Below are 98977 nucleotides of genomic sequence, written 5' to 3'. Positions count from 1 at the left end.
TCTCCCTGTGGAGAGGCTTGGGGACCGATCGAGTTTGCTGAGATGAACCTCCTTCTCCCAACAGAGCAGGGGCTATCAGCTCCCTCTCCCTGTGGAGAGGCTTGGGGACCGATCGAGTTTGCTGAGATGAACCTCCTTCTCCCAACAGAGCAGGGGCTATCAGCTCCCTCTCCCTGTGGGAGAGGGTTGGGGTGAGGGGACATCAACCTTCGTGCAGACCACACTCGCGCTTCAGGCCGAAGAAGCGGGTTTCTTCCTCGCTCATGCCTTCCTCCCATTTACGGGTGGTATGGGTATCGCCCACCGACAGGTAGCCTTGATCCCACAGCGGGTGGTAGCTCAACCCATGCTCGGTCAGATATTGGTAAATCTGGCGGTTATCCCAGTCGATGATCGGCAGGATCTTGAACACCCCACGCTGCACCGCCAACACCGGCAGATTGGCCCGGCTGCCCGATTGCTCACGGCGCAGGCCGGCAAACCAGGTTTGCGCTCCCAGCGTTTCCAGCGCGCGGTTCATCGGCTCAACCTTGTTGATTTGGTTGTACTGCTCAATGCCCTCAACGCCCTGCTCCCACAGCTTGCCGTAGCGCGCCTCTTGCCAGGCTGGTGAATGCTCGGCGCGGAATACCTGCAGGTTCAGGTTCAGCTTGTCGGCCAGTTGGTCGATAAACTGGTAGGTTTCCGGGAACAGGTAGCCAGTATCGGTCAGGATCACCGGGATATCCGGCTTGATGCGCGTAACCAGATGCAGGCACACCGCCGCCTGGATACCAAAGCTGGAGGAAAGCACAAACTCCCCCGGCAGATGTTCCAACGCCCAGACAACCCTCTCCTGTGCCGAAAGCTGTTCCAACTGGCCGTTGACGACCGCCAGTGCCAGCGCCTGCCCGGACTTCGGTAGCGCGTTCAGCGCCGCCAGATCCAATTCAGCCATGATGCGATCTCCTGAAAGTGTTGATGTGGCCCCTCACCCTAACCCTCTCCCACAGGGAGAGGGGACAGTAAGGTGCACAAACTTAGCTGCTGCACAAAAAGTGAGGAAAGCCAGCAAGGTTATTCCCAGAAATCCTGCGCGGGATCCACCACCGGCCGGATAATCCCGGTGCGAACGGTGAAATCACCAAAACCTTCGCCAGCTGTGCGCTCTGTTGCCCAACGCCCTACCAGTTGGTCGATGGTCTGCAAGATCTCTTCTTCGTTAATATTTTCCCGATACATGCGGGGAATACGCGTCCCTTCACGGTTACCGCCCAGATGCAGGTTGTAACGGCCAATCGCTTTACCCACCAGGCCAATCTCCGCCAGCAGCGCTCGGCCACAGCCGTTCGGGCAGCCGGTGATACGCAGTACCACGTGCTCATCGCCCACACCATGCCGATGCATGATGCCTTCTACCTTGGTCACAAACTCCGGCAGGAAGCGCTCGGCCTCCGCCATCGCCAGTGGGCAGGTTGGGTAAGACACGCAGGCCATGGAATTCTTGCGCTGCTCGCTGATGCCGTCGTCGATCAGACCATGCTGGCGCGCCAGGGCTTCTATCTTGGCCTTCTCGCTTTCCGGCACACCGGCCACGATCAGGTTCTGGTTGGCAGTCAGACGGAAATCACCCCGATGGATCTTGGCGATCTCGGCCACGCCGGTTTTCAGCGGACGACCGGGATAATCCAGCAGGCGACCGTTTTCAATAAACAACGTCAGGTGCCAGTGATTATCAACCCCTTTTACCCAGCCGATGCGATCGCCACGGCCGGTAAACTCGTACGGACGCACCGGCGCAAAGGTAATGCCTGCCCGCTTTTCGACCTCGGCGCGGAAAGTGTCAACCCCCACCCGCTCCAGCGTATATTTGGTTTTGGCGTTCTTACGGTCGGTGCGGTTGCCCCAGTCACGCTGGGTGGTCACCACCGCTTCGGCAACGGCCAGCGTGTGTTCCAGCGGAATATAGCCAAACTCACTCGCCGTACGCGCATAGGTTTTCTTGTTACCATGCTCGATAGACAGGCCGCCGCCCACCAGCAGGTTAAAACCTACCAGCTTGCCGTGCTCGGCTATCGCCACAAAGTTCATGTCGTTGGCATGCAGATCCACATCGTTCTGTGGCGGGATCACCACCGTGGTTTTAAACTTGCGCGGCAGGTAAGTCGCACCCAGGATCGGCTCTTCGTCCGTGGTCGCGACTTTTTCTTTATCCAGCCACACTTCAGCATAGGCACGGGTACGCGGCAACAGGTGCTCGGAGATTTTCTTCGCCCATTCGTATGCCTCCTGGTGCAGTTCCGACTCCACCGGGTTTGAGGTGCAGAGTACGTTACGGTTCACGTCGTTGGCGGTCGCCAGCGCATCCAGCCCCAGGCGGTTCAGCAGCTGGTGCACCGGTTTCACGTTGCCTTTGACGATGCCATGGAACTGGAACGTCTGCCGGTTGGTGATACGGATGCTGCCGTACAGCGTGCTTTCTGCGGCAAATTTGTCGATCCCCAGCCACTGTTGCGGAGAAATAATCCCGCCCGGCAGGCGGCAGCGCAGCATCATGGCGTGGCGCGGCTCGAGTTTTTGTTCGGCACGTTCGGCGCGAATATCGCGATCGTCCTGCTGGTACATGCCGTGGAAACGGATCAGCAAGAAGTTATCGCCGGTAAAGCCGCCGGTCAGACCGTCTTGTAAATCTTCGGCAATGGTTCCGCGCAGGAAGTTACTCTCTTTCTTCAGACGCTCGGCATCGGCCAGTTTGCCTTCAACCACCAGAGGCCCAGGGTGTTTATCACTCATCAGTAAACGTCTCGCTGATAACGGCGCTCAAGGCGCAGCTCGCTTAAGAATTCGTCTGCCAGCTCGGTATCCATACCACCGTGCTCGGCCACCAGTGCTAACAATGTGTTTTCAACGTCTTTCGCCATGCGGTTGGCGTCGCCACAGACATAAATGTGCGCGCCCTGCTGGATCCAGTTCCAGACTTCCGCGCCCTGCTCGCGCAGCTTGTCCTGCACGTAAACCTTATGTTGTTGATCCCGTGACCAGGCCAGATCGATGCGGGTCAGCAAGCCCTCTTTCACATAGCGCTGCCATTCAACCTGGTACAGGAAGTCCTCGGTAAAGTGCGGGTTGCCAAAGAACAGCCAGTTTTTCCCACTAGCACCTTCGGCTTCACGCTGCTGCATAAAAGCGCGGAACGGGGCGATGCCGGTGCCAGGGCCGATCATGATCACCGGCGTTTCCGGGTTGGCTGGCAAACGGAAGTTGTCGTTATGTTCGATAAACACCCGCAGGTCGCCCTCCTCTTCCAGACGATCGGCCAGGAAGCTGGAAGCCCCACCGGCACGGCTGCGGCCATCAATCTCGTAGCGCACCACACCAACGGTGATGTGCACTTCATTTTCATTCTCTGCCTGAGAGGAGGCGATGGAGTACAGGCGCGGCGTCAGCGGGCGCAGCAGGCCGAGTAACTGCTCTGCGTTCAGATCGGCCGGAGCCTGGCGTACCATGTCCACAATTGGGGTGTTATGGGCGTAGTGTTGCAGTTTAGGCTTGTCAGCCAGCAGGCCAATCAGCTTTTCGTCCCGCGATAGCCCGGCATATTTTTCCACAATCAGCGTGGTGTTCTGCGTCAGTTCAAAGTGGCTGCGCAAAGCTTCACGCAGCGGCAGGGTTTGCCCCTCAACCTCGACCAGTTCGTCGCCTTGCAGCCACAGCAGCTGTACCAGCTCATCCACCAGTGCAGGATCGTTGTCAAACCAAACGCCCAAGGCATCGCCCGGCTGATAACGCAGGCCGGAATCGCCTAAATCGATTTCGATATGACGCACGTCTTTATCGGAAGCGCGGCCAGTGATCTTTTGCCTGGCCGCCAGTTGCGCGGTCAGCGGCTGTTCTTTACTGTAGGGGCTGCTGTCCAGTTGATCGACCGCACCGCTGGCCAATGCTGCCGGAGCGCTGTTTTCCGCTGGTGCTCGAGCCTTCAGGACTTCCACCACCTGCTTACGCCAGGCGATAGCCAGTTCCTGATAATCCACATCCGCATCGATGCGCTCCACCAGGCGCTCGGCACCCAGTTCGGCCAGCTTGCCATCAAAGTCTTTGCCGGACTGGCAGAAATGCTCATAAGAACTATCCCCCAGGCCAAACACCGCAAAGGCGGTTTCGTTGAGTTTGGGGGCTTTTTTCGAATGCAGGAATTTGTGCAGCGCCACCGCTTCTTCCGCTGGTTCCCCTTCCCCTTGGGTAGAGGCAACCACCACCAGCAGACGCTCCTGGGCGATTTGCTTGAACTTGTAGTCACCGGCATTCACCAGGGTGACGCTCAGCTTAGCCGCCAGCAGATCGTCGCGTAGCTGCTCGGCCAGACGGCGTGCGTTACCGGTCTGGGAAGCAGAAATCAACGTGATGCTGGCCGCAGGGGCCGCGGCAACCGGTGCTGAAGCCACGATTTCCGGCTGCTGATTAACCCTGCCCCAGAAGTAACCAGAAAGCCACGCCAGCTGCGTTGGGGAGTACCCGCCAATGACGGCCTGCAAACTCGAAAGCTGTTCGGGGGTCAGCGGGAGCAAAGATGTTGGAGGAACCTGAGTCGTCATCGCGGTACGGATATCCTATGCTTAGCCAGTGTCAGTCGCTGTAATTGCTGTTGTGTAATGTCCTGAAAAGACCAGGAGAGTTTGTAAGGTTACCGAGCGTCATTGCAACGATTAAATAAGGGATAGCAATAATTAATAACCAAAACGACTAAGCAGTTTTGCTGGTAAGGGATAGTGGCTAAACCGTTAGATGTTTATTTTTAATTAATTGATATTTAATGATTTATTTTTTTAAAGTTTGAATGAATCGCATTTGATGCGGATAACGTCCTCCGATCGGCTCAATCCCGCCCAAATAAAAATGCCAGCAGCGCTACATGCTGCCCCCCCTGGATCTCCCCTGAAGCAGCCCAAAAGATAGTAACCAGGGCCGCTTTCCGTTAGTATTCGGCGGTTTTTGAGTCAATGAGGCCGTAATAATGGCAACCACGCTATTTAAAGATTTTCAGTTTGAAGCCGCACACCATCTGCCAAACGTACCGGAGGGCCATAAATGCGGCCGCCTGCACGGGCATTCGTTTATGGTGCGTATTGAAGTGACCGGGGAAGTAGACGCCCATACCGGTTGGGTGATGGATTTTGCCGAGCTGAAGGCCGCCTTCAAGCCGATTTGGCAGCGCCTGGATCACTATAATCTGAACGATATTCCTGGTTTGGAGAACCCGACCAGCGAAGTGCTTGCCGCCTGGATCTGGCAGCAGTTGAAACCGCAGCTGCCAGAGCTGTCGGCGGTGATGGTCAAAGAGACCTGTACCGCTGGCTGCGTATATAAAGGTTAACAGGGCAAAGCTCAGGGTGAGGCGATTGGCTCCGGTGCGATCTCCCTCACCCTAACCCTCTCCCCAAGGAGAGGGAACCGATCGAGTTAAGCTGATAATGTAGTGATGCATCATAAGCACCAGCGGTTGAAGGGAACCCATCGAGTTAAGCGAAAGTACAGTGATGCATCATAAGCACCAGCGGTTGAAGGGAACCCATCGAGTTAAGCTGATAGTGTAGTGATGTATCATCAGCACCAGCGGTTGAAGGGAACCGATAGAGTTAAGCGAAAGTACAGTGATGCATCATAAGCACCAGCGGTTGAAGGGAACCCATCGAGTTAAGCTGATAGTGTAGTGATGTATCATCAGCACCAGCGGTTAAAGGAATGATCCGGGTTGCTGAGATTATCTCTCTTCTCACAACAGAGCAGGGGCTATCAGCTCCCTCTCCCTGTGGGAGAGGGTTGGGGTGAGGGGCCGGTCTTAAGCGATATTCAAATACTTATGCGTCTGCATCGAAAGCCGCCAGTTGCGGGCAATGCAGGTCTCAATACACAACCGCGTCGCCTCTTCTTTCTGGCTGATCGGCTGCAAAGCGATAATACGGTGTTTTTCATCGTGCAACGTTGCCAGCAGTTCATCCAACGCCTCAATATCACGTTCACGCCCCACCGGATGCTTGATCTCATCGGCCCGCATCAGCGCCTGCTCTACCACCTTCAAGCCACCGCGCATATTCACTTTGGGTGAAACGGTGACCCAGGTATTGGGAGAACAGAGGACTTCATGGGTGCCGCTGGTTTCGATCTGGCAGCCGTAGCCTGCGTTCTCGAACAGCCTGGTCAACGGGATCAGATCGTAGATGCACGGCTCACCGCCGGTGATCACGATATGGCGTGCGGTATAGCCCTGCTGTTCGACCACCTCCAGCAACTGTTCTGCACTGGCGCTCCCCCAGGCATCACTCTCGGCAGTTTTCACCAGGATGCGTTGCATATCCACTTCCCGATCGGCGTCCTTTTCCCAGGTGTGTTTGGTATCGCACCAGCTGCATCCCACCGGGCAACCCTGTAGGCGAATAAAAATGGCCGGAACGCCGGTGAAATAGCCTTCGCCCTGCAAAGTCTGGAACATCTCGTTAATCGGGTACTGCATCGTTTTCTCAATCTGTTTAGGGAAAGGCGCATTATCGCAGATCCCGCCCGGGCGACCAAACCAGGAAAAGTGTATTAAATTTTGTCCGTTCGTCGGCGGCCAGCAGCTTTCTCCGGCTAACCCGCTAATGGGTGACGTTTATTGCAGACTTAACGCCGACCGCCGATGTTATCCACCGCTCAAAACAAACATAAAATTAACATTTAAGACAAAAATATTTGACATAAATGTGACTCTGCCGCAGATGTATAGACAAGTCGGGCGCAGTTCTGACGATCCATTCTTCCCCCCCTATCTGCGTTTAAGGAAACTATGGCTCACTCTACCGAGTTGAATATTCAACAGGCTATCGACGACAGCAAATTTTCACTGTTTCACTGGACCCTGATCATCCTGGGTTTCCTGATCCTGGCGATTGACGGTTACGATACGGCGGCGATGGGCTATATCGCCCCTTCGGTGGCCAAAGACTGGGGGATCGTGAAACAGGATCTGGGGCCGGTATTAAGCGCGGCGCTGCTTGGCCTTTCGTTGGGCGCCCTGGTTGCCGGGCCGATTTCTGACCGCGTTGGCCGCAAACGGGTGCTGGTGTTCTCCTGCCTGTTCTTTGGCCTTTCCAGCCTGGCTACCGCCTACGCAGGTTCACTCAATAGCCTGACGCTATGGCGCTTCCTTACCGGGCTTGGGCTGGGTGCCGCCATGCCAAACGCCATCACGCTGATCTCCGAATACGCCCCGCAGCGCTGCCGATCGCTGGCCATCAACACCATGTACTGCGGCTTTCCGCTGGGAGCGGCTGGCGGTGGCGCCATCTCTTCCTGGCTGATCCCCGCTTACGGCTGGCACAGCGTGTTGCTGCTGGGGGCCATTGCTCCACTATTGCTCACCGTATTGTTGATCCTGCTGCTGCCGGAATCGGTGAAATACATGGTTAACCGTGGCCAGGATGCCGCTAAAATCAAACGGATTGCCCAACGCTTTATCAACCGCAACATCAGCCACATCACCCGTTTCTATCTGTATGAAGACAAGCTGGCCCTGTCGAAGACCAGCGTCGGCCTGCTGTTCAGCCGCCCCTACCTGGTGGGGACACTGATGCTGTGGCTCACCTACTTTATGGGGTTGGTGATCTACTACGTATTGCTGAGCTGGATGCCGCTATTGATGCAAGGGCTGGGATATCAGCTTGAGCAGTCGGCGATCCTGACGTCGCTGTTCACCTTTGGCGGTACGCTGGGGATCCTGATGGCCGGTTGGTTGATGGACCGTTGGAATGCCCACAAGGTGGTTTCAACCGGCTTTGCCATCAGCGCCCTGCTGATTGTGGCAATGGCCACCGAGGATAGTCAGATCGTGCTGCTCGGCGCCTTTATCTTCCTGATGGGCATTACCATGAACGGCGCGCAATCCGGCCTGCAAACCCTGGCCGCCATCTACTATCCAACGCACAGCCGCGCTACCGGTATTGCCTGGATGCAGGGCATTGGCCGCTTTGGCGGCGTAGCCGGCACCATGATGGCTGCTCAACTATTGGCGATGGAGTGGCAGGTGCAGAGTATTTTGCTGTTCCTGGCTATCCCGGCGCTGCTAGCCAGCCTGGCTACGGTATTCAAGATGACGCGGGCAAGCACATTGCAACCGGCCATCTAACCTATTGATTATATTAGCGGGCGCTGTATACAGCGCCCTACGTATGGTTGTCCCCCTATCCCCGGTAATACGTTTTTTTTATCGCCCCGCTTAGTTGTAATTCATATGTAAAATTATTGTGATTTGTCGCTCAAAAATGACACTATTTTAATTCATTTTTGTAGCGCAGCTCACTGTTTTGCCACGTACAGCTAATGGACTTAATCTGAAAATAAAATGCAACACACTGATTTAAAACACAAATAACCTTTACTTATGCCATTTTCCTCAAAGTGTCGCTGCTATTGCATATGCTTGTACATACAAGTATATGTTAATAAACCCCGCTCATTGTTATGGCCTGTGTGTTGCCGTCATAAGATGAGATTTGTACCGATACTGTTTGAGGAACTAGCTGTGACTGCAAATAACAAAGTTCGCCATGTTGATATTCGCGCGCCCCGCGGCACACAATTAAACGCCAAAAGCTGGCTGACCGAAGCGCCGCTGCGCATGCTGATGAACAACCTCGATCCTGAAGTGGCTGAAAATCCACACGAACTGGTCGTTTATGGCGGTATCGGCCGCGCAGCCCGTGATTGGGACTGTTACGACAAGATTGTTGCCACCCTCAAAACGCTGGAAGACGACGAAACCTTGCTGGTGCAGTCCGGCAAGCCGGTCGGCGTGTTCAAAACGCACAGTAACGCCCCGCGCGTACTGATTGCCAACTCCAACCTGGTTCCTCACTGGGCAACCTGGGAACACTTTAACGAACTGGATGCCAAGGGCCTGGCGATGTATGGCCAGATGACCGCCGGCAGCTGGATTTACATCGGTAGCCAGGGCATCGTGCAGGGCACTTACGAGACCTTCGTTGAAGCTGGCCGCCAGCATTACGACGGCAGTCTGAAAGGCCGCTGGGTGCTGACCGCCGGTCTGGGTGGTATGGGTGGCGCACAACCACTGGCCGCCACTTTGGCTGGAGCCAGTTCACTTAATATCGAATGTCAGCAGAGCCGCATCGATTTCCGCCTGAAAACCCGCTATGTCGATGAGCAGGCCACCGATCTGGATGACGCACTGGCACGCCTGAAAAAATACTGCGCCGAAGGCAAAGCCATCTCGATTGCCCTGTGTGGCAACGCGGCAGAAATCCTGCCGGAGCTGGTCAAGCGCGGCGTGCGCCCAGACATGGTCACCGACCAGACCAGCGCCCACGATCCACTCAACGGTTACCTGCCAAAAGGCTGGAGCTGGGAAGAGTATCGCCGCCGTGCACAAACCGAACCTGCCGTGGTGGTGAAGGCTGCCAAACAGTCGATGGCCGAACACGTAGAAGCCATGCTGGCGTTCCAGAAAATGGGCGTGCCTACCTTCGACTACGGCAACAACATCCGCCAGATGGCCAAAGAGATGGGCGTTGATAACGCCTTTGACTTCCCGGGCTTTGTGCCTGCCTATATTCGCCCGCTGTTCTGCCGTGGCGTCGGTCCGTTCCGTTGGGCCGCGCTGTCTGGCGATCCGCAGGATATCTACAAGACCGACGCGATGGTCAAAGAGCTGATCCCAGACGATGAGCACCTGCACCATTGGTTGGATATGGCGCGTGAGCGCATCAGCTTCCAGGGGCTACCAGCCCGTATCTGCTGGGTCGGCCTGGGCCAACGTGCCAAGCTGGGCCTGGCGTTTAACGAGATGGTACGCCGCGGCGAACTTTCTGCTCCAATCGTCATTGGCCGTGACCACCTGGATTCCGGCTCAGTTGCCAGCCCGAACCGTGAAACCGAATCAATGAAAGACGGCTCTGATGCCGTATCCGACTGGCCGCTGCTGAACGCCCTGCTCAACACCGCCAGCGGTGCCACCTGGGTGTCTCTGCACCACGGCGGCGGCGTCGGCATGGGCTTCTCCCAACACTCCGGCATGGTGATCGTCTGTGACGGCACCGATGAAGCCGCCGAGCGTATCGCCCGCGTACTGCACAACGATCCCGCCACCGGCGTCATGCGCCATGCCGATGCGGGTTACGAGATCGCTATCGACTGCGCCCGCGAGCAAGGTTTGAACCTGCCAATGGTTGCCGCCACTCAGGGAGAAAAAGCATGAACGCTCTGACTATCCGCCCAGGTAAGCTGACGCTTGCCGAACTGCGCCAGGTTTATCAGCACCCGGTCACCCTGACGCTGGACGACAACGCCTACGGCGCGATCCAGCAAAGCGTGGCCTGCGTGGAACGCATTGTGGAAGAGAACCGCACCACTTACGGTATCAATACCGGATTTGGCCTGCTGGCTTCCACCCGTATCGCCCGCGAAGATTTGGAGAACCTGCAACGCTCCATCGTGCTGTCACATGCGGCCGGTGTGGGTGCGCCTACCGATGACAACCTGGTGCGCCTGATTATGGTGCTGAAGATCAACAGCCTGTCGCGTGGTTTCTCCGGCATCCGTCTGGAGGTGATCCAGGCGCTGATGGCGCTGGTGAATGCCGAAGTGTATCCGCATATCCCGCTGAAAGGCTCCGTAGGCGCTTCAGGCGATCTGGCCCCGCTGGCACACATGAGTCTGGTGCTGTTGGGTGAAGGTAAAGCCCGCTATCAGGGCGAGTGGTTACCGGCCACCGAGGCGCTGGCCAAAGCGGGTCTGAAACCGTTAACGCTGGCAGCCAAAGAAGGCTTGGCACTGCTGAACGGCACCCAGGTTTCCGCCGCCTTTGCGCTACGTGGCCTGTTTGATGCCGAAGATCTGTTTGCTGCCGCCACCGTAACCGGCAGCCTGACCGTGGAAGCCGCTCTGGGATCTCGCAGCCCGTTCGATCCTCGCATCCACGAGGTGCGTGGCCAGCGTGGGCAGATCGACGCTGCCGCCGCTTATCGCCACCTGCTTGGCGCACGTAGCGCCGTGTCGGATTCACACGCCAACTGCGAAAAAGTACAGGATCCTTACTCCCTGCGCTGTCAACCGCAGGTGATGGGAGCCTGCCTGACGCAGATCCGCCAGGCCGCAGAAGTGCTGGAGATCGAGGCCAACGCCGTTTCCGATAACCCGCTGGTGTTTGCCGAACAGGGCGACGTGCTGTCCGGTGGTAACTTCCACGCCGAACCGGTAGCCATGGCTGCCGATAACCTGGCGCTGGCGTTTGCCGAAATCGGTTCACTCTCCGAGCGCCGTATTTCACTGATGATGGATAAACACATGTCGCAGCTGCCACCGTTCCTGGTGGATAACGGCGGGGTGAACTCCGGCTTTATGATTGCCCAGGTCACCGCCGCCGCGCTGACCAGCGAGAACAAGGCACTGGCACACCCAGCCAGCGTTGACAGCATCCCAACCTCGGCCAACCAGGAAGACCATGTCTCGATGGCACCGGCAGCGGGCCGCCGCCTGTGGGAAATGGCAGATAACGTCCGCGGCATTCTGGCAGTCGAATGGCTAGCGGCCTGCCAGGGGCTGGATCTGCGTAAAGGTCTGCAAACCACCGCAGGGCTGGAGCAGGCTCGGCATCTGCTGCGTGAGCATGTTGCCTACTACGATAAGGATCGGTTCTTCGCCCCCGATATCGAAGCGGCCAGCCAACTGCTGGCAGCAGGCCATCTGACCGCGCTGATCCCAGCCACCTTGTTACCTAGCCAGGCGTAACGCCTTTAGGCCGTGCCCCGTCACTCTGGAGCACGGCCTATTACCCTGCACAATTCGTCCTCTATCCCGCCGGGGTTCGTTCCCCCTGTGCGGATAGCGCTGCCTGTCCGACAACAATATGATTAAAACGGAGAAGCAACATGCGTAATGAGAAACCCCAACTCCGGCGTGGCCTGAACGCGCGACATATCCGCTTTATGGCTCTGGGTTCAGCCATCGGTACCGGTCTGTTTTATGGTTCCGCTGGCGCTATTCAATTGGCTGGCCCGGCCGTACTGCTTGCCTATCTGGTGGGCGGTGCGGCGGTATTTATGGTGATGCGTGCCTTGGGGGAAATGGCGGTGCATCAGCCCGTCTCCGGCTCCTTCAGCCACTACGCCAGCCATTACCTCGGCCCGTTGGCGGGCTTCCTCACCGGTTGGACTTATACCTTTGAAATGGTGATCGTAGCCCTGGCCGACGTGACGGCCTTCGGCATCTATATGGGGCTATGGTTCCCGGATGTCGCGCAATGGGTCTGGGTGCTGAGCATCATTCTGTTTATCGGCGCGCTTAACCTGTGCAGCGTCAAAGTGTTTGGCGAGATGGAGTTCTGGCTGTCGCTGGTCAAGGTTGCCGCCATCGTGGCGATGATCGTTGGTGGGGCCGCCGTGATGCTGTTCGGTTTTGGCGTCACGCAGCAAGCCACCGGTTTCAGCAATCTGTGGCAACACGGTGGCTTTATGCCTAACGGTATCGGTGGCGTCATTGCCTCCCTGGCGGTAGTGATGTTCGCCTTCGGCGGAATTGAAATTATCGGTATCACCGCCAGCGAAGCCAAAGATCCCGCCAAGGTGCTGCCTAAAGCGATCAACGCCGTGCCGATTCGTATCCTGCTGTTCTACGTGCTGACCCTGCTGGTATTGATGTCTATCTATCCCTGGAACAGCATCGGCCAGAACGGTAGCCCGTTTGTCGAAATTTTCAGCCATATGGGCATCAGCTCGGCAGCTAACGTCTTAAACGTGGTAGTGATCACCGCCGCTATCTCGGCCATCAACAGCGACATCTTCGGCGCTGGCCGCATGATGTACGGCATGGCGCAGGATGGGCAGGCGCCGAAGTCATTCACCAAACTGACCGGTAACGGTGTGCCCTGGATGACCGTATTGGTGATGTCCATTGCCCTGTTGTTGGCCGTAGTGCTCAACTATCTGATCCCCAAACAGATCTTTATCATCATTGCTTCCATCGCCACCTTTGCCACGGTGTGGGTGTGGCTGATGATCCTGCTGTCGCAGATCGCCATGCGCCGCACGCTCACTAAACAGGAAGTAGCCACCTTGAGCTTCCCTGTGCCTTGGTGGCCAGTCGCCCCCGCCTTGGCTACGGCGTTTATGGTATTTGTGATCGGCCTGCTTGGTTACTTCGAGGAAAGCCGTATCGCGCTGTATGTCGGGCTAGTCTGGGTAGCCTTCCTGACGCTGGCATATACGTTGTGGGTACGTAAAAAAGGTGGGGAAACTCCTGCGGTAGTCTCAACAGAAAGCCACTAAAAACCAGCCCACCAGCCTCTATTGACGAGGCTGGTGGGCGAACTCATAAAAACCGGTGGGCAGAAATTGCTGCGGGTCAAAACCGTGATGAATGGCGCGTGTGGCGGACGCCTGTTTGGATTGCATTGACATAGCGATGACCTACCGGGGGGAAGAAGCATTGCCGCCAGCTTTCTGCGGGCAGCGTCGAGGTTCACAAACGCTGACCGATGATTTCAATCCCAATAACGTGTCCGGCTGACACAGCAGCGCATGGACCGAAAGATAGTTGGCTGAAACGCGGGCTTGTAATAATGCACCGCGAAGAGGGGAACAGATATTCCCCTAATAAATTTAAGAGTCCAATAGCTAACAGCCATAAGGCAAAAAAAAGAATATACAAATAGGATTTTTATTACACAAATAAAATCATGGCGTTATAAACATTAAAAAATAAATAGCATGATAATTAGTTTTATACTATAAATTGCATATTGCAGCTATATCACTCTCGTGCTTTTTCTGGTAGGCATGGATTTTATGCTGCTGACATGCCCCATCGAGGCTATAACCCACCATCGCCATATATAGGCTAAAGTAGCGCTCTGCCATCACAATAAACGAGCTATTTAACTCAATCAGCACGTTATTTTTGGTGGTGAGCAAGCCTGATTTCTCCGCCGCCAGCAGGATACGATTGATATGCGTACGGGACACCGAGCTAAACTTGGCGATCTCCGCCGAGGACAATAACAGCATGTGGGAATTGTGGCGGATACTTTCCATAAACAGCATCAGCAACACCATATGGCCCGCATCTTTAGTAATAAATAACGCGGCCTGTGGCACCAGATCGATCAGATAGATCTCCTGTATCATCAGTTGGCCGTAACCCTTGAAAAACGCAGGTAAAAACCAGTCCTGCTCCAGCAAGTCGGCAACCGGAATTTCGGGAGCTAACACCTGGTAAGGCAACGCCATTGAGGAAACCAGCTCATGGGCCTGGCGCAAGGCATTTTCGGTGGGGGTAAATAGCAGCGTCCGTCGATCTTGCTCGGCCTTTTTGACCTCCAACCAACGACCAACGCGCAGGAAGAACAAAAAGGAGTCCAACGAGTTCTCGCTGATAATATTTTTTCCTTTAAAAAAGGACTTAATGTCCTTCAGTGCGGCCTCGTTTTGCGTGTAAAAAATAGCCAGCATAGCCGAGCAGATGATAAATCGGCTGTTACGAAAAATGATTTTGTAGAACATAGGATGATTCTTATAGATATTGGATATGATCATACCATGTTTACTAATCGCCTGATGGAACTGTGGCGAGTTTCTTATCTTGATGGCTTGTTGCTCCAACTCAAGTTCGATCTGATTTTTATTGGATATCATCTTATTCTCTATTTACTCGCAAGGTGCGTCCTGTTATTTCCGTACAGCATACAGCTGGTCTAGCGCATTGCCTTGATCATCGATAATGGCAGCGCTGACCATCGCTGATGATATTGCCCCTGAGTGAGCAATATCATCAATCCGATACTTTTTACTGCCGTAAGGCGGCGTCATCATATCGCTCTCTTGTTGCACCGGATAATCCTGCTGGCCGACGCGCAGCGAAAGACGGGAAAAAGAGAGATGGACAGCCGACGGGTTATCGCACAGCAAGACGTAATGATTATCTTCCTTTTTCAGTGTGAACACCGGCTTAGGCGTATCCCTCTCGACCGCGACCACCGCCTTGGGCCGATAGAAAATCTTCATCTGGGTGTTCATCGCCATGGTAACGCTAGGCTGCAACGGGGGGATCACCGGACGCGCCGGCGGGATTTCGTACAGATTAATCCAGAAGGCCGACTCCCTATCCGTTGGCAATGGCTGTTGGTTATAAACCAGCCTCAGCCCTTTCATGGTCTTGGGCTGCATGCTAAATACGGCAGGCAAGCTGACAAAAGGCGCCGTTGATTGCTCGGGTGCCGCATTGACATCCCCATCGTCAACCCAGGTTTGTACCACGATTGGGTAGTCGTTGGTATTGAGGAGCATCAAGCTTTTTTCATTATCGCCCTCACGAAAAATCACTCGCGTCGCGGAGGCAATGATGCCGGCCTGAGCCAGCATTGCAGGTAACAAGCCACCGAGCAGCAGTAGCATACAGACGATTTTCTTCATAATTTTCTCTACTGTACCTTGACCCAAACATAAGCCTTGGCATCAACCTTCCCCGCCGTAACGGTCTGCCCCGGCAAGCGTGATAATGTGGCTGTCAGTTGCGTAGTGTAATGGGTATACCCCGTCACAGTGCTGCCCCCACTGTTTGCGCCATCGAGCACAGGGTACCAACCCGCGTTGTTACCCTGCGGGCACTGGCCAGCACTACAGCGGGCCCAGCCGACAAAGTTCATTGGCCTACCGTTGCTACTGTTGGAAAGCGCAATCCCTACGCCAGTGGCAACGCTGCTGTCCGTGCCATAACCGTCGGAGAGCAGATAGCTGACGCCACCACTGGCGTTGACCAGGCCAAACCGTTGCGCCAGAACATAGCTGGCATAAGGGACTTGCAGGCCCAGGGCGGTACGATTGGTGCTAATCCCGGAAACCGCCGCATTATCACATTCGATATTGATGGTGAACTGGGCTTGAGAAGTTCGTCCTGCGGTTAACTGACTGACGGCAAGCGTTGGCAAGATCACCAACGGCGTGACGTTGCGTGCGACGCAAGTGGCAGTGTAAGAAAGGGAAGAAATCGGCGACGTCCCCATGCCCATGGCGTTCCAACGCCCGGTTCCCCAGGTCGAATAGTTGGTGGCCGAATCGCTACCGATAGGATCAGATGCAATGCCCGGCCCTTGGAAGGTCACATAGCCATTAGGCTGATCGCAGGTATAGTTCGAATTACCGGTGGTGGAAGCCATGCCCCTCAACGGATTTGATGCACTGTAACCACAATAGTTACTGGCACCACGGCCGGGGAGCGAACTGATGCGGATCAGATCTGCCCGGATGGGGCTGAGATCCTTGACCCGGATCTGGATCTTGTCACCCACTATGGCATAACGGGTAATCGGTGTTGCCTGCCAGTAACGGGTAAATACCTTGCCCGAATTCAGATGGGTTAGCCGAATACCGACATAGGGAAAATAGGTGGCATAATAATTGGGGTTGCCGTCCATCGCCCCTAAATCATAATAGCCCCCAACCCGGTCGTCACCGTTGGTGGCAAACACTTCAAAAATTTGTCCGATATCACTGGTATCGCACTCATACAAGACTTTGTTCGGATCCGGGTAACGGACGCCGTAGGTGAAATCAAACACGCTACTGCCAAGCGGCGTGCCTACAGGCTGCAGGTAAGTGCTGGTCAGGTTGATACGCCCCAGGCCGATCCCGACGCCGCAGGCGTCACAACCGGAGTCAATCCTTGGTGTAACACGAGTGCAGTTGGCCGCCGCTGGCAGGCCGATCCCTGCAAGTAGACTTCCCAACAGCGCCAACCGCAGCAATGAAAATAACTTCATGGAATAACCTCCGGTGAATAATCGGTGAATCAGCGGCATATCGCCTTCAGCAACAGGATCGGCTCATCGCCTGGCGGGGGGAGTTTATAGAGCAGTCTGCACTGTTCATTGGCCCCTTCTCCCCAGCGTAACGTCAATTTCCCCTGCGGTTTATCGCTGCGCAGATAAATCTGATTAGCCTGGCCGACCATGCCGACATCGTTATTGTTGTCATCAAACACTGAGGTCCCCATTGGGATTATACTGCCGTCTGGCCGCTGAACTTTGATCAGCACCGCCTGTCCGCGGATCGTTTTGAAGTGCAGCCGCACCGTGGCTCCGGCGAAAGGTGCCACACGCCGTTGCCCATCCTCCAATTCTGCTTTGCTGCTCATCCCCTGCGGATTAAGGGCCACGGTATTGAAATGATAGGGCACCAGCGAAGGAACCAGCGCATAGCCGAAACGATCGACACGGGCCCCCTGCCCATCCATCACTTGCGCACCGCGCGCGCCAGGAGCATCAATCAGGGCAAAGGTATCCCCGACATAAGGCCCGAGCGTGACCCCACCGCGATGGGCAACCACTGCACCCTGTAGCGCAGCCGATCCCTGCCAATATTGGCTGGATGCTGAAACCGAACCGGTGGCACTGGCATAAGGCAGACGGGTTTGCAGGTTTCCCCCCCAGATGCTGTTGTGACTATTATCATCGGTGCTGAAATTAAGCCCATAGCCGACCTGCTGCGTCTCCCCCACGGTGCCCGAGAGCGCCGCCTGATAGCTCCCTCCCTGCCCTTGGCTATGATTGGAGAACAACGACACCGTTGGCGCAGAAGAAGTGCGGCCAAGAGGAAAAGAAACGGAGAGCGAGCTAACGGTTTGCGAGGTATTGGTATTCGCGAAACCATTGGTATTCACATAGGGCTGGCTGCCGTCGTAATAGGCGTTATCGCTGCCGCTCAGGCTGCGGGTACGCGTCACCGAAAGGTTCAACGCGACGCCGTTGCCAAATACCTTACCCCAACCCAACTGTAGTTGATTATCCCGGCCACGCCCATCGCGGTAATCCTGGGTAGAACCCGACAGCGTCAGGTTGCCTAATGAGCCGATCCCCTGATTCACAGCCACTTCAAAACGCGACTGCTGGCGATAGGAATCGGATTGCCAACTTTGCCCACTGCTGTCTGCCTGACGTACGCCAAGCACATCGCTCAAATCGCGAAACCCTTCGCTGGAGTAACGATACCCGGCGATGGAAAGTGTGGTATCCGTTGGGGTAAAGTTTTTGCTGTAGGAAAGGTGCAGCATCCACCCCGAGGTAGTGCCTTCCGGCAGGTTGGCATGGGAAAAAGTGCTATCCAGACCAAAAGCTCCCAGTGAGTTACTGTAGACCCCACCCAGCATCAAGGCCTGATAGCCATCGGCCAGCTGGTTACCAGTGTTAAACGTCAGCGAGTTGGTCAAACCATACTGCCAGGTCAACTCACTGAACAGATCGTTGTCGCCGATAAAGCGCGATCGCCCAAGGGTCGCCGAATAGCGAGAGGCTCCAGGACGCATGGATTGGGGAACGGCAGAGAATGGCACGGTAAAGGTGTTGACGCTGCCATCGGCCTCGGTCACCACCACCGTCAGGTCACCGGAGAAATTGGTAGCAAACAGATCGTCAATCGCAAAGGGACCAGGAGCCACCGTGGTTTCATACAGTTGGCTTTTGCCCTGAAATACGGTCACTCTGGCGTTACTGTTGGCAATACCGCGCACCACGGGAGCATAGCCTCGCAGCGAGTCCGGCAGCATACGATCGTCCGACGTCATCCTGACGCCGCGAAACCCCAGCCCGGCGAAGAAATGGCCGTCGGTAAAACCTTCCCCCAGCAAAACCTCACTGCGTAACGGCAACACTGCCCGCTGGACATAGCGGCGACTGGTATCCCACTGGCTGCCAAATTCATTATCAAAACGGAAGCTGGATTGCTGGCGGTAGCGCCATAACCCCAGGTTAAAGCCCCCGTTCAAGTTAGCGAAGGTGGAGTTGAGGTCCTTGGTCTGACCCTGGCGATAGTTGACGTGATATTGGTTAACGTTGTAGTTGAAAAACGCCATCGATTCACCGCTGCTCAGGCTGCTAGGGCTAACGCTGCCACGGGGTTTGTGGTTCAGCAAACTCTGTGGAATGCTGAGATCCAATCTTAGTTGAGACATATCGGCATGAACCTGAAAATCTTTAAGATCGCGGCCAGGTTGCAGGCAGCCTTCCGCAGGCGCCGCCGGTACTTCCTTCAGGCCAAGGCGTTCCAGCTGTTGGCGCTCAAAACACGGCAATACGTGCCGATCGTCACCCAGGACAAAGCGGATTTGGTTGCGTTCAACAAACACACCGTTGGTAAACAGTTCGACCTCATAGTTGCCCGGCGTCACCAGATCCTGTTGGTTGAACTGTTCGAGTTGCGTGGTACTGAAAACGCTGCCACGCAGTAAATCGGCGTCGAAGGCGTAATCATCCGTCGCGCCTTGTGCCAGAGAGATCCCGCCCAGAGAGAGCAAAAAGAGGCCATAGCGGCAGTACGTTGATAGCGGAGACGAAAATGCGGGATAGTTTTTTAGTGACATCAGGACCTCCCTGTCCTTTTTTAGTGCGGCGTCTCTAGCGTTACGGGAACCTCTACTCCGTAGTCATTCATGATGCCGAGCATCACTTTCAGCTTCCCTTTGGGGAACGCCGAACCCAGCGGCCAACTCACCTGCGAAAAAGGCGCGACCATATCGGCCGGTTCAATATGCAGGTTTTTATTGCCGCTTTTGGCATAGCTGATGCTGACGTAATAAGGCGTTGGATTACTGACCTGTAATGCATTGCCATTGCGCTGGATACGCAACTGTTTGCCCGCCTGATTACCCTCTCCCGGCAGCCCTTCGGGCCGATAGAACACCTTCAGCCGGTTGCTGACCAACAGCACCAGCTTATTTTTATCCGTTTCGCTTTGTTTGACGGCTGGCACCTGAAGGAAGTTAAGGTGAAACAGGGATTCGCGGTCGGTCGGTAAGCCTTTCCCGCTGTACATCAAGCGTACCATTTGCCCACTATGGGCATTCATCCGGAAAATCTGTGGTGATGCAATAAAAGGGGCATCGGCCGTTTCCGGCGTCGATTTGTCATTATCGATATCAAGCCAGATCTGGATCAGCGCCGGGGCAGCATCATCGTTGGTAAACTGCAGCGTCTTCTCGCGTGCCTGAGCCGGGTAGATCACTCGGTTGCCCAGCATGGTGACGCTGGCAGCAGCGCTATCGATCATCAGCAACGTCAGGCTGAACAGTAATGCCGCCCAACAAGAAGAGGTACGTGTGGTATACGCCATAAGAGAGACCAGTCAACAAGACTAATAACCCAGCACCACTGAGCGTTTCGGGCAGTGCTGACATTACTGTGGGTAACAGGTTATTTCCCGCCATCAGGCTTGCGCCCGCTGGCGGAAACAACTTGGAGCGACCCGGTATTATTTATACGTAATCGCATATTGTGCCGTGGCGATCACCGAACCTGCAGTCACCCCGGCCTCTTCGGCATAATAACGGGCAACCAGTTCTTGCGACGTTGATACCGCGCCGGTTGCCAGCGTCATTGCGCTGGTGGTGGCCGATGAACCTGAAACAAAGTTCAATGGCGTGGTGGCATCGCTATCCAACAACTGAATAGAAACGTTGGTTGCATCACCGGTGTTACCCAGGTTGCCATTGGTGGTCGCGTTATTCCCCACAAATACCGTTTTGATGGAGGTGTCGCTGGCCGCGGTAGTACAACCGGTCACGTTAACGGTAAAGGTCGTTTCCCCAGCGGTGGCACCTTTGGTAAGCAGCGAGCTGGCCGCAACCGTATTCAGTAACACCACCGGATTGGTTTCATTGCCGTTAATATTAACCGAGCAGGTTTGAGTACTAACTTCACCCTTGAATTGCACTGTGTTGGTAGAGTCAGCCAACGAGGTGCTAGAAAATGCAATTAAAGCGAGAGTCATCATTTTGATTTTCATAAAAATTCCTTTTGATTTACTTTTTTCCAATAAAGCAGTCCTGGCAGTAATTATTTACTGGCTTAAACTCACTAAGATAAACATGTCACACCATCTTTCTCAGACGCCCTGTGGACATGTGGAGCTAGTCTAACAAGCCAAGAATTTTCTTAACAACTATTTTTTTGTGGCACCACGAGATAATAAGTTAAATTTACAATTTGTAACATTTATTAATTTTGTATCATTAATAAATTTAACCGTTTAATATCAATAGCTTAAAAACGAAATTGAATCATTTGGTTATCAATTGAAATACCTTGAAACATATAAGCCTTTTTAGGGGTATTACCTGTAGTTAGGATTGATCCTAAGGATTTTAATAATTTAATGTTATGAATTACGTTCTTATTGATTATTCAGTGACCAATCCGATATCACGGCTTGCACCGCTGGAGCAGGATAATATCACCACCAGACAAGATAGTTAGCAGTGAAATAATATTTCATGAGCCAAGTTAAATCTCAAATGAATTATTTACGTTATGTTGAAGATTGGTGAATTCATTTAACGTAGGCATAAAAAAACGGAGACTACCTTTACGGTACTCTCCGTTTACTTACTGATTCAATCACGAATCAAACCGTTATATTACTGACCTTTAACTTCTTTCAGGCCATTGAACGGTGCGCGGTTGCCCAACGCTTCTTCGATGCGGATCAGTTGGTTATATTTAGCAACGCGGTCAGAACGGCTCATAGAACCGGTTTTGATCTGGCCAGCCGCAGTGCCTACCGCCAAGTCAGCGATGGTAGCATCTTCGGTTTCACCTGAACGGTGAGAGATCACCGCGGTGTAGCCTGCGTCTTTCGCCATCTTGATTGCAGCCAGAGTTTCGGTCAGAGAACCGATCTGGTTGAATTTGATCAGGATGGAGTTAGCGATGCCTTTCTCGATGCCTTCTTTCAGGATCTTGGTGTTGGTCACGAACAGGTCGTCGCCCACCAGCTGGATTTTGTCGCCCAGCACTTTGGTCTGGTAGGCGAAGCCATTCCAGTCAGATTCGTCCAGACCGTCTTCGATAGACACGATTGGGTATTGCTTGGTCAGGTCTTCCAGGAAGTGAGTGAACTCTTCGGAAGTGAAGGCTTTGTTACCTTCGCCAGCCAGAACATATTTGCCGTCTTTGTAGAATTCAGACGCTGCACAGTCCATAGCCAGAGTAATATCTTTACCCAGCTCGTAACCTGCCGCTTTTACCGCTTCAGCGATAACAGCCAGCGCTTCGGCGTTAGAACCCAGGTTTGGCGCGTAGCCACCTTCGTCACCAACAGAAGTACCCATGCCTTTAGACTTCAGCACTTTAGCCAGGGTGTGGAACACTTCAGAACCCATACGCACGGCTTCTTTCAGAGTTTTAGCGCCCACAGGCTGGATCATGAACTCTTGAATGTCGACGTTGTTGTCTGCGTGCTCACCACCGTTGATGATGTTCATCATAGGCAACGGCATAGAGAATTTGCCTGGAGTACCGTTCAGTTCAGCGATGTGCTCATACAGCGGCATACCTTTAGAGGCAGCAGCGGCCTTGGCAGCAGCCAGAGAAACGGCCAGGATGGCGTTAGCACCAAACTGGGATTTGTTCTCGGTACCGTCCAGCTCGATCATGATCTTGTCGATGTTAGCCTGGTCTTTGGCATCTTTACCCAGCACCGCCTGCGCGATTGGGCCGTTTACTGCGGCAACGGCTTTCAGTACGCCTTTACCCAGGAAACGAGACTTGTCACCGTCACGCAGTTCCAGTGCTTCACGGGAACCGGTAGAAGCACCTGACGGCGCTGCAGCCAGACCGACGAAACCGCCTTCCAGATGAACTTCGGCTTCAACAGTTGGGTTGCCGCGTGAGTCGATGATTTCACGGCCGATGACTTTCACAATTTTGGACATATGGGTTTTCCTCAAGTCACAAGTTAAACTAAAACTCCAGACAAACAACGCGCGGTTTTGGCCGCGCGTTGCTTACTAAAACTCTTATTTTACCTGACGTTTCTGGTGCTCACCGGCCGCCTTGACGAAACCAGCGAACAACGGATGCCCATCACGCGGTGTCGAAGTAAATTCCGGGTGGAACTGACAAGCCACAAACCACGGATGATCAGGCAATTCAATAATCTCAACCAGCTTGTTATCCGCAGAACGACCCGCCACACGCATACCTGCGGCTTCGATCGGCTTCAACAGCATGTTGTTGACTTCGTAACGGTGACGATGACGTTCCACGATTGTGGATTCGCCGTACATCTTGCGCACCAGGCTGTTGTCGGTCAGGTGGCATTGCTGGCCACCGACGCGCATCGTGCCGCCCAGATCGCTTTCTTCGGTACGGACTTCGACGTTCCCGTCTTCGTCCCGCCACTCGGTGATCAATGCAACAACCGGGTACTTACAGTCTGGTACAAATTCGGTGGAGTTGGCATTTTCCATGCCTACCACGTTGCGCGCAAACTCCATCAACGCCACCTGCATACCCAGGCAAATGCCCAGATAAGGGATCTTGTTTTCACGCGCGTAGCGTGCGGTCATCACCTTGCCTTCCACGCCACGGTAGCCGAAGCCGCCAGGGATCAGGATTGCATCCAGATCTTTCAGCACTTCAACGCCACGGGTTTCAACATCCTGCGAATCAATCAGCTTGATGTTGACGGTCAGACGGTTTTTCAGCCCACCGTGCTTGAGCGCTTCGATTACCGACTTGTAAGCATCTGGCAGTTCGACATATTTGCCGACCATCCCGATAGTCACTTCGCCACCTGGATTGGCTTCTTCGTAGATCACCTGCTCCCATTCGCCCAGATTGGCTTCCGGTGGTGTCAGGCTGAATCGTTTACAAATATAATCATCCAAGCCCTGAGATTTCAAGAGGCCAGGGATTTTATAAATGGAATCAACGTCTTTCAGGGAGATAACCGCTTTTTCCGGTACGTTACAGAAAAGAGCGATTTTAGCGCGTTCATTAGCAGGAACTGCGCGATCGGAACGGCAGATCAGCACATCTGGCTGAATACCGATGGAAAGCAGTTCTTTTACCGAATGCTGGGTAGGTTTGGTTTTCACTTCACCCGCAGCTGCCAGATATGGCACCAGCGTCAGATGCATGTACAGAGTGTGCTCACGGCCCACTTCGACGGCCATCTGGCGAATGGCTTCCAGGAACGGCAGGGATTCGATATCGCCGACGGTGCCGCCGATCTCGACCAGCACCACATCGTGGCCTTCGCCGCCTTCGATAATGCGTTCTTTAATGGCGTTGGTGATGTGTGGGATCACCTGTACGGTGGCACCCAAGTAGTCACCACGGCGCTCTTTGCGCAGCACATCGGAGTAGATACGCCCGGTGGTGAAGTTGTTACGACGCGTCATTTTGGTGCGGATGAAACGCTCGTAGTGACCCAGATCCAGATCGGTTTCTGCCCCGTCTTCGGTGACGAAAACTTCCCCATGCTGAATCGGGCTCATGGTGCCCGGATCCACGTTGATGTACGGGTCCAGTTTCATGATGGTAACGTTGAGGCCACGGGCTTCGAGAATAGCCGCCAAGGAGGCTGCGGCAATGCCTTTACCCAGAGAGGATACGACCCCGCCGGTTACAAAAATATAGTTAGTTGTCATGCTGAACCTGAGAGTTTAGGTTTAAAGACGATGGAAGAACCAAGACGGGAAAGTAGTATACCCGAACCTCTCTTGACCTACAAACGATCGTTTTACCTGCCATCATCCCAGTCACCCCCGTGAGTTCATCCCGGTTTAATCGTTCGGCCCCCGTTATTGAGCCTTTTAGAAACAATGAGTTAGCGTAATAAACTGCGTTCAAACCGACTTCTGATGCAATAAAACACCTTAGATTTCAGTTTGTTGAGCTTTTCTGCCGGTTAAACCAGACTCAGCAATCCACAACCCCGAGCTTAACCGTTTCAGCTTGAGTGAACATTGTCGCCGATCAAACAAGCAACACAGTTAGGACAACGCGATGAGCAATTAGTTTTCCAGGCGTTTTACCTGTTGCCAAGCTTCTTCCATCTGCTCCAGCGTGGCTTCCTGCATGGTCAGGCCACGGCTTTGCACGATCTCTTCAACCTGGCGGAAGCGGCGCTCAAACTTGCGGTTGGCCACCTGCAACGCCTTTTCCGCTTTATGCCCCAGATGGCGGGAAAGATTGACCGTGGCAAACAGCAGATCGCCAATCTCCTCTTCCAGCTTCTGCTCGTCCACCACCGCCTGCTGCGCTTCGTGCATCACTTCGTCCAGCTCTTCATACACTTTGCCCACGACCGGCCCCAAAGTGTTCCAGTCGAAGCCGACAGCGGCACAGCGCTTCTGGATTTTATGCGCCTTCATCAGCGCCGGTAAGGCGTTGGGAATATCATCCAGCGCCGAGTGCAGCGCTTTCTCTGCCCGCTCACCGGCCTTCAACTGCTCCCAGCGGGCGGAAACCGCCGCGCTGTCTGTTGCCTCAGCCTCACCAAAGATATGCGGGTGACGGCGCTCCAGCTTGTCGCTGATGGCGTTGCACACCTGGTCGAAGTCAAACAGCCCCTGCTCCTGCCCCATCTGGGCATAAAACACTACCTGGAACAGCAGATCGCCCAGTTCATCACGCAGATCGGCATAGTCCTGGCGCTCAATGGCGTCCAGCACTTCGTAGGTTTCTTCCAAGGTGTAAGGCGCGATGGTAGCGAAGGTCTGCTTACGATCCCACGGGCAACCCACCTGCGGATCGCGCAGGGTTTTCATAATGGTCAGCAGGCGTTGCAGCGGCATTGGTTGGGTCATGTTGACGTCTCTATCTAAAAAACTCGCACAAAATATGATGCCTGCACGATAAGTAATACCCAATGGATTTCGAGTTGTATCTAGACGTTCGCAGCCAACAACGATACAACTTGAAAGACGAAGGGTATTAAGCGCCGTGCAGGCGTTTGGCGTCTATCACATCCGGCAGTTGGTTGAGCTTGGCCAGCACGCGGCCCAGCACCACCTGGTTATAGATTTCGATGTCCATATCGATGGTGGCCAGCTGCTTTTTGGTGTCGCTGCGGCTGGCGACGCCCAATACGTTGACCTTCTCGTTGGCCAGGATGGTGGTGATATCACGCAGCAGTCCGCTGCGATCGTTGGCCACGACGCGCACCACCAGCGAATAACCGCTGGAGTAGCTTTCCCCCCAGACCGCATCCACGATACGTTCCGGCGCGTGAGACTGTAGCTCCGCCAATTGATCGCAATCCGCACGGTGGATCGAAATCCCACGCCCCTGGGTGATAAAGCCGACGATGTCGTCACCCGGGATCGGCTGGCAGCAGCGGGCAATGTGGTGCATCAGATTGCCGACGCCTTCGACCACCACGCGGCCATTATCTTTGCTGCGGGCCGACGTTGCCGGGGCTTTCTGCTGGGTCAGTTGGCGTAACGCTTCGCGATCCTGCTCCTCGGCGCTAGGCTTGTTGAGCTTGCCCTGCAGGAAGTTCACCATCTGGTTCAGACGGATATCGCCGCCGCCAATGCCCGCCAACACTTCATCCAGCGAGTTGACGTTATAACGTGGGATCAGCAGCTTTTCGGCTTCCCGCAGGCTGATACCGAGGTGTTCCAGCTCATTGTCCAGCATCTGCCGCCCGGCCAGGATGTTTTTATCGCGATCCTGCTTACGGAACCAGTTGTGGATCTTGGAGCGCCCACGGCTGGTGGTGACATAGCCCAGGTTCGGGTTCAGCCAGTCACGGCTGGGGTTCGGCTGCTTCTGGGTGATGATTTCAATCTGATCCCCCATCTGCAACTGATAGGTAAAGGGCACGATACGGCCACCGATCTTGGCACCTATACAGCGGTGGCCGACGTCGCTGTGGATATGGTAGGCAAAGTCGAGCGGCGTGGAACCGGCAGGCAGATCCACCACGTCGCCCTTCGGCGTAAACACGTAGACACGATCGTCAAACACCTGGCTGCGCACTTCGTCGAGCATTTCGCCCGAATCCGCCATCTCTTCCTGCCAGGCGATCAGCTTACGCAGCCAGGCAATACGTTCTTCGTAGCCGGAACGCGCCGTAACCACCGCGCCTTCTTTGTATTTCCAGTGTGCAGCAACGCCCAGTTCGGCATCTTCGTGCATCTGGCGGGTGCGGATCTGGATCTCCAGCGTTTTGCCACGCGGCCCGAGCACCACAGTATGGATCGACTGATAGCCGTTCGGTTTCGGGTTGGCGACGTAGTCGTCAAACTCATCCGGCAGATGGCGGAAATGGGTATGGACGATGCCCAACGCCGCATAGCAATCCTGCAGACGCTCCACCACCACGCGCACCGCACGCACGTCGAACAGCTCGTCGAACGCCAGCGATTTCTTCTGCATCTTGCGCCAAATGCTGTAAATGTGTTTCGGGCGGCCATAAATCTCCGCCTTGACCCCTTCAATTTCCATCGCGTTATGCAATGAAGCCACGAAGTCATCAATAAACTGCTCGCGATCGATACGGCGTTCATGCAGCAGTTTGGCAATGCGTTTGTATTCATCAGGATGCAGATAGCGGAAACAGAAGTCTTCCAGTTCCCACTTCAACTGGCCGATGCCCAGGCGGTTGGCCAGCGGGGCGTAAATATTGGAACACTCTTTGGCCGCCAGCACGCGTTCGTCTTCCGGCGCATCCTTCACTTCACGCAGGTGGGCAATGCGCTCTGCCAGCTTGATCACCACGCAGCGGAAATCTTCCACCATCGCCAGCAGCATGCGGCGCACGTTATCGACCTGCTCGGAGCCCATCGAGTCGTTGTGGGTGGCTTTCAGTTGGCGGATGGCATCCATATCGCGTACGCCGTGCACCAGGGAGGTAATGCCGGCCCCGAACTCTTCGGTAAGAGTGGCTTCAGGAACAATCGCCGCGTCCACTAGCGGGAACAGCAGCGCCGCGCGCATACTGTCGTTATCCATGCTGAGGGTCGAGAGGATCTCCACCATTTCCAGGCCACGCCATAGCAGTAATGGCGCGTTGGGATGGTCTTTCGTCTGCTGTTCACAGTAACGCCAGGTTGCGGCCAATCGCTCACCTGACTGCGGGTTGGGAAGCCCCAGGCTGGCAATCCAGTCATCAAGCGCGAATTCACCCGCCGTATTCAGATGTGCAGTTCTTACCGCGACCATAACTTCTCCCTACTTTTTCCGCGACCCGTGGATAAACAGCGCCATGGATTCAAGATGCCCCGTGTGCGGGAACATATCCAACATCCGCACACGTGCAAGACGATAACCGGCGTCCAGCAACACTTTGCTGTCGCGTGCCAACGTCGTGGGGTTACAGGATATATACACCACGCGCCCTGGCGCCAGTTTTACAATATGTGACATCACCCCAGCCGCGCCTGCACGGGCTGGATCCAGCATCACCTTATCAAATCCCTGTGCTGCCCATGGTTGTCGCGCAACGTCATCTTCCAGATTTTCATGGAAAAAGGAGACATTACTGAGCCTATTCCTATGGGCATTATATTGCCCATTCGCTACCAGCGTGGCAACACCTTCAATCCCGACTACCGCTTTGGCCCGCTTGGCCAGCGGCAGGGTAAAGTTGCCCATGCCACAAAACAGATCCAATATGCGATCATTGGGCTCAATCTCCAGCCATTCAAGGGCCTGAGCCACCATTTGCTGATTTACCGCATCATTAACCTGAATAAAGTCGCGCGGATTAAAGTCTAAGCGTAGCCCGTCAACCTGATAATACGGCGCTTCACCGCACAGTTTTTCCAGCCGATCGCTGTCTGGTGCCAAATAAACGGCGGTAGCATTCTGCAGGGCGAAGTGCTGCAAAGCCTGACGATCGCCCTGCTTGAGCGTATCCAGGTGGCGCAACACCAGCACCGGGCCGTTATCCGCCAATACCAGCTCCGCATGACCCAGACGCTTTACCGCCTGCAGGCCGCTCAGACATTGATATAACGGCACCAGTAGCCGTTCCAGTTCCGGTGCCAATACCGGGCACTGCTTCACCGCCACCAGATCGGACGATGCAGCCTGGTGAAAACCCATCAGCAAACGGTGCTGCCGAGGCTGCCACTGTAATCCCAGCCGCGCCCGCCGACGGTAGCCATACTGTGGCCCGGCAATCACCGGTTCCTGCTGCGGTGTCACCCCGGTTTCGCGGCAGATCAAGTGCCCCAGCGCCGCCGCCTTGCTTTGCTGTTGTAACGCCTCGGAAACATGCTGCTGTTGACAACCTCCGCACACACCAAAGTGTGGGCAGCGCGGCTCAACACGTTGTATGCTGCAATTCAACAGTTGCCTGAGCTTACCTTTGGCAAACTGTCGTTTGTCCTGCGTTAACTGGATTTCGGCCTGTTCTCCCGGTAAAACTCCGGGGACAAATACCGTTTTGCCTTCATGGCGCGCCACTCCCTGGCCAAATGGATCGAGGTCCGTTACCGTCACCGTGAATATTTGTGAAGCTTGCCGGGTCGTCACGCGGCGTTTCGGAGAGTAGAATTGCGCCATAATTATTGATTGTGTGTTGGTTAATTAAGCTTAAGATTAGCCTCCAATTCTCCCACATTGGAATCCCATGACCAAATACAGCTTGCGCGCGCGCATGATGATCCTGATCCTGGCACCGACTTTATTGATCGGTCTGCTGCTCAGCACCTTCTTTGTAGTGCATCGCTACAACGAGTTGCAGGAGCAATTGGTCGATGCCGGTGCCAGCATCATAGAACCTCTGGCCGTCGCCAGCGAATATGGTATGACCTTCCGCAGCCGTGAGTCGGTCCGGCAACTGGTCAGCCTGCTGCATCGCCGCCATTCGGATATCGTCCGGGCGATCACCGTGTTTGATGCGCAGAACAACCTGTTTGTCACCTCCAACTATCATCACAATTATACCCAGTTGCAGTTGCCCAAAGGTGTGCCGATGCCCACCGATATGATGCTGACCCGGCGCGGCGATTCACTGATCCTGCGCACGCCAATCCTGTCGGAGTCACAGTTCCCGGACGAAAACGCCAGCGAGGAAGTACATCCCGACAGCAATCTTGGCTATGTGGCAATCGAACTGGACCTGCAATCGGTACGCCTGCAGCAATATAAAGAGGTGTTCGTTTCTACCCTGCTGTTGCTGCTGTGTATGTGTATCGCCATTCTGTTTGCCTACCGCCTGATGCGCGACGTCACCGGCCCGATCCGCAATATGGTCAATACCGTCGACCGTATCCGCCGCGGCCAGTTGGATAGCCGGGTAGAAGGTTTTATGCTCGGCGAGCTGCAAATGCTGAAAAACGGCATCAACTCGATGGCGATGTCGCTGACCGCCTATCACGAAGAGATGCAGCAGAACATCGACCAGGCCACCTCCGATCTGCGTGAAACGCTGGAGCAAATGGAGATCCAGAACGTTGAGCTGGATCTGGCGAAGAAGCGCGCGCAGGAAGCTGCCCGTATCAAATCCGAATTCCTGGCCAATATGTCCCATGAGCTGCGTACCCCGCTCAATGGGGTGATCGGCTTTACCCGCCAGACGCTGAAAACCGACCTGAGCGCTACCCAGACCGACTACCTGCAAACTATCGAACGCTCGGCCAACAACCTGCTGACCATCATCAACGACGTGCTGGACTTCTCCAAGCTGGAGGCAGGCAAGCTGATCCTGGAACACATTCCGTTCTCGCTGCGTGAAACGCTGGATGAGGTGCTGGTGCTGCTGGCCCCTAGCGCACACGAAAAAGGGCTGGAGCTGACCCTGGATGTGCAAAACGATGTGCCAGAACAGGTGATTGGCGATTCACTGCGGCTACAGCAGGTGATTACCAATCTACTCGGCAATGCGGTGAAGTTCACCGAAACCGGCAATATCGATATCCGCGTCGAGCTACGTAACCAGCTGGAACGCCAGGTGGAACTGGAGGTGCAGATCCACGATACCGGCATCGGGATTTCTGAACGCCAGCAATCGCAACTGTTCCAGGCCTTCCGCCAGGCAGACGCCAGCATCTCGCGCCGCCATGGCGGTACCGGTCTGGGCCTGGTGATCACCCAGAAACTGGTGAAAGAGATGGGGGGCGATATCAACTTCCACAGCCAGCTCAATCGTGGCTCGACCTTCTGGTTCCATATTACCCTCGATCTCAACGAAGGCATGTTGTCGCTGCCGCCTAGTCTGCCGGATCTGCGCGGTAAAACGCTGGCCTATATCGAAGCCAACCCAACGGCGGCCCAGGCCACACTGAATATGTTGAGCGTCACCCATCTGGTGGTGACCCATTCACCGACCCTGGGACAATTGCCGAAAAATCATTACGATTTCCTGCTGGTGGGCGTACCGATCCCTTACCGGGACGGTATCGGCCTGCATAAGGACAAGCTGCTGGAGTCGCTGAACCTCGCCGATCGGGTGATCCTGGCGGTGCCTAGCCAGTCGCAGATCGATGCCGAAAAAATGAAAAAGCTGGGCGCTATCGGCTGCTTGACCAAACCCATCAGTAGTAATCGCCTGTATCCGTTACTGCGTCTGGAGACCCCGCTGCGTCAGAATGCGCCAACGGTACATAAACGCTTACCGCTGACGGTGATGGCAGTCGATGATAACCCGGCCAACCTGAAGCTGATCGGTGCCTTGCTGGCCGAACAGGTAGAAAAAACGCTGCTGTGCGAAAGCGGTGAGGAGGCCATCGTGCTGGCACGTGATAACGTGCTGGATATGATCCTGATGGATATTCAGATGCCGAACATTGACGGCATCCGCGCCAGTGAGCTGATCCGTCAGATGCCGCATCACAACTCCACGCCGATCGTCGCGGTTACCGCCCATGCGGTGAGCGGCGAGCGCGAACACCTGTTGCAGGCTGGCATGGATGACTATCTGGCCAAGCCGATTGACGAAGCCATGCTGACGCGGGTGCTCTCCCGATATCACACCGTCGAGCTTGAACCAGAGTCAGCCCAGCCGCGTAGCCCGGCCGAACCACCGTTATCGCTGGATTGGCCGCTGGCATTGCGCCAAGCCGCCAATAAAGAGGATCTGGCGCGCGATCTGTTGCAGATGCTGATCGAGTTCCTGCCACAGGTCAGCGGTCGGGTAAAAGCCGTGCTGGAAGGGGAAGAGGACGACACCATACTCGATCTGATCCACAAGCTGCACGGCAGTTGCAGCTACAGCGGCGTCCCGCGCCTTAAGCAACTGTGTTTCTATCTTGAGCAGCAACTGCGTCAGGGTACCAGCAGCGGCGATTTGGAGCCAGAATGGCTGGAGCTGTTGGATGAGATTGAGCTGGTGGAGACGGAAGCGAAGTTCCTGTTGGGATAAGCTAGATGCCCCTCACCCTAACCCTCTCCCACAGGGAGAGGGGACCGATCGAGTGAGTCTGAAAATTCAGTGATGTACTTTGGATGAGAGGACAAACGAGTGAGTCTGAAAATTCGGTGAATTACCTTGAATGAGGGGATAATCGAGTTTGCTGAGATAACCCGTTTATTTGCAAAAGAGCAGGGGCTAACAGCTCCCTCTCCCTGTGGGAGAGGGTTGGGGTGAGGGGCTAACCAGCATTCCGCCAGCTCACTGACCTTATCGAGTGACTTCTGCCTTGGCCAACTTTTCGTAATAACACGCCAGTGCGCTGTGATCGGCATTGCCCAGCCCGTCGGCGCGCAGTGCCTGCATCATTTCCATCACCACAGCAGTAAGCGGTAGCTGTGCCCCCACGCCGTGGGAGGTATCCAGCGCGTTGGCCAGGTCCTTGATGTGCAAATCTATGCGGAAACCCGGTTTGAAATTGCGATCCATAACCATCGGTGCCTTGGCTTCCAACACTGTGCTACCCGCCAACCCGCCACGGATCGCCTGGAAAACCAGATCTGGATTAACTCCTGCCTTGGTGGCCAGCACCAGCGCCTCGGACATGGCCGCAATATTCAGCGCCACTATCACCTGGTTCGCCAGTTTGGTGACGTTGCCAGCGCCAATATCGCCGGTGTGCACCACCGAACCGGCCATGGTTTTCATCACGTCAAAACAGCGATCAAACACCTCTTTATCACCACCCACCATCACCGACAGCGTGGCATCAATTGCCTTAGGCTCACCGCCGCTCACCGGTGCATCGAGCATGGCAATCTGTTTGGCTGCCAGGGCTTCGCTGATTTCACGGCTTGCCAACGGGGCAATAGAACTCATGTCGATCAGCACGCTACCCGCTTTGGCTCCCTCAATCAGACCATTTTCTCCCAATGCCACTTCCCGCACCTGCGGTGAGTTAGGCAGCATAGTGATCACGATATCGCTCAATGCGGCCACCGCTTTTGGCGTGGCGGCCACATCGGCACCCAGTGCGCTCAATTCCGCCACCGCTTCGGCATTGCGATCCATTACCACCAGCGAATAACCCGCCTGCAGCAGATTTTTGCTCATGGGTTTCCCCATAATCCCCAAACCAATAAATCCAATTTTCATCCCACTCTCCTTATTCAACACCCTGTTTAAACCGATCGCACAAAGCCTGTGTGGCCGTGCGGAATATGCCGAGATCGCTGCCGACGGCCACGAACCTGGCTCCCCATTCCAGATAACGGCGGGCATCAGCCTCAGCCGGTGCCAAGATGCCGCTGGCTTTTCCGTGCGCGCTGGCACGCTCGAAAATATGACGGATCACCGCCTGCACCTCTGGGTGATTTGGCTGGCCGAGATACCCCAAAGCGGCGGAAAGATCCCCCGGCCCGACAAAGATGCCGTCAACGCCCTCAACACCAGCTATCGCGTCCAGGTTATCGACCCCCTGCTGGCTTTCGATCTGCACCAGCACCGCAATTTGCTGGTTGATCTGGGCGAAATAGTCCGACACGGTGCCGTAACCGTTGCTGCGGTGCGAAACGGAAACCCCACGGATCCCCGCAGGGGGATAACGCGTCGACGCTACCGCCTGCTGCGCCTGCTCGGCACTTTCCACAAACGGGATCAGAAAGTTGTAGAAACCGATATCCAGCAGGCGCTTGATAATCACCGGCTCGTTGCAGGGCGGCCGAACCACCGCAGCGCTGGGGCTACCTTTCAGCGCCATCAGTTGCGGCACAAAAGTGCCAATGTCATTCGGCGCATGCTCGCCATCCAGTACCAGCCAGTCGAAACCGGCCAGCCCCAGAACTTCGGTGGAGATCGGGTTGGCAAGCGCAGACCAGCAGCCGATCAAGGTTTCGCCCGCCAACAGCGACTGGCGAAAAGGGTTATGGCAGCTCTTCATGAAATGTCCTCTATAGACGGATTAACGCACCAGGCAAGGGCGCTTGTTATCAAATACCCAGCCAGGGATCAGATACTGCATGCCCTGCGCATCATCGCGTGCCCCAAGCCCGTGCTTCTGGTAAAGCTCATGGCCCTGCATCAGCCGATCCCGATCCAGTTCGATCCCCAACCCTGGCCGTTGCGGAACCTGCACGCGGCCACCGACAATCTGCAACGGTTCCCGCGTCAGCCGTTGGTTGCCCTCCTGCCAGATCCAATGGGTGTCGATTGCCGCAATGTTACCCGGTGCCGCCGCAGCCACATGGGTGAACATCGCCAACGAGATATCGAAGTGGTTATTGGAGTGTGAGCCCCAGGTCAGGCCGAACTCATGGCACATCTGGGCGACGCGCACCGATCCCTGCATGGTCCAGAAATGAGGATCCGCCAAGGGGATATCCACCGACTGTAACTGCAGCGTATGCCCCATCTGCCGCCAGTCCGTGGCGATCATATTGGTCGCGGTAGGCAGGCCGGTGGCACGGCGGAACTCCGCCATCACTTCCCGCCCCGAGAAGCCCTGCTCCGCCCCGCAGGGATCTTCGGCATAGGCAAGCACATGACGCAGCTGTTTACCGAGCATGATCGCCTCCTGCAGTGACCAGGCTCCGTTGGGATCGAGCGTAATACGCGCCTGAGGGAAGCGCTGCGCCAACGCCGTGACGGCCTCGGCCTCTTCACTACCTGCCAATACGCCGCCCTTTAGCTTGAAATCGTTGAAGCCATACTTATCAAACGCCGCCTCCGCCAGGCGCACAATGCTTTGCGGCGTCAGCGCTTGTTCATGACGCAGGCGGTACCAGTCGCAGGCTTCATCCGGCTGGCTCTGGTAAGGTAGCGGCGTTTTGTTGCGATCGCCGATATAAAACAGATAACCGAGCATTTCCACCGAGTCACGCTGCTGCCCATCCCCCAACAGGGCGGCTACCGGTACATCAAGGAACTGCCCCAGCAGATCCAGCATCGCGGCCTCAATGCCGGTCACCACGTGGATGGTGGTACGCAAATCGAAGGTTTGTAGACCGCGTCCGCTGGCATCACGATCGGCAAAACGCTCACGCACCCGGTTCATCACGTTCTTGTATTCCCCCAGGGTTTTACCAACCACCAGGGGCTGGGCCTCTTCCAGGGTCTGGCGGATTTTCTCCCCTCCTGGGATCTCCCCTAGCCCGGTGTTACCGGCATTATCCTGCAAGATCACGATATTACGGGTGAAAAAGGGGGCGTGAGCGCCGCTGAGATTGAGCAGCATGCTGTCGTAACCGGCCACCGGCACAACCTGCATGGTGGTAATTTTTGGTGCTGTAGTCATCAAGATGTCCTCAGAATTGTGGGTTCATTTACCAAACTCGCCGCCGTGTCATTGCCTGCTGGCCTTCGCCATCGGTTGCAACTCGATACGCTTGATTTCTCCCACGATGAACAGGTAACTGGCCACCGCCAACAGCGCATGGAACCCGACGTAGACCAGCGCGCCGTTAAAGGATCCGGTGGTACCAATGATGTAGCCGATGGCGATCGGCGTGACAATGCCGGAGATGTTGCCGAACATATTGAACAGGCCACCGCTCAGGCCGCTGATTTCTTTCGGGGCGGTATCCGCCATCACAGCCCAACCCAGCGCGCCCAGTCCCTTGCCGAAGAACGCTGCGGCCATGATGCCCACCACCATCCACTCGGTTTCAACGTAGTTGCAGAAGATCATCGACATCGACAACAGCATGCCCAGCACGATCGGCGTTTTACGGGCGAAGGTCAGCGACTGGGTCCGGCGCATCAGGTAGTCGGAAATCACGCCGCCGAGCACTCCACCGACAAAACCACAGATGGCCGGAACCGAGGCGACAAAACCAGCCTTGAGGATCGACATACCCCGCGCCTGCACCAGATACACCGGGAACCAGGTGATAAAGAAATAGGTCAGCGCGTTGATGCAGTACTGGCCGATATAGACCCCAATCATCATGCGTGATTGCAGCAGCTGCTTGATCTGGAACCACTTCTCGCCTTTGACCTTCACCTGTGTGGCCTGCTTCTGATCCATATTGATCAAGGCACCACCGGCTTCGATATAGTCCAGTTCGGCCTGGTTGATACTGGGGTGATCTTTGGGATCGTGCAGCACTTTGAGCCAGACAAAGCTCAGGATGATGCCCAGCCCGCCCATAAAGAAGAACACGTGCGACCAACCGACCGCATGCGTCAGCCAGCCCATGATCGGCGCGAAGATCACCGTGGCAAAGTACTGGGCCGAGTTGAAGATCGATACCGCCGTGCCACGTTCATGGGCAGGGAACCAGGCGGCTACAATCCGGCTGTTTCCGGGGAATGACGGTGCTTCTGCCAGGCCGACCAGGAAGCGCAGGGCGAACAGCGCCGCCACGATGCCTAAACCGCTGAAGATATCCACGAAACCTTGCAGCAAGGTAAATAGCGACCAGATGAAGATGCTCCAGAAATAGACTCGTTTGGAGCCGAAGCGATCCAGTAACCAGCCACCGGGGATCTGACCAATCACATAGGCCCAGGAAAACGCCGAAAAGATATAGCCCATTCCGACCGGATCGAGGCCAATATCCTGAGCCATTGCGGTACCGGCAATGGAAAGCGTGGCACGATCGCCATAGTTAAATGAGGTGACAATAAACAGCATTACCACGATCCAGTAACGCTTATTGGTTCGCTTGATGGCACTGTTGGCAGCGCTGATAGTAGACATGATGCTCTCCTGCATTACTATATTCATCCTGAAAGACCGATATATCCCCGCCTTCTTTCAAGCTACGACTTGAAATCCACAGGCTAAAAATATCTCAGAACGAAAGGTTTAAATTAAATTGCAGCCTTTTTTGAGCAGTTCGATTAATACGGCATCGGCAATTTTTAAACGCATTAACGCTTGGTAGAGAAAAGTATAGGGAACAGACTGCCTGGACTCATCGGGCAAATAACCCAATAACAGGGCTAATATGGCGGCTTATTTATGGCGTATGCCCAATCGGGCGCGGGCTGGCTCACGGATCCTGCGGTTGCGTGAACTATCTCACAGCGGGTTGGCACAATGCCAAAGATTGACGTCCGGAAAGCGCCAAATCTAGGTCATTTGCATAATGCCCGACACGATAGCGAATGTTATGCTTTTTGCTGAGCCAGTCTTTCGATTATTACCCACGGCGTAGATAAGTCAGAGTGCGTGAGGTTTCACTATGTCAGAATATGCAGTTGGCAGTATTAAAACATTACCGCGCTATATTCAGGTTCATCGGCAAGATAACGTCGCCATTGTGGTTAACGACCATGGGCTGCCTAAAGGAGCAAGCTTCCCTTGCGGTCTGACATTATTGGAGCATATTCCTCAAGGGCACAAAGTTGCGTTGCAAGATATTCCTCAAGGCAGCACTATTTTGCGCTATGGCGAAGTGATTGGCTTTGCCGCACGGGATATTCTCCGTGGCAGCTGGATTGATGAATCGCTGGTGCTGCTTCCCCCGGCCCCCGAGTTGGCCAGCCTGCCACTCGCCAACAATGTGCCCCAGGCATTACCGCCCCTGGAAGGTTATACCTTTGAAGGTTACCGTAATGCCGACGGCAGCGTTGGCAGCAAGAACCTGTTGGCTATCACCACCAGCGTGCACTGCGTGGCCGGTGTAGTGGATTATGTGGTGAAAATCATTGAACGCGACCTGCTGGCGAAATATCCCAACGTCGACGGTGTGGTAGGTCTGAATCATCTCTATGGCTGCGGCGTCGCTATCAACGCTCCCGCCGCGGTAGTACCTGTCCGTACCCTACATAATCTGGCGCTCAACCCGAACTTTGGCGGCGAAGTGATGGTGGTGGGGCTAGGCTGCGAGAAGCTGCAGCCGGAGCGCCTGCTGCAGGGAACCCCAGATGTCCAACCCATCACCGTGGATGAAAGCCGGATTGTACGCCTGCAAGATGAGAAACACGTTGGGTTTCAGGCCATGGTGGCCGAAATTCTGGCCGTCGCAGAGCAGCACCTGCAACGCCTGAACCGCCGCAAGCGCGAAACCGTGCCGGCCTCCGAGCTGGTGGTGGGGATGCAATGTGGCGGTAGTGATGCCTTTTCCGGGGTGACGGCCAACCCGGCGGTAGGTTTTGCTTCCGATCTGCTGGTACGCTGCGGGGCTACCGTGATGTTCTCAGAAGTCACCGAAGTGCGTGATGCCATCCACCTGTTAACCCCACGGGTCGCCGATCAACACGTTGGCAAGCGCTTACTGGAGGAGATGGCCTGGTATGACGATTACCTCAATCAAGGGCAAACCGATCGCAGCGCCAACCCTTCACCCGGTAACAAGAAAGGCGGTTTGGCCAACGTGGTGGAAAAGGCATTAGGCTCAATTGCCAAATCTGGCAGTAGCACGATTGTCGAAGTGCTCTCCCCCGGCCAACGCCCCAGCAAACGTGGGCTGATTTATGCAGCCACCCCCGCCAGCGACTTTGTTTGCGGCACGCAGCAGCTGGCTTCCGGCATTACGGTGCAAGTGTTCACTACCGGCCGGGGGACCCCTTACGGCCTGACTGCCGTGCCGGTGATCAAAATGGCGACGCGCAGTGCGCTGGCTGAACGTTGGCACGATCTGATCGATATCAACGCTGGAACCATTGCCACCGGGGAAGCGACCATCGAACAGGTGGGCTGGCAACTGTTTGAACTGATCCTGGATATCGCCAGCGGACGCAAGCAAACCTGGTCAGATCAATGGGGTTTGTTCAACGCGTTGGCGGTATTTAATCCGGCACCTGTTACTTGAGTGCAACGCCCCTCACCCTAACCCTCTCCCCAAGGAGAGGGAACCGAATGTGCCACTGTTTCACTTCTTAGCGGGACCTCGATCCCGTATTAGCTGGTGGTTTTAATGCCGCAACACCCAAAGCTTGAGGTGGGTAGGGATACGCGATTGCGGCCCCCACGGACGGGTTCACGGCATGTCGGCGTTCTGCATGATCCCCACCCGCTGTATTATGGCTTTCAGCTAGTTACCACAAAGCTCTGAAGGATTTAATCCTCACCCAGCTGCAACCCCACATACAACAACAGGCGCGCATCGAAATTGGCCAGGTTCAACCCGGTCAGTTCGGAAATGCGATTGAGGCGATATTCCAGCGTATTGCGGTGAATATAGAGTGCCTTGGCAGTCGCGGTAGGCTGCACATTATTCAAAAACCAGGCGTTTAAGGTACGCAGCAACAACCCATTCCCGTCCATGGCCTTCAAACGTTCCAATGGCCGAGCCAACTCATCCGCCTGCCAACCGCTACGCAGGCTGCCCAGCAACACCGGCAGCATCAGATCCTGATAATAATAGGCCCACCGCTCAGGCATGCGCTGCTTGCCAACGGCCATGGTGGTACGCGCCGTGCGGTAGGAACGCACCAGGCTACCTGGGCCAATGAAATAGTTGCCGAGCGCAATGCGCACTCGCAATCGGCTGCTTTCATTGATCCGCACCAGCAGATTCTCCACCCGCCGCCGGTGAGCCTCGGCATCCCAACGCCCGTGGTGATTCAGCGCCGGTTTAAGCACCACCATCTCACTGAGAGAAACAATGGCGATCAGGTTGTCACGCTCTGGCAGCGTCAGCAGTTCCTGTAACTGCTGTAATTCGGCCATGGCGCTGTCGACCCCCAACTGGCCGCTATCCACCTCCACGACCGCCGCTACGCGAGGTTGGTTGGGATCTATCCCCAGGCGCTGTGCCCATTCCATCAAGGCCGGTGACAGCTCTTCCGTACGGATCAGGTTCAACACAAACTCTTCACGAAAGCGGCTGTCCTGCGCTAATAAGCTCAACAAACGCGCCTGCTCCAGCATCATTTCAGCGGTCATGCAGACCAGTTCACCGTACTGCCGCAGTTGCACCGGATCGCCAGTCAGGCCGATGACCCCAACGATATTTCCATCAACGTGCAACGGCAGATTAATGCCGGGCCGAACGCCGTGCAAATGACGGGCAACGGCATCGTCGATAGCGACCACTCTGGCCTGTGACAACACCAGCAATGCCCCTTCATGCAGTTCCCCCAGGCGCTCAGGATCGCCACTGCCAATAATCCGACCACGGTTGTCCATCACGTTGATATTGCTATCAATAATTTTCATGGTACGAGCGACAATTTCCCTGGCTAGCTTGGCATCAAGATGATATTCCGCCATTGCGTCTTATCCCCGTCAGATGATAAACCAACATTCAGCATACCGACGAGCCTCCACGGGCACATTGTGCAGATGCCCAAATGCGTGTTAGCCGGACACGAGTTTGTGCTCAAACGCACAGTTTTTAGCCATAAAAAAGGTACGCCGCAGCGTACCCTGTTAGAACAACGGGACAACATTACTGCATCAGCAGATACAGCGTCGAGTCGCCACGTTGGATGTTCAACGCCAGCACCGCAGGCTTGCTGTCGAGCACCTTACGCAGCTCGCCCAGGTTATTGATCGGCTGCTGGTTCACACCCATGATCACATCACCTTTTTTCAGCCCGATACGCGCGGCGGCACTGCCAGGTTTCACCTTCTCAATCTTCACACCTTTCACTTTGTCGGTACTGTTACTCAGTTCTGCACCTTCAATACCGGTGTAAATATTGCTGGAATCAACCTGCTCCTGGCTGCTTTGCTCAAGCGTTACGTCCATGGTCACCGGCTTACCGTCGCGGATAATGCCCAGCGCCATCTTGGTGCCCACCGGCAAGCTGCCGATTTCGGCACGGAACGACGCAAAGCTGGAGATGGCCTTACCGTTCAGGGTGACAATCACGTCACCGGCTTTGATACCAGCCTTGGCAGCGGAGGATTTCGGCACAACCTGGCTGACGAATGCGCCACGCTGGGCGTCCACTTTCATCGCTTGCGCCAGCTCGGAGTTCAGCTCGGTCCCCATAATGCCCAGCTCACCGCGTTTCACCTGGCCATACTCCACCATTTGCGAGGTCAGGTTTTTCACCATGTTGCTTGGAATGGCGAAACCGATACCGATGTTGCCGCCGTCCGGCGCCAGGATCGCGGTATTAATGCCAACCAGCTCACCGTTCAGGTTAACCAACGCACCGCCGGAGTTACCCCGGTTGATCGCCGCATCGGTCTGGATAAAGTTTTCGTAGTTTTCAATGTTCAGGCCGCTACGCCCCAGGGCAGAAACGATCCCGGAGGTCACGGTCTCACCCAGGCCATATGGGTTACCGATCGCCACGGTGTAATCACCCACGCGCAACTGCTCGGAATCGGCCATTTTGATCGCCGACAGGTTTTTGGCGTCTTTCAGTTGGATCAACGCGATATCAGAACGCGGATCCTTGCCGATCACCTTGGCTTCAAAACGACGACCATCGCTCAATTGCACCGTGATCTTGCTGGCATTGTCTACCACGTGGTTGTTGGTGACCACATAGCCTTTTTCCGCGTTGATGATGACGCCTGAACCCAGGGCTTTGAAGGCTTCCTGGGTAGTTGGCCCACCCGGTGCGCCACCTTGGCACATTGGGGAACCCTGGAAGGGTGAACCATCCTGGCAGAACGGCGACATTTGCTGTAGCGTTTTCGCATTCACCGCGGCACTTCCTTCCACGTTAATGCTTACCACCGAAGGCATCACTTTTTCCAACATCGGTGCCAGGCTTGGCAACGGTTGGGCGCTAGTGGAGGCAGAAGCCGTTTCTGCGGCGTTGGCGGTAGTTACCGGACCCATTGCCAAACCAATACTCAAAGCCAAGGCGCTTAAAGCCAGTGCTGTTTTTTTCATCTTCATCTGTGTGTCTCTTAAAAGTCGTTCAAAAGGAATACCGGGTCTTGGTGCTTAGTAAGAGCCTGCTGATTAGCTGAAGTTCCACTGGTGCGGCCAGGTAATAGTAAATAAATATTGTCGGCCTTTACAAAACTCGAAATAATGTCCCGGCTTGAGAGTTATCTCGCTAAAATAAGCCGCAGACTGTCTCATGAATTTATTCCGCCGCCATTAATCGACGATATTCATCATAGGCATAAAGATCGGTCATGCCGCTGATATAATCCTGTAACAACCGCGCCCGGAAATAATATTCCCGAATAGCCTGCTGCTCGGCCGAAAGATGCTGCAAACCTTCTACCGCCTCGACATAGGCCAGGCGGTGTTTGGTCGAAAGCTTGTGAAACAGCCGCGTCTCAATCGGGAACGCCCGGTGGCTGTCTTCCCGCACCAACTGGCTGAAATCGGCCAGCGACATGGCCAGCAACGGGCTATAAATGTCCAGCAGGCCGTTGATCACCCGGTAACCCTGTAGCTCCAACTGCTCCACTTCCGGGTGGTTGAACACGTGCTTGAACGCAACGTTCTTGAAGATAGCGAGCAGGCGGCAAGCCGGGCTGGCATCCTCCAGCAATGCCCCATTAAAGTGGCCGTGATACACCGCATCCAGGTTATCGATAAACCGCTGCGCCGCATGGGGAACCAATTTAGCGACGGTAAATACCCGCAGGTACATAAAGAACTGATCTTCCGAACTGCGGCGCGCCCCGCTGCGCTCAATTTTGCGAAACGCGCTGGCAACGGTCTTATCAAACAGATCCCCTGGAGCAATCTCGCCCCATTCCTGGATTAAATACTGATACAGCTGCTCCACGGTAAAAATGTTCTTTTCTACCGCGTCTTCCAGATCGGCCACGCAGTAAGAAATATCATCGGCGGCCTCCATAATATAGGTGAGCGGGAAACGGTCGAACTCTCCCATATGCAATTCGCGCCGCAAGCGATCGACAAAAGCCTCCTCCGCCAGATAAAACCCCGGCTTCTTCATCAGATAGCTGTGGCTGGCGGGAATATCGTTCGCCCAATAGGCCGGGCGGGTATATTTCAGGATGCAGCCTACCTGGGCATAGGTCAGGTTCAATTTCAGCAACGTATAGACCAGGCGGATCGCCTGAGCATTACCTTCAAAATGGCTAAGATCGTGGCGAATACGGCTGCGCAGCCGGTTAAGATCGCTCTCCCCTTCATGCAGGCGTAACACCTCTACCTGGCAACGATCGTGACTACCCGGCTCACTGCCACAGCTGGCGGGATCGAGCCGCTGGCGGAACCAGTCGTTGATGGCAGATTCACCGAAATGACCAAACGGCGGATTGCCGATGTCGTGCATCAGGCAGGCCATCTCGACAATGCTCTCGAAAGGATCGAGCAGCTTGCTCAGGCCGAGCGCATCAATACGCTGGTCCTGTTTGAAGCGGTTGAGGATCTCTTTGGCAATATGCCGCCCTACCTGCTGCACTTCCATTGAATGGGTCAGGCGGCTGCGCACCGCCGCGTTACGCTCCAGCGGAAACACCTGCGTTTTCTGCTGTAAACGACGAATCGCCGCAGAATTGACAATGCGCCCGCGATCGCTCTCGAACTGGCGAATGATGTCGTACTCTTCTTCGGCTTCAATCGGCTTGCTAAAAGGCCGCTGAAAGCTGATCTTCTGCTTAAAGTCGATCCCGGACATCTGTTTCTCCTCCCGTTGCGCATTCCCTCCGTGATAACAATTCCCGGCGGCAGATGCAACGGTATTGCGGATTATCTCTCTCTCAGAGCCATGATAGACTATGGCGCAATTTCCATACCCTATCAGCGAGTATTATTTATGAAAGTAGGCATCATCGGCGCAATGGAAGAAGAAGTTACCCTGCTGCGCGAGCAAATTGCGAACCGCCAGACCCTGAAACGTGCGGGTTGCGAGATCTATACCGGCCAAATCAACGGCGTGGAAGTCGCCCTGCTCAAATCGGGCATCGGCAAAGTGGCGGCGGCGCTGGGTACCACCCTGCTGCTGGAGCAGTGCCAACCCGATGTGGTGATCAATACCGGTTCCGCCGGTGGCCTGGCCGCTACGCTGAAAGTGGGCGATATCGTCGTGTCTGAAGAAGTGCGTTACCACGACGCCGACGTGACCGCCTTTGGCTATGAACCGGGTCAGATGGCCGGTTGCCCACCAGCGTTTGTTGCCGACCCTGCGTTGATCGCACTGGCTGAAAACTGCATCAAACAGCTTGACCTGAACGCGGTTCGCGGCCTGATTTGCAGCGGTGACGCCTTCATCAACGGTGCCGAGCCTCTGGCGCGCATCCGCAACACCTTCCCAACCGTTGCCGCCGTCGAAATGGAAGCCGCCGCCGTTGGCCACGTTTGCCATCAGTTCGGCACGCCATTCGTGGTGGTACGCGCGATTTCCGACGTTGCCGATAGCGAATCCCATATGAGCTTCGACGAGTTCCTGGCGGTAGCCGCCAAGCAGTCCTCGCTGATGGTCAATGCCATACTGCAAGCCCTGGCCAAGCGCGGTTAATGTGAAGCTGCGTCTGTGCGCCCTGCTGAGCTGGCTGATCCTGGGAATGCTGCTGCCTGCCAGCGCCGCCCAACGGGTGATCAGCCTGGCACCGAGCACCACGGAGCTTGCCTACGCGGCCGGTATGGGGGATACCCTGCTGGCCGTCAGCGCTTACTCCGATTATCCCCCCGCAGCCAGACTGCTGGAGCAGGTCGCCTCCTGGCAAGGGATCAACCTGGAACGGATCCTGGCGTTGAAACCCGATCTGGTTCTCGCCTGGCGTGGCGGTAACCCCCAGCGGGTATTGGATCAGCTCGCCGCCTTCGGCATCCCGATTTTCTACGCGGATGCCAAGAATATTGATGAAATCGCCCAGTCGCTGGATGCGTTGGCGCAGTACAGCCCTCATCCAGAACAGGCACACCAGGCCGCAGCCAGCCTCCGCCAACAGGTAGAGGAGCTGAAAACACGCTATGCCAGCAATTCGCCAAGACCGGTGCTGTTACAGTTTGGCACCCAACCACTGTTCACCAGTTCGGCGGCCACGTTGCAGAGCCAGGTGCTGACATTATGCGGCGCACAGAATATCTTTGCCGATAGCCCCGTGCCCTGGCCGCAGGTGAGCCGGGAGCAGGTGCTGGTGCGTAAACCACAGGCCATCGTCATAAGCGGGAATGCCCAGCAGATCGCCAATGTGAAAGCCTTCTGGGGCCCGCAGTTGGACGTGCCGGTGATTGCGCTTGAGGAAGATTGGTTTAACCGTGCCGGGCCACGCATCATGCTGGCGGCACAATCACTATGCGGTCAATTGGCGGAGATCCATTGATGGTATTTTGGCTGGATATTCTTGGTACTGCGGTGTTTGCCATTTCCGGTGTGTTGCTGGCGGGCAAATTACGGATGGATCCCTTTGGCGTATTGGTACTGGGGGTAGTGACCGCGGTCGGCGGCGGGACGATCCGTGATATGGCGCTCGCCAACGGCCCGGTATTCTGGGTAAAGGATCCCACCGATCTGGTGGTAGCGATGATCACCTGTGTGCTGACGCTGCTGTTGGTACGCCAGCCGCGTCGCTTACCGAAATGGATCCTGCCGGTGCTGGATGCCATCGGGCTGGCGGTGTTCGTGGGGATCGGCGTCAATAAGGCGTTCGCCGCTGGCAGTGGGCCACTGGTGGCAGTCTGCATGGGCGTGATCACCGGCGTCGGCGGCGGGATTATCCGCGACGTGCTGGCCCGCGAGATCCCGATGATCCTGCGAACCGAAGTCTACGCCACCGCCTGCATCGTCGGCGGAGCGGTGCACGTCACGGCGTTCTACACCTTTGGCATGCCGTTGCAGCATGCCATGATGCTGGGGATGATCATCACGCTGGGCATCCGCCTGGCCGCCATTCGTTGGCATCTGAAACTACCGGCCTTTGTGCTAGAACAGTAATTACGGCCTCCGCCGGCTTCGGCGGAGGTTTTCCTGCCAGACAGTGAATTCGACTATTATATAAGCAATATGCTATTATTTTGCGCTAACAAAGTGCGACCGAATAATGTAATCATCTGGTTAACCCCTCGTTAAAAATTATCCCGCGCTGTTAAGTTCCGTTCACTTTTGCCGATAGGTCTGATTGCTGTGGCCTGCAGATAGGTATTGTTTTGAGTTTAAACATGAAGAAAAGTCTTTTGATCGCCAGCACACTGCTGTTGAGCAGCAGTGTGCTGGCCGAGAACACCAGCGGCAAGATTGGTATCAGTCTGACGATTGTACCCACCTGCAGCGTAACAACGGCCGGCAACACACCACAGGTGGAATGCGGCAATGGCACAGTCTTGCAGCCGAAGATGAGCCACAGCAAACGGGTAGTAGACGATCGGGAAAGTGAACTGATCACCGTGGAATGGTAGGCACAAAAAAACCCGCGCACCGTGCAGGCTGGCGGGTTTTCTAACGGCGGCAGATCAGATACTGAATGAAGAACCACAGCCACAGGTGGTTTTGGCATTCGGGTTAGTCACGATAAAGCGTGAACCTTCCAACCCTTCGGTATAATCCACCGAGCCACCAACCAGATATTGCAGGCTCATCGGATCAACCACCAGCGCAACGCCCTGTTTCTCGATGGTCATATCGCCGTCGTTGATCTTGTCATCAAACGTGAAGCCGTACTGGAATCCACTGCAGCCGCCACCGGTAATGTAAACCCGCAACTTCAGGTTTGGATTCTCTTCGTCAGCAATCAGGAATTTCACCTTGCTTGCTGCTGCCTCGGTAAATTGCAGGGGCAGTGCTGTTTCATCACTCATACTCGTTACTCCCAACAGTGTTTCACATCAGGCGACGACGACGGTAACCTGATTAATGTTGCTGATTATCCAATACCTGAGTGTTGCGTTCAAGTATTCACCGCATTTGTTGTATTTTCTTTACCTGTTTTCTCGGCCAATTCCTGCTGCTGCCTTTGTAAGGTGCGGGCTAAAATAGCGGAATACAATGGCTTACCGCCCATGAACTGTGCCACCAGGGTCGCGCCGAGGCAGGTAATGATCATCGGTAAAATCAGCTGATAGTTATCGGTCATTTCCAATACCAGCACAATACCGGTTAACGGGGCACGCACGGTAGCGGCAAACAGCGCCCCCATCCCTGCAATAGCAAAGGTGCCAGCCTCAAGCCCATATTCAGGGAACAGGTGACTGCTGAACAGGCCAAAAGCGGTGCCTAGCAGCGTCCCCAAGGCCAGCATCGGCGCAAAAATACCGCCCGGTGCGCCTGAGCCGAAACATAACAGCGTTGTGACCACGCGGACGATAAAGATAAACAGCAGCATACCTACGCTGTAATTGCCCGCCGCCGCGATCGGGATCAAGGCCGAACCACCACCCGCTACTGCCGGCTGGATCAGCCCAAGTACGCCACAAATGCCCCCTAACAGGGCACCAATCAGCAGGATCCTGCTCATCTTGCCACCATGAAACCGGGCAAACATATCCTGCGTACGAAACACCAGAGCGTTAAACATCACCCCTACCGCGCCAAACAGCGTCCCCAGCACTAGGTAAAGCCACAGCGTATTAAGCGGTGCCGAAGCGAGTTTGCCCACTTCAATCAGCGCACTTTCACCATTAAAAATGCGAAAGACAATGCTCGACATAATCACGCCGATAAACACCGCCTTGATGGAAATCAGGTTGTAACGAAACTGCGGCCGCATCTCTTCGATAACGAACAAGATCCCCGCCAAGGGGGCATTGAATGCGGCGGAGAGGCCGGCAGCAGCACCGGTGGCCAGCATGGAATGGCGCGCTTGCGCGCTGCGCATACGGAAAATATCCAGCACCATTCGCCCGGCATTGGCCCCCATCTGTACCGTTGGCCCCTCGCGCCCCAGCACCATACCAGCGCCGAGCGTCCCCATACCGCCGATAAATTTCACCGGGATCACTCGCCACCAGCGCACCGGACGTAACTCTTCCAGCGCCCCTTCGATCTCCGGGATCCCCGAGCCACCCGCCTCCGGCGCAAAGCGTTTGACCAGATAAAATCCCAAAACGGCCAGCACGGCAGAAAAAATAAACGCCAGCGGCCACACCAGGATCCAGGAGTTGGCGACAGAGGCCAGGCCCGACAGCCGCTGCTGTTGCACCCACTCTACCGCTTTATCAAAAGCAACGCCCAATAACCCCGCTAACGTCCCCACCAACGCCGCCATCAGCAGGATGACAACCGGCGTCTTATCCTAGCGAAAAAACTGACGGACTTTATCGTTGCGGGTCAGGCGTACGCCTGAGGCCGCAGGAGACTGTTGCTGTAATTCAGTCATAGTAGGTTCATTATTGCAGTGAAAAATCATACGAATAGCGATGTAAACCATTCTAGCTCAGTCGTTCCCCTACCGCCCCTCTAAATAGGTATCGGACTGTGATCGTTTCATAACTCCTTACTCTCCTCTAGAATAGCGCGGTCAAATCATTCAAAAGCAAACCCAGGAGCCGGTTTATGAGCTTACACAGTAAGTCCGAAAGTCTGTACGCCCAGGCGCAACAGCTGATCCCAGGCGGAGTCAACTCCCCAGTGCGTGCATTCACCGGTGTAGGCGGCACCCCGCTGTTTATCGAACGTGCCGACGGTGCCTATCTGTTTGATGCCGATGGTAAAGCCTATATCGATTATGTCGGTTCCTGGGGCCCGATGGTGCTGGGCCATAACCATCCGGCGATCCGCAATGCGGTGATCGAGGCGGCACAGCGCGGCCTGAGCTTCGGCGCACCTACCGAGATGGAAGTGAAAATGGCCGAGTTGGTGACCACTCTGGTCCCCACGATGGATATGGTGCGTATGGTGAACTCCGGTACCGAAGCAACCATGAGCGCCATTCGTCTGGCGCGGGGTTACACCAACCGCGACAAGATCATCAAGTTTGAAGGCTGCTACCACGGCCACGCCGACTGCCTGCTGGTGAAAGCCGGTTCCGGCGCACTGACGCTGGGCCAGCCGAACTCACCGGGCGTGCCGGCAGACTTCGCCAAGCACACGCTGACCTGTACCTATAACGACCTCGACTCCGTACGTACCGCATTCGAGCAGTACCCTTCAGAGATCGCCTGCATCATCGTTGAGCCTGTCGCGGGCAACATGAACTGCATCCCACCGCTGCCAGACTTCCTGCCGGGCCTGCGCGCCCTGTGCGACAAGTATGGCGCGTTGTTGATCATTGACGAAGTGATGACCGGTTTCCGCGTCGCACTGGCCGGTGCTCAGTCTTATTATGATGTGGTACCAGACCTGACCTGCCTGGGCAAAATTATCGGTGGCGGTATGCCGGTGGGAGCCTTCGGTGGCCGCCGTGAAGTGATGGCCGCTCTGGCACCTACCGGGCCGGTGTATCAGGCTGGTACGCTGTCTGGCAACCCGATTGCGATGGCCGCCGGTTTCGCCTGTCTGACCGAAGTTTCCCAGGTTGGCATTCACCAGACCTTGACCGATCTGACCAACAAGCTGGCTGAAGGCCTATTGGCAGCGGCCAAGGCAGAGAACATTCCCTTTGTCGTCAACCATGTAGGTGGCATGTTCGGGCTGTTCTTTACCAATGCACCGACGGTCACCTGCTATCAGGACGTGATGGGCTGCGATGTCGAGCGCTTCAAGCGCTTCTTCCATCTGATGTTGGATGAGGGGGTTTATCTGGCACCGTCAGCGTTCGAGGCTGGCTTTATGTCTGTCGCACACAGCGACGAAGATATTCAGCGCACCGTCGATGCCGCACGCCGCTGCTTCGCCAAACTGTAATCTTCTGGCGGGCGCCATTCTGCGCCCGCCGTTACCTTCAGAGCAAGGCACCGTAAATCGTCAATAACGCCACCACCACCACCACGATCAGGGTTACTTTACGCGCTAATGTTACCGCTGCGCGCGGCGTCTGAACCGAGTCCATATGCGGCTCACGGGCCAGAGAGAACTGCGCCAAACGCGTCAACACCTGATACTGCGGAGTATGACGATCCCCCAGCGAAGCAAACCACGCGGGCAGCGCCCTTTCGCCATGCCCAATCAGCGCATACGCCACCCCTGCCAGACGAACCGGGACCCAGTCCAGCACATGCAACAGGAAATCGATACCCGTTTGCGAGCGTTGCAGCGGTGAATGATGCCGGGCCAACCAGGTTTGATAGGCCCGCAGAAAAGCATAACCTGCCAGAGCGAGTGGCCCATAAGGCCCGCACACTGCAAACCAGAACAGCGGTGCCAGATAGTAGCGATAGTTAGTCCACAGCAGGGCGTTTTGCAGCTCACGCAGGCGTTCTTCTTCGCTACAATCCACCGGTAAACCGTGGATCAGCGCCAGCTCTTCCGCCATCTGATCGCTGGCGTGGCTATCGCCCTGCCGCGCAGCCTGCAAATAGGCCCGATAATGTTTGCGTGTGATCCCGGCCCCCACGCACAGCAGACCAATCACAATCCACAACAGTAACACCACAACACCGAAGAACAGGCCCTGAGCCAACCACAGGATGCCCCAGACGACAAACATCCAGACCAGGGTCATTGCCAACGTTTGTACCAAAGAAAACCGATGCAGCCGCTGAAACACCACTTCCAGACGATGGTCCAACTGCCAGTGCTCACCCAGTTTAAACAGACGTTCCCACGCCAAAACCAGTAACAGCGTAAACAGCGTCATTAGCTAATCCTCTCCCTTTGTCCAGTTCCCCAGCATAGTGCTTTCGATGGTACCAGTTCCAGCGACAAGGTGCAGTTCAACATGGAAGTTTTGTTACTCAATAAACGAAAGATACTGATTAATCCCATCAGCGCGACATGCCCCTGAATAGTTGGCACTTCTTGGTATCATTTTTTCTTTACTAAGCCATTGATATTATTTACAACTCACCGCTAGCTCAGGGCTATAAAACGGAGTAGCATGTTGACTCACCGTCCTATCCGTCCATTTCGGAGTTTGCCATGCCGACACGCCGCTACAGTGCCGACAGCCGCCGTACCGCGCTTCTCGAACGTATTGCCCATGATGTCCCTGCCTGCGTCGCCCTGGCGCTGAGCGAAGATCTGGGGGGAACCGTAGATGCCGAGCGCGATATCACCGCACAACTGTTACCCGCAGACAGACAGGCCAACGCCACGGTGATCACCCGTGAACCCGGCGTCTTCTGTGGCCGCCGCTGGCTGGAAGAAGTCTTTATCCAACTCGGTGGGCAGGTGAAGATCGAGTGGCTGGTAGAGGACGGCGATAAACTGGTGCCCAACCAGCCGCTATGCCACCTGAGCGGCCCAGCGCGAATCCTGCTGACGGGCGAACGCACCGCGCTGAACTTTGTGCAAACGCTCTCCGGCGTGGCCTCGGCGGTAAACCGCTATGTAGAGTTGCTGCAAGGCACGCAAACCCGTCTGTTGGATACCCGCAAGACACTGCCCGGCCTGCGCACTGCGCTGAAATATGCCGTGCTGTGCGGCGGTGGCAGCAATCATCGTCTCGGTCTCTCGGATGCTTTCCTGATCAAGGAAAATCACATCATAGCTTCCGGCTCGATCAAAAACGCGGTAGAGAAAGCCTTCTGGCTGCACGCCGACGTACCGGTAGAGGTGGAGGTCGAATCGCTGGATGAGTTGCAACAGGCATTGGATGCCGGTGCCGATATTGTGATGCTGGATAATTTCAGCGTCGAGATGATGCGTGATGCCGTTGCTCTGGCCCAGGGACGCACGCAGTTGGAAGTCTCCGGCAATGTCACCGATCAGACCCTGCGCGAGTTTGCCGAAACCGGTGTGGATTATATCTCTGTCGGGGCACTGACCAAACACGTTACCGCGCTCGATCTGTCAATGCGTTTTAACTGAGCCTGTTATTGGCAACGCCTCTTCCTGGGGCGTTGTTCCTTATGTGAGAGCCACTCACACAGCATCTCCCTATCTACCAATGCGGATTTAAGCGAACACGTTGATAAACTCAGCAATAATACCAAAGGCTTGGGGTCAGTTCCCCGACCATCTGGACTCCGTCATGGGGCAGCCAACTGTCGGTAAAGACGCTTTGTACCGCGATAAGCTGGGCATAGTGGCGGATCCCCAGCTTGTGCATGGCTATGCCCTTCTGTGTGGAGATGGTTTTGATACTGCGCCTTGTCAGCGCGGCAATTTCAGCAGGAGTCATCCCCTGTATCAGGTACTCGACCACCTGCAGCTCCCCCATAGACAACGTTTCCTCATCACACCCCGGTAAAGTGCAGCCAGCCCGGCTATCCTCCCCCAACAGAATCTGACGCAATTGCGTATGCCACAAGACTAACGGTTGCCCCAGATCCACGATATGTCTCACCCCCAGACGGCGCAACCGAGTCACCAGATAAGGAATGGGGTCATCCAGAATAACCATCAGCGCGACGCCGGGAAAAGAGATGCGCACCTGCTGAATAAAGCGCAAGGCTAACAATAAGTCTGCCTGTTGCCCAACGTGCAATGACATAACCAGCACATCCACCGGCTGTGCATCCAGATACCATTGTGCTTCAGCGGCTTTCTGGCAGTGCCAGACCCGCAATAGCGAATGGGTGTTGAGCAACGCCCAGATCCCAGCCTGAAAGAAACGGCACGGTGAAACTACTGCCACCCGGTACCGCTTCTGGTTAATCATGTCGTTACATACCAGGGGGAATTCGGCGTGTTGTAGGGCGTGTCGGTGACCTGACTGCGTAAATGCTGGAACAGTTCCGCATCATTGCGAACCCCCAACTTGCGCATGCTATTGCACTTATGTGCGCTGATGGTTTTGACACTGCGATGCAGTAAATCAGCCACGTCAGAAACGCTCATTCCTTGCTGCAAGTACTCCAGTACCTTATGTTCCGCCTGCGTCAACACCACCAAACTGTCCTGCACTTGCGCAGGAGTGGCACTGTGCAGCAGGTACATTGCCATACTGGGGCTACAAACCTTGGCACCAGTCAACGCCTGTGCCATATCACGGCGAGTCTGCTCCTGCGACTCCTGGCGGGCAAGCAGGCTGATGTGCGGCCGGAGATTCAAACGCGTCAACAACGCAATGTCCCGGCAATAGGTGCACACCACGATACGCAGCGCGGGCGCACGTTCAGAGAGCATCAGCAACTGTTGCGTGTCGCGGGCAATCTCCTGCGGCGAGCCACTGAGCACCACCGCCAACAGGTCAATTTGTGGCGGCGCCCATTGCGCCAGCAATTGCTCAAGCGAAGAGACCATCACCAGCAGATGCATAGGGGGATCAAGGTTCTGAATAAAATGTGCCATCCCTGCCTGAAGCAAGGGTATAGGGGCAACAACGGCCAGTTTGACAACCGATAAAGGCGTATTCATGAGCGACTCCTAGATCAGTAATCCATTACGCGCCAGATAATCTCCACGTGTATAGAGATCGCTATCACTATGGAAGCCGAGCTTAATCATGGCACGGCGTTTATGGGTGCTGATGGTGCGCACATCCCGAGCTAGCACCCGCGCCGTATCGGTCACGGTTCTGCCAGCAAATAGGCACTCCAGTACGTCCATCTCACGTCCGGTTAGCGATAATGACGGCGCGCCATTGCCAATCAGGTTCACCGCTGACGGGCTAAGACTGGACAACCCCGCCATCGCGCAGAGAACGCCTTGTGTCAGTGATGACAGGGGATCCTGTTTAAGGTAGATACCGCTGACCCTCAACGTTCTCAACTGTGCAAGCAGGTGCGGTTCCTGCAAAGAGGTGGCAACGATAAGCGGCACCCGTGCCCAGTACTGGCGTAAATGGCTAATCATTCGCAGCCCCTCCAATACCGACTCACCTTCGCCACACAGTTCGGTGATCACCACATCCACCTTGCCCTGCTGCATCGCCACTGGCAGATCGCACACCTTTTCTACGTGCACACAATCCATGACCTGAAACTGTGGTGGCTGGAATGCAGAGCAGATCCCGGCACGCGTTATCGGGCAAGCGTCCATGAGCAATACCCGGTCGATGCGGCATGCCGTCTGCATTTTCGGTAGGGGTGTGTTGTTCCATACGGTTGATGTCATCATGATAATAGTTCCGTTATTAATGACTCAGCTTGTCCTGATAGGTGCTGGCACCCAAAATAGACTTGGGTGCCGATGTTAAAGCTTGCTACGCCAATACACACAGCGGCCAGGGAAACCAACGCCAGCCGTCAAACTCGACCGCGTTTTACCCCCCGAGCGAACTGACCTTGCTCATCAGTTATAGGTAAAATCGACTGACATTACCGCAGCGATATTACCCGGCGTAACCGCCCCTTTGGCATAAGCACTGGCTCTCAATGCAAATGTTGCCGAGTTTCCTACCACCGTCATATCCATGGTAGATCCTGGGTTTTGCAGGGCATTCGGAGCCGCATCCTGTTTAACTTCTACCGCCACGTTATCTGCCATACCCGTACCGCTGGTCGTCGCGTAGCGCCCGCCAGCCGCAGCGTCCGTCGTTCCGCTAAATGATGCGGTAACTTTGCTGGTTGTCGTCGGACAGTCCTTCACTACCAGCTTGAAGGGCACCGGTGTAGAAGTATTTCCCGCCGTCGACAGGCTGGTCGCCTGAATGTTGGTACCCAGATTGACGTTCAAATCTGAGTTGGTGGTATCTACCGAGCAGGGCGAAGCGACCACAACGCCGGTAATATTGACTTGAGTTGGAGCTGCCACTACCTGATGGACACCGGCACCCAAAATAATCAAGGCGAGCAGTGTACGTTGAGTTTGTTTTTTCATGAGGTTTCCTTACTGTTCCCGTCTATATTCAGGCAGGGAATTCCTGCCTGATTTCCTTGAGTTAAAAAAACTTAATTAATTTCTGCATTAATGGTGGCCACGGCATTAAACCGTCCCAGCGCCGGGGTATTACCCGTCACATTCATTGGTGCCAGCGTCATAGAACTGGTACCAGTTTGTGTAGAATAGTCGAAGGTGACAGGCAGATTTCCATTGACCGGCGACACGATATTATTGTTTGCGTCGCGTACCCGAACCCCGATATCAGTATTATCGTAGGACTTCAATGCGGTTGGATCTCCACTCGCGGGCTCTCCACTAAAGGATAAGCTGACGACAACACCGTTAGAAATATTGTTACAGGCCAGCGTCATATTAACGACTTTAGGGGTAAATCCATTGGCAATGTCACCCTTGGTTTTGATGTCATTTGACATGATATTGTCAAAGTTGACATTAATGACCTGCCCGGCATTAATATTACAAGATTGTGGAACCGTTACCGACCCGCTCATATAGATAGACGACATCGGCATCCCACCGTATGAACCACTGACTTTGGTACCAAAAAGATCCAGGATCTTGGTGCTGGGTATAACGACCTGCCCCACAAATGGCCGGGTAAAGTACAAAGACACATAACCACTACTACCGGACGTCCAGTTGGTTATCCCCTTACAAGCACTGGGATACAGATTGCTTTCGTTATCGAATGGGGTGGCAATGTTTTTCTGTCTACCCCCTCCGACCCACAATTCAGTAGCAACTTCCAAATATCTATTTATTGAATAAAAATGTAAGCCTTCATAGTCCCTTGTGAAGGTCAGATTGCTGGGCACCTCTGCCTTATAAAAGGTTATAGGCGAGCCTGTACAATCACAATTGGCAGCATAATCCCCACCTAAACTCCACTGATAGGTTTGATGAAAATACATGCCAGTCTTGTTATCATCTGGATTATCGAACTGTTTGACAAAGGGGAAGTTATATATCTTCGTACCACCTACCGTGGTACACCACCCTGTTGCAGCAAAGCTTGATACGGAAAACAGGCACAGCAGGCCGCCCAATGTAAATTTAACTAACCTGATTAACTTCATCATCGTTCCTTACCGGCACTGCGCATTCAGCATCTGAATGCCAGCACTTTCCGTTGTCTGTTTTGTCAGTGAGTAACTCACCTGACACTGTTGGTCTGAACCGCTGCCCCACTTCACATTCAGGCTGCCGCTGTCTGCCATCCCGGTCAGATAAACCTGGCCACCGTCCCCGACGATAAAGCCCTGTGCTGTTTGCTGTGCCGGATCGCTCACCGTGGCACCGAACGGTACCGGTGCGCCGCCCTGGCGTAACAGAGTCATCAGTATTCGCTGGCCCACGTTAGCCTGGAAGTTGGCTCGAACTACAGCACCACGGGTTGGCACCACGTTCTGAGTGGTCAACTCTAACTCGACGTCATCCGCCAGCGTTTCGGTATTCAACTGCACCTGATTCTTGCGATAAGGGCTGACGTACGGCACGATGGCATAGCCACGCCAGTCGGTTTTAACCCCGGTCTGGTTGTTAACTCCCGTGCCGCTGGCTCCTGGTGCTTTCACCAGCGCAATGGTTTCACCCAACGGTTGGCCGAAGGTCACCCCGTCCTGATGCGCGATAATACCGCCCGTCAGGCCATAGTTCAGACGTTGGCTGTTGCGATCGTACGAATAACCCGCCAACACTTCCCCATAGGTACCCCGGTAATCGGCATTCAGGTTGCCACCGTTACCTATGCCTTTGTTACCATAGCTTTGCTGTACGCCCCAACTCAGGTTGTTGTCCGCCAACGCCGTGCCATTCAGGCCGACGGAATTGTTGGTGGAGCCCTTCTGGCTGGTGTTCATGTTGTAGCTGGCATAACTCCTGCTCAACCAACGATCCAGAGGTAGGCTGACGTTAAGCGCAAATATCTGATCGCGGTCATAAACTGCGCCACTGCTGTTGCCACTGGCCGTCGAGTTTTCGTTATAGCTGTAGCTCAACCCGTAGCTGATACCGTTCCAGCTGTTGTTGTAGCCGGCACCAATCGAGCGTAAGGTACGATCGCTGTTCCAGTAATCTTCGCTGACCCAGTTTAATGACAGGGTTCCCGCCGCATCTCCCAGGTTCTGGCTGATGGTCAACTCGCTGCGGTTGCGCTTGCGGTCGGTGAGCCGGTAACTACTACCGTCACGGTAGGTGTCCAATACTTCCTGCAAACTGTAGTAGCCCGCGGTTGAGTAACGGTATCCGGCAATCGAGAAGTTGGTCCCAGTCTGTACGAGGTTCTTGCTGTAACGAACTCGCCATGATTGGCCATCGGTTTTAGGTTGGTCTTGCATCGTAGACCATGCCTGGGTCACGTCTGCCGATATGGCACCGATGTCACCCATGTTCTTGCCCAGCCCCAAGGCCACAGACTGGTACTTACTGGCAAACTGGCCACCGCCGTAGGCAGTAAAGCCATTGGACAGACCATAAATCGCTGTACCCTGGCTAAACAGGGTCTTGTCTATGCTGTTGTCATAAGAACGGTACTGCCCGCTGGTGACCGAGTACTTCAAACGACCTTGACGTTGCAGCACTGGCAGCGAGGCAAACGGCACCACCATCTGCTGTTGGCTACCGTCGGCTTCCTTAATGGTCACCAGCAGGTCACCGCTGCCCCCGGTAGGGAACATATCGTTGATTTCAAACGCACCTGGCGCCACGTAGGTCTGGTAAATCACGTAGCCGTTCTGGCGGATAATCACCTGCGCATTGGTTCGTGCAATACCCCGTACTATTGGCGCATAGCCCTTCAGGCTGTCCGGTATCATTTCGTCGTCCGAGGCCAACTGCCCACCACGGAACGGTACGCTGTCGAACACGTCCGAAGGCGAACTGCTATCCCCCAGCGTCATTTGGCTCTTCAGCGCGATAATGTCACGCTGGGCATAGGTATAGATGGTATCCCATTTATCCTGGCCGTCACTGTTTCGGCTCCAGGTCGTGTAATTACGCAACCGCCACGCCCCGAGGTTGACACCTGGCCGCAGGTTGACGTACTGGCTGTTGCTGTCTTGGCTATTACCATTACGTGCATAAGTGTTGGCACCGCTCATGCTGTAGTTGAGCAGCAATGCCGGGATACCTTGATCCCACTGGCTTTCAGGAACGTAACCACGTGCTTTCTGTGAGAGGGCAGCCTGAGGAATACTGATCAGTAATTGCTGTTCGCTGAAACGGAACTTGGCGCTGGCCTGGGGAATGGCACTGATGTTGGCGCATTGTGACTTGGCATCACCGAGCCCTGGGAATAAATCGGTTTTCACCCCCAAGGCATTAAGTTGCTCTACGCTCAGACAAGGTTGCAGATGCTCTTTGCCATCAGCCCCTTTTTGCATACTGAACGTCACATCCCGTGTGTCCTGCTGTTCGTTATTGAGATAGATATCGACCCGATAGGTGCCTGGTGCCTGACCTATGCCTTCCTCAAAAACCGTTAAATCTGTCGCCCCCTGGTTTGGGTTATCCATTTGCAGCAGTGCAGGGTTAAAATAGTCACGCGCCTGTACGCTAAAGGATAGGGTTCCCATCAATGCCAGCTGGGCAGCGATCAAATACGCCAGCCTGCTGACGCGCGGCGAGTGCCCGGCCTGGCTTTTATAATTATTCATCCGTTTGACTCCATTGCCTACAGGGTGAAACTACCCCTGTGTCCTGTGCCCCACAGCCTGTGGGGATCCCTGCTCTCTGAACGCTATAACGACGCGAGTTGCTCTTTGCTTACCGCCCCGTAATCATTGATAATTTTCCAACTGAGCGGGCCGCCGCTCACTCCGGTTGGCAGTGCAAAGCTTGCCGTACTCATCGGAGCCACATAGGTCACATCGCTCAATTTCTTGCCTGCAACCTTCACTTCATAGAAATTCATATAAAACGGCGTCGGGTTGGTCACCTGCAGGTTATTACCACTGCGTTGCCAGGTCAGTTTCTCTGTGACTTGCTCCGGCGTGCCTTTGATGCCCTGCGGGCGGTAAATCAGCTTGATGCGCGTTTTCACTGCAATTTGCAGCGTATTGCGGACTTCAGCTTTGCTGGCTGCGGGGATGGACTTGATGTTCATCCAATACAACGATTCTTTATCGGAGGGCAGATTGCCCCCTGCACGCACCACGCGCAGGACGTTTTTCTGGTCGCCATCCAGGCGGAACAGCGGCGGGGTCACCACAAAGGGGGCTTTCTCAGCGCCACCTGCGGTGGTCTCTACCCAGGTCTGGATGAGGTACGGCCCCTTGTCCGGGTTACTGACGCTCAGTGAAGACTCCTTTTTACCGCCTTCATAAATCAGACGCGTACCGCCCACAATCACACCGGCCTGAGCAACACAGCTCATCATCAGCAAGCTCGTCAGCACTGTGGCAGGAATAAATTTCATACAAACACCCCGTGAAATGAGACATAAAGGCCAGCTCAACTGCCGCTGGCCTGAAATCAGAACAACTAATCTCTACGTCGAATTGGTAAAGTCTTAGTTGTAGTTAAGGGTGAAGCTAGCGGTGGAGTTCGCAACACCAGAAGTGATGGTGGAGGAGGTAGAGATATAACGTGCAACGAAGTTCAGATCGTTATTACCCACAACCAGTGGATATGATTTAGATGCGGTAAACAATGGAACTACAGCGTTAGCGTCATCGCTCAGCTGAATACCAACACCTGTTGCGCCACCAGCAGTCAGTGCCAGAACGGTGTTGTCACCAGACACAGCGATACCGTCAAATTTGACTGAAGCTTGAGTTGCCGCAGCCGGGCAACCTGTCAATTTGATGGTGAAATTGGTTGCAGAAGATTTAACACCCGCAGTCGGAACGCCACCCACGTTGAAAGAAGTGGTAGCGACTTCACCCAGATTCACTTGCAGTGGGCTGCCTGGGTTGTTAGTTACAACACAAGCGTCATCGGTGATTTTACCTACGAAATCCACTTGACCATCAGCAGCGGCAGCAGCGGTAACGGCAAACACAGAGGAGGCCAATACGGCAACAGCAATCAGATTCTTTTTCATACAACACTTTCCTTTAATGTAATGCACCCATGTGCATAGCAAAATTATTTGACATAGCCTTATGTCGTTCCCTGTTTATTTAGCTCCAAGCGAGAACCTCTCCCGTTAAATAACCCATCAAGCCGTTAAGCCTTATCTAACCGACGAGTCATTTTGAACTAAAGTGTACCGTCCAATTATTTATGCTGAAATTTCCTAGCCACCAGCATTAAATTTCAACCGGTAAACAATTAACGAACAAACATGAAACGTTAAGACTATCTACAGTGCCGAGGGGGATTTTTTTAGACCTATCAGTCGTGGGCTTGAACAGCCACTAACGGGGGAGAGCGCAATGATGGATAGCTGTCCAGAAATCAATTTAACACATTGATATTAAACATTATTTAAAAATTAGGAATGTTGCCATAACAAATTTGTTGACTCGCAAAAAGATAATCCTTAGAGTGCTTGACAGTTTAGTTCAAAGTGTACCGGGTGAATTAAATTATTACATGTTGTTTACCAGACTTCTTTAAATCTCCGCGCATTGCTGGCCGTATAAAGTACGGTGTGCTGAATATTCTTATGCCCAAGAAAATCCTGAATCAACCGAGTATCTATCCCGCGGTCTGCCAGCGCGAATCCACAACCATGTCGCAGCATGTGAGGATGAGCGTTAACCTCCAGACCAGCCAACTCGCTATAATTACGCATTAACCAGTAGATACGCTGGCGGGATAGATGGTTTCCCTTCTCGGAAAGAAATAACCAGTCGCTGTCGGCACCTCGATAAGTGCGTCTGACCTTTAACCAGGCGCGTAACGCTTTATGTTCTTTGGCATATAAAGGATGAATAGTGGAAAAGCCGTTTTTCAGGCGGTGGATATAAATGCTTTTGCCCTCCAAATCGATATCGGAAAGGCGCCAGCGGTTGATCTCACTGACGCGACATCCGTGGATAAAACACATCCAAATCAAACAGTAATCGCGTTCAGCGTGTTTACCATGCTGAGTAGCTCCTAGCAGACGCGCAACTTCGGAAGGAGTCAGATGCTTGCGATTATTCATAGTGCCTCACTGTGACTTTACTAAAAAATGTGCAGGGCTATTCATCCTTTTACATACCTACAAGATTCATAGGATCGCTGATGCAAGGGTTGCTACAGCTTCAACCTATCCCAGATCAGTATAGCGGAGAGGAAAAAAGACAACAGCCATGGAATTGCTAAGGATATCCGACAAAAAAAAAGAAACGCCATAGAAAAGCCAATACTCTATAAATTATAGGATTATTCTCCCATAAATAAGGGATGAATCCGAAATAATTCAATCACAATAAAATGAAATGCCTTATCAATAATGAGTGCAGTAGCCAATATTGTATTTATATATTATGCCCTCATGAGTTCCTTTATCCATGAGCGCATAATAAATTAGGGGTAGTTATATATCTAATGTTAAACTCAACCAAGATTGGATGAGTCTAACCATTATAGATGAATTAAATAAACTGTTTTTCAAGCAGATTTTAATTATATTCTAATCGAGCGAAAACGCCCCGCGTTACTGGCCGTGTAAATTACCGTATTCTGAATATTTTTATGGCCCAGATAATCTTGGATTAAGCGAGTATCAATGCCGCCATCAGCCAGTGCATAACCACAGGCGTGGCGTAACATATGCGGATGCACGGGGACATTCAGTCCAGCAAGTTCACCATACTCGCGGAACAGGCGATGCATCTGCTGGCGAGAAAGTCGTCCCCCCTGGCGTGACAGAAACAGAAAATCACTGTCTGCTTCAAGATATTGCGGGCGCATGGCCAGCCAACTGACCAGTGCAGAGTGCTCACGCGGCTGGATCGGATGTTGGACGGAAAAGCCATTTTTCAGGCGATTGACATACAATTTTTTGCTGAGTAAATCCAGATCCTGCAGGCGCAGATTACAGAGTTCGGAGACGCGCAATCCATGAATGAAGCAAACCAGCAACATACATTTATCGCGGACGGTATTCTTATGATCAGGAATTGCATCAAGTAAACGCTGTACTTCATCCATGCTCAAAAACTTACGATTGGTGTTAGCCGACATGCGGTATTTCCCTACACACGTTTTTCCAGATATTGGATTTAACGACATAAGAAAATTCCGGTCAAGCTACAACCTGATGCTCAGCATAACTTTGTGGAATAAATCGAATTTCAGCGGATTTAGTGCCATTTATTCATTTCACCCCGTGGTAATAACGTGTGGAATAGTCTGTTTTTTGAACAGTCAGTTTTAACAACGGTGCTTTATTTAACCGCGCAGATCGTAAGCTAGACTCACCATTTAATAGAAGGAGGGGGAGATCGTGGATGCTCTGAGGTGAGGCAATAGGGGGTTATCGAAAGTACTTGGGGTATGCAGAGATACCCCAATAGAAGAGTAAATCAGGCTTACCTTAGACGGTCAAACCCCCGTCAAGGATCAGGCTTTGGCCCGTCATATAACGGCTGTCATCACCGATGAGAAACGCGGTGGTACGCGCCACTTCGCTGGCTTTGCCCAGGCGGCGCAGAGGAATTTGTTTGCGCAGCGCCTTCAGCGCCTCCGGCGGAATGGCCTGCGTCATCTCGCTTTCGATAATCCCGGGCAACAGGCAGTTCACACGGATACCAAAACGGGCCACTTCCAGCGCCAGAGATTTCCCCATGCCGATCATCGCCGCCTTACTGGCCCCATAGGCCGTTTGTCCGGTGTTGCCCTTGATGCCCGTCACCGAAGACATCAGCACCATCGCCCCTTCCCCCTGCGCCATCATGGCGGGCAGCAGGTGGCGGTTCCAGTAGAAGATGGCGTTAAGGTTGGTGTCGATCACCTGCCGCCAGCGCTCACCGGTTTGCTGGATATGCAAATCATCCTGTGTGATCCCGGCGTTGTGGATCACCGCAAAAGGCGCTCCGAAGCGTGTCAGCAACTGCGGAGCCACAAGGTTCACCGCCTGCTCGTTACTGCCGTCACACACGCAGCTTTCCACCCAACCCGGCAAACCCACGCAGGCTTCAATCACCGCCGCGCTGGCCGACTGGCCGCTACGGCAGGTGAACACCACGTTCCATTGCTTGGCTAGTTCTTCCACCAATGCGCGGCCAATCCCTCGGCTCCCTCCGGTTACTAACACCCATTGTTTAGTCATAGGGTTACTTTTGCGCATCAGCCAGGTTCTGACAGAGTTCACCCAGCGTCATATTCGGCTGATTGATGAACATTTCGGCGTTGAGCGTGACTCCGAACTCACGTTTGGCCAATACCATCAGCTCCACATAGTCCAGGCTGTCCAGCTTCAACTGCTGCAGGGGCATCTCTGGCGCCAGATCGGCCATCTCGAGATCTTTGGCATCACAAATCATTTCCGTAACGGTGTCGTAAACCTGTTGGTAGTTTTCCATGGTTATATCCCTGTGGTTAATTGTCGGCCAATGGCCATGTTTTTAAGGTCACCGAGGTGACGAGCAGAGGCTGCCGCTGCGTTCTGGCCTCGATCACCGCGCGTAACACAAATCCGCTGCTTCGGTCCCCGATAACCAGCATCGGCTGAATGCGGTAGTACAGCCGATCTTCGGGTGCAAATAGCGTTTCGGGGTTGAATAATCGGGCGCTGAAGTGGGTCTCATGGTGCGTCTGTACCACCGGGATCTGAGCAAACACCTCAATCAGTGTAGCGACCTGCAGTTCCGGCAGCGCCGTCGTCAGCGCCGCCAAGGTTTCCGGTGATTTCACCAGCAGTTGGAACAGCAGGGCGTCAAAGAAACTCCACGCTTGAGTGGCATCCGATGCCTGCCCCGGGAATGTCTGGCTGAGTGCCATCACCTCGTTATTGCTCAGTGCATGCTCCTGTTCAGAAGCTGCCAGCGTTAACGGCTGAACCGGGGCCAGTTTGCTGTTGAAACAGCTTTCCTGCGTGACACTGTCCAGCATCTTGCCGGTGATCTGCTTGCCATTGCCCACAATCTGCAAGTGATACGGCGTCTGGCACAGCACCGGCCGGCGCATACGGGTGCTGAAAACATAAAAGTCATGCTCCAGCGGAGTTGCAAGCAACACCGCACTCAGATGACGTTTCATGTCCAGCATCGCACGCATCCCGTGGACACTTAGCTGATCGGCCCCCATTTTGCGCACGTGCTGCAGATCAAAATGGATCGGGTTGTAGTCGCCGGAAAAGGCGGCCCACTCTTCAGCATCACGCAGGGTGTAGTTGAGGATCATGCTCATGCCTGCCCGATAACCAAGGCCGCGTTAGCGCCACCGAAACCAAAGCTCAGATTCAAGATGTTCTGTAACCGGGCCGGGCGATGCCCTTCGCTGATATAGTCCAGATCGCACTCCGGATCGGCATTTTTCAGGTGACAGGTGGCGGGCATCAGCTGATGCTGCAACGCTTGCAGACAGATGATGGATTCAAAGCTGCCTGCCGCCGCAATCAGATGCCCGGAGTAAGACTTGGTGCTGGAAAGCGGCGTACTGTAGGCCGCCTCACCGAAGGCCAGCTTGATCGCCTGGGTTTCATTCAGATCGTTGAGGGGCGTAGAGGTGCCATGCGCATTGATATAGTCAATCTCCTTCGCCGTTACCCCGGCCTGGCGCAAGGCATGCTGGATGGTTTTCACCCGGGCAATCTTGTCTTCCGCCGGTGCGGTAAAGTCGAAGGCATCGGAGTAATTGCCGTATCCCTTGATTTCCCCCAGGATAGTTGCCCCACGCGCCAGTGCGGCTTCGCGCTCTTCCAGGCACAACACGGCAGCACCTTCGGAAAGGACAAAACCGTTGCGATCCAGGCTGAATGGGCAGCAGGCCTTGCTGGCATCATCCTGCTCACTCGCCAAGGCGCGCAGGATATCGATGTTCCACACGGCAGCATCGGTACACAACGACTCACCTGCCCCGGCCAGCATCATCGAGGCACGGCCACTGCGGATCACCTCAAACGCATCGCCGATGGCGATCGTCCCGGTAGCACAAGCAGCAATCGGGCTATTTTGATAACCGCGCAGTCCCCAAAACAGGCTACAGGCCGCCGTTGCGGCATTCGGCATGGACAGGAAACAGCCAAACGGCGAACCCAACCCGGTACGCAGATAGCCTTCGTAATTAATATGGGTTTCATCCTGACCCGCCCATCCGCTGCCGATGATGGTGCCGCACTCAAGCAGATCGTAATAGGCCGCCGGGCTCTCCCCGTGGAAGGCCATCTCCATCGCTTCGCGGGCCGCCCCCAACGCCAGGCGGGCAAAACGTGGCAGGCGGCGACGGATCGCTGCAGGAACGCCTTTCAGGCTGGGTTCATCGTCGATCACCCCGAAGAAGCGCGACTGGATCCCCACGGCGGACCGATCGAAATACCGGTAGCCCAACTGATAATCCATAATCGCCGCCCAGCTTTGCTCGGCATTCATCCCCAATGGCGTGACCGCACCAAAGCCTGTAACCACCACGCGACGTGACAAAGCATCTTTATTCATGATCTCATCCTGTTATATCACTGTCTTTTTCCACACCGCCGCCCAACGCCAACCACAGCTTCATGGTGGCATTGAGGTAGTTGTACTGCAGATCTGACAAATTGGTTTCGATGGTCAGCAGATCGTCCTCAGCATCCAGTAGGCTCTGGAATGAGACGGCCCCCGCCTGGTACTGGCTTCTGGCCAATACCAGGCGCTGCTGGCTAAGCTGCAGATTCTGTTGCTGATTGATTTTTTGCTGCTGATAGCTAAGGCGTTGCGACATGGCGTTATCCACATCGGCAAGCGCGTTGTAGACCTGGCTGCGGAAGACGATGGCCGCCTGTTTGACGTCCAAATCAGACTTCTCAATGGTCAATTGCACCGTGTTCCATTGCACAAACGGCAACGCAGCGTTGGCTCCCAGCGTCCTGACCGGATCGCTGAACCATTGAGAGAAAATGCTGCTGGCAGAACCGAGTGAGGCCGCCAGTGACAGCGATGGGTAGAAGCTCAAACGCTGCACGTCCGAACCTGCCAGAGCTGCGCGCAGGCGCCCTTCCGCCGCCTTCACGTCTGGGCGACGGGCAATGACTTCAACCGGCAACAACTTGGCGATCGGCACATCCTGATTGATGTCCAGCGAGCTGCGCTCTGCCTGGCGATCGGTGGGCGAACGGTTAAACAGGATCGCCAGCGCATTACGGTTCTCTTCCCGCTGCTGTTGCAGCGTGCGATAGGTGTTTTCACGATTGATCAGCGATTGCTGCGCCTGTAACAGATCGAGCTGCCCGGCGGCACCGGAAGCATAGCGTGACTGCACCAGAGCCAGCGTCTGCTGACCAATTGCCAGCCCCGCTTGCTGCTGTTTTATCTTCTGGTTGAGGTTGGCAATCTGCCAATAATATTGCGCCGTATTGCCGATCAACGTCAGCGCGGTGTTTTGCCGATCCTGCTCCGTGGCTTCAGCCTGCCACTGCGCCTGTTCTCTGGCTCGGGCCAATTTCCCCCAGAGATCCAGCTCATAGCTCAGCGACACCGTCGTGCTGTAAGACTCCGTCGGAGTAGTATTATTCCGCAGGTTTTTGCTGTTGTTGGCGCTACCCGTAACTGAAACATCAGGCGTTAAATTGGTATCGGTTAACCCGGCTGCCAATCGGGCCTGCTGGAGCTGTATGCCCGCGATGGCCAGATCGTTGTTGCTGGTCAGCGCTCGTCCGATCAGCATCGAGAGCTGTGGGTCCTCAAAGTTATCCCACCAGTGGTCAGTGTGTTGCAGATAACCAGAACCGGTATCCTGCACTCGCCACTCGGCGGGCACCGACAGCATTGGCCGCTGATAATCGCTTTTCGTCAAGGAACCACAACCGCCCAGCAGCAGGGGCAACAAGATGGCTAGAGAGAATTTGTTCATCATCATTCGCGCGCCAGCGCCTCCGTGGGATGAAGACGTGCCGCATTGCGCGCCGGGAAAAAACCAAAACCCAGGCCGATCAGTGCAGAGAACCCGCAGGCAAGTACCAACGGTGGCCAGGTAAAGATCATGGTGAACTCTTTGGTTACCCACGAGAAGATCACCCCGGCCAAACCGGAGCCAATAATGCCGATCAGCCCGCCCAGCGAGCAGATCACCATCGCTTCAATCAGGAACTGGCGCATGATGTCCGCTGGCCGTGCGCCGACCGAAAGACGGATGCCGATCTCGTGGGTGCGTTCGGTGACCGACACCAGCATGATATTCATCACGCCAACCCCGCCCACCAGCAGCGAAATCCCGGCAATGGCGGTGATCAGCAGATTCATGGAGTCCGACGCCTTGCGGATGGCCTGCGTCATCTGATCGTTGGTCTGGGTGTAAAAGTCACGCTGGCCATGAGCCTGTTCTAATAGTTTCTCCACGCGTCCCTGCACCTCATGCGGTGAAAGCCCGTCACGTACACGCAAGGTCATGGACTCGATCGGCATATCGCCGGACATGCGCTCCAGCAGCGCGGTATAGGGCATCCAGGCGCCCAGCATCATGCCGCTGAATTTGCCGCCTTTACGCTCGGCAATGCCGATCACCCGGTAAGGCGTACCGCCAAGCTGGATGATTTCCCCTTCTGGTGTTTCATCCGTTTCAAACAGCGTATCGCGTAATTCCGGATCAATAATCACCACCGGTTCCCGCTCGTCCAGATCGCGCTGGGTAAAACCGTTACCAGAGATAAAATGCAGGCCCTGCACGCGGAAATAGGCATTGCTGATGCCGGAAATCGCCACCATCACCTCTTTGCCACCGCGCACCGCAGCCACGGTTTTGCTGACGACAGGCGACACGCTGTCGACATACTGCTGGCGAGCCAACAGTTCTACATCAGAGACCTTCAGTGCACGGGCAAAGTCAGGCCGTACTTTCCCCCTCCCCTCACCAGGGCGGATCTCCAACGTGCTGTTGCCCAGTTGACCGATCTCCCTAAGAATATTTTGCCGTGCGCCCTCACCCACCGCCATTGACGACACCACGGAAGAGACACCGATAATGATGCCCAACATCGACAGGAAGGCTCTGGCACGGTGCCCCATCAGCGCACGCCAGGCCATCTTGATCGCCTCTTGTACGCTCTGCCAAAACGGCATGCGTCCTGTGGCAGCGACCACCGGCAATACGGGCCGGGTTTTCTGTGGCGCGACCGCTTCATTGCGCCTATCGGCAATAATTTCACCGTCGCTGATTTCAATAATACGCTGCGCCTGGTTGGCAACATCCCGATCGTGGGTGACGATAATGATGGTGTGCCCCGAGCGGTGCAGGGAGTGCAGGATTTCCATCAACTCCTGCCCACTGGCGCGATCGAGCGCACCGGTCGGTTCATCGGCCAGAATAATTTCCGCCCCGTTCATCAACGCGCGGGCAATACTGACGCGCTGCTGTTGCCCGCCGGAGAGTTGCGCCGGTTTGTAGTTCATCCGCTGTTGCAACCCAAGCCGGGTCAGCAGGTATTCGGCCCGCGTCTGGCGTTCCGCCGCAGGCATTGCGGTATACAGGGCAGGAATGGCGACGTTTTCGCTGGCACTCAGATAAGGCATCAGATGATAACGCTGGAAGATAAACCCTATGTACTGGCTGCGTAACTCGGCCAACTGCTCACTGCTGGCGAGTTGGGTGGAGATACCTTTGATCTGCATCTCACCTTCGGTGGGTTTATCCAGGCAGCCGATGATGTTCATCAACGTGGATTTCCCCGAGCCGGACGCGCCAACGATCGCCACCATCTCGCCCGGTTGGATGGAGAGGGAGACATTTTTCAGTACCGCTACGGTCTGCAACCCAGAAACAAAATGCCGGGAGATACCGCTCAGTGAGATCAACGCCGAAGATGGCTTAACCATTGCTAGCGCTCCCCGCCAATACCACGCGGTCGCCCTCTTTCAGCCCTTCTTTTACTTCGGCAAACTGGCGGTCGTTCAGGCCGATTCGCACCCAGCGTGACTCAAGCTGTTTACCGTTCATCACCTGTACCTGATAACGATCTTTACCCTGTTGTTCACCAAAGGCGGCTACCGGGACACGCAGGGCGTTCTTCGCCTGCTCGGTAATGATAAATACCTGGGCGGTCATCGAAGTTCGCAGCAAGCGCTTACTGTTGGCGATAGCAAATACGCCGCTGTAATACACCGCCGAAGCCTGCTGATTGGAGGAACTTGATACGTTGTCTTCCTGCAAAGCCTCATTGGGGGCTTCCTGGATCGATCCCATCACGCTTTCGTAGCGCTGTTTTGGATCGGCCACCACGTAAAACCACAGCGGTTGCCCCACGCGCACCTTCAGGATATCGGTCTCCGAAATACGGGTGTGTACCGTCATGGTATCCACATCCGCCAGCACCAGAATGGTCGGGACGGTTTGTGACGACACGATGGTCTGCCCTTCTTTGGTGACGATCCCCAGCACTTCACCGTCGATCGGCGCAACGATGCGGGTAAAGCCCAGATTAGCCTTGGCCGTTTCCAGCTCCATCTGCGCCTGGACGATCTGCGCGTCGTTGACCTTCAACTGGGCAACCTGGGTTTGGAACTGCGCCTGCGCCTTTTCCAATTCGCTTTTCACCCCTGAACCATCACGATCCAGCTTTTGCTGACGCTTCAGCTCCTGTTGATACTGTTTGAGTGTTGCCAGGGTGACTTGCTTTTGCGCTTCGGCACTTTGCAGGGCCGCTTGCGATTTACGCAGTGCGTTCTGTTGCAAGGTCGGGTCGATTTCCGCCAGCAGTTGCCCGCGGGTGACACGATCGCCCTGCTTCACATACAGCTTTTGCAATTGCCCGTTAACCTGGGCACCAACGCTGACCTGCAGTGCCGGTTTAAGAATGCCGGTGGCCAGCACGGTTTTTTCGATATCGCCACGGGTGATCTCTTCGGTGTCATAGGCATTTTCCTGCGTGGGTGCAGTGGCGTACCAGACGATCGCACCCATCGCCACCAAACACAGCAAGGCCATCGGCACCAGCCAACGTTTGGTTATGCCAACCCGTTTCAGCTTCATCAGCACACCGCCGTAGTCAGTGTCGGTGGTGTTTCGACGCTAGCCACATGGCCATTGCTCACGCGGAACACCCGATCAAACATCGGTAATACGCTCTCGCTGTGCGTCACGGTGATCAACGTTTTATGCCGTTCGCGACAATGTGCCAGCAAGGTGGTCATCACCTGATGCGCCGTTTCTTCATCCAGGTTGGCCGTGGGTTCATCAAGCACCAGCACCGGGCGATCGCTGTACATGGCACGTGCCAGCAACAGGCGTTGACGTTGCCCCAGAGACAGCCCAGCATGGCTTTCACGGATCAGGGCATTCAGGCCGCCCGGCAATTTCTCGATCACCGGAGCAAGATTCAGCCCCTCCAGCGAACGCTCAATCTGCCGATGCTTTTGCTCATTAAAGTTCTCATCAAACAGCGTGATGTTTTCCAGCACCGTGGCATTGAACAAGATGTCCTCCTGGCTTTGCAGGAAGAACAGCGCGTTCACCTGCTGATAATCGAGCGGCTGGCCATCTACCATTACATCCCCTTGCTGTGGTGGCATCAGGCCGGTCATCACCTTCAGCAAGGTGCTTTTACCCGCGCCAGACTCACCGACAATGGCAATGCTTTGCCCCGGCCTGAGCGACAGCGAAAGATCGTGCAGCACCGGTTGCTGGGCGTCATAGGCAAAGGCGATATGGTTATAACGCAGTTGCGAGGTGAACGACGGGATGGGCGCAGGGACCGCATCATTGCCTGGCTCCGGTGCAGAACGTGACGGAAACAGATCCCGGGCGCGGGTATCAATCACATTCAGCTGATTCTTTTGCAGGATGGAATAGAAAATTTTGGTGATGTAAGAGGTGAAGATTTCACGCACAAAGCTATAGGCAAAGAACTCACCCAGCGTGATAGTTTCGTTTTTCAACAACGGCAGCGCCAGGAACATAAACAGCACCATCTCCAGGCTGCCGATCAGCTGATACAGGCTGCTTTTGACCTGCTCGTACATTCTCTGCTGCTGGCGGCAGGTAAACAGCGCCAGGGCATATTTGGCAAACAGGCCCTTGCGCTGGCTATCGAGCCCAGCGGACTTGATGGTGGCGAACCCTTGAATGCTCTCAAGGATAAAGTCGCTCTGATCGGCCGTTTTGACCTGCATTTGCTGGGTAAAATAGCGGTCACGATAGATGGCCCAGACGCTAACCAGCCCCATCAGGGTGACACTGATGCCAGACACCATGGCCAGCAGCGGGCTCATATAGCACATCACCGCTAGCGCGATGGCACCGATGATCCAGTCGGTACGCAGGCCGTTATCCAGCTCGATTTTAATGCCCGAGGCCATCTGCCAACTGGCAAAACGGCTAAAGACATCACCTGGTGCACGTTTATCAAAGAAATTCAGTGAATTACTGAGCAAGCGCGAGAATCCAGCCACGCTGTTGACCACCACGAAACGTTTAATAAATCGCTCGGTGATCCAGCGCACGCCGAAGGCCAGCGTGGTCGAAACGACAAACGCCAGCAGGAAGTAAAAATAGGGGAAATCTGTTTTTCCCGCAGAAGAAAAGACCTGGTTGATGGCGCTACTGACCATCGTCGGCATGATAAACAGGGTTAACGAGATCAGAAACGCCAGTATCATCAATCGGTAAATGCCGGGGATACGTGCCGTTTCTTTCAGACTCATGGTGTCGAACATGCGAAAGCGTTTACTGCGCTGCACGTTGGCCAGCGCCTGCGGATCGGGCTGGGTTTCATTGTCCAGCACCAGCGCATAGCCGCTGATGTCCAGCTTTAACGCATCGATAGGCAGCAGTTGTTGGCCGATACCCGGATTCATTACGCAGACATGGTTGCCTTTACGGTAGGCCAGCACCACGTAATGGCTGGCGCCATAATGCAAAATGGCGGGCAGCGGCAGTTCTGCCAGTTCGTCATGCTCAAAAGCAACGGGATAAGCGGGCATCGCCATTTCGCCCATGATATCGCACAGCCTGGCCAGCGAGGTGCCATGCTGCGAGGCCGGATAGCGTTCACGCAGGCTTTCCAGCGAGACATCAATCCCCTGGGTTTCCGCCATCATGGCGATGCAGGCCAGCCCACATTCGTTAGTTTCGCCTTGAAAGACCAGCGTCGGGATTATCTTTTCCATGATCTGACTTCTTCAATTTCCGGTTTATTCATTGATAAAAAATAACGAATGTGCGTGCCATAACAGCCAGTCCTCGGGGTGCCGGACGATCGAACTCTCAACAATTTCCGGTAGCCTGGCTTTCACACTGCGCGCCGGCATTGGCGGCTCAATGTGGATTTTTATCTCTTTGTCGTAATACAGGTAATAAAACACCACCTGCGCCGACAGCGCTCGGGCAATGCGGATCACGCCGCTGTGCAGATTAGCCGGGCGATCAAACAGACGGCAACTGAGCTTTGCCGTTTGCGCCGTATTGGTATTGACGGTGTAATCCGGCGAGATATCCGGGAAAATCATGATATTGCGTTGATGATCGGCCGCTTCCATAATCGCGCCCATCAGATTGCCAGCAATTTCCCGGTTATCATCATGGATCGAGCAATAGGACAGGTTAACGCCCCCTAATTCCCGCGCCCTGGCGTGATACACCTCCACGCTCACGGAGACAATCGCCGTTGCCTGTCCCGGAAATACCCCGGCACCGACCATACCGGCCAGCACATCAGAAAGCATATGCAGCGGAGCCAGCACCACTGGGTGTCCTGCCTGATGCAAAGGCTCGACGACCGCATTAAGCTCTGCCTGGCAGCGAGCCAGTTGGGCTGCGACCTGAGGGCTCTGACCATAGGTTGCGGCCAGCTCCAGTAAACGGCGGCGCTGACTGGTGCGGGCAAAATTCCCTTGGTAGTCGGCCCCGAGTAGGGATTGCTTATTCGCCTCGGCCACAAAGGCACGCCGACGATCGCCCCGGTCATTTAATCGCAGCCAGCGGCTCAGCGCCGCCAGCCCAAGGAACCAACGGTAGTTGCCGTGGCGCAGCAGCCAACAAACCGTCTTGCCGTATGCTCTGCGCAAGGACAACGAACCGCGTGCCAGGGTTGTGAGCGCCTCTCTCCACGCCAGATACACCCACACGGCAAATAAACGCATTATTGCTCCAGCGGTTTGTCGTGCTGTAACAGTGACAGCAGATGATCGGCAAACTCAGGGAAATCGCGATCCTGCACGGCCATCCACTTTTTGTTGACGATAAACGTTGGGGTCGCCTTGAGTTGGTAATGCCCGGATATTTTGGTCATATAGCCCAGTAGCTCCGCCACCTGCGGTGTCTGGCTGGCTTTGTTATAGGCAGCAAGATCGATACCGTTTTTCGTTAACCATTTATCGCGATTGACCGGGTTACTCAGATCTATTTTGTCTTTGATAATGGCGTCATAAGCGCTCTCACGGTGCTGTGGTTCAATGCCCATCACCGTCAGGGTGGCAAACAACGGGGCAAAGCTCGCCAGGCCATCATTGTTTTGGTTGGCGATATGCACACGAACCAGTTGAGTCCCGGCTGGCATCCGCGCTTCCATCTTGGCAACATTCTCTTCGTTCAAGGCGCAATAGTGGCAGCCGTAAGAGAAGATCTCGACAATCGTATTATCCGTGTTTATCGGGCTGGTTTTAACGTCGCTCTCGCTGACCATAGTCAGGGTCTGTTGTTCAGGACCGGCATTCTGATTCAGCACAAAATTATGAAAATAAGCCGTGGTGATCAGCGAAGATATAATAATAACCAAAAGGGTATAGGAGAAAAGATAAAAGGGCTTCTTGAACATGAGCGCTACGTCCTAAATTACATATACCCAAAATCTTTCAAGGTTTCGTGTGAATAATCACAAACCTTAATGTATAAGGGTAAATCGATTAGCACTTAATAACGGAGGGATATTATTCGTTTTAGTCAGGCAGGCTGGCAATAATCCTTGCAGCAGTCACATCCCAGTCCATTAAAAATGCACGAGAATCAAACAGGCTGATGCGATAAACCCTACCGCACCAGCACTGGCATCAGTTCCTGTTATACAGGAAACCAACGTTTACATTATGGCTTCAGAGCACAGTTGGCCAAAGAAACTGGCGCGCTGTCAACGCTAACAACCTTGCCATCTTTGTCTACACAAGTGGTAACGGCATTACAAGTAGATGGGGTAAGGTTTACATACTCAACGCTACAGGTTTTGCAGGTGCCGCCAACGATTGTGCTAGCTTCAGAAACGTTTAATTTTTTCACAACATCATCCTTATATAAAAGTGAAATAAATAGCCCTAGTTATGTCTATCATCAATGATAGAACAAATCTACGCTCAATATAAAGGCACGATAACCCATGCCTTTATTAAAGCGCAGAATATATGATATTTATTAACTTCTCTGTTACGGCGAGGGCAAAGATACCGTGATCTCTAAAACAGATCAATGGTATTTTTATTGATAAACATTATATAAGAATTATATTACGGAATTATTAATGAAGGATTATTCTTATAAAAACAAGGGCGATTACCCATAAAATCAGAACCAACCCCAAGAGTTATCGTATTGGTTAAAAAAAGCCAAATACGGGATCATTCTTATTCAATAAGAATAATCACATTCCATGAGTGGGAAATTTTAGAGAAAAAATGGACGTCCCCCAACTCAGTCAACGGCCCTAGCCGATGGGGTATAATCAAAAAGGCATCATCTCCTCCCGGTTGTGAAGCACTACGCATTGTTTTTCAACGCCGCGTAACACGGACGTATTGCGGTGGAACAGCCACGCATAATCCACATTCCGCCCTCGCCACCCGCTGTTGGCCATTTTAACGTTACCTCCCGATGACTATGGAGGAAACAACAGATGGAAACACAACGCGGTTTTACCCTGATCGAATTAATGGTGGTGATTGCCATCGTTGCCATTCTCAGCGCCATTGGCATTCCCGCCTATCAGCGCTATATCCAGAAAGCGGCCATGACCGATATGTTGCAGGCCATGGTGCCGTACAAAATGGCGGTTGAACTGTGCGCACTGGAAGGCGGTGGCCCGTCAGGCTGCGATGCCGGCAGCAAAGGGATCCCTGCGGGAGCAACAGCTCGTTACGTCAGCAGTATCCAGGTCACCGGGGGAACCATCACCCTGGCCGGCGCACAGAGCCTGCAGGGCCTGACGGTGACACTGACTCCCACGATAGACGCCACCGGCCCGATGCGCTGGACACGCCAATGCAGCAGTAGCAACACCAACCTGCAGGAGACCTGCCTGGAGGTTTTCCGTTTTGATGATGCCACACAGTAAGGAGCACGCATGGAAATCAGCGATGAAATCCACGCGCTGTGCCAACGCTATCAGGCACTGGCACTCAGCGAAGACCAGCAGCGGTTGACTATCGCCCTGCATGGTGAAATCCCTGCGGCACTAGTAAGCGCTCTGCGTTTCGCCACCGGCAAAAGCGTTGGGATTGAGCAATGGCCCGCTGCGCGGCTGGAACAGGCGCAAAACCAGCGGCAATCCCTCATCCTGGTTCCACCGCCAGAAAATACCGAGGAGCTGCCCCCTTCACTTAACGACGACGGCGACACACCGGTGGTGCAATTTATTAATCAAACGCTGCGTAGCGCTATCCAGCGGCGTGCCTCTGACGTGCATTTTGAGCCTTATCAGCAGAGATTTCGCGTCAGACTCAGAATTGACGGCGTGCTGCAGGCGATCGCCTCTCCGCCCTTCTCGCTAGCGGCCAGGATCACCGCCAGGCTGAAGATCATGGGGCAACTGGATATCGCGGAGCGCCGCCTGCCACAGGACGGCCAACTCAACGTGCAGCTGGACAATGCCCGTTTCTCAATGCGGATCTCCACCTTACCCACGCTGCATGGCGAAAAGGTGGTACTGAGGATCCTGCAAACCGATCGTCAGGAGCTGCCACTCGAACAGCTTGGTATGAGCCAGGAAGCGCTTGGATGGTATGCCAATGCCCTCTCCAACCCGCAAGGCATGATCCTGGTTACCGGCCCGACTGGCAGTGGTAAAACCGTGACGCTGTACAGCGGGTTACGCCAGTTGAACGATGTGCAGAGCAACCTGTGCAGCGTTGAAGATCCCATCGAGATCCCGGTGTTCGGTATTAACCAGACGCAGATCAACAGCAAAACCGATCTGGACTTCGCTCGCGTGTTACGGGCCCTGCTACGCCAGGATCCGGATGTCATCATGATCGGCGAGATCCGCGATAAAGAAACGGCAGAAATTGCCGTCAAGGCGGCACAAACCGGGCATTTGGTGCTGTCGACCCTGCACACCAATTCCACCTGCGAAACGCTGACCCGCCTGACCCAAATGGGCATCCCCGGTTACCTGCTGGCGGCCTGCCTGAAACTGGTGATCGCCCAACGCCTAGTGCGGCGTTTGTGCCCCCATTGCCGCTATCCACAAGTTGAGATCCTGCACTTCCCGGCCACCATTTGGCCGGAACCCCTGATCCCGTGGCGTGCGGCCGGCTGTGAGCATTGCTTTGGCGGTTATTACGGCCGGATCGGCGTCTACGAGCTGCTGAAGATCACACCCGAGATCCAAAATGCCCTGATGCAAAATGCCTCGGTGAGCCAGTTGGCCGATATCGCACAGCAGCAGGGTCAAACAACGCTGCTGCAAGCGGGCCTGGGGCTAGTCGCCCAAGGGACAACCTCGCTGGAGGAACTGTACCGCGTGGTCGGGGTGACAGCACAGGGTGAGAGCACGCCATGAAAACTCGCCGTCTGTTTGCTTGGCAAGCCATCGACAGCCAAGGTGGAATTCGCCGTGGCGAGCTGTTGGCAGAAGAGAAAAACCAGGTCTATCAGCATTTGCTGGGGCAAGGATTGCAGCCTTACCAACTGGGGGCGGGGAAACGGGTCTCCGCACGTCAATGGCGTGGCGAGCCGATGATCCAATTCACCCGCCAGTTGGCAACCCTGTTGCAAGCCGGGTTACCACTGGTCAACAGCCTACAACTGCTGGGTCAGGAGCATCAGTCGGCAGCCTGGCGCTGTCTGTTGCTGGAAATCAGCAATAGCGTGGCGATGGGGCAACCCTTTTCCGAGGTGATTGCAGAACAACATCGCATATTCCCCCTAATCTACCGCCAACTGATCGCCATCGGTGAATTGACGGGCAATCTGGATCGCTGCTGCCTACAGTTGGCACAGCAACAAGAAGCCCAGCAAAGGCTACAGAAAAAGGTGCTGAAGGCACTGCGCTACCCGTTGTTTATCTGCCTGGTGGCCATTTCAGTCACCATTTTGATGTTGGTGATGGTGCTGCCAGAGTTTGCCAAGATTTATCAATCATTCGACGCCCCGTTGCCCTGGTTTACTCAAGGGCTGCTGGCACTGTCCGGCGCATTGATCGCTACCGGGCCTTATCTATTGCTCACAGTGGCTGGGCTGGCAGGATTTTATTGGCGCAGGTTGCATCCGTTAGCAGATTGGCAACAACGTGAGCAAGCAATGCTGCTACGTATCCCGTTGATTGCCTCGTTGGTCAAGGGCAATTGCCTGAGCCAGATATTCCGTATTCTGGCCATGACACAGCAGGCCGGATTGACGCTGGTAGCAGGGCTAGGCGCGGCAAAGTTATCGGTGAACATCGTATTTTATTGTCAGGCGCTGACGGCGATCGAGCAGCAACTCTCCCAAGGGTATCCCTTCCACAGTGCGTTAGCTCAACAGCCGCTGTTTCCTTCTTTGTGCCAGCAATTAGTGCGGGTAGGAGAAGAGTCCGGCACGTTGGATATTCTGTTGGACAAGCTGGCAGTCTGGCACGAACAACAAACCTATGAACTCGCCGATACGCTGGCGCAAACGCTGGAGCCGTTGCTGATGATAGTGGTTGGCGGGATTGTGGGGACGTTGGTTATCGCGATGTATTTGCCGATATTCCAGTTGGGAAACGTGCTGGGATAATGCTCTCTATTTTCACTCTGTGTGATACGGGCACATGCTGTGCCCGTACAAGGTCAGGCAATTACTTGCTGCCGAAAACGCGGTTTTCCTGCTCCGCCACGCGGATAAAGGTGGTGCGTTTGGTCAGCTCTTTCAGACGCTCTGCACCAACATAAGTACAGGCAGAACGCAGACCACCGAGGATATCGCGCACGGTAAACTCGACCTCACCACGCAGCGGCAGCTTGACGGTTTTGCCTTCCGCTGCACGGTAGCCAGCTACCCCACCCACATGGCGTTTCATGGCAGACTCTGAGCTCATACCGTAGAACAGCATGAATTTCTCACCGTTCTCTTCCACCACGGTGCCTTCACATTCGTCGTGCCCGGCCAACATCCCGCCCAGCATGACAAAGTCTGCGCCACCGCCGAAGGCTTTCGCTACATCACCCGGTACAGAACAACCGCCATCGCTGACAATCTGCCCACCCAGGCCGTGTGCGGCATCGGCACATTCGATCACCGCGGAAAGCTGCGGATAGCCCACGCCGGTTTTCACACGGGTGGTACAGACCGAACCTGGACCAATCCCGACCTTGACGATGTCGGCACCGGAAAGCACCAGCTCTTCCACCATTTCACCAGTAACCACGTTACCCGCGCAGATCACATGGCTCGGGCAAGCTTCACGGGCTTTTTTCAGGAAGGCAACAAAGTGTTCGGAATAGCCGTTGGCCACGTCGATACAGATAAATTTCAACGCCGGGGAGAGTGCCAGGATCTGCTTCATCTTGACGAAGTCGGCTTCAGAAGTGCCGGTAGACACCATCACATGACGCAACACGGATCCAGACGAGCGCTGCACAAACTCGGCCCATTGCTCAACGGTGTAATGTTTATGAACGGCGGTGAGAACGTCGAAGGTTGCCAGGGCCTCGGCCATGCGGAAGGTGCCAACCGTGTCCATATTGGCAGCAATAATCGGCACACCGGACCAGTTGTAACCTGAATGTTTGAAGGTAAACTGGCGTTCCAGTTCAACTTCCGAGCGGCTTTTCAGCGTGGAACGCTTTGGGCGGATCAACACATCTTTAAAGCCTAACTTCAAATCTTCTTCAATACGCATGACTGATGATTTCCTGGTTTTTGGCGACGGATCGCAAAGGGATTTCGAACCACTACCCTATGAATTTCAAGCTACAGCTTGAAAGGCGACGGGTATTGTTATTGCCAGTTCCAGTGGTGTTATCATACGCACTTATAATCACTCGGCAAGACTGCGATTTCGCCTTTATTTACGGTACAATCCCACAAATTTACCTGCTACACCCCAATGTGATTGCCGCCTCATTTTCCCGATGCCACTGCTCCAATTATCCCACCAAAAACAGCGAACGCAGGGCAAGTCACACGCGCCCGCTTGCACTTCTGCGCAATCGCTTTATGATTCGGTTATTATTTTTGGTGAATATCAGGATCCCCTTCGACCATGGCCTACCTAGTGGCATTAACCGGCGGTATCGGCAGCGGTAAGTCCACCGTCGCCAACGCCTTTGCACGTTTTGGCGTGGCCATTGTGGATGCGGATATCATTGCTCGCCAGGTTGTTGAGCCTGGAACCCCGGCATTGGACGCCATTACGGCACATTTTGGTAATGAAATGTTGCTGGCGGATGGATCCCTCAACCGTGCGGCTTTGCGTCAGCGGATCTTCAGCGATCCCGACGAAAAACGCTGGCTAAACCAGTTGCTGCACCCGCAGATCCAGCGGGAAACGCAACGCCAACTAGCCAACGCCCAGAGTTGTTACGTACTATGGGTAGTCCCCTTGCTGGTAGAAAACGGCCTGCAGGATCGTGCCGACCGCGTTTTAGTGGTGGATGTCGACAGCGAAACACAATTAGCCAGAACCATGGCCCGCGACGGCATCAGCCGTCAGCAGGCGCTGAATATTCTGTCTGCACAGGCCACGCGCGAACAACGCCTGGCCGTGGCGGATGACATAATTGACAATAGCGGTAGTGCACAGGGAATTGGATCCCATGTCGCCGCATTGCATCAACACTATCTTGAGCTGGCAACCTCAGCGACCCGACAGGATCACACCGAATGAGTGACGCTTCTCCAACCGTTCTCTTTGAACACCCGTTAAATGAAAAAATGCGCACCTGGTTGCGGATAGAATTTTTATTACAGCAACTGCATGGCCAAAGAGCACTGAGCGAAACGGCTATCGCCCTGACCTTTTTCCGAACCGTCGCAGACCTGCTGGACGTATTGGAACGTGGCGAAGTGCGCACCGAACTGCTCAAAGAGCTGGAACGCCAGCAGCAGAAATTATTGCAGTGGGCAGAATTACCCGGTGTCGATATCTCGGTGATCAATCAGCTACGCAGCCAGTTGAAAGGCTGTGCCTCTGCGCTGATGTCTGCCCCGCGTATGGGTCAGGCACTGCGTGAAGATCGGCTGATTAGCCTGGTTCGTCAACGTCTGAGCATCCCTGGCGGCTGCTGCAGCTTTGATTTGCCTACGCTGCATATGTGGATGCACGTGGCACAACATGAGCGTGATGCCGACGTGGCAGAGTGGTTGCAAACCCTCGAGCCCTTGAATCAGGCGCTGACCATCGTGTTGGATCTGGTGCGCCAGGCCGGGCCGTTTCGCAATCAGATCAGCCTCAACGGCTTCTTCCAGGATAACGCCGAAGGGGCAGATCTGTTACGCTTGCGTATCAATCTGGCTTACCAGCTTTACCCGCAGATTTCCGGCCACAAGACGCGCTATGCCATCCGTTTCCTGCCGCTAGACAGCGAAAACGGCACGGTACCGGAGCGTCTTACCTTTGAGCTGGCCTGTTGCTAGCATATGAAATTAACCTTTTATACCCTAAGAATTTCAAGTTGCAGCTAGGCACCAAGCTCACTCATCCCCAGGAGCTTACTTTTGTAAGTGACTGGGGTGAGTGAGTGCAGGTAACAACGCTGCAGCTTGAAAGGCGACGGGTATGAGGGAGAAAGGAATGAATATGACCGTAGTAAAATGCCCAACCTGTGGCAAAGGCGTGGTTTGGGGGGAAGTCAGCCCGCATCGCCCGTTCTGCTGCAAGCGCTGCCAGTTGATCGATCTCGGTGAATGGGCCGATGAAGAAAAACGCATTCCCAGCAATAATGAGCTGAATGAAAGCGAAGACTGGTCTGAAGACGACGAACGTTAAGACGGCGTTATTGGCCTGGCAGCGCCAGGCCTAAAACTCATTACGCGGCACCGGCCTGCGCCACCAACAGTTTGATGATACTGATGTTGGCTTCGGGGAACTCTTCTTCACGCAGCTCGGCCTGCTTCACCCAGCGCATCGGCTGTCCTTCACGGCCATAGGGCTCGCCCTTCCAATCCTCTACCAGATAGAAATTCAGCGTCACGATCCGATCGGTGAAACGGTGCTCCAGCACCTCCAGCAACCGTGCCTGATTGGCGTGGATCCCGGTTTCCTCCAGCAATTCGCGGCCTAATGCCTGCTCCGGCGTTTCGCCCTGCTCAATCTTGCCGCCAGGGAACTCCCAAAAACCAGCCATGTGCGAATCCGCAGCGCGGCGTGTGATGAAGATTTCCTGCTGTGGGTTGCGGATAATCCCTACGGCGATGTTCAGATGCTTCATTGCATCCTCCAGATGTTACTTAAAAAAAGGGCTCAGCATGCTGAGCCCTTACCGTTAACCGTTCACTGCACCCGGCTTACTTTTGCAGGCGGCCGTGGCACTGTTTGTATTTCTTACCGGAACCGCATGGGCAAGGATCGTTACGCCCTACTTTACGTTCGGCGACAGCCGGAGCGTTCGGATCGGTGACCGCCAGAGCATTTTCTTCCTGGTGGCTCAGTTGTTGCTGGCGTGCCAAACGCTCGGCTTCTTCACGGCGTTGCAGCTCCAGGGCTTCAACCTCTTCCGGCATGCGTACCTGAACCTTGCTCAACACGCTGATCACTTCATATTTCAGCGATTCCAGCATGGAGGCAAACATGTTGAAGGATTCACGCTTGTATTCCTGCTTCGGATCTTTTTGCGCATAGCCACGCAGGTGGATACCCTGACGCAGGTAATCCATCGCCGCCAGGTGCTCTTTCCACAGGGAGTCCAGCGTCTGTAGCATCACGCCTTTTTCGAAGTTGCGCATCATTTCGGCGCCAACAACCTCTTCTTTGCGCAGGTAATCTTCCTTCGCCTTCGCCATGATGCGCTCACGCAGCGTTTCTTCGTGCAGCTGAGGTTCTTTATCCAGCCACTCGGCGATCGGCATATCCAGATCGAAGTCGTTTTTCAGGCGTTCTTCCAGCCCTTGAACGTCCCACATCTCTTCCAGCGACTGCGGCGGAATGTAGCTGTCGATGGTGGTTTTGAACACGTCTTCACGGATGCTGTTGATGGTTTCGCTCACGTCTGACACGTCGAGCAATTCGTTACGTTGGCTGTAGATCGCACGGCGCTGGTCGTTGGCCACGTCATCATATTCCAGCAGTTGCTTACGAATATCAAAGTTACGGCTTTCAACCTTGCGTTGCGCATTGGCAATGGCTTTGGTGACCCACGGGTGCTCGATGGCTTCGCCATCCTTCATACCCAGTTTACGCATCATGCCAGAAACACGATCCGAGGCGAAAATACGCATCAGCGCATCTTCCATTGACAGGTAGAAGCGGGAAGAACCGGCATCACCCTGACGGCCGGAACGGCCGCGCAGCTGGTTGTCGATACGGCGTGATTCGTGGCGTTCGGTACCGATAATATGCAGACCACCGGCGGCCAGCACAGCGTCGTGACGAATTTTCCAGGCCGCTTTAATCTCGGCAATCTGCTCTTCAGTCGGCTCTTCCAGATGGGAGAGTTCGCTCTGCCAGCTACCCCCCAATACGATATCGGTACCACGGCCTGCCATGTTGGTCGCGATGGTTACCGCGCCAGTCTGGCCTGCGTTGGCCACGATATCGGCTTCCATGGCGTGGAATTTGGCGTTCAGAACTTTATGTTCGATGCCTGCCTTGGTCAGTTCACGGGAAACCACTTCGGACTTCTCGATCGAGATGGTCCCCACCAGTACCGGTTGGCCGTTGGAAGTACGCTCACGGATATCTTCGATGATCGCCGCGATCTTCTCTTTTTCGGTCATGTAGACCAGATCCGGCATATCTTTACGGATCATTGGGCGGTTGGTCGGCACCACGATGGTATCCAGCTTGTAGATGGAGCTGAATTCGAAGGCTTCGGTGTCCGCCGTACCGGTCATACCGGCCAGCTTCTCGTACAGACGGAAGTAGTTCTGGAAGGTGATCGAAGCCAGCGTCTGGTTTTCGTTCTGGATCTCTACGCCTTCTTTGGCTTCTACCGCTTGGTGCAGACCATCGGACCAGCGGCGGCCCTGCATGGTACGGCCGGTGTGTTCGTCAACGATAATGACTTCGCCGTCTTTGACGATATAGTCAACGTCACGGGTGAACAGCACGTGGGCACGCAGCGCGGCGGTGACGTGGTGCATCAGCATGATGTTGGTGGGTGAATACAGCGATTCGCCCTCATCCATGATGCCCGCTTCCATCAGCATCTCTTCGATCATGATCAGGCCACGTTCGGTCAGATGAACCTGGCGCGCTTTTTCATCGACCGAGAAGTGCCCTTCACCCTGGAAGGTGTCGGAGTCTTCTTTTTCCTGACGGATCAGCTGTGGGATCAGCGTGTTAACCCGCTTGTACATCTCTGAGCTGTCTTCGGCCGGGCCAGAGATGATCAGCGGCGTACGCGCTTCGTCGATCAGGATGGAGTCAACCTCATCCACCAGCGCATAGTGTAGTTTACGCTGCACGCGCTCTTCTGGGCTGAACGCCATGTTGTCACGCAGGTAGTCAAAACCGTATTCGTTGTTGGTACCGTAAGTAATATCTGCGGCATAGGCTTCACGCTTGGCCGGAGCAGGCATACCAGGCAGGTTGATACCCACGCTCAACCCCAGGAACTCGAACAGCGGACGGTTGTTTTCGGCATCACGCTGGGCCAGATAGTCGTTGACGGTAACCACGTGCACGCCACGGCCACTCAGGGCGTTCAGATAGGCAGGCAAGGTTGCGGTCAGGGTTTTACCTTCACCGGTACGCATCTCGGCGATACAGCGGTCGTTGAGCACCATCCCGCCCAGCAGCTGCACGTCGAAGTGACGCATGCCGAAGACGCGCTTACTGGCCTCACGCACTACGGCGAAAGCTTCCGGGATCAGGCTTTCCAGCACTTCGCCCTTTTTCAGACGCGCACGGAATTCATCCGTCTTGGCCTGCAATTCGCTATCAGACAGTTTTTCCATGTCTGGTTCCATACGGTTGATCATCTCAACCGCTTTGCGCATACGGCGCAGGGTACGATCGTTGCTGCTACCAAAAACTTTGGTCAATAGTTTGATTAACATGATTCTATATATCTCTTACGCGACGACACCATAATGGCCGTCAACAAGCTGTTGTGTTGTTTGTTTTTTGCTGCCCCAGGGGGCGAAGATTAGCCGAAGGCTACAGGCCCGGCGCGAATACCTCGCACCTGAGCGAGCCACAGCCCGGCCTGATGCTGCGCCAAAGAAGGTACGATGGGGTGATGGGTATCACGAATGATAGTCGGTGGTTTTGGCTCGAGCGTCAGTAGCGCATTGAGCGTGGAGAGCAGGGCAAGCTGAGCCACCTGTAATGGGGGTTCAACCGCAACGGCCTCCGCTTCCTGCACCCGGGCATAGACGGCCTGAGGTGCCAGAGCAAAAGAGAGGTGACGAATGACGGTTCGAAGCGCATGCTGGTGCCAGTAATCAACGTTAAACGTTGGGCGACGATGCACTTCTTGCAGTAACGCCAGACTGTTAAAGGCGTGACTGACAGTGTTTTGCCGATTAAGACTGGACGAGGTGCTCGGTAATGCGCTTTGATCGACGGTGCCGGACAGATTTTGCGGTACGCCAAGCGTAGCCGCGACCATCCCCAACAGGAGATGAGGCCAGAAATAACGTCTGCCAAATTGTCGCCAACGATTTAGAATACCGATCACGTGTTTATTATCCGCCGGAGCCCATTATGCGCGATAGCCGTCCACAATTATTAGATATCCTGTTTGACGACGCGTCTGCAACAGAGAAAGGACCGCTGCATAACGTTCAGCAACGCGCCACTGCGCTACTGAAACTCAATCGTGCCGTGAAGGGGTTATTGCCCGCTCAGCTGCACCCTTGGTGCCGTGTCGCCAACTTCAGACAGGGTATTTTAGTGCTGGAAACCGCCAATGCCAGTTGGATGATGCGCTTACGCTATGAACAACCCAGCCTGCTATCCGCACTACGAGCGCAAATTCTACCATCTTTGTCGTCAATCGACATCAGGATTAATCCTTCGTTGATGGCAAAAGGCAGCAGCCAGGTACAAAACCACGGCAAAAGCACGGAAAATGGCCAGCAAGCAGAGGTACCTATGCGTCATTTGAGCCTGGAAAGTGCGGATGCATTACGGGGATTGGCGGCGCAGAGCCCAGAAAAATTGCGCAAGATATTGGAACGACTGGCCTCGTTGGCAGGAGAGAGAGCCAACGCGACCGGTCGTGATAAGTAATTGACGTCTTGGCAGCTTAGGCCAGTACGGTTGACGGAGCCTTGAATGCCAACGGCATTTCGGCCTCATCCTGGAATGTCACGAATTCCCAAGCTTCCTGTTTCGCCAGCACGGCTTGCAGCAGCTTGTTGTTCAGCGCATGGCCTGATTTGTACGCGGTGAACGCGCCAATGATGTTATGGCCGCACATGAACAGATCGCCGATGGCATCCAGCATTTTGTGGCGTACGAATTCGTCTTCGAAGCGCAGGCCGTCTTCGTTGAGGACACGATAGTCATCCACCACAATTGCGCAATCGAAGCTGCCGCCCAGGGCCAGGCCACGGGACTGCAGATACTCGATATCACGCATGAAACCGAAGGTACGCGCACGGCTGATTTGGCGTACGAACGAATCGGCTGAAAAATCCAGACGATAGCGTTGGGTACTGGCATCAATCGCCGGGTGGTTGAAGTCGATGGTGAAGTCCAGGCGGAACCCGTTATGCGGGGACAGCTCTGCCCACTTGTCGCCATCTTCAACGCGTACCGTGTCTTTCAGACGCAGGAATTTCTTCGCCGAGTTCAGCTCTTCAATGCCGGCATCCAGCAACAGATAGACAAACGGGCTGGCACTACCGTCCATGATCGGGATTTCGGCAGCGTCAACTTCAATAATGATGTTGTCGATACCCAAGCCCGCCAACGCAGCATTGAGATGCTCAACGGTGGAAATACGCACGTCTGACTCATTCACCAGGCAAGTACAGAGCATGGTATCACGCACGGATTTTGCATCAGCCGGGAAATCAACCGGTGGATTCAAGTCAGTGCGACGATAGATGACCCCGGTATTAGCCGACGCTGGGCGCATTGTCAGCGTGACTTTCTTGCCGGTATGTAAACCGACACCAGTCGCCTGAACAATACGTTTTAATGTCCTTTGTTTGATCATCGTTTTATCTCGCAATGTTATCAATCCAACCAGCCCAGCATACAGCAAGGCCGGCGGGACAGTTTAGCACAAAGAGCGGAGATTCCAAATTATCAGCTTATTCCTAGTCTGCCTGCTTACGCAGGAAGGCCGGGATATCCAGATAATCAGGCTCTTTGTTTGGTTGCGCGCTCTGATCGTTCACCACCTTGGCGGCAGGTTTCACTTCCTGCTGCAGCGGTGACATACCATGCTGCTGATAGCGGTGATCCATCACTGGCTGGCTGGCCTGTTTATTGGTTACCAGGGTGATTTCAGGACGTTTGTCCATACCGATACCGGTCGCGACTACGGTCACGCGCAGTTCGTCGTTCATTTCCGGATCCAGCGAGGTACCGATTACCACGGTCGCATTGTCGGAAGCGAAAGCACGGATGGTGTTACCCACGGTTTCGAACTCATCCAGACGCAGGTCGAAGCCAGCGGTGATGTTGACCAGCACGCCACGGGCGCCGGACAGGTCGATATCTTCCAGCAGTGGGCTGGAGATCGCCATTTCCGCCGCTTCTTCGGCACGGTCTTCGCCACAGGCGACACCAGAACCCATCATCGCATAGCCCATTTCGGACATCACGGTGCGCACGTCAGCAAAGTCGACGTTCATCAGACCTGGACGGGTGATCAGTTCGGCAATACCCTGCACCGCGCCTTTCAACACGTCGTTGGCCGCACCGAACGCGTCCAGCAGAGAGATGCCACGGCCCAGAACTTTCAGCAACTTGTCGTTCGGGATGGTGATCAGCGAGTCCACGTGCTTGGACAGTTCTGCGATACCCTGCTCAGCGAACGCCATGCGCTTCTTGCCTTCAAAGTTGAAAGGCTTGGTCACCACGGCCACGGTCAGAATACCCAGGTCTTTTGCTACTTCTGCCACCACTGGTGCAGCACCGGTACCGGTACCACCACCCATGCCGGCCGCGATGAAGACCATGTCTGCACCTTCCAGAGCGGCACGCAGGGCTTCACGGTCTTCTTCCGCTGAATTACGACCCACTTCCGGGTTCGCGCCTGCACCCAGACCTTTGGTAATACCGCTACCAATCTGGATGGTTTGGCCAACTGCCGTTTTACGCAGCGCCTGAGCGTCTGTATTAACGGCGAAGAATTCAACACCTTCGATGCGCTCGCGCACCATGTGTTCAACGGCGTTGCCACCGCCACCGCCGACGCCGATGACTTTAATCACCGCGTCATTGGTTAGTTCCATTGGTTCAAACATAGTTTCTCTCCGTTTTGTGCCTGTCGCTGCGAGATCATAAAATTACTGACGCATGATCTCTTTGTCTAAACATTAAAACTCTTTTCTCAGCCAGCTATTGATGCGTTTAAACCAATTGCCCACCGAGGCGCGTTTTTCTACTTCTGCCTCACCGCTCAGGTGAGACTCTTTTCCATAGTGCAGTAGCCCCACCGCTGTAGAATAGTAAGGCTCTTGCGCGTAATCCGTCAGCCCCGTGATGTTCAAGGGTTGGCCGATGCGTACCTGGGTATGGAATACCCGTTGCGCACAGGCTGCCAGGCCATCAATCTGGGCGGCACCGCCGGTCAGCACAATACCCGCTGCCAGATGATGCTTCACCCCTTGCTGACGCAGTTGCTCCTGCAATTGCAATATTTCATCGTTAACCAGATTCAACAGTTCGGTGTAGCGCGGCTCAATCACTTCAGCCAATGTCTGTCTTTGCAGACTCCGAGGAGGCCTTCCCCCCACGCTAGGAACCTCAACACTTTCATCCTTGCTAACAATCGACCCAAGTGCACAACCGTGTCGAACTTTAATCGCTTCCGCGTCGGTCGGCGGCGTGCCGAAGGCGTAGGCGATATCGCTGGTGACCACGTTCCCGGCGTAAGGGATCACTTTGGTGTGGCGCAGAGCACCGCCGGTATACACCGCCATATCCATGGTGCCCCCGCCGATATCTACCACACAGACGCCGAGCTCGCGCTCATCTTCGGTCAGCACCGCATAGCTGGCGGCCAGACCGGCGAAAATCAGTTGGTCCACTTTCAGACCACAACGTTCCACTGCTTTGACAATGTTCTTGGCCATATCGTTATGGCAGGTGATCAGATGCACCTTGGCCTGCATACGCACGCCGGATAACCCAACCGGGTTTTTGATGCCTTCCTGATAATCGATGGCGTATTCCTGAGGAATGACGTGCAGGATCCGGTGTTCATCACGGACACGTACCGACTTGGCGGTATGCACCACGTTCTCCACGTCTTCCTGCGTCACTTCCTCTTCGGAGATCGGCACCATCCCGATCTCGTTCTGACAGCTGATATGCTTACCCGACAAGGCCAGATAAACCGAAGAAATCTGACAATCCGCCATCAGTTCGGCCTGATCGATAGCGCGCTGTACGCACTTGACTACCGACTCCAGATCGTTAACGCCACCCTTGTCCATACCGCGAGACGGGCAACTGCCCACCCCGATAATGTTGACCATGCCATCGGGCAAAACTTCCCCTACCAATGCGGAGACTTTTGCAGTACCGATCTCCAGTCCAACTACCAGTTTTCTGTCCGTCGACTTGATCATTGTTGTTTTGCCTGTGCCTGATTCTGTTGCTGATTACTGTTTGGCCGATCGCCTGCGGCTGCCTGCGGGTCGATAAACGCCGGAGCCCAGCCGACCGAGGCACCGGAGTCATAGCGTAAATCGACATAGCTGACGCGCTTGTTTTCCGCCTGCGCCTGCTGCAACAGCACCGGGTAAAGCCCGATGAAGCGTTGCAAGCGGCCCATGCGATCGTCACGTCCCAGTTCCAGCCGAACATCGTTATCCAAAGCCAACTGCCACGAATGGCGGGCCGTCATGGACGCCATCTTTAGCTGATACTTGCTGGCTGCCAGCACGCCGTTCATCGCGCGGTAACCTTCCAGAACATCCTGTTCGCTGCCTTCCGGACCATAGAGCAACGGTAATTTCTGATTACCCAAACGCTGCGCCGGAATGCTGAACGATTTACCCTCGGCATCAACCACGTGCAAATCGTTCCAATGCGCCACCGGGACATACTCCACCAGGTGGATTTTCAGCTCATCCGGCCACTGTTTACGTACGCTGGCCTGCTTGACCCACGGCAGACGTTCGATCTGCTGCTGGATGATGTCCACATCCTGCGTCATAAAGGTGCCTGGTGCTCCCAACGCCAAGATCGCCTGGCGAACATCGTCGTTAGTGGTGAAATGGCGTTCACCGGTCAATACCAGCCTTGAGAGCGGCAGACGGCTGGCATCTTGCATCCAACCCACCACCACCCAGCCACACCACAGGATGGTGCCCAACACCATCAGCAGGAAAATCACCCCTGCCAACTGGGTGCCATTGCTGCGGCGTGGGCCGCTATCCGCCTCACGATCGCGTGCATTCAAAGCCGCTTGCGACATCTCAGTCAGCCAACGCCAGAATTCCCGCAACCAGCTGCGAGAAAGTTAATCCGGACTGCCGGGCCGCCATCGGGACCAGACTGTGGCTGGTCATGCCCGGTGAGGTGTTCGCCTCCAGCAGGTAGAAGCTGCCATCGCTGTCTTGCATGACATCAACACGCCCCCAACCGCTGCAATCCAGCCCACGGTAAGCCCGCAGTGCCAGCGCAGCCATAGCGGCTTCCTGCTGGGCATCCAGGCCGCTCGGGCAAAAATACTGCGTATCGTCGGAAATATATTTGGCCTGGTAATCGTAAAACACGCCGGCGGGCTGAATACGGATGGAAGGCAGCACCTTGTCACCCAGGATCGCCACGGTGTATTCAGGGCCGCTGAGCCATTTTTCGACCAGCACATCCTCATCATGACGGAAAGCTTCTTCCAGCGCCCCTTCCAGGGCTGCGCGTTCGGTCACTTTGCTCATGCCAACGCTGGAACCTTCGCGGCTTGGCTTCACAATCAGCGGCAATCCCAGAGCCTCAATGGCAACCAGCTGGCTTTGCCGATCGTCGCCCAGATACTGGCGGCGGTTCAGCGCCACGTAAGGTGCCACCGGCAACCCCATCGACTGCCACACCATTTTGCTGCGCCATTTATCCATGGTCAGCGCCGAGGCCATCACGCCGCTGCCGGTATAAGGCAACTGCAGAAACTCCAGCAGACCTTGCAATGTACCATCTTCTCCGCCCCGCCCGTGCAGCGCGATGAACACTTTGGTGAACCCCTGCGCTTTCAGCTCGGTGACAGGGAAGTCACGGGTGTCGATACCATGGGCATCAATGCCCGCTTCTCGCAACCCGGCCAGCACGGCCGCGCCAGATTGCAGTGAAACTTCACGTTCTGCGGAGGTACCACCCAGCAATACGGCGACTTTATCAGCCATGATGATCCTCCTCTTTGGTCTGTGGTTGCAGTTTCAGTTCAGCCAGTCGGCGCGCGATTTTACCGACATTACCGGCCCCTTGCACCAGCACCAGGTCGTCCCCTTGCAACAGCTGCGCCAGCAGCGTTGGCACGGTATCCGCATCGGACACCAGGATCGGATCCAGTTTGCCGCGATTGCGAATGGTACGGCACAGGCTACGGCTATCAGCGCCAGGGATCGGAGCCTCACCCGCCGGATAGACATCCAGCATCAGCAACACGTCAACCTGCGACAACACGTTGGCGAAATCGTCATACAGATCGCGAGTACGGGTATAACGGTGCGGCTGGAAGATCATCACCACCCGCTTGGTTGGCCAACCGGCACGCGCCGCCTTGATGGTGGCATCCACTTCCGTTGGGTGGTGGCCATAATCGTCCACCAACATGGCGCTACCCTGTTTTTCGTTCACCGCCGCCAGCGGGAACTCGCCCAGGAAATCGAAGCGACGCCCCGTGCCCTGGAAACCGGCCAGCGCACGCAGAATGGCTTCGTCGGCAATGCCTTCTTCCGTCGCCACGGCAACCGCCGCCGCCGCGTTCAAGGCGTTATGGCGACCCGGTGCATTCAGGGTCACCGTCATCAACGGCTTATCCTGACGGCTCAGGGTAAAGTGCCCCTGCGGCCCAATCTGGCTGTAGCTCTCGATGCGCACATCCGCATCCTCGCTAAAGCCGTAGGTGGTGATATGGCGACCCACGCGCGGCAACAACTCACGCACGACCGGATCGTCGATACACATCACCGCACGGCCATAAAACGGCAGGTTATGCAGGAAGGTGATAAACGTCTGCTTCAAATTCTCGAAGTCGCCATGGTAGGTATCCATATGGTCGGCTTCAATGTTGGTGACAATCGCCACCATCGGTTGCAGATGCAGGAACGACGCGTCGCTCTCATCCGCTTCCGCAATCAGGTAACGGCTAGAACCCAAACGTGCGTGGGTACCCGCCGCCTTCACCAGCCCGCCGTTAACAAACGTTGGGTCAAGACCGGCTTCGGCGTAAATGCTGGACACCATCGCCGTGGTGGTGGTTTTGCCGTGCGTACCGGCGATGGCAATGCCATGACGATAGCGCATCAGTTCGGCCAGCATTTCTGCCCGCTGGATCACCGGAATGCGCGCCTCGCGGGCTGCGACGATCTCCGGGTTGTCTGCCGGGATGGCGGTCGAAACCACTACCACGCTGGCATCCAGTACGTTTTCCGGGCGGTGATGGAAGTAAATCGTTGCCCCAAGCTCGCTCAACTGCTGGGTGACCGGGTTCGGCGCCAGGTCGGAACCGCTGATCTGATAACCCTCGTTGGCCAACACCTCGGCGATACCACCCATGCCGGCACCACCGATGCCAACAAAGTGAATGTGCCGGACGCGTCGCATCTCGGGCACGAAAGTACGTAGTTTCGCCAATTGTTGTGTATTCATCACTTCTCTATCTATCAGGTTCGATTTAGCTCAACAGGGATAACCCCTACGGCCTTACAGGGCTGCACGAATAATTTCTGCCGCCACGCGTTCTGTTGCATCCGGGATCGCCACCGCGCGGGCCTTTTCGGCCATCTTCAACAGCGTTGGGCGATCCCAGCTTGCCAGCAGTTCTGCCACGACATCGGCAGTAAACTGCGGCTGTTCGATAATTTTGGCCGCACCGGCCTCTTCCAGAGGACGCGCGTTCCAGTATTGCTGACGATCTTTGTGCTGGAACGGCACAAAAATGGCTGGCAATCCCGCCGCCGCCACTTCGCTGACGGTCAGAGCGCCAGAACGACACACCACTACATCAGCCCAGGCGTAAGCCTCTGCCATGTCATCAATAAACTCGGTCACCTTGTGCCCGGTCTGCCCTACCCTCTGGTAGTCCTGCAGTACCGTTGGCAATGCGCCCTTACCTACCTGATGCCAGAGGGCTATTCTATCGCCCAGCAGCGCGGCGACTTCAGGAACTGTCTGATTCAGCACGCGCGCACCTTGGCTACCGCCGATAATCAGCACGCGGATTGGCCCTTCACGCCCGTTCAGACGCTCGGCAGGCAGCGGCAGCGCCAACACATCGGTACGCACTGGGTTACCCACGACGTCCGCATTCGGGAACGCCCCTGGAAACGCCTGTAACACTTTCTTGGCGATCCTTGAGAGCCAGCGGTTGGTCAGGCCCGCAATGCCATTCTGCTCATGCAGCACCACCGGGATACCACACTGCCAGGCAGCCAAACCGCCAGGGCCAGAAACGTAACCGCCCATCCCCAGCACCACGTCCGGCTGATAGCTGCGCATAATCGCTTTAGCCTGACGCACCGCCTGCCAGATACGCACCGGTGCGGTCAACTGCGCCTTAAGCCCTTTGCCACGCAACCCGGAAATGCGGATAAAATCAATCTCGATCCCGTGCTTTGGCACCAGATCGGCTTCCATTCGGTCTGCGGTGCCGAGCCAGCGAACCTGCCAGCCCTGCGCCATCAGATGATGCGCGACCGCCAGCCCCGGAAACACGTGTCCGCCGGTACCGCCTGCCATCACCATTAAACGCTTAGCTTTACCGCTCATCCGCTACCTCTTCACAAACGCCTGCGCTTTGGTCAGGCGCGTTTCATAATCAATTCGCAGCAACAGCACGATCGCCGTCGACATAATTAACAGGCTCGAACCACCGTAGCTTATCAGTGGCAAGGTCAAGCCTTTGGTTGGCAGCATCCCCGCTGCCGCACCGACGTTCACCAACGCCTGGAAACTGAACCAGACACCGATTGAACACGCCAGAAAACCGGAAAACCGCTGGTCTATCTCCAACGCCCTGCGGCCGATCGACATGGCGCGAAAAGCGACGAAGAATACCATTAACAGGGCCAAAACCACACCGATATAGCCCAGTTCTTCGCCCAAAATGGAGAAGATAAAGTCGGTATGCGCCTCGGGTAAATACTCGAGTTTCTGTACCGAGTTGCCTAACCCCTGCCCCCAGAACTCGCCGCGGCCAAACGCCATCAGCGACTGGGTTAGCTGGTAACCGCTGCCAAACGGATCGGCCCACGGGTTCCAGAACGAAGTCACACGGCGCATACGGTAAGGTTCCGCGATAATCAGCAGCCCCACGGCAAACACGCCCGAACCGATGATCGCCAGGAACTGCCACATCTTCGCCCCGGCCAGGAACAGCATCGCCAGCGTGGTGATAAACAGCACCACCACCGTCCCCAAATCCGGCTGGGCCAGCAGCAGCACCGCCAGCACCACCATCACGCCCATTGGCTTACAGAAGCCCCAGAAGTTGCTGCGGACTTCTTCCACCTTGCGCACCAGATAGCTCGCCAGGTAGCAAAACAGCGACAGCTTGGATAACTCTGCGGGCTGGATACGCAACGGGCCCAGTGAAATCCAGCGTGAAGCCCCGTTTACCGAGCTGCCAACCACCAGCACCACCAGCAACAAGACTATCGATAGCAACAGCATGACGTTGCTGTAGCGCTGCCATACGGCCATCGGGATACGCAGCGTCACCAGCGACAGGCCGAATGCCAGACCAAGGTAAAGCGCATCGCGCTTGGCAAACAGGAACGGATCCTCTGCCAGGCGCTGGCCGATAGGCATCGAGGCCGACGTCACCATCACAAAACCAACAATCGCCAGGCCAAAGGTCAGCCACAGCAGGGTACGGTCATACAGCACCATGCTGCTCGTATCGCTTTCACGCGATCCCATCACCCAGTCTTTCAGCTTGTTGGTCAGGCCGAACGTCGGCACCCGTAGTCTCATCCGCCCAGCTCCTGTGCCAGACGGGCAAACTCGTTGCCACGCACTTCAAAATTACGGAACTGATCCAGGCTGGCGCAGGCCGGTGACAACAGCACCATATCGCCTGACGCCACCTGCCGGGCAATGGCCTGCATCGCCTGCTCCATCGTTTCTGTCTGTGTGGCGACTTCCGGACGCAGCTGTGCCAACTGTGCGCCATCGCGGCCAAAGCAGTACAAACGCACGTTGTCACCTTGCAGATAGCGCGCCAGCGGCGAGAAGTCCGCAGACTTGCCATCACCGCCCAACAGCAGATGCAGCGTACCCTTAACCTGCAGGCCGTTCAGCGCTGCCTCGGTGCTGCCAACGTTGGTGGCTTTGGAATCATTAATCCAGCGCACGCCGTTGTGTTCCCACACCAGTTGGAAGCGGTGCTCCAGGCCGGTAAAGGTCGTCAGCGCTTTCAGGCTGGACGCACGCGGCAGCTTGACGGCATCGGCCAGGGCCAGGGCCGCCAACGCATTGGTAAAGTTATGGCGACCGGTAAGCTTCATCTCGCTGGTATTGAGGACTTTCTCACCATTCACCCGCAGCCAGATTTCACCCTGCTGGCGGTTGAGATGGTAGTCCCCCACGTCGGCACCAAAGCTGACACAGCGCTCATCGGCACCGCGCACCGGCATGGTCAGCGCGTCGTCCGCATTCACTACGCAGACTTCGGCATTTTCATAGACGCGCAATTTGGCGGCACGGTATTGCTGCAGGCCAAATGGATAACGATCCATATGATCTTCGGTCACGTTCAAAATGGTGGCCGCTGCGGCATGCAGGCTGTAAGTGGTTTCCAATTGGAAGCTCGACAGCTCCAGCACGTACAGTTGGCACTCCTGGCGCAGCAGGCTCAGCGCTGGCAGGCCGATATTGCCCCCGACGCCCACGGCCCAACCGGCGGCCTTGGCCATTTCGCCCACCAGCGTGGTGACGGTGCTCTTGCCGTTGGAACCGGTGATCGCCACGATTGGCGCCTGGGCTTCACGACAGAACAGCTCAACGTCACCGACGATCTCAACCCCGGCATCGGCGGCAGCGCTCAAAGCCGGAGTCGCTAATGCCATGCCTGGGCTGGCCACAATCAAATCCGCAGACAGCAACCATTCCTGGTTCAGGGAGCCCAGATGACGTTCAACGCTCTCGGGCAGTTGCTCCAGGCCCGGCGGCGAAATACGGGTATCCATAACCCGCGGCGTCACGCCACGGGTCATAAAGAAATCAACGCAGGACAGGCCGGTAAGGCCCAACCCGATAATGACCACTTTTTTACCCTGATAATCCACCATAATCAGCGCACCTTCAGCGTCGCCAGGCCAATCAGCACCAGCATCAGCGAAATAATCCAGAAGCGCACGATCACCCGTGGTTCTGGCCAGCCTTTCAATTCATAGTGATGGTGGATCGGCGCCATGCGGAAAATACGTTGCCCGCGCAGCTTGAACGATCCCACCTGCAGGATCACCGACAGCGTTTCAACCACGAACACGCCGCCCATAATCAGCAACAAGAACTCCTGGCGCAGCAGCACGGCGATGGTGCCCAACGCGCCGCCCAGCGCCAGTGAACCCACGTCACCCATAAACACCTGAGCCGGATAGGTGTTAAACCATAAGAAACCTAAACCAGCCCCGACGATCGCGGTGCAGACAATGACCAACTCACCGGCATGACGCAGATACGGAATATGCAGGTAGTTGGCGAAGTTCATGTTACCGGTCGCCCAGGCCACCAGCGCAAAGCCCGCCGCCACAAACACGGTTGGCATGATCGCCAGCCCATCCAGCCCATCGGTCAGGTTGACCGCGTTGCTGGTGCCGACAATCACAAAGTACGCCAACAGTACATACAGCAGGCCCAGCTGCGGCATGATGTCCTTAAAGAACGGCACAACCAGCTCGGTGGCTGGCGTGTCTTTTCCTACGGCATACATGGCAAAGGCCACGACCAGGGCAATCACCGATTGCCAGAAATATTTCCAGCGGGCGATCAACCCCCGAGTATCTTTGCGCACCACTTTGCGATAATCATCGACAAAGCCGACGATGCCGTAACCCACCAGTACGAACAGTACGCACCACACGTAAGGGTTGGACGGATAGGCCCACATCAGCACCGAAATGGTGATGGAGGTCAGGATCATGATGCCGCCCATGGTCGGCGTGCCGCGCTTGCTAAAGTGCGATTCTGGCCCGTCGTTACGCACTACCTGGCCAAAGGACATTTCCTGCAGGCGTTTGATCACCTTCGGCCCCATCCACAGGGAAAGGAACAGTGCGGTCAGCAGGCTGACAATGGCCCGGAACGTCAGATAAGAAAAGACGTTGAAGCCTGAGTAATACTTGACCAAATGTTCGGCCAGCCAAACTAACATGGTGCTTTCTCCTGTAACGCGCGTACTACCTGCTCCATTGCGGCACTACGTGAACCTTTGATTAACACGGTAATTACCGCATGTGCTGAGAGTAGTTCCGCTACGCGCGCGGTCACTGCTGTTTTATCCTGATAATGTTCACCGTTACCGGCGGCGGAGCTCAAGACCTGGCTCAGCCCACCCACGCTGATGACTTTATCAATACCGGCCAGACGGGCAGCTTCACCCACCTGACGATGACACTCTTCGGCCTCTGCGCCCAACTCGGCCATATCACCAACGACCATTACGCGATAACCCGGCATTTCTGCCAGCACCTGCGCTGCTGCCGTCATGGAGCCGACGTTGGCGTTATAGCTGTCATCGAGCAACAGCTTGCCTTGCGCCAAGGCGATCGGGAACAAACGCCCCGGCACAGCCTGAAGCTGTTGCAAGCCCGCCTTTACGGCAGCCAGCGTAGCGCCAACCGACATCGCCAGTGCTGCTGCCGCCAACGCATTGGCCACGTTATGGCGGCCTGGTAATGGCAACTCGATCGCTACCGTGCCGAACGGGCTGTGCAGGGTGAAATGAGTGACGCTCCCTTTCACCTGAATATCGCTGGCAAAGAAATCCACAGATTCCGCAGCCTGGGGGGAGAAACGCCAGACCGTCTTGCCCTGTAACTGCGCCTGCCAGTGCGGCCAGTCGTTGCTATCGGCGTTGAGGATCGCCACGCCATCCGCCGGCAAACCGGCAAAGATTTCACCCTTGGCCTGCGCAACGCCAGCCAGTGAGCCAAAACCTTCCAGATGGGCTGCGGCCAGATTATTCACCAGCGCGCTCTGCGGTTGCGCCAAGGCGGTGGTATAGGCAATCTCACCGATATGGTTGGCACCCAGCTCGATCACCGCAAAATCATGCTGCGGCTCTAAACGCAGCAGCGTTAGCGGCACGCCGATCTCGTTATTGTAATTCCCGGCGGTATGCAGCACTTCGCCACATTCACGTAAAATGGCCGCGGTCATCTCTTTCACCGAGGTCTTGCCCGATGAACCGGTCAGCGCTACCACTTTGGCTGGTACTTGCTGACGTACCCAGGCAGCAAACTGCCCCAGTGCCAGACTGGTATCTTTCACCACCAGTTGCGGGGCCTCCACCAATAAGCGCTTACTTACCAGCAAAGCACCTGCGCCAGCGGCGACAGCATCGGCGGCAAAGTCGTGAGCATCGAAACGCTCCCCTTTCAGGGCCACAAACAGGCAACCCGCAGTGACCTGACGAGTATCCCTCGTCACCTCGGTAATGATGCAATCGGGGCCGATCAGCTCGGCATCCAATACCGCCGCCAGCGTCTGAAGCGAGACCGGGATCATGCCAACACCCCCAATAAACGTGCGACGGTGGTGCGATCGGAGTAATCCAGACGTCGGTTGCCCACCAGTTGGTAATCCTCGTGGCCTTTACCCGCCACCAGCACCACATCCTGCTCTTTGGCCTGCATGATGGCGCTGGTCACGGCTTCGGCGCGCCCGTGGATCACCTGTACATGCCCGGCGTCCAGCAGACCGGCCAGGATATCCTTGATGATGGCCTGCGGTTCTTCGGTACGCGGATTGTCATCCGTGACCACTACCCGGTCGGCAAACTGCTCGGCAATACCACCCATAAGTGGGCGCTTACCTCGATCACGATCGCCACCGCAGCCAAACACGCACCACAGTTGCCCTTGGCAATGCAGGCGAGCGGCTTCCAGCGCTTTTTCCAGTGCATCCGGGGTGTGGGCATAATCCACCACCACCGTCGGCTTGCCTGGCGCATTAAAGACTTCCATCCGGCCACAGACCGGCTGTAACTGATTGGCCGTGTTAACCAGCTTCTCAAACGGGTAACCGAGTGACAGCAGCGTCGCCAATGCCAGGATCAGGTTACTGACGTTGAAGGCCCCCATCAGGCGGCTTTCGATCTCGCCGTTGCCCCAGCTTGAGCTGAAGTGGATGGTGGCACCGTTGTCGTGATAGTCCACCGCCGTGGTTTTCAGCCAGCGGCCATGACAGCCAGGTTGCAAATTGTTTTGCATGGTGACGGCCACCGCGTCCGGCAATTTGGCCAGCCAACGCTGCCCGACCTCATCGTCGGCATTAATGATCGCCTGACCAACGTCGTGGCCAGCAAACAGTGACCATTTGGCCGCTTCGTAGCTGGCCATGTCACCGTGGTAATCCAGGTGATCGCGGCTCAGGTTGGTGAAAACGGCTGCGGCAAAGGGCAAAGCCGCCACGCGGTGTTGCACCAGAC

81 protein-coding genes and 1 pseudogene (1 of these 82 cut by a window edge) are annotated in these 98977 nt (G+C 55.1%); 20 read left to right on the top strand and 62 right to left on the bottom strand.

Annotation, left to right across the window (positions count from 1 at the left end; genetic code table 11):
* Nucleotides 1-202: 202 nt before the first annotated feature.
* From cysH to cysJ, 3 genes are all read right to left on the bottom strand, one after another.
* Complete coding sequence (gene cysH / locus ABIE29_RS02790; protein ID WP_429616718.1) at nt 203-937, bottom strand: phosphoadenosine phosphosulfate reductase; 735 nt, start codon at nt 935-937, stop codon at nt 203-205.
* A 119-nt stretch (nt 938-1056) separates the two neighbouring features.
* Complete coding sequence (gene cysI, locus ABIE29_RS02785) at nt 1057-2772, bottom strand: assimilatory sulfite reductase (NADPH) hemoprotein subunit (RefSeq protein WP_074032408.1); 1716 nt, start codon at nt 2770-2772, stop codon at nt 1057-1059.
* Entirely contained in the window at nt 2772-4574 is a 1803-nt protein-coding gene (cysJ, locus tag ABIE29_RS02780) for an NADPH-dependent assimilatory sulfite reductase flavoprotein subunit (protein WP_429616717.1), read from the bottom strand. Before cysJ ends, cysI begins: the two co-directional genes overlap by 1 nt.
* Nucleotides 4575-4993: 419 nt before the next feature.
* On the opposite strand from cysJ, the gene queD reads away from it, so the two are divergent.
* Entirely contained in the window at nt 4994-5353 is a 360-nt protein-coding gene (queD, locus tag ABIE29_RS02775; RefSeq protein WP_021179400.1) for a 6-carboxytetrahydropterin synthase QueD, read from the top strand.
* 465 nt (nt 5354-5818) lie between these two features.
* Here queD and queE read toward each other — a convergent pair whose 3' ends face one another.
* Complete coding sequence (gene queE / locus ABIE29_RS02770) at nt 5819-6490, bottom strand: 7-carboxy-7-deazaguanine synthase QueE (RefSeq protein ID WP_429616716.1); 672 nt, start codon at nt 6488-6490, stop codon at nt 5819-5821.
* A 312-nt stretch (nt 6491-6802) separates the two neighbouring features.
* On the opposite strand from queE, the gene ABIE29_RS02765 reads away from it, so the two are divergent.
* The 4 genes from ABIE29_RS02765 to ABIE29_RS02750 all read left to right on the top strand — a co-directional run bounded on the left by ABIE29_RS02765 (nt 6803) and on the right by ABIE29_RS02750 (nt 13295).
* Complete coding sequence (locus ABIE29_RS02765) at nt 6803-8140, top strand: MFS transporter (protein ID WP_429616715.1); 1338 nt, start codon at nt 6803-6805, stop codon at nt 8138-8140.
* Nucleotides 8141-8536: 396 nt separating this feature from the next.
* Nucleotides 8537-10228 carry a urocanate hydratase gene (gene hutU / locus ABIE29_RS02760; protein WP_429616714.1) on the top strand — a complete coding sequence of 564 codons (1692 nt, stop codon included), beginning with the start codon at nt 8537-8539 and terminating at the stop codon, nt 10226-10228.
* Nucleotides 10225-11760 (top strand): histidine ammonia-lyase, encoded by a 1536-nt coding sequence (gene hutH, locus ABIE29_RS02755; RefSeq protein ID WP_429616713.1) that lies wholly within the window; start codon nt 10225-10227, stop codon nt 11758-11760. Before hutU ends, hutH begins: the two co-directional genes overlap by 4 nt.
* Nucleotides 11761-11900: 140 nt before the next feature.
* Nucleotides 11901-13295: an amino acid permease gene (locus ABIE29_RS02750; RefSeq protein ID WP_429616712.1), complete on the top strand. Its 1395-nt coding sequence runs from the start codon at nt 11901-11903 to the stop codon at nt 13293-13295.
* Nucleotides 13296-13754: 459 nt separating this feature from the next.
* Here ABIE29_RS02750 and ABIE29_RS02745 read toward each other — a convergent pair whose 3' ends face one another.
* The 11 genes from ABIE29_RS02745 to rlmD form a co-directional block, all read right to left on the bottom strand.
* Nucleotides 13755-14660 (bottom strand): hypothetical protein, encoded by a 906-nt coding sequence (locus ABIE29_RS02745; protein ID WP_429616710.1) that lies wholly within the window; start codon nt 14658-14660, stop codon nt 13755-13757.
* 33 nt (nt 14661-14693) lie between these two features.
* A complete protein-coding gene (locus ABIE29_RS02740; protein ID WP_429616709.1) occupies nt 14694-15437 on the bottom strand; it encodes a fimbrial biogenesis chaperone in 744 nt (247 codons plus the stop codon).
* A gap of 8 nt (nt 15438-15445) precedes the next feature.
* On the bottom strand, nt 15446-16783 hold the full coding sequence (locus ABIE29_RS02735; RefSeq protein ID WP_429616708.1) for a fimbrial protein: 1338 nt from the start codon (nt 16781-16783) through the stop codon (nt 15446-15448).
* Nucleotides 16784-16812: 29 nt separating this feature from the next.
* Nucleotides 16813-19377: a fimbria/pilus outer membrane usher protein gene (locus ABIE29_RS02730; RefSeq protein WP_429616707.1), complete on the bottom strand. Its 2565-nt coding sequence runs from the start codon at nt 19375-19377 to the stop codon at nt 16813-16815.
* Nucleotides 19378-19397: 20 nt separating this feature from the next.
* Nucleotides 19398-20126: a fimbrial biogenesis chaperone gene (locus ABIE29_RS02725; protein WP_429616706.1), complete on the bottom strand. Its 729-nt coding sequence runs from the start codon at nt 20124-20126 to the stop codon at nt 19398-19400.
* A gap of 138 nt (nt 20127-20264) precedes the next feature.
* Nucleotides 20265-20798 (bottom strand): fimbrial protein, encoded by a 534-nt coding sequence (locus tag ABIE29_RS02720; RefSeq protein WP_429616705.1) that lies wholly within the window; start codon nt 20796-20798, stop codon nt 20265-20267.
* Between the two features lie 631 nt (nt 20799-21429).
* Nucleotides 21430-22725 (bottom strand): phosphopyruvate hydratase, encoded by a 1296-nt coding sequence (eno, locus tag ABIE29_RS02715; RefSeq protein ID WP_429616704.1) that lies wholly within the window; start codon nt 22723-22725, stop codon nt 21430-21432.
* An 84-nt stretch (nt 22726-22809) separates the two neighbouring features.
* Nucleotides 22810-24447 carry a glutamine hydrolyzing CTP synthase gene (pyrG, locus tag ABIE29_RS02710; protein WP_429616703.1) on the bottom strand — a complete coding sequence of 546 codons (1638 nt, stop codon included), beginning with the start codon at nt 24445-24447 and terminating at the stop codon, nt 22810-22812.
* A 366-nt stretch (nt 24448-24813) separates the two neighbouring features.
* Nucleotides 24814-25608 carry a nucleoside triphosphate pyrophosphohydrolase gene (gene mazG, locus ABIE29_RS02705; protein WP_429616702.1) on the bottom strand — a complete coding sequence of 265 codons (795 nt, stop codon included), beginning with the start codon at nt 25606-25608 and terminating at the stop codon, nt 24814-24816.
* A gap of 127 nt (nt 25609-25735) precedes the next feature.
* Nucleotides 25736-27970 carry a GTP diphosphokinase gene (relA, locus tag ABIE29_RS02700; protein WP_429616701.1) on the bottom strand — a complete coding sequence of 745 codons (2235 nt, stop codon included), beginning with the start codon at nt 27968-27970 and terminating at the stop codon, nt 25736-25738.
* A gap of 9 nt (nt 27971-27979) precedes the next feature.
* Nucleotides 27980-29317: a 23S rRNA (uracil(1939)-C(5))-methyltransferase RlmD gene (gene rlmD / locus ABIE29_RS02695; protein WP_429616700.1), complete on the bottom strand. Its 1338-nt coding sequence runs from the start codon at nt 29315-29317 to the stop codon at nt 27980-27982.
* A 67-nt stretch (nt 29318-29384) separates the two neighbouring features.
* Between rlmD and barA the strand changes: the two genes are divergently transcribed.
* Nucleotides 29385-32117, top strand: coding sequence for a two-component sensor histidine kinase BarA (barA, locus tag ABIE29_RS02690; RefSeq protein WP_429616699.1), 2733 nt, complete (start codon nt 29385-29387; stop codon nt 32115-32117).
* 258 nt (nt 32118-32375) lie between these two features.
* Here the strand turns inward: barA and garR are convergent, their stop codons facing one another.
* From garR to ABIE29_RS02670, 4 genes are read right to left on the bottom strand one after another with little or no spacing between them, the layout of a single operon-like run.
* Nucleotides 32376-33260 (bottom strand): 2-hydroxy-3-oxopropionate reductase, encoded by an 885-nt coding sequence (gene garR / locus ABIE29_RS02685; RefSeq protein WP_429616698.1) that lies wholly within the window; start codon nt 33258-33260, stop codon nt 32376-32378.
* A 10-nt stretch (nt 33261-33270) separates the two neighbouring features.
* Complete coding sequence (garL, locus tag ABIE29_RS02680; protein WP_429616697.1) at nt 33271-34044, bottom strand: 2-dehydro-3-deoxyglucarate aldolase; 774 nt, start codon at nt 34042-34044, stop codon at nt 33271-33273.
* A gap of 21 nt (nt 34045-34065) precedes the next feature.
* Nucleotides 34066-35397, bottom strand: coding sequence for a glucarate dehydratase (gene gudD, locus ABIE29_RS02675; RefSeq protein ID WP_429616696.1), 1332 nt, complete (start codon nt 35395-35397; stop codon nt 34066-34068).
* 48 nt (nt 35398-35445) lie between these two features.
* Nucleotides 35446-36804 (bottom strand): MFS transporter, encoded by a 1359-nt coding sequence (locus tag ABIE29_RS02670; protein WP_429616695.1) that lies wholly within the window; start codon nt 36802-36804, stop codon nt 35446-35448.
* A 487-nt stretch (nt 36805-37291) separates the two neighbouring features.
* On the opposite strand from ABIE29_RS02670, the gene garD reads away from it, so the two are divergent.
* Entirely contained in the window at nt 37292-38863 is a 1572-nt protein-coding gene (garD, locus tag ABIE29_RS02665; RefSeq protein ID WP_429616694.1) for a galactarate dehydratase, read from the top strand.
* Nucleotides 38864-39111: 248 nt separating this feature from the next.
* Here garD and ABIE29_RS02660 read toward each other — a convergent pair whose 3' ends face one another.
* The 3 genes from ABIE29_RS02660 to dgt form a co-directional block, all read right to left on the bottom strand.
* Nucleotides 39112-40266, bottom strand: a complete 1155-nt coding sequence (locus tag ABIE29_RS02660; RefSeq protein ID WP_429616693.1) for a CdaR family transcriptional regulator — start codon at nt 40264-40266, stop codon at nt 39112-39114.
* Between the two features lie 178 nt (nt 40267-40444).
* Entirely contained in the window at nt 40445-41851 is a 1407-nt protein-coding gene (degP, locus tag ABIE29_RS02655) for a serine endoprotease DegP (protein ID WP_429616735.1), read from the bottom strand.
* Nucleotides 41852-42050: 199 nt separating this feature from the next.
* On the bottom strand, nt 42051-43568 hold the full coding sequence (gene dgt, locus ABIE29_RS02650) for a dGTPase (RefSeq protein ID WP_429616692.1): 1518 nt from the start codon (nt 43566-43568) through the stop codon (nt 42051-42053).
* Between the two features lie 138 nt (nt 43569-43706).
* On the opposite strand from dgt, the gene mtnN reads away from it, so the two are divergent.
* The 4 genes from mtnN (at nt 43707) to ABIE29_RS02630 (ending at nt 46288) form a co-directional block, all read left to right on the top strand.
* Entirely contained in the window at nt 43707-44408 is a 702-nt protein-coding gene (mtnN, locus tag ABIE29_RS02645) for a 5'-methylthioadenosine/S-adenosylhomocysteine nucleosidase (RefSeq protein WP_429616691.1), read from the top strand.
* A 1-nt stretch (nt 44409) separates the two neighbouring features.
* Nucleotides 44410-45216 (top strand): vitamin B12 ABC transporter substrate-binding protein BtuF, encoded by an 807-nt coding sequence (gene btuF / locus ABIE29_RS02640; protein WP_429616690.1) that lies wholly within the window; start codon nt 44410-44412, stop codon nt 45214-45216.
* A complete protein-coding gene (locus ABIE29_RS02635; protein ID WP_429616689.1) occupies nt 45213-45827 on the top strand; it encodes a TRIC cation channel family protein in 615 nt (204 codons plus the stop codon). Before btuF ends, ABIE29_RS02635 begins: the two co-directional genes overlap by 4 nt.
* Before the next feature lie 224 nt (nt 45828-46051).
* On the top strand, nt 46052-46288 hold the full coding sequence (locus tag ABIE29_RS02630; protein WP_429616688.1) for a hypothetical protein: 237 nt from the start codon (nt 46052-46054) through the stop codon (nt 46286-46288).
* A 54-nt stretch (nt 46289-46342) separates the two neighbouring features.
* Here the strand turns inward: ABIE29_RS02630 and erpA are convergent, their stop codons facing one another.
* Nucleotides 46343-46687 (bottom strand): iron-sulfur cluster insertion protein ErpA, encoded by a 345-nt coding sequence (gene erpA / locus ABIE29_RS02625; RefSeq protein ID WP_429616687.1) that lies wholly within the window; start codon nt 46685-46687, stop codon nt 46343-46345.
* 89 nt (nt 46688-46776) lie between these two features.
* Nucleotides 46777-48204, bottom strand: a pseudogene (gene clcA, locus ABIE29_RS02620) (H(+)/Cl(-) exchange transporter ClcA).
* 176 nt (nt 48205-48380) lie between these two features.
* On the opposite strand from clcA, the gene hemL reads away from it, so the two are divergent.
* Nucleotides 48381-49670, top strand: coding sequence for a glutamate-1-semialdehyde 2,1-aminomutase (gene hemL / locus ABIE29_RS02615; protein ID WP_429616686.1), 1290 nt, complete (start codon nt 48381-48383; stop codon nt 49668-49670).
* Between the two features lie 37 nt (nt 49671-49707).
* On the opposite strand, the gene ampE is transcribed toward hemL, so the two are convergent.
* Nucleotides 49708-50562 (bottom strand): beta-lactamase regulator AmpE, encoded by an 855-nt coding sequence (gene ampE / locus ABIE29_RS02610; RefSeq protein WP_429616685.1) that lies wholly within the window; start codon nt 50560-50562, stop codon nt 49708-49710.
* A 281-nt stretch (nt 50563-50843) separates the two neighbouring features.
* On the opposite strand from ampE, the gene nadC reads away from it, so the two are divergent.
* Complete coding sequence (gene nadC / locus ABIE29_RS02605) at nt 50844-51734, top strand: carboxylating nicotinate-nucleotide diphosphorylase (protein WP_429616684.1); 891 nt, start codon at nt 50844-50846, stop codon at nt 51732-51734.
* 109 nt (nt 51735-51843) lie between these two features.
* Here nadC and ABIE29_RS02600 read toward each other — a convergent pair whose 3' ends face one another.
* From ABIE29_RS02600 to ABIE29_RS02500, 21 genes are all read right to left on the bottom strand, one after another.
* A complete protein-coding gene (locus tag ABIE29_RS02600; RefSeq protein ID WP_429616683.1) occupies nt 51844-52503 on the bottom strand; it encodes a helix-turn-helix transcriptional regulator in 660 nt (219 codons plus the stop codon).
* A 20-nt stretch (nt 52504-52523) separates the two neighbouring features.
* Nucleotides 52524-53225: a LuxR C-terminal-related transcriptional regulator gene (locus tag ABIE29_RS02595; protein ID WP_429616682.1), complete on the bottom strand. Its 702-nt coding sequence runs from the start codon at nt 53223-53225 to the stop codon at nt 52524-52526.
* A gap of 9 nt (nt 53226-53234) precedes the next feature.
* A complete protein-coding gene (locus ABIE29_RS02590; RefSeq protein WP_080660661.1) occupies nt 53235-53927 on the bottom strand; it encodes a response regulator transcription factor in 693 nt (230 codons plus the stop codon).
* Nucleotides 53928-54101: 174 nt separating this feature from the next.
* The gene (locus ABIE29_RS02585; protein ID WP_429616681.1) at nt 54102-54629 is read right to left on the bottom strand and encodes a fimbrial protein; all 528 of its coding nucleotides are present in this window, start codon (nt 54627-54629) and stop codon (nt 54102-54104) included.
* 71 nt (nt 54630-54700) lie between these two features.
* Nucleotides 54701-55732 (bottom strand): fimbrial protein, encoded by a 1032-nt coding sequence (locus tag ABIE29_RS02580; protein WP_429616680.1) that lies wholly within the window; start codon nt 55730-55732, stop codon nt 54701-54703.
* Between the two features lie 6 nt (nt 55733-55738).
* The gene (locus ABIE29_RS02575) at nt 55739-58306 is read right to left on the bottom strand and encodes a fimbria/pilus outer membrane usher protein (RefSeq protein WP_429616679.1); all 2568 of its coding nucleotides are present in this window, start codon (nt 58304-58306) and stop codon (nt 55739-55741) included.
* An 83-nt stretch (nt 58307-58389) separates the two neighbouring features.
* Nucleotides 58390-59067, bottom strand: coding sequence for a fimbrial biogenesis chaperone (locus tag ABIE29_RS02570; RefSeq protein ID WP_173409844.1), 678 nt, complete (start codon nt 59065-59067; stop codon nt 58390-58392).
* A gap of 93 nt (nt 59068-59160) precedes the next feature.
* Nucleotides 59161-59694: a fimbrial protein gene (locus ABIE29_RS02565; RefSeq protein WP_065687067.1), complete on the bottom strand. Its 534-nt coding sequence runs from the start codon at nt 59692-59694 to the stop codon at nt 59161-59163.
* 501 nt (nt 59695-60195) lie between these two features.
* Nucleotides 60196-60744, bottom strand: a complete 549-nt coding sequence (locus ABIE29_RS02560) for a tyrosine-type DNA invertase (RefSeq protein ID WP_065687068.1) — start codon at nt 60742-60744, stop codon at nt 60196-60198.
* A gap of 464 nt (nt 60745-61208) precedes the next feature.
* The gene (locus tag ABIE29_RS02555; protein WP_429616678.1) at nt 61209-61769 is read right to left on the bottom strand and encodes a tyrosine-type DNA invertase; all 561 of its coding nucleotides are present in this window, start codon (nt 61767-61769) and stop codon (nt 61209-61211) included.
* 352 nt (nt 61770-62121) lie between these two features.
* Complete coding sequence (locus ABIE29_RS02550) at nt 62122-62856, bottom strand: SDR family oxidoreductase (protein ID WP_429616677.1); 735 nt, start codon at nt 62854-62856, stop codon at nt 62122-62124.
* Nucleotides 62857-62860: 4 nt separating this feature from the next.
* The gene (locus tag ABIE29_RS02545) at nt 62861-63109 is read right to left on the bottom strand and encodes an acyl carrier protein (RefSeq protein ID WP_065687070.1); all 249 of its coding nucleotides are present in this window, start codon (nt 63107-63109) and stop codon (nt 62861-62863) included.
* A gap of 16 nt (nt 63110-63125) precedes the next feature.
* Nucleotides 63126-63929 (bottom strand): hypothetical protein, encoded by an 804-nt coding sequence (locus ABIE29_RS02540; protein WP_429616676.1) that lies wholly within the window; start codon nt 63927-63929, stop codon nt 63126-63128.
* 2 nt (nt 63930-63931) lie between these two features.
* The gene (locus tag ABIE29_RS02535) at nt 63932-65182 is read right to left on the bottom strand and encodes a beta-ketoacyl-[acyl-carrier-protein] synthase family protein (RefSeq protein WP_429616675.1); all 1251 of its coding nucleotides are present in this window, start codon (nt 65180-65182) and stop codon (nt 63932-63934) included.
* A gap of 4 nt (nt 65183-65186) precedes the next feature.
* Nucleotides 65187-66575, bottom strand: a complete 1389-nt coding sequence (locus tag ABIE29_RS02530) for an efflux transporter outer membrane subunit (protein WP_429616734.1) — start codon at nt 66573-66575, stop codon at nt 65187-65189.
* Nucleotides 66576-66577: 2 nt separating this feature from the next.
* Nucleotides 66578-68533, bottom strand: coding sequence for an ABC transporter permease (locus tag ABIE29_RS02525; RefSeq protein WP_074028511.1), 1956 nt, complete (start codon nt 68531-68533; stop codon nt 66578-66580).
* Entirely contained in the window at nt 68526-69617 is a 1092-nt protein-coding gene (locus ABIE29_RS02520) for an efflux RND transporter periplasmic adaptor subunit (RefSeq protein WP_429616733.1), read from the bottom strand. The genes ABIE29_RS02525 and ABIE29_RS02520 overlap by 8 nt, the downstream gene beginning before the upstream one ends.
* Before the next feature lie 68 nt (nt 69618-69685).
* Entirely contained in the window at nt 69686-71821 is a 2136-nt protein-coding gene (locus ABIE29_RS02515; RefSeq protein WP_429616674.1) for a peptidase domain-containing ABC transporter, read from the bottom strand.
* A 24-nt stretch (nt 71822-71845) separates the two neighbouring features.
* Nucleotides 71846-72793 (bottom strand): ABC transporter, encoded by a 948-nt coding sequence (locus ABIE29_RS02510; RefSeq protein WP_429616673.1) that lies wholly within the window; start codon nt 72791-72793, stop codon nt 71846-71848.
* On the bottom strand, nt 72793-73467 hold the full coding sequence (locus ABIE29_RS02505; RefSeq protein ID WP_429616672.1) for a DsbA family protein: 675 nt from the start codon (nt 73465-73467) through the stop codon (nt 72793-72795). The genes ABIE29_RS02510 and ABIE29_RS02505 overlap by 1 nt, the downstream gene beginning before the upstream one ends.
* Nucleotides 73468-73733: 266 nt before the next feature.
* Nucleotides 73734-73922, bottom strand: a complete 189-nt coding sequence (locus ABIE29_RS02500) for a DUF4762 family protein (RefSeq protein WP_071784939.1) — start codon at nt 73920-73922, stop codon at nt 73734-73736.
* Nucleotides 73923-74532: 610 nt separating this feature from the next.
* On the opposite strand from ABIE29_RS02500, the gene ppdD reads away from it, so the two are divergent.
* The 3 genes from ppdD to hofC are packed head-to-tail and all read left to right on the top strand — an operon-like array spanning nt 74533 to nt 77612.
* Nucleotides 74533-74970 (top strand): prepilin peptidase-dependent pilin, encoded by a 438-nt coding sequence (gene ppdD, locus ABIE29_RS02495; RefSeq protein ID WP_429616671.1) that lies wholly within the window; start codon nt 74533-74535, stop codon nt 74968-74970.
* A 9-nt stretch (nt 74971-74979) separates the two neighbouring features.
* The gene (gene gspE, locus ABIE29_RS02490; protein WP_429616670.1) at nt 74980-76416 is read left to right on the top strand and encodes a type II secretion system protein GspE; all 1437 of its coding nucleotides are present in this window, start codon (nt 74980-74982) and stop codon (nt 76414-76416) included.
* Nucleotides 76413-77612, top strand: coding sequence for a protein transport protein HofC (gene hofC / locus ABIE29_RS02485; protein ID WP_429616669.1), 1200 nt, complete (start codon nt 76413-76415; stop codon nt 77610-77612). Before gspE ends, hofC begins: the two co-directional genes overlap by 4 nt.
* A gap of 61 nt (nt 77613-77673) precedes the next feature.
* Here hofC and ABIE29_RS02480 read toward each other — a convergent pair whose 3' ends face one another.
* A complete protein-coding gene (locus ABIE29_RS02480) occupies nt 77674-78717 on the bottom strand; it encodes a GMP reductase (RefSeq protein WP_429616668.1) in 1044 nt (347 codons plus the stop codon).
* A gap of 363 nt (nt 78718-79080) precedes the next feature.
* Between ABIE29_RS02480 and coaE the strand changes: the two genes are divergently transcribed.
* The 3 genes from coaE to yacG all read left to right on the top strand — a co-directional run bounded on the left by coaE (nt 79081) and on the right by yacG (nt 80805).
* The gene (gene coaE / locus ABIE29_RS02475; RefSeq protein ID WP_429616667.1) at nt 79081-79704 is read left to right on the top strand and encodes a dephospho-CoA kinase; all 624 of its coding nucleotides are present in this window, start codon (nt 79081-79083) and stop codon (nt 79702-79704) included.
* Nucleotides 79701-80453 carry a cell division protein ZapD gene (gene zapD, locus ABIE29_RS02470; RefSeq protein WP_429616666.1) on the top strand — a complete coding sequence of 251 codons (753 nt, stop codon included), beginning with the start codon at nt 79701-79703 and terminating at the stop codon, nt 80451-80453. Before coaE ends, zapD begins: the two co-directional genes overlap by 4 nt.
* A gap of 157 nt (nt 80454-80610) precedes the next feature.
* Nucleotides 80611-80805 (top strand): DNA gyrase inhibitor YacG, encoded by a 195-nt coding sequence (gene yacG / locus ABIE29_RS02465; protein ID WP_429616665.1) that lies wholly within the window; start codon nt 80611-80613, stop codon nt 80803-80805.
* Between the two features lie 40 nt (nt 80806-80845).
* On the opposite strand, the gene mutT is transcribed toward yacG, so the two are convergent.
* The 3 genes from mutT to secM all read right to left on the bottom strand — a co-directional run bounded on the left by mutT (nt 80846) and on the right by secM (nt 84658).
* Nucleotides 80846-81247: an 8-oxo-dGTP diphosphatase MutT gene (mutT, locus tag ABIE29_RS02460; protein WP_429616664.1), complete on the bottom strand. Its 402-nt coding sequence runs from the start codon at nt 81245-81247 to the stop codon at nt 80846-80848.
* A 76-nt stretch (nt 81248-81323) separates the two neighbouring features.
* The gene (gene secA / locus ABIE29_RS02455) at nt 81324-84035 is read right to left on the bottom strand and encodes a preprotein translocase subunit SecA (protein WP_429616663.1); all 2712 of its coding nucleotides are present in this window, start codon (nt 84033-84035) and stop codon (nt 81324-81326) included.
* An 89-nt stretch (nt 84036-84124) separates the two neighbouring features.
* Nucleotides 84125-84658: a secA translation cis-regulator SecM gene (secM, locus tag ABIE29_RS02450; protein WP_429616662.1), complete on the bottom strand. Its 534-nt coding sequence runs from the start codon at nt 84656-84658 to the stop codon at nt 84125-84127.
* A 26-nt stretch (nt 84659-84684) separates the two neighbouring features.
* Here secM and ABIE29_RS02445 point away from each other — a divergent pair, with 26 nt between their 5' ends.
* Entirely contained in the window at nt 84685-85212 is a 528-nt protein-coding gene (locus tag ABIE29_RS02445) for a DUF721 domain-containing protein (RefSeq protein WP_065687087.1), read from the top strand.
* A gap of 16 nt (nt 85213-85228) precedes the next feature.
* Here ABIE29_RS02445 and lpxC read toward each other — a convergent pair whose 3' ends face one another.
* The 12 genes from lpxC to murE all read right to left on the bottom strand — a co-directional run.
* Nucleotides 85229-86146 carry a UDP-3-O-acyl-N-acetylglucosamine deacetylase gene (lpxC, locus tag ABIE29_RS02440; protein ID WP_021179330.1) on the bottom strand — a complete coding sequence of 306 codons (918 nt, stop codon included), beginning with the start codon at nt 86144-86146 and terminating at the stop codon, nt 85229-85231.
* A 103-nt stretch (nt 86147-86249) separates the two neighbouring features.
* Nucleotides 86250-87404: a cell division protein FtsZ gene (gene ftsZ, locus ABIE29_RS02435; RefSeq protein ID WP_024483522.1), complete on the bottom strand. Its 1155-nt coding sequence runs from the start codon at nt 87402-87404 to the stop codon at nt 86250-86252.
* 72 nt (nt 87405-87476) lie between these two features.
* On the bottom strand, nt 87477-88733 hold the full coding sequence (gene ftsA / locus ABIE29_RS02430; protein WP_004950148.1) for a cell division protein FtsA: 1257 nt from the start codon (nt 88731-88733) through the stop codon (nt 87477-87479).
* On the bottom strand, nt 88730-89584 hold the full coding sequence (gene ftsQ / locus ABIE29_RS02425) for a cell division protein FtsQ (RefSeq protein WP_429616661.1): 855 nt from the start codon (nt 89582-89584) through the stop codon (nt 88730-88732). Before ftsQ ends, ftsA begins: the two co-directional genes overlap by 4 nt.
* A 1-nt stretch (nt 89585) precedes the next feature.
* A complete protein-coding gene (locus ABIE29_RS02420) occupies nt 89586-90506 on the bottom strand; it encodes a D-alanine--D-alanine ligase (protein WP_429616660.1) in 921 nt (306 codons plus the stop codon).
* A complete protein-coding gene (gene murC, locus ABIE29_RS02415; RefSeq protein WP_429616659.1) occupies nt 90499-91974 on the bottom strand; it encodes a UDP-N-acetylmuramate--L-alanine ligase in 1476 nt (491 codons plus the stop codon). Before murC ends, ABIE29_RS02420 begins: the two co-directional genes overlap by 8 nt.
* A gap of 54 nt (nt 91975-92028) precedes the next feature.
* On the bottom strand, nt 92029-93093 hold the full coding sequence (murG, locus tag ABIE29_RS02410) for an undecaprenyldiphospho-muramoylpentapeptide beta-N-acetylglucosaminyltransferase (RefSeq protein WP_429616658.1): 1065 nt from the start codon (nt 93091-93093) through the stop codon (nt 92029-92031).
* Between the two features lie 3 nt (nt 93094-93096).
* Nucleotides 93097-94299 (bottom strand): cell division protein FtsW, encoded by a 1203-nt coding sequence (ftsW, locus tag ABIE29_RS02405; RefSeq protein WP_209523344.1) that lies wholly within the window; start codon nt 94297-94299, stop codon nt 93097-93099.
* Complete coding sequence (murD, locus tag ABIE29_RS02400) at nt 94296-95615, bottom strand: UDP-N-acetylmuramoyl-L-alanine--D-glutamate ligase (RefSeq protein WP_429616657.1); 1320 nt, start codon at nt 95613-95615, stop codon at nt 94296-94298. Before murD ends, ftsW begins: the two co-directional genes overlap by 4 nt.
* Before the next feature lie 2 nt (nt 95616-95617).
* Complete coding sequence (gene mraY / locus ABIE29_RS02395) at nt 95618-96700, bottom strand: phospho-N-acetylmuramoyl-pentapeptide-transferase (RefSeq protein ID WP_429616656.1); 1083 nt, start codon at nt 96698-96700, stop codon at nt 95618-95620.
* Nucleotides 96694-98055: a UDP-N-acetylmuramoyl-tripeptide--D-alanyl-D-alanine ligase gene (murF, locus tag ABIE29_RS02390; protein WP_429616655.1), complete on the bottom strand. Its 1362-nt coding sequence runs from the start codon at nt 98053-98055 to the stop codon at nt 96694-96696. The genes mraY and murF overlap by 7 nt, the downstream gene beginning before the upstream one ends.
* Nucleotides 98052-98977, bottom strand: the 3' portion of a protein-coding gene (murE, locus tag ABIE29_RS02385; protein ID WP_248943996.1) for a UDP-N-acetylmuramoyl-L-alanyl-D-glutamate--2,6-diaminopimelate ligase. 562 nt of this gene lie beyond the right edge of the window; the window shows 926 of its 1488 coding nt (coding positions 563-1488); its start codon lies off the right edge, out of view; its stop codon occupies nt 98052-98054. Before murE ends, murF begins: the two co-directional genes overlap by 4 nt.

The organism is Serratia sp. 2723, from assembly GCF_050434425.1.
GTDB lineage: Bacteria > Pseudomonadota > Gammaproteobacteria > Enterobacterales > Enterobacteriaceae > Chania.
Note: the sequence above shows the minus strand (reverse complement) of the source record. Positions and strands in the feature narration are given on the sequence as shown.

Bases quoted from the DNA above. Each gene is read 5' to 3' on its own strand.
- cysH (WP_429616718.1), bottom strand. From the start codon at position 937: ATGGCTGAATTGGATCTGGCGGCGCTGAACGCGCTACCGAAGTCCGGG.
- cysI (WP_074032408.1), bottom strand. From the start codon at position 2,772: ATGAGTGATAAACACCCTGGGCCTCTGGTGGTTGAAGGCAAACTGGCC.
- cysJ (WP_429616717.1), bottom strand. From the start codon at position 4,574: ATGACGACTCAGGTTCCTCCAACATCTTTGCTCCCGCTGACCCCCGAA.
- queD (WP_021179400.1), top strand. From the start codon at position 4,994: ATGGCAACCACGCTATTTAAAGATTTTCAGTTTGAAGCCGCACACCAT.
- queE (WP_429616716.1), bottom strand. From the start codon at position 6,490: ATGCAGTACCCGATTAACGAGATGTTCCAGACTTTGCAGGGCGAAGGC.
- ABIE29_RS02765 (WP_429616715.1), top strand. From the start codon at position 6,803: ATGGCTCACTCTACCGAGTTGAATATTCAACAGGCTATCGACGACAGC.
- hutH (WP_429616713.1), top strand. From the start codon at position 10,225: ATGAACGCTCTGACTATCCGCCCAGGTAAGCTGACGCTTGCCGAACTG.
- ABIE29_RS02750 (WP_429616712.1), top strand. From the start codon at position 11,901: ATGCGTAATGAGAAACCCCAACTCCGGCGTGGCCTGAACGCGCGACAT.
- ABIE29_RS02745 (WP_429616710.1), bottom strand. From the start codon at position 14,660: ATGATATCCAATAAAAATCAGATCGAACTTGAGTTGGAGCAACAAGCC.
- ABIE29_RS02740 (WP_429616709.1), bottom strand. From the start codon at position 15,437: ATGAAGAAAATCGTCTGTATGCTACTGCTGCTCGGTGGCTTGTTACCT.
- ABIE29_RS02735 (WP_429616708.1), bottom strand. From the start codon at position 16,783: ATGAAGTTATTTTCATTGCTGCGGTTGGCGCTGTTGGGAAGTCTACTT.
- ABIE29_RS02730 (WP_429616707.1), bottom strand. From the start codon at position 19,377: ATGTCACTAAAAAACTATCCCGCATTTTCGTCTCCGCTATCAACGTAC.
- ABIE29_RS02725 (WP_429616706.1), bottom strand. From the start codon at position 20,126: ATGGCGTATACCACACGTACCTCTTCTTGTTGGGCGGCATTACTGTTC.
- ABIE29_RS02720 (WP_429616705.1), bottom strand. From the start codon at position 20,798: ATGAAAATCAAAATGATGACTCTCGCTTTAATTGCATTTTCTAGCACC.
- eno (WP_429616704.1), bottom strand. From the start codon at position 22,725: ATGTCCAAAATTGTGAAAGTCATCGGCCGTGAAATCATCGACTCACGC.
- pyrG (WP_429616703.1), bottom strand. From the start codon at position 24,447: ATGACAACTAACTATATTTTTGTAACCGGCGGGGTCGTATCCTCTCTG.
- mazG (WP_429616702.1), bottom strand. From the start codon at position 25,608: ATGACCCAACCAATGCCGCTGCAACGCCTGCTGACCATTATGAAAACC.
- relA (WP_429616701.1), bottom strand. From the start codon at position 27,970: ATGGTCGCGGTAAGAACTGCACATCTGAATACGGCGGGTGAATTCGCG.
- rlmD (WP_429616700.1), bottom strand. From the start codon at position 29,317: ATGGCGCAATTCTACTCTCCGAAACGCCGCGTGACGACCCGGCAAGCT.
- barA (WP_429616699.1), top strand. From the start codon at position 29,385: ATGACCAAATACAGCTTGCGCGCGCGCATGATGATCCTGATCCTGGCA.
- garR (WP_429616698.1), bottom strand. From the start codon at position 33,260: ATGAAAATTGGATTTATTGGTTTGGGGATTATGGGGAAACCCATGAGC.
- garL (WP_429616697.1), bottom strand. From the start codon at position 34,044: ATGAAGAGCTGCCATAACCCTTTTCGCCAGTCGCTGTTGGCGGGCGAA.
- gudD (WP_429616696.1), bottom strand. From the start codon at position 35,397: ATGACTACAGCACCAAAAATTACCACCATGCAGGTTGTGCCGGTGGCC.
- ABIE29_RS02670 (WP_429616695.1), bottom strand. From the start codon at position 36,804: ATGTCTACTATCAGCGCTGCCAACAGTGCCATCAAGCGAACCAATAAG.
- garD (WP_429616694.1), top strand. From the start codon at position 37,292: ATGTCAGAATATGCAGTTGGCAGTATTAAAACATTACCGCGCTATATT.
- ABIE29_RS02660 (WP_429616693.1), bottom strand. From the start codon at position 40,266: ATGGCGGAATATCATCTTGATGCCAAGCTAGCCAGGGAAATTGTCGCT.
- degP (WP_429616735.1), bottom strand. From the start codon at position 41,851: ATGAAAAAAACAGCACTGGCTTTAAGCGCCTTGGCTTTGAGTATTGGT.
- dgt (WP_429616692.1), bottom strand. From the start codon at position 43,568: ATGTCCGGGATCGACTTTAAGCAGAAGATCAGCTTTCAGCGGCCTTTT.
- mtnN (WP_429616691.1), top strand. From the start codon at position 43,707: ATGAAAGTAGGCATCATCGGCGCAATGGAAGAAGAAGTTACCCTGCTG.
- ABIE29_RS02630 (WP_429616688.1), top strand. From the start codon at position 46,052: ATGAAGAAAAGTCTTTTGATCGCCAGCACACTGCTGTTGAGCAGCAGT.
- erpA (WP_429616687.1), bottom strand. From the start codon at position 46,687: ATGAGTGATGAAACAGCACTGCCCCTGCAATTTACCGAGGCAGCAGCA.
- hemL (WP_429616686.1), top strand. From the start codon at position 48,381: ATGAGCTTACACAGTAAGTCCGAAAGTCTGTACGCCCAGGCGCAACAG.
- ampE (WP_429616685.1), bottom strand. From the start codon at position 50,562: ATGACGCTGTTTACGCTGTTACTGGTTTTGGCGTGGGAACGTCTGTTT.
- nadC (WP_429616684.1), top strand. From the start codon at position 50,844: ATGCCGACACGCCGCTACAGTGCCGACAGCCGCCGTACCGCGCTTCTC.
- ABIE29_RS02595 (WP_429616682.1), bottom strand. From the start codon at position 53,225: ATGAATACGCCTTTATCGGTTGTCAAACTGGCCGTTGTTGCCCCTATA.
- ABIE29_RS02590 (WP_080660661.1), bottom strand. From the start codon at position 53,927: ATGATGACATCAACCGTATGGAACAACACACCCCTACCGAAAATGCAG.
- ABIE29_RS02585 (WP_429616681.1), bottom strand. From the start codon at position 54,629: ATGAAAAAACAAACTCAACGTACACTGCTCGCCTTGATTATTTTGGGT.
- ABIE29_RS02580 (WP_429616680.1), bottom strand. From the start codon at position 55,732: ATGATGAAGTTAATCAGGTTAGTTAAATTTACATTGGGCGGCCTGCTG.
- ABIE29_RS02575 (WP_429616679.1), bottom strand. From the start codon at position 58,306: ATGAATAATTATAAAAGCCAGGCCGGGCACTCGCCGCGCGTCAGCAGG.
- ABIE29_RS02570 (WP_173409844.1), bottom strand. From the start codon at position 59,067: ATGAAATTTATTCCTGCCACAGTGCTGACGAGCTTGCTGATGATGAGC.
- ABIE29_RS02565 (WP_065687067.1), bottom strand. From the start codon at position 59,694: ATGAAAAAGAATCTGATTGCTGTTGCCGTATTGGCCTCCTCTGTGTTT.
- ABIE29_RS02560 (WP_065687068.1), bottom strand. From the start codon at position 60,744: ATGAATAATCGCAAGCATCTGACTCCTTCCGAAGTTGCGCGTCTGCTA.
- ABIE29_RS02555 (WP_429616678.1), bottom strand. From the start codon at position 61,769: ATGTCGGCTAACACCAATCGTAAGTTTTTGAGCATGGATGAAGTACAG.
- ABIE29_RS02550 (WP_429616677.1), bottom strand. From the start codon at position 62,856: ATGACTAAACAATGGGTGTTAGTAACCGGAGGGAGCCGAGGGATTGGC.
- ABIE29_RS02545 (WP_065687070.1), bottom strand. From the start codon at position 63,109: ATGGAAAACTACCAACAGGTTTACGACACCGTTACGGAAATGATTTGT.
- ABIE29_RS02540 (WP_429616676.1), bottom strand. From the start codon at position 63,929: ATGATCCTCAACTACACCCTGCGTGATGCTGAAGAGTGGGCCGCCTTT.
- ABIE29_RS02535 (WP_429616675.1), bottom strand. From the start codon at position 65,182: ATGAATAAAGATGCTTTGTCACGTCGCGTGGTGGTTACAGGCTTTGGT.
- ABIE29_RS02530 (WP_429616734.1), bottom strand. From the start codon at position 66,575: ATGAACAAATTCTCTCTAGCCATCTTGTTGCCCCTGCTGCTGGGCGGT.
- ABIE29_RS02525 (WP_074028511.1), bottom strand. From the start codon at position 68,533: ATGGTTAAGCCATCTTCGGCGTTGATCTCACTGAGCGGTATCTCCCGG.
- ABIE29_RS02520 (WP_429616733.1), bottom strand. From the start codon at position 69,617: ATGGGTGCGATCGTCTGGTACGCCACTGCACCCACGCAGGAAAATGCC.
- ABIE29_RS02515 (WP_429616674.1), bottom strand. From the start codon at position 71,821: ATGGAAAAGATAATCCCGACGCTGGTCTTTCAAGGCGAAACTAACGAA.
- ABIE29_RS02510 (WP_429616673.1), bottom strand. From the start codon at position 72,793: ATGCGTTTATTTGCCGTGTGGGTGTATCTGGCGTGGAGAGAGGCGCTC.
- ABIE29_RS02505 (WP_429616672.1), bottom strand. From the start codon at position 73,467: ATGTTCAAGAAGCCCTTTTATCTTTTCTCCTATACCCTTTTGGTTATT.
- ppdD (WP_429616671.1), top strand. From the start codon at position 74,533: ATGGAAACACAACGCGGTTTTACCCTGATCGAATTAATGGTGGTGATT.
- gspE (WP_429616670.1), top strand. From the start codon at position 74,980: ATGGAAATCAGCGATGAAATCCACGCGCTGTGCCAACGCTATCAGGCA.
- hofC (WP_429616669.1), top strand. From the start codon at position 76,413: ATGAAAACTCGCCGTCTGTTTGCTTGGCAAGCCATCGACAGCCAAGGT.
- ABIE29_RS02480 (WP_429616668.1), bottom strand. From the start codon at position 78,717: ATGCGTATTGAAGAAGATTTGAAGTTAGGCTTTAAAGATGTGTTGATC.
- coaE (WP_429616667.1), top strand. From the start codon at position 79,081: ATGGCCTACCTAGTGGCATTAACCGGCGGTATCGGCAGCGGTAAGTCC.
- zapD (WP_429616666.1), top strand. From the start codon at position 79,701: ATGAGTGACGCTTCTCCAACCGTTCTCTTTGAACACCCGTTAAATGAA.
- yacG (WP_429616665.1), top strand. From the start codon at position 80,611: ATGAATATGACCGTAGTAAAATGCCCAACCTGTGGCAAAGGCGTGGTT.
- mutT (WP_429616664.1), bottom strand. From the start codon at position 81,247: ATGAAGCATCTGAACATCGCCGTAGGGATTATCCGCAACCCACAGCAG.
- secA (WP_429616663.1), bottom strand. From the start codon at position 84,035: ATGTTAATCAAACTATTGACCAAAGTTTTTGGTAGCAGCAACGATCGT.
- ABIE29_RS02445 (WP_065687087.1), top strand. From the start codon at position 84,685: ATGCGCGATAGCCGTCCACAATTATTAGATATCCTGTTTGACGACGCG.
- lpxC (WP_021179330.1), bottom strand. From the start codon at position 86,146: ATGATCAAACAAAGGACATTAAAACGTATTGTTCAGGCGACTGGTGTC.
- ftsZ (WP_024483522.1), bottom strand. From the start codon at position 87,404: ATGTTTGAACCAATGGAACTAACCAATGACGCGGTGATTAAAGTCATC.
- ftsA (WP_004950148.1), bottom strand. From the start codon at position 88,733: ATGATCAAGTCGACGGACAGAAAACTGGTAGTTGGACTGGAGATCGGT.
- ftsQ (WP_429616661.1), bottom strand. From the start codon at position 89,584: ATGTCGCAAGCGGCTTTGAATGCACGCGATCGTGAGGCGGATAGCGGC.
- ABIE29_RS02420 (WP_429616660.1), bottom strand. From the start codon at position 90,506: ATGGCTGATAAAGTCGCCGTATTGCTGGGTGGTACCTCCGCAGAACGT.
- murC (WP_429616659.1), bottom strand. From the start codon at position 91,974: ATGAATACACAACAATTGGCGAAACTACGTACTTTCGTGCCCGAGATG.
- murG (WP_429616658.1), bottom strand. From the start codon at position 93,093: ATGAGCGGTAAAGCTAAGCGTTTAATGGTGATGGCAGGCGGTACCGGC.
- ftsW (WP_209523344.1), bottom strand. From the start codon at position 94,299: ATGAGACTACGGGTGCCGACGTTCGGCCTGACCAACAAGCTGAAAGAC.
- murD (WP_429616657.1), bottom strand. From the start codon at position 95,615: ATGGTGGATTATCAGGGTAAAAAAGTGGTCATTATCGGGTTGGGCCTT.
- mraY (WP_429616656.1), bottom strand. From the start codon at position 96,700: ATGTTAGTTTGGCTGGCCGAACATTTGGTCAAGTATTACTCAGGCTTC.
- murF (WP_429616655.1), bottom strand. From the start codon at position 98,055: ATGATCCCGGTCTCGCTTCAGACGCTGGCGGCGGTATTGGATGCCGAG.